Genomic DNA, 95,514 nt, shown 5'->3' with positions numbered 1-95,514 from the left:
AACCCGGGCGCTGGAAGCGACCCTGCTGGGCCTGACCGGTGGCGGGAAGCTCGGTGAAATCTTCTCCGCCCAGACCACTAACCCGATGCGGCGGGACCGGGCCGTGGTCTTCGATGTCTCCAGCATCGACGAAACCGAAACCGACCTGCAGGCTGCGGTCCTCCTCGCGTGCTGGTCCTACGGATTCGGGACTGTCAACGTCGCCAACGCCCTCGCTGACGCCGGGCTGGAACCACGCCGGAACTACTTCGTCGTGCTCGATGAGCTGTGGCGGGCGCTGCGCTCCGGCAAGGGCATGGTCGACCGCGTCGACGCCCTCACCCGCCTGAACAGGTCCGTCGGTGTCGGGCAGGTCATGATCTCCCACACCATGTCCGACCTGCTGGCCCTCCCGGCGGAGGAAGACAGGATGAAAGCGCGCGGGTTTGTCGAACGTTCCGGCATGGTCATCTGCGCAGGACTCCCCGCCTCGGAGATGCCGCTGCTGACCGCGGCGATCCCCCTGTCCAGGCAGGAACAGCAGAAGCTCATCTCCTGGCAGGATCCGCCCGCGTGGGACTCCCGCGGCGGTGACGTCGAACCGCCGGGCCGGGGCAAGTTCCTGATCAAGGTCGGCGGCCGCCCCGGCATCCCCGTGACCATCGGTTTGACCTCCATCGAGGCCTCACTGAATGACACAAATAAGCGCTGGCACGCAAAAGTTGAGATGTTCGAGTGAATTTTGACGCTTTTGTCGTGAACTTGAGTGTGCCCGGGGATTGCAGCGGGTGGAGGTGCTCAGGTTCCGGGAACCTGTGCGTCCTGACGGGTGAGGTCGGGGTGCTCGAGGGTGTTCAGGTAACGTGTGGCGCCTTCGACGCTGAGTCCGAACAGGTCACAGATCCGGCGGATGTCTCCGCCTGTCGCGTGGATCTCGTGCAGGATGCGGTCCTCGCGCAGAACCCGTGGCCGCAGCGTCAAGCCGGACCAGGGGAACTGTCGACTGGTCGGAAGGAGCCTGGGCGCCGTGCGCCGGTTGACGAGCAGGTGCGGGTTGGCAGTGCCCGGCCAGGTTCGGTTCCGGTGGTCGAGCCAGGCTGTCAGGCGGGTGCGCACGGGCCCGGCCAGCGGGATGTCGCGGTCCCCGAGTATCAGGTGGCCGTCACTAATGTCAGTGAGCCTCATCTCGCTGATCTGTGCCCCTGTCAGTGCGTGGAAAGCTACCAAGGAAACCGCCAGGGCAACCGCCGGGTTCGGAGAGTTCAGCTCCTCGCGGATCACGGCCGCGTCCAGCGCGAGAGGGATAGTGCTGCCCTTCGGGGACGCCTTCATCCCACGGGTCGGGTTGGCGAAGATGAGTCGGCGGCCTTTGAGTGTAGTGAAGAGCGATTTGAGTCCGTTCCCGGCGATGTGCCGGCGGGCCTTGGTCTCGTCCAGCGCGGCTGTAATGTCGGCGCGGGTGACCTCGGCGAACGACTGGAGACCTGCCGCGGCCCAGGCATGGATGATGGGTTCAATGCCCAGGATGTGCACCCTGATGGTCTTGGGGTCGCGCGGGATCTGCCGGGGCGCCTGGTGGGCGCCGTTGACCAGGACTTGCAGCCATATTTCAAGCTGGTCCTTCATGACCGGTGGCAGTGTGCTGGTCTTGGCAGCGAAGTAGCGTTCGATCTGGGTCGGCCGGTCCTCGATGAGCATGCCTGCCGCGGCCAGTACGTCGATCGTGGAAAGGACGTTGCCGGAGTATTGGCGCAGTTCAAGGACGTCAGTGGCGCGGACTTTGGCAGTTGGGCTGGGCCGCAGACCCTGCAGGAGCCTCAGGGACCGAGTCACGTCGTTACGTTGCCGCTTGCTCCAGCCGACTCTCATGGCGTGTTCACGGACGATGGCTGCACAGTACCGGGTCAGGTCGTTGTCTTCGAGGCGGGCACGCGCTGCGACGGCCTTTTGATCGGGCGTCATGTCGAACAGCGCCGTCTGCATGCTGGTGTCGGTGTCCGGTTCGGTGCCGCCTGGCAGGTTTTTCTTGTCCCGCAGTTTCCATGGGGCGCGTTGTTCCGGACTCAGTTTTGGTGCTCCGCTGCGGTGGAAGCTCATGTTGGCGAAGAAGAGCTGGTGGCCATCCTTAGTCGCACCGGGCAGGTCCAGGCCGCGTCCGGGCTCCTGGAGCATTCGCGCCTGTTCCAAACACAGCCGGCACGCGCGCCGCTCTCCGACGCGGGTCGTGCGCCCGCAAAATTCGCAGATTCCTTCAGGGTTGTGGGAGCGCCACCACCGACACGGCCAGCACGTCCAGTTGTAGCGGCGGTAGACACCCCAAGCCATACAGTCCTTGCACGAGCCTGGATGTTGCGGGCTGCCGGGATGGCAGCTGGCGCACAGGCCTTGGCTGAAGTAGCGGGTACTGGTCCCGCATTTGGAGCATGGGGGTGGGTTGAACGGGCCACCGGGAAGGCAGCCGTAGCAAGAGTCGATGCGCGGGTGCACCCACGCGACCCTGTTGATCTGGCAACTGGGGCACATCGATGGGGGCCGGAGTGGCGCCATCGGGCCCGGAGCCGGACTCACGACAGCCGCGACTATAGGGGTGGCTCGGACCGTGGCTTGCCGAATCTCGGCGTTACGACAGGTGATGCCTTGCCGAAACTCGGAGACACAACGGAAGCTGGCCTTCCATCGCCAGCGCCCGTGTTGTTGCCGTTTATGGACTCGGTGGCGCGTGGGCGACGTGCGGCGACTTTGCCCGGCTCGGGAGTCATCAGGTCCGTGGGTGTGCATTTCAGCACGGAGCAGATCACATCGAGCTCTTCGAGCCTCATGGTCGCCGGTGTTCCGGCCCACCACGACGACATCTTCCCGGCGCTGATCTCCAGCCCGGCCTCAGCGAGCATCCGGCGCATCTGCGCCGACTTCCAGATCCCGCGTTCAGCGGCTCGGATCCGCAGGTTCCACTGCACGGCCTCATCCTTCCTTTTGTGTGATCGCGAAGCGGGACTCGACCCGCTCATTGGCGTCTTTCCAGGCCTGCTCGACGTACTCGCTTCGCACATGGATGTAGCCCGAGGTAGTCGCGAGCCACTGATGCCCCAGCAGCTCCTGAAGCGCCTTAATGTCCATCCCGGCCCCGTAGAGCGAGGAAGCGCAGTAATGCCGCAGGACGTGGGGAGTCATCCGCCCCGACCACGCCGGCAACGACTGGTCGACCTGCAAACCCAGGCTGCGCCGCAGTGCGTTGCCGCCGACCCGGCCGCATCGACCCAAATCGCGGTCAAAGCGCTCCGAGGGCAGCAGGGGCGCCTCTGGATCCGCCCAGTCCTCGCCGTAAAGGTGTCGGACATCGCCCAGCCACCAGTCGATCAGCTCTGCCGCGCCGTTGATCGCGGGCACCAGACGCGGCTTGGGGCCACGGCCGTGTGCTCCCTTGCCGAACCGCACATGGAGCTTGCCGAACCCGCCCAGGTCCGGGCGCCAGTCACGGATATCGAGCATCACCGTTTCATTGATTCTCAGCCCCAGCCGACGCCACAGCGAGGCAGCGAAATAGTCCCGCGCGGCGGGCAGATACTTGCGGGCCTGCGGGATCGAGTGCCGCCAAGAAGTAAAGAACGTTTCGATCTCGGCGTCCGAGGGCGGCACCCGGACTTTGCCAAGCGATGCACCGGACTGGCGGTTGAACTCATCAATGGGCTGCTCGACCAGCACTCCGGCCGCCCGATGGATCCGGCCCTGGTAACGGCTGATCATGAATTCGTAAAACAACGCCAGCGTCCCTGCCTTACCGGCTCTGGTGCTCACACTGCGCCCCAGGCGCCTCTGCTCGGCCAGGAACCGGTCAGCGTCCTGACACGTCGCCGTCCACAGTGGGCCAGCCAACGACCGGGCAAATTCGATGATTGTCGCCCGGGTATTGCGGATATGCGAGTCGCTCAGACCAGCCGCCGCCATCGCCAGCGCGTACTGGTCGACGATCTCCTGCTCGAAGTCCTCGCCCGCCTGCGCACTCGAGAACTCCGGATCCATGGCGGCCCCACCGGGCAACGCCACCAGCGCCATCAGTCAACAACTTCAGAAGGAGCGAGCATGCGTCGACATTACGCCCAAACCGTCACTCTCGTCGATGGTTCATCGGTTCCGGCCTCCAAGGGCTTCGCCCCGACATCACCTGCTCAAACGCCAATCCCAGCCGCTGAACCGTCAAACGAACCTATGCGAATAGAGATGCCGGCAGAAACCCTGCTGGATGCGGCAGCTCCAATCCGGGAAGAAGGTGCGGCATGAGTGCCCCGAACCGCAAGGGAACAGGCCTCGGCGACTCCCTGGGGATTTGGCTCGCCATCGGCGCCGCCACCATCTTCGGCGGCGGCACCTGGGTCGCCGCCCACCTCGGATCCTGGATGGCCGGCCTTACCGCCCCTCCGGCACACCCCATTGACCTGATCGCCGGGCTCGCCAAAGGCCGCGTGCCCTGGCCGGACCAGTCCACAGTGGTGGCCTGCGTGCTGGCCGCTGTCCTGATCGCACTGGTCGTAACGGTGCTGGTGGTCCGGTCCCGGACCGCGAACAAACGCACCAGGGTGGACAAGGCAGCGGTGTACATGGGCCGGGGCAAGGACCTGAACCACCTCTCGACCAAGGGCGCCACGACCACGGCCGTGCGCCTCGGCGTGGAAAACTCCACCGGTGTCCGCCTAGGCCGCAGCGTAGCCGGGAAACGCCCGCTCTGGGCATCCTGGGAGGACATGCTGATCCTCATCGCCGGGCCCCGCACCATGAAGACCACCTCCTACGCCGTCCCCGCCATCCTTGACGCACCCGGCGCGGTGATCGCCACTTCCAACAAACGCGACATCGTCGACGTCACCCGACCCATCCGCTCCGAGGCCGGGCAGGTGTGGGTCTTTGACCCGCAAGCCGTCGCCGAAGAAGAGCCCACCTGGTGGTGGAACCCGCTCTCCTATGTGAAGAACGAAGCCACAGCAGGGAACATGGCCCAGCACTTCGCCGCAGGCTCCCGCGAACCCGGAACAAAACCCGACGCCTACTTCGACCCGGCCGGACAAAACCTGCTCAAAGCCCTCCTCCTCGCCGCCTCCCTCAGCGCCACCCCGATCACACAGGTGTACACCTGGCTGACCCGCCCCCACGACGAAGCCCCGGCCGACATCCTCCGCACCGCTGGCTTCGACCTGCTGGCCGACATGGTCATCGGCCACATCCGCGAACCGGAAAAGCAGCGTGCCGGCGTCTACGGCACCGCCCGGCAAATGGTCTCCTGCCTCACCGACCGGGACGTCAGCCAATGGGTCACCCCAACACCCGGCACCACCGTCGACACCGACCCCCGGCCGCAGTTCGTCCCCGAAGACTTCGTCCGCGGCAAAGGCACGCTCTACAGCCTCTCCCGTGAAGGCGTCGGAACCGCAGGCCCCCTGGTCACGGCCCTGACCGTCGCCGTCGTCGAAGCGGCCGAAAAGTACGCCACATCCCAACCCGGCGGGCGCCTCGCAACCCCGCTGCTGGGGATCCTCGATGAAGCGGCAAACGTCTGCCGGTGGAAAGCACTGCCGGACCAGTACAGCCACTACGGCTCCCGCGGCATCATCCTCATGACCATCCTGCAGTCCTGGTCCCAGGGCGTGGAAGTCTGGAACCTCGAAGGAATGCGGAAGCTCTGGTCAGCATCCAACGTCAAAATCTACGGCGGCGGCGTCTCCGAAGTCGGCTACCTCGACGAGCTCTCCCGCCTCATCGGCCAATACAGCTACATCAACGTTTCCCGCAGCCACAGCAGAACCGGATCCTCCTCGTCCAGGCAGGAAAGCAAGGACGAAATCCTGTCCGTTGCCGACCTGACCGCGCTGCCACGGTTCCGGGCCATCCTGCTTGCCTCCGGCGCCCCGGCCACCATGATCGAAACGATTCCCTGGATGAACGGGCCCCATGCCCAGAAGGTTAAGGACTCCCTCGCAGCCAAGGAATCAATTGAGCGCGAGCCGGTGGCGGTGCCAGCTCATAGCCCGTGGACGGACGGGGACAAGGCGTGAGTGAAGAGTTCGGGGACGCCTTCGGAGACGAAGCGGAGCAGTCTCCAGCCGGCGGGCACAGCCACGCCGAGCCCGAACCGGAACTTGTGTACTCCAGCGCCGTGGAGTTCTTCGCTGACCTCCTGGCCCAGTCCTACGTCCGGGAAGTCAACGAAGGCGCAGCCTACGCGTGGTGCCCCGAGTGGTACAAACACCCCGAAGCCCTGATTCGTATGGAAGCGATTTGGCGGGCCTGGGAACACCTACGGCTCGAACCGGCGCTCGGCATCAGCACTTGGTGGCTGAATCACGCCGACCCACATATGCGCGTCCTCATGGACAAGGAAGGCCCCTTCAAAAAATGCGCCTACGACGGACACAAAACCCCCGCCCGGGACAGAACTGCTCTTCCCCACAAGACCCCTGAAGCAGGAATCTTTGACTAGCACCGCCGGATGGTCACGATCGGATGAGAAGAACGAGGGACACGCCTTAAGCCTTTGCTGCCCCGGACCACATGGCCGGAGCTGAGCCGACTTCTAGCTGTCCATGGCTGGGGTCAACCCGGGTTATCCACGGCTGGAAATTGGGAGCCGTTGGGGTAGCTCCCTCGGCAGCAGTAGCGGTGGATAACCCCCAAGGATTGTCCCCGGCTGTGGGCAGCGGGCCCTGTCTTCACCCCAAACACCCGCAATTGTGCAAACAGGCTGTGGCGCAATAGCCGCATACCTACAACGCGATCCTGCACTCCTGCCAGCATCCGCTGACGGACATAGCGTCCCCTGACTGCTCGGGCTGAAACGAGAGTTTTAAGTCCTCTTAGGAAGATCCCCTACCCAGACGTGACTGCCTGTCGAGCGCAACCAACCACAGCTGACCACGCAGGGGAACGTCGTGCTTTTCTCTGGGTAGCGGCAATGCCTTTCTTGGATTGACTAAAAGAACTTCATACCCGAATCGCCAGCAGAGTCTGTGTTGCCGGCTCCCGTCTACTGCTCGTACTAGTGGGAAAGGACCAGGACCGGCACGGGAAAGGCCCGCCTACAACCTAAGATTCTGCTATGCGAAACCTTGTTGCTGACCCGCCCTACCTCACTCTCGGGACCGAATAATGAGCGAAGTGAAGCCTGGCTGGCAGGGTACGACGCAGCACGGCAACGCATCTGATCTATCGCGCTGGCTGGTTCACCTCACTCGTTCTGAAGAAGACCTAGTCTCGATTCTCAAGACCTGCATTATCGAGGCGCGGGTGCCCTACGGAGCTGGGCGGAATTACAGCGAGGTGCGCAATAGGCACCGGTCCGTATGTCTAACGGAGATCCCGCTTCAAGAGCTATCCCGCATGACCTCTAAGCGTCCTTGGGGGATTGTCTTCGACAAGGAACGCCTCCGCGCGAAGTTCAATGCCCAACCTGTTTGGTACGTAAGCGATCCATCCCCTCAGTGGGATGCTCTCGCTACTGCAATGGCGGAAGCCCGCGACAACAAACATTCGCCGATTTGGAAGCTAACACCTTTTGTCGACCGCGTCGGAAGTCTCCAGGGCAGGAATCCAAACGATTGGCGCTGGGAGCGCGAGTGGCGGGTGCTTGGCAATCTGGAGTTTGACCTTGCTGATGTCGCCATGATCGTCGCGGACAGTGATGGGGCGCCAGCCTTTCTTGAAGAGGTTTCGCTCGGTGTGCCTTGGGTGTCTCGTGAAGACTCCAGCATTCGGTGGTCCGGAGGATTTACCCAGGGGTGGGAAGACGAGATTGAGAGCATGCTCGAACGCTTCCACGAACAGTTCCTAAGCGGTGATGCTGCAGGTGTGGTCTGGGACCGCGAATATCAGACAAATTTCTCCATGGTCCCTGTCCTTGAGACCGCTGACGCTATGGACGAAGCATTCGGATACCTAGCTCCTGAGCTTCAGCAGGTACTTGAGGAAACTCTAGACAAAACCAGCACGATATGGTGCCGAATGTACGAGCTGTCGCAGGTTTATGAACAGTCCTAGTCCTTCGATACACGTACACGAGTTGCCTTCGCGGCACTGCGAAAATGGCACGCAAGGGCTGGAAACGGCGGACCAGTGATTTTCAGAAGTCGTCTGCACAAACCATCTTTTTGTTCGAAGTGGCGTGCACCAACCGTCATTTTGACTGAAGTCGCCTGCACGAACCGCTGCCGGCGTTACGGACTATAGGCGTTCGCGACCATCAGGCAGGCGTTCCTGCGGCCGGCGGCTGCGGCGTGAGGCGTCTGAGCACCGGGTCAAGTCGTGTCGGTCCAATCCGTTAGTCTGGCCGAATGGGAAACGGCATGGGGGTATGGCTCGGAGGGGAAGTCGTCGACGAACCTTCAAGTGATCAAAGTTCGGAACGAATCAAATCTTGGCTGGCAGCGTTGCTTGACGGCGAGCATCTGTCGCTATTAACGGGCAATGGCCTAACCACAGGGGTGGCATTCAATGCGGGGCTTGAAGCACCGTCCATGGTTGGAGATTCTGAGTTCGGAAATTTCACCCAACAAGTACTTGAGGACGCGGCTGCGACGTCTGCCCGCATGGGTCGCGGCGACAAGCCAAACATTGAAGACAAGCTGCGCAGCGCCCAGACGGTCCTTGACGGACTCGCCATCATCCAACCGGACCAAAACGAGACCAGCGTCCTGAAGGCCAGTGTCGAAGCACAGTTTGAGCTGCTCTTGAGATCAGTCCTAGATTTCGAGCGTGCCCTCCGTGGTGCAGTCGGTACGGAGAAGTATCAAACGGCGCTCAATTCAGCTGCCCGGTTTCTCCTCGCTTTCGCGGCGCGCCCCGGCGGCCGCGAGCGTCTTAACCTGTTCACCACGAATTACGACAGGCTCCTTGAACATCTATGTGATCAACTAGGCCTGCGGCCGCTTGACCGGTTTGTGGGTGGACTTGAGCCCAAGTTCCGCGCTTCCCGGCTCGACGTCGACATGCACTACAACCCGCCAGGCGCCCGCGGTGAACCACGTTATCTCGAAGGCGTGCTGCATTTGGGCAAACTCCACGGCTCATTAGATTGGAAATGGTCCGAGTCCCAGGGAGTCCATAAAACGATGGTCCCATTCGGGGCGAAGCTTGGCACCTCTCCAAGCCCATGGTCGCAGAACGTCCTGATTTATCCGCGAAGCACCAAGGACATCGAAACTCAGCTGTACCCGTACGCCGAGCTCTTTCGAGATTTCGCCTCGGCTGTATGTCGGCCGCACTCGGTGCTATTTACGTTCGGATATGGCTTCGGTGATTCACATGTCAACCGCATCATCCAGGACATGTTGACCATTCCCTCGACACACGTGGTTGTCTGCAGTTTTGACGCATCTCAATCCATCGACAGTTGTCTCGGGGAGTTCAGCACCAATCCGCAAATTTCAGCGTTCGTAGGACCGCAATACGCAACGATTGATGCCATCGGAAGCTGGCTTCCGAGACTTTCATCAGAACCGCTAGTACGCAGGCAAGGGAACTATCGTTCCACCGTAGATGCGGCAAAACCTTCTTTCGCTGATTCTTCACGAGATGCCAGCGGAGACTCATGAACACGCCCGTCTCTGAAGCTGCGGCCCGTGTCATCGGCCGAGTGGAATCAGTTCGTGCCAGCGAGATCAAAGTACTCCTCGAGACCGAGGCGCCGCAGGCGACGGCATTCGGGCCGAGCATTCAGCGCTTTCCGAGGATTAACGGCTATGTAGTCATCCCTATTGGATCGGGAATGCTGGTCGCAACGGTCACGGCTATTTGGATGGACCCTGCCACCGTGCCCCTGCGTCGAAACCCAGATCAGAGCATCATCGATCTCCCCTATCCCGTTCGCAGGCTTACAGCCAGCCCTATCGGGACGCTCCAGTTCACCTCCGGGGGAGATATTTTGCGACTCAACCGCGGGGTTTCTGCATTCCCGCCTGTTGGCTGCGAGGTCGCACTACCGACCAGCGCCGAGCTTCGAGCGGTGGTTGGAACGGCCGGTCATGGCAGAGTTCACATTGGCACAGCGCCGTTAGCAGACTCGACGAAGGTGTTGGTCGATCCCGATCGCCTATTTGGTCGACACCTGGCTGTCCTCGGCAACACAGGCAGCGGAAAGTCGTGTTCTGTCGCCGGACTCATCCGATGGTCACATGAAGCAGCCAGATCATCCATGAACGACGGTGAATCACCGAACACTCACTTCATCGTCCTAGACCCGAACGGCGAATACGCCCCGGCCTTTAAAGACAACGATCATGTTCGATTGTTTCAAGTATCGCCAGACAATCTTGGACCTGGCGACGGCACCGGTGCCCAGGCAGGCGCAACCGCCAGCCATTTCAATCTGCCAAGCTGGATGTGGAACTCCAAAGAATGGGCAACGTTCACCGGTGCCGCATCAGCCACTCAACGGCCGGCGCTCCACCAGGTTCTAAGACATCTGAGGTCCGGGGCAGCGGCCGCCAATTCGTCCCACCGCTCTCTGTTCTCAAAGCTCCGAGCCTATCGGCAGCTCCTGTGGACAATGATTGAAAACGGTCCGGCCGGGGTCGCGGATTTCCCTGGAAAACAGAACTGCGGCCAGCTTCTTAAGGCAATGGCTGAGGACCTGCAGCCTCATCAAGCGGAGGACGGAAGAATCCTTCCAATAGTCCAGGCCGCTAGGACGCTACATCAATCACACGAATCCGTAAGCAGCGGCCGCACCTACTACTCGGCGTTCTCCGTGCAGTCGCTCACCGAATTCGTGCCGAGAATTGACGCCATCGTCTCAGACCTGGAATCCGACCCGGTCCAGTACGACATCAACATCGACTCTCCGGTCCCGTTCCGGCTGGAGGATATGCCCGGCCAGCTCAACGCATTGCTGACTACTACCGACATGGCAGACAACGCGAAGTATATGTCCGGCCTGACACTTCGAATCCACGAGATCGTGGGAGACCGCCGACTCAAACCCATCATCGCTCCAGACGGTGACAGGGATCTGGCCAAGTGGCTTGAAGAACACATTGGCCTCGTGAACTCGCCCAAAGGACAAATCACGATCATCGATTTGTCGTTGGTGCCATCCGACGTATTGACGCTCAGCATCGCAGCATTTGCCCGCCTCACATTCGAGGCCTTGCAGCGTCTTCGACGGCTCGATCAGGACACGCTACCAGTCGCCATGGTCCTCGAAGAGGCCCATAACTTCATCCGTAGACCCACATCCGAGGACTCCGGAGAACTTTCTGCCGCCGCTCTGTGCCGGGCAACTTTTGAGAAGATTGCCCGCGAAGGTCGCAAGTTCGGGCTTGGCCTTGTTGTTTCTTCTCAACGACCTTCCGAACTCTCGACCACGGTGCTGGCGCAATGCAACACGTTTCTGTTGCATCGCTTGGTAAATGACCGCGATCAAGATCTAGTCCAGCGGATGGTCCCCGATAGCCTGGGGGGCATATTTCAGGAGCTACCGAGCCTGCCGTCACGGCAGGCGATTCTTCTGGGGTGGGCTACCGAGTTGCCGGTTCTGGTGGAAATGCGGGAACTGGCCGAAGGCCATCGTCCACGTTCGTCCGATCCTGAATTCTGGAACTCTTGGATAAGGCAGACGGTCCCAAATACGACCTGGCAGCAAGTCGCCGAGGACTGGCAGAGGCCTTAAAGAATGCCGCACGGTTACGCCCGGGACTGACAGGACCCCCTGCCCCTCTGCATGGACATTATGACGGGGTGATCCCCTGGAGAGGGTGCAGAGGACTTCTGACATTCCATGCAGACGACTTCTGCAATGACAGGACCTAACCTACTGCGCCTGGACTTCGTCAGGTTGAGATCTAAGAACCACGCGCCAAGGGCGTGCAGTAAGCTCCTTTGGACCCTACTCTGACGTCCTTTCCGGCTCTGGCTGACGTCAGATTGGGGTGTAGCTGAGTCCCACTTGTCGGCCGAAATTCCTATTGGAGCAGGAGCGGATGTTGGATTGTCCGCAGCAGCGTTTGGCAACCGTTTCTAGGGCCCATAGCGGAGGAACAGGAAGGTTAGATTCTCAGGGGAGCGAGAAGTCGAAGGGGTCTCCCTTGGTCGGGCCGTCGAGATGGTGGGCTATGGACTGGAATCCGTGGGCGATGTGTTCCTCTGTCGCTCGCGCGACGGCTTCCTCGTCGCCTTGGTGCAACGCCCGGATTAGCTCGCGATGCTCGAGGAAGCTGGCCTCGGCGCGGTCTTTTGAGGTTAGTGTGAGGTCCCAGGGAAAGGCCCGCCACATTGCGTCAATTCGGCTGGTAAGGGCGGGGAGGCCGCAACGCTCGTAGAAGAAGAAGTGAAAGGCTCGATTGAGGTCTCGGGCCATCTGGGGATCGGTGGCGGCTGCGGCCTGCTCGGCAAGATGCTCCGCCTCGGAAAGGTCCCTGCGCGAGAGGTTGAACATAGCGCGGCGCATCGCATAGGTCTCCACCAGCCGACGCATGATGTAGGTGGCCGCCACCTCATCGAAGCTGACGCTGGCTACCCTCATTCCTCGCTTGGGTTCGCCGACCAGGAGGCCCTCGGATTCCAACTGCCGGAGCGCTTCGCGGACGGGAGTGATGCTGGCGCCGAAGTCATCGGCGAGGCGATCCTGCAGGAGCCGGCTGCCGCGCGGCCGCTGTCCCGAAAGGATCTCTCGACGCAACGTCTCGACGATTGCGTCACGTTTGGTAGGTGCGCGCGGGTCCATGACAGCACACACTAGGCGAGAACCCTACTCTTGCTGGAAGTCTGCGGGCAGCTCGCGCGCCGAGCACCGAGAAGGCCACTTGGTGCATGATCATGCGGCAACCGCAACGGCTTAAGAAACATCATGCATTATTTAATGCTGACGACACCGGAATAAGCAAACCTGGCGTGTTGCAGGTATTCAGCCGCCGAGGATCGCCATGGCGGGGCTGCGCATTCAGGGGCGCGAGGAGTCAAGGAGTCTTCCTTGAAGGTCGCACCGAGATTTGGGCGATGAAATCGCGCCACGTGGGCAACGTGTTTCCTCCGCCGGCGCGACGGTTCAGTCTCCGTGGCGCACCCTCTTGGTTCCAGTTTGCAATTGCTCGAGGAAGCTGGCCTCGGCTGGCCCTCCGAGGTCAGCTCCAGGTCGCGGGAAAGGCCGTTAGGGCAGAATTACGGCGTCCGGATCCCATCGCTTCCGCGGCAACTCGATGGCCTCTGAGATGTACCCCAGGAGGTCTACCGTGTCGTAATAGCAGTATGCCCCGGAGCCGTCGCGCCCGTATCCCGTGCCGCCCATAATAACGCGAACACCGAGTGCCTCCATCACAGAAGTGGTGGCTGCAGCATCCGGGATGTGGAAACCCAAGTGATGAATGCCTTCGCCTTTTTCATCGAGCCATTCCTGATAGGGATTGGGGCCGTCCACGGGCTCGATGAACTCAATCTGGGGAACGGCAGAATTGATTGCCAACCGGAATTTGAAGCTGGCAGGGATGCCGCCGATGTGCATGCCGGGAACCCGTGCGGCGTCGTGGGTATAGATTCTCCAAGGGCCCATGGCGCGGTGAGTCTCCAGCGTGCGATTCAAATCCTTCACAACGAATCCGATTTGCGCTACGTCAGTCCCCAGCGCGAGAAGCGCCTGCTGGCCGCCGATTTCTCTCATAGTCCAACATCTGTGGTTGCAGCTGAACGTGCCAGCACTCGTCTGGCCGAGACAGCCAACGCTTCGTCCAGCATTTGGCCGTCCAGGGATACTGCGCCGACGCCTCGGCTGTGTCCCTCGTTCATTGCTGAGAGGATGCGACGAGCTCGGGCGATCTCAGCTGGGGGTGGAGTGTATTCAGTCGTGGCTGTCGAAATCTGGCCTGGGTGGATGACCCAAGTTCCATCGAATCCCAGTGCTGCGGCGTGCTGTAGATGTGCGAGGAACTGGGGTCCTGAATCGACCAGGAGGTAGGGGCCGTCGATTGCATTCAGACCTGTTGCCCGAGCAATGGTCAGCAACTTGTGTTGTGCAGGAAGCCATGTATTGGCTTGAACTGGAGTTCGCGTGCCAAGTGAGGCCGCAAGATCTGCATATCCAAGAATCAGCGACGTTATGCGTCGCGATGCCTTTGCGATTTTCCGCAGGTTGGCAAGTCCTTGTGCCGACTCGATGAGCACTTGGACCTTGAGTGGCTTCTGCCGTGACGCCCCGGCCTCCGCCCCGTCAAGCAAACGGTCGATGAAGTGAACATCCGAACTCGACTCGACCTTGGGAACCACTATTGAGCTGATGCGTGGTTCGGCTACACAGGCGAGTACGTCCTCGAGACACCACTGTGTGCCGGTCTGGTTTATCCGGACCGCTACAGGCTGCGTTTTGCCGACCTGGGATGACAATGCACTGACGAGGATTGAACGAGCCTCGGCCTTCCGGCCTGGCGCGACACCGTCCTCGAGGTCAAATACGATCTCGTCGACGTCAAGGCCAAGCGCCTTTGCGACTTTTCGCTCGTCTGAGGCGGGGACTGACAAACAGCAGCGCTGCGCCGAGGGTGAAGGGCCGGCAGTACTCATGGCATTGACTCGACTTCGTCGAAGGGGTCATCCTCAAGCGGACTGCCGCTGAGCTTCTGAACGAGATCGTGATAGCTCCGTCGAAGGTGCCTGCCAAGCGCCGCACCAGCTTCTGCGCTGTTGCCTTCTTCGATGGCATCCAGGATCGCTGCGTGCTCGTCCACGGCCTTGCAAGCGTCAGGGTCCAGAACTTCATTGGTGTCCCATGGAAACGAGAGCCAGAGTCCGTCAATGGTCTCCACCAGTGACGGAATCCCGCTGCGCTCATAAATGAGGAAGTGGAAGTCGCGGTTGTATTGGCGGACGGCGGCGCTGTCGCCGGCGAGGCCTGCAGCGCGCATCGATTCGATCAGCTCACGCGCCTGTAATATGTTCCGTCTGGAAAAGCGCTGCGTGGCGAGCTGGGTCGCGAAGGATTCGAGCAGACGCCGTGCAACATAGATGCCATCCTGCGCTTCCGGGCTGGTCTCGGAGACGCGGACTCCACGGTGTGGTGCGCTGTCGAGCAAACCTTCCGCCTCCAGCTGCCGCAGCGCTTCTCGCACCGGAGTGATGCTGGTTTTGAATTGTTCGGCGAGGGCGTCCTGGTGGATCCGCGCGCCGCGGGCAAGATGGCCCGATCTGATCATGGAGCGCAACTGATCAGCAATGTGATCCTTCTTCGTCGAACGACCATTGCTTTGCCGGCTACTGCTGCGCATCGTTCTTCCCTCTTCCGGCGCCCGCGATACCGAACGCCAAGTCGCTATCCGCGCCCAGCTGGGCTACAACGTCTTTGGTATGTTCCCCGAGCCTTGGCGGTCGTGTTCCGTGGTCGCGTTCATTTCGGAAGATCCGCTCGGCGATGCCGACATGACGCAATACTGGCCGTCCGTCCGAGGTGGCAGAAGTTTCAACGATCCCGCGGTGTACCACGACTGGGTGGTTGAGCACGTCATGAACGTCGTTGATCTTGGCGTAGGCAAGGTTAGCGGCGTCGAGTGCCGCGAGGATCTCAGCTGAGGAGCTCCGTTTGAAGTGCTCCGCAAGGTGCGCTGCAAGCTCGTCATTGTGCCTGACCCGATCCACATTGGACGAGTATGATCCATGCGCTGCAAGTGCCGGGTCTTTGATAACTTCCAGGCAGAAGCGCTGCCATTCAGCGTCCTGCTCAATGGCAATCAGGATCCGCCTTCCGTCGCTGCATTCGAAGACTCCATACGGGGCGATGGCGTGGTGGCGATCGGGGATTCTCGGATACACGACGCCTGCATTGGCGTAACTGAGGAGCATCGGGCCAAAGAACTCGATTGATACGTCCAACATGGCTACGTCCAGGTATCGGCCCTTGCCCGTACGCTCCCGTTCATGCAACGCACCGAGCACCAGCAGGGCGGCGTATAGCCCCGTGGACACGTCGGAGATTGAGACTCCCACCCGCATCGGCTGCTCCGGTGTTCCTGTAATGCTCATGAGTCCGGCCTCGGCCTGGATCAACATGTCGTACGCCTTCCGGTCCGCAGCAGGACCGCTGGCTCCAAAGCCAGAGATCTGGCAGTTGATCAACCGTGGGTACTTTGAAGCGAGCGTGTCCGAGCAAAGACCAAGGCGCGTCGCGCTGGCGGGCGCCAAATTGTGAATCACCACGTCCGCGCCTGAAAGCAGGGTGTCCAACGTGGCGCGTCCCGATTCCGACTTGAGATCAAGGGCCACGCTCTTCTTGTGCGAGTTGAGCCACCAAAACTGCGCGCTCTCGCCCGCGACATTGTGGTCCCAGTGACGCGCAAAATCGCCGGCGCCCGGGCGTTCGATTTTAATCACCTCCGCGCCGAGCTCACCCAGCATGCGGGTGCTAAGCGGGCCGGCGACCGAATGCTCGATGGCGATCACGCGGATCCCGTGGAGAGGCAAAGTTTCTGGAGAAAAATAATGCATCATGTTGCAAATCATACACATGCTGATAGGATTATGCCCATGATTTCAGAAATTCGATTTGAGCCCCCAACACCGGAATTCGAGTTCGCGGCCGTCTCAGCATGGTTATGCGATGTCGGCGATCGAGTCGCAGCAGGTGACGACATCGTCGAGCTCGAAGCAGAGAAAAGCGTCATCGCGCTTCAAGCCCCAGTGGGGGGAGTGTTGAGCGAGATCGTCGCGGTTGTGGGCGACGAAATAAACGCCGGCGCCCTGGTGGGCGTCATCAAGGCGGACTCATGAACCGCGTCGCCAATGGCGTCGACGAACTGTTGCCGCTTCTTGACCAGATGCTCGTGATTAGAGCGTTCGAGAAGAGAGTGGTGGAGTTGTTCGACCAGAAGCTGGTGCGGGGTTCTGCGCACCCATACATCGGCATGGAAGCCATTGCGGTCGGTATCTGCGCAGCCCTAGGCGAGAATGACTACATCACCTCGACGCATCGCGGTCACGGGCATTGCCTCGCACGTGGGCTGGAGCCGGGACGGATGATGGCCGAGATTCTAGGGCGGGAGGCGGGATACTGCCGGGGCAAAGGAGGCTCGATGCATATCACGGCCATGGAGCACGGGATGTTGGGGGCTGACGGCATTGTTGGCGGATCGCACGGGATTGCGGTTGGCGCAGCGTATGGATCAGTCTTGCTCGGCCAGGATTCGGTGGTGGTCTGCTTCTTCGGCGACGGCGCTGCCAACGAGGGCAGCTTCCATGAGGCGTTGAACCTCGCATCAGTGCTATCTGCGCCGGTGATTTTCGTATGCGAGAACAACCAGTGGGCGCTGTCTACTCCTACACGCTCGACCATGCGGGTGGAAAACATATCGGATCGCGCTGTTTCTTACGCGATCCCTGGCGTGTCTGTGGATGGAAATGATGTTCTGGCTGTCCGGGAAGTCGCGGCCGAGGCTGTAAGCCGTGCCCGACGGGGCGAGGGGCCAACACTGATCGAGGCAAAGAGCTATCGGATGTCCCCGCACTCAGCATTCGCAACGGGCGAGACCAGCACTCCGGAGGAGTTGGCCGAGTGGAGCCTAAAGGACCCCATCAACCGCCTCGTCGACATTCTTCGTGCCAGCGGGGTCGAGGAGGATCGGATTCGGAAGCACAACGAGAATGCCGCGTCGCTCATTGAGGCGGCGACAGAGTTTGCTCTAGAGGCAAGTCCACCGCCGGCGGAGCAGGCTATCCACGATGTTTACGCGCCCGCGGACTGGGCTCGCGAGGGGAGATTGTCATGAAAACGCGAGAGATCACGATGGCTGCCGCGCTCAATGAGGCGCTGCACGAGGAGATGGCCCGCGACGAGTCCGTGTTCATGATCGGTGAAGATATCGGCCGCAATGGTGGACTGTTCAAGGTCAGTGACGGATTGCAGAAGCGCTTCGGGGCCGCCCGTGTGGTCGATTCGCCGATTTCAGAGGCGGCGATCAGTGGAGCGGGGGTGGGGGCCGCGCTGGTCGGCTGTCGACCCGTCGTGGAGCTCCAGCACTTCGATTTCGTCACACTTGCGATGGACCAGATCGTCAATCACGCCGCAAAGTGGCGGTACATGTCCGGAGGGAACGTACGGGTTCCTCTTGTCATCCGCGGCCCAGTCGCGAATGGGGTGGGCCTGGCAGCCCAGCACTCACAGTCGCTCGAATCGTGGTTCGTGCACGTTCCGGGCCTGGTGGTGATTATGCCGTCGAACCCCTATGACGCGAAGGGCCTTCTGAAAGCCGCGATTCGCGATGACAATCCCGTCCTGATGATGGAGAAGAGACTTCTATACACGAAGTCCGGTCCCGTCCCCGAAGAAGAGTACATCGTACCCATTGGCGTCGCTGACGTTAAGCGCACAGGATCAGATGTCACGGTGGTCGGCATCTCCCAGGGCGTGAACCTGGCGCTGCAGGCAGCCCGACAGCTCGAGCGAGAGGGTGTTGACCTCGAGGTAATCGACCCGCGGACCCTGAAGCCTCTCGATATCGACACGATCACTGATTCGGTCAGGAAGACTGGGCGACTTGTGGTGGTGAGCGAGGGTGCGCGGGCCGGAGGATTCGCCAGCGAAGTCGTCGCACGTGTTCTGGACACTGCATATGACGCCCTGAAGGCTGCCCCTGTCCGCGTCACCGCCGCAGATACTCCGATCCCGTACGCCGCACCCCTGGAAAGGGCGGTTCTTCCCGGATTGCAGGATGTGCTCACGGCGATCACAGCCGTCATGCCGAATAAGACAAAGGTAGGGTCTGTATGAAACTGGCCAAGCAGCAGCAAATGATCATCGGGAACAGCAGACTCAACGCGGAAGCGGGCGAAACGCTGGAGACAGTTGATCCGGCCACCGGTAAGGTCCTCGCGGAGTTCCCGAGAGGCCGGGAAGTTGACGTCGATGCCGCCGTCAAAGCAGCCCGATCGGCGCAATGTGACTGGGTACGGCGAACCCCCGTTGAACGGTCGCGAACGCTCCTCGAAATCGCTCGCGCGGTGGAGGCGAACTCGGAAGAGCTGGCATGGATCGAATCTGTCGACACAGGCAAGCCACTCACCCAAGCCAGGGCCGACGTGCGGACCGCCGCCCGCTACTTCGAGTTCTATGGAGGACTCGCAGACAAGCTCGGGGGCATCACTGTGCCGCTGGGAGACGAGTACGTCGATTACACCACCCGGGAGCCGGTGGGTGTCTCGGGGCAGATCGTACCCTGGAACTACCCCCTTCAGATTGGTGCCCGCGGCATTGCGCCGGCCCTAGCGGCGGGTAACTCCGTGGTGGTGAAACCAGCAGAAGGAGCACCTCTTTCGCTTCTCCGTCTCGCAGAGATCGCCCAAGACGCTGGCCTCGCACCGGGCCTGTTGAATGTCGTTACTGGCCTGGGATCGGAAGCGGGTGCTGCCCTTGCTGGACATCCGGGCATTGATCAGGTGACCTTCACGGGTTCGGTCCAAGCTGGGACTCTTGTGATGCAGGCAGCTGCGACGAACATCAATCCAGTGACGCTGGAACTCGGCGGTAAGTGCCCGAACCTGGTCTTTGAAGACGCCGACCTCGATGCAGCGGTCCCCGTTCTCGTGAGTGCCCTGATACAGAACGCGGGACAGACATGTTCGGCGGCCACAAGGCTGATCGTGGCTCGGGAACTTTACGAACCGCTCATCGAGCGTCTGCGTCACCGGCTTGAGCAACTCAAGCTTGGACCCGGGGTGGACGATCCTGACATGGGGCCGATGATCTCAGCATCGCAGCTGAAAAAGGTTGCGGAACAAGTCCAGGCGGCCCGAGCAGACGGAGCAACGGTCTTTGGCGGTGAGATTGCGCCTGAGTCAGAACAACATGGCGGCAACTTCTACCTCCCGACCATCATCTCCAACGTTGACCCCAGCGCACCGGTCGCCAAGGAGGAGCTCTTTGGCCCGGTTCTCGTGGTTCTCCCATTCGAAGATGATGAAGAGGCCGTACGGCTAGCGAACGGCACCGACTACGGCCTGGTCTGCGGCGTGTGGACCAATGATGTTAAAAGAGCACACCGTGTGGCGCGCGATCTCCACGCCGGGCAGGTATACATCAACGGATACGGTGCCGCGGGCGGGGTCGAAATCCCCTTTGGCGGACTGAAGAAGAGCGGTTTCGGACGCGAAAAGGGTATCGAAGGTCTCAATTCCTACCTCCAGACAAAGAATGTGTGCGTGCGACTGTGAGGGCTCCCGACTCCACGGAGTCCTCCGCCGCCTCCCCTGTAGAGAAAGAGAAACGCGCGCCGGTAACCGGTGAGACAGCGACTTTAGTTCGGCCTTCCCGCGCACAACAGTTCATCGCGCGGAGGATGGTCCAGGCGCACAGCGAGATTCCATCGTTTAATGTCACTGCCAAAATCGAGATGAGCGGGGTCAATGAGCTACGGCTTCGCCTAAAGCAGACAGCTCAATCGCCGGTCCCCTCAGTAACGGACATCATCGTTGGCGCCACGGCACGTACGTTGCGCGCGTTCCCGATGTTCAACAGCTCGTACGCCGAGGAACAATTCGTGCTCCATGAGCGAGTGAACATCGGCATCGCGGTCGCTCTGAGCGACCTTCTCGTGGTGCCCACGGTGTTCGACGCCGACCGGTTGACGTTGGACGAAATTGCCCTCACAACGGTGCAATTGGTCCAGGGCGCAAGGGCGAGGACCCTTAAGCCCGCGGAACTCGGCGGCGGGACTTTCACCATCTCGAATCTCGGCATGTTCGGCATCGAGTCGTTCACCCCGATCGTAAATCCCCCTCAGGCCGCAATACTTGGGGTCGGGAGGACGGCCGAGAACTTGTCGCTCGAAGACGGTGTCCTGGTCCAGCGTCCCAGGGCCTTGTTCAGTTTGAGCTGCGACCATCGGCTCGTGTACGGCGCAGATGCGGCAAGATTCCTGCAGCACCTCGGCGAGGTGCTGCAGGAGCCCGAGCAACTATTGGACGCCCCCCAGAAGACGCAGGAGGAATCGAATGAGTGAACGTGTCGCGATCGTGACAGGAAGCGCAAGCGGACTCGGACTGGCTACGGCGAGCCGCCTGCACGATTCCGGTTACAACGTGGTGATAGCCGATTATTCAGCGGAGCGGACGGAAGAAGCAGTTTCGTCCTTCGGCTCGGATGCCCGGGTTGCGGGCTTCCACACGGATGTTGCTAATACGCGTTCCGTTGAAGCGCTGCTTGCCTTTACCCGGGAACGGTTCGGCCGGCTGGACGTTCTCGTGAACAACGCCGGATTTGCCGAACCCATGCCTACGCACCTGATCGAGGATGCGTCGTGGAGCAGGATGCTCGACGTCCACTTGGGTGGAACGATGCGCTGCTCGCGAGCGGCATACCCGCTCCTCATTGAGTCCGATGCACCATCAATCATCAATCTGGCATCGATTGCCGCGTACATAGGAATTCCAGGTCGAGCCGCGTATTCGGCGGCGAAGGCTGGTATAGAAGGTCTCACCCGCGCGCTGGCAGTGGAATGGGCGCAGTTCGGCATACGTGTCAACGCGGTGGCACCAGGGTTTATCTCGACGCCGCTGATGGCAGATCTCGTGAAGGATGGGCTGAGAAGCGAAGCAGCGATGGCTGGAAGCGTTCCGCTCGCCCGACTGGGTTTGCCCGAGGAAGTCGCTTCGGTGGTCGAGTTCCTCGCGGGCCCAGCTTCGAGCTATGTCACCGGCCAGACCATTGTCATAGACGGCGGCTTGACAATCGACGGTCGTGAGCGCAGCGCAAATCCGGCCACAGCAGCGGTCATCCGATCCGGTGATACCGCGTGACCGGGAGTGTGCGCGGGTCCGCCCCCGCGAACTGCGAGGCAAATGCCAGCTCTGATCCATCCCGGTCCTACGTCCTTTTCGCCCAGGACGTCCGCGTCCACGACTGGAGGGTGCTGCGCCCTGGCGACCGGATTCTGGTCGAGGAGCTGTCCGGCCATCAGCTAGTGGGGGTCGTCGACGAAGTATCGGGTACAGGTGACGTTCTCTGGATCCGATACTCCGGGCTGAACTCCAGAAGGCTGGTCCATGCGGCGGAAATAGCAGGAATCACATGCCGTGCGGACCAGTTCGAGCCGCCCAGACTAGCGACACTGCTTACCAATTCTGCTTTGTCTTTCTTGAGCTAAAAAGCACTGACCGGCGGTTGCATTCGAAGGGGCCGCACCGTGGTCCAAGGGCGAACCATGATGGTGTCGGAATCAGCGCCGCGGTTCTTGCTGTAAACGCGTGGGGCCCTCGTGGCGGCGGCCCCGTCCGGGAGCCTGCGAGGCGCGGACCTGAGGCCAGTCACGATTCGGTTCGCCGCATACGGTGCCCCGGATCTGGAAGACGGCTCCCCGGCTCCGGCCAGCAGATGCGATTGAAGCGGCCAGTGACCGTTACATCTCCTTCGAATTCCACTGCTCCGAGAGCTGCTCAAGAGCAAACGACTTCTCGGCTGCGCCCTGGCGACCGCCGCAGATTTCTGATCGGCGATGCCCTACCCCAAGCGGCACATCTTCCGTTGCCCTACCCTACAGCGTTACCTTCGACATAGAACTGAGGGAATATGTTTACTGAACCATCGGGCCAAGATTTATCCCAGGCCCCGGTCACACCCCAGATAGATAACCACCACCAAGCACGGCATCTTAGAAAAGTTGCCACTTCGGTCGTCTTGGGCACCACCATCGAGTGGTATGACTTCATGCTCTACGGTGCCGCGGCTGCCACAGTTTTTGGCCCTTTGTTCTTCCCAGGGGCCGATCCCGTAGCTTCAATCCTCTTGTCCTTCTCGACATTCGCCGTGGGCTTTGCTGCCAGGCCGCTTGGCGGCATCATTTTTGGCCATTTCGGAGATATCCTCGGCAGGAAAAAGATGCTCGTCCTGTCGCTGACCCTCATGGGTGTAGCGACCGTATGTATGGGTTTGATCCCGGACTACAGCACTATCGGGGCATGGGCCCCAATACTGCTCGTGACATTGCGGCTAATTCAAGGCTTCGGCGTCGGCGGAGAGTGGGGGGGCGCCGTGTTGACCGCCATTGAACACGCCCCGCCTAACAAGCGAGGGCTGTTCGGTAGCCTGCCTCAAATCGGGGTTCCTGCTGGCTTGGTACTTTCGACACTGGCGTTCCTGGCAGTATCACAGCTACCCGAGGACCAGTTCTTGTCCTGGGGTTGGCGCATACCCTTCGTCGCTAGTGCAATCCTCGTCGCCGTTGGCATGTATATCCGCGTGTCCTTGGAGGAAACCCCGGATTTCAAATCCGTACAGAAATCCGGTCACGCCTCCAAAATTCCGGCTTTAGACGCAATCCGGCGGTACCCGGCGCAGATTCTACTTGCAATCGTGGCCGTGATGGGTTCAGGAATCTACTTCTACAGCATCACTACCTACTCGATTTCGTACGCTACGACCGCAGGCGTGCTTTCACGCAGCGATATGCTCCTCGCGCTACTGATTTCATCCGCCGTCATGATCTTTGCCCTACCGCTCTTCGGTCAGCTAAGCCAGAAACAAGGAGCCCGTCCATTTGTTGTTTGGGGGTTGCTCCTGCTTGGCATCTGGATCTTCCCGGTCTTCGGCGCTATAAATACTGGAAATCTTGGTTTGACCATATTGGCATTCGTCGGCCACGCCATCATTTTCGCGGTCTCCTACGGAGCCTTGTCCACGTTTGTAGCGGAGATCTTCCCCGCCGAGATCCGCTATAGCGGTTCCTCGATTGCTTTCCAGGCCGGCGTCTTGTTGGGAGGAGCTATAGCGCCCCTGCTGGCTACCTCACTTGTCAAACTGACCGGGACCGTTCTCTCCGTCTGCATTTACGCGGCCGTTTTCGCTGTCATAGGCGCTATCGCCGCAGCCGCAATAAGTCGGCGCAAGAATGCTGACAGGACCTAATCAACCTCGGCAAGGAACAGAATCGCTTCCTGTGGCATCTGACCTAACGAACGGCCAGTATTGCTTGAGGTTCCGGAGCCGGATAAAAGTTGATCCTCCTGCAGGGGTCATACGAAGACCCGATCGACAGGAGTCTGCGTCATCGTCCAGGGAGATAATTCGTCTCGCTCGACCCTAACGACGGATTCCGTATCTTCCCTCGTCTGATAGTGACGCGGACGAGGGAACGGCAGGGCCGTTTGGGTTCCTGTGAATGGCGGAGCCGTTCCCTGACCTGTTTTAGGGAGAGCCGGAGTGAACCGCTTCCTCCCTGGCCGCTGAGCGCCGAGATTGTCCTAGTCCCGTTGTAAAGGTGGGCCGGCGCGCGCACCAAATTCTGCTAGTAAAGCCGGGCCGCCCCTCATCGAAGGAGCCCTTCCTGCATCTCGATTTCGGCGTTCACGTCCCGGAAGGAATCTCGTCATCAACCACCAGTACCATCTTCGCCGGCAGGCCAGGGTGTGGCCTCGAGCTCAACGCCGGGCTTATCGAGTCCGCCCTCTGGGAGGGGCATCACAGATCTGCAACCTATCGCCTTCGGCCCTTGAAAAAGACTGTCACCGCTATCGGCTCAGCCACTTTGTGGTGGCTATGGGGGTCCGTTGAAATCGATGATTGACACCGTATAGCAGGAAAAGTATCCTTCTAGCAAGGAATGCATTATTTGCCCAACTCGGGTACTTTGCTGGCTTTAATATTTCAGCGGCGGACTGTTGCCCGCACGTGAGTCGTTCGCGGCGAACACGTCTGAACCCTCATCCGCTTCGCACAGAGCGCGGACGGACCCGGAAGGTCGCAATGAGGCGGCCCTCATGAAAGGTGATTGACAAATGCCTAACAACAACACCCTGCAAGGCGAGGACTCCGCCTCCGCTCCGCAGAACGTCAACCGGGCAACAGTGCTCCGGGCGCTGCTGGGCGGAGCTGTTGCCGTGCCGCTGCTGGTGGGTTGCACAACGCGTGGCGATAACGTGGCGGCGTCCCCGGCGATTTCGAGCAACTCCGATGTGAAGGCGGCCCTCGGGAACTCGTTCAAGGGCAAAACCATCGGTGTCGTTTTTTTCACCCTGTTAGACGAGAACGAGGTCAGCATCCAGAAATGGCTGGATCAGGCCGCTCAGGACGCGGGATTGAATTGGAACTTCATCGCCGTCGACGCAAAGGGGGACCAGTCCCAGGCGCAGACAGCCATGTCGTCGTTCATCACCCGCAAAGTCGACGCCATTGTGGTGGTGGTCGTGCCGGCGATCTTCATCAACGCACAGCTCGAGCAAGCCCAGGCCGCGGGCATCCCGGTCGTGGGCAACCTGATGTTTGCCCAGTTCGACCCCACCATCGCCGTTGATTACGGCCCGCTGCTCGACCACGACGCGCTTTTGCTGACGCACTACCTGATGGCTGACCAAAAGAACCGCAGGGGTGGAGCCCCAATCAAGGTCGGGGTCCTCGACGCGCCAGTCTCGGATGCACTCGTCCCGGGGCGTAGCGTCTTCGAGACCCTGATCGGCATTGACAAGCAGTTCGAGATCGTGGCGCGTGACTACGCAGTCAGCGGCACAAACACCGTCCAAGACTCTACGACGCGCGCTCAGGGAATGGTCCAGGCCAATCCCGACATCAACGCGATCTTTTGCAACTACCCGCCCATCGCTGTACCCGCAGCCAGCGGCATCGAACAGCTCGGTAAGAAGGACGTTCAGGTCTATGGCCGCATCGCCCAGAGCGCCAGTGTCGAGGCAATCCGCAATGGCAACAGTCCGTTGGTAGCCACGAGCTGGGTCGACTGGCCGTATCAGAGCTACACCATCATCGAGCAGGTCCTCACGGTCCTGAAAGGTGAGAAGCCGAACAGGCTTCTATCTTTGACCCGTCCAGTTCCCGACGTCATTTTCGATGCCTCGAATGTCAACGAGCAGGTTCCCAAGGGCGCCAAGGCGGCTGACTGGATGTTCGCCGGCGGCGCCTACCGCTCACAGTTCATCGCACGTTGGAATGAGGTCTTCGCATGAGCACCGAAATGACAGACGCTCGGATCCCAGCGTCAGCTCAAGCCAACCAAGGCGACGCTCCTAAGAAGTCCAACACCTCCTCTGCTGCAGCCGGGCTCGAACGGCGAGAGCGTCGTCGCCGCCTTCTCGGCCAGATCGGCGTCCCCGTCGTCCTGGTCCTGCTCGTCATCGTCTTCTCGGTGATCGCACCCAACTTCCTGACGCTGGCGAATTTCAAGACAATCGCCAGTGATGCGGCGCTACCGGCTATCGTCGCAATCGGGCTCACCCTCTGCCTGGCAGCAGGCGAGTTCGACCTTTCACTGAACGGCGTGATCGGCCTCGCAACGGTTGCAACGGCACAGTTGCTGTCCCCGATGAACCTCATCACGATCGAGGCGATTCTCATCGTCGCTGTGGCCGGGCTGCTCATCGGAGCCTTGAACGGAGTCCTGGTCGGCTACTTCGGCCTGCCAGCGCTCATCGTGACCATCGCTGTAGGCGCGATCCTCAATGGCGGGCAGTACGTGGTGACGAACAGCCAACAGATCTATGGAGGCTTCCCGGATGATCTGGTCGCCTTCTGCCGCGGGTCCATGGGGCCGGTGCCAAACCTGGCAATCATCGCCGTGGCCGTGGCAGCCCTGGCGTGGCTGACTTTGGAGCGGTCTACGCTCGGGCGCCACGTGCGCGCTGTGGGCGGCAATCCCGTGGCCGCTCGAATCGCGGGCATCAACACCGCTCGGGTCAAGCTGTGGGTCTTCATGATCTCGGCGATGCTGGCAACCCTCGCGGGCTTCCTGTTCGCTGGCAAGCAGACCACCGCGTACCCCCTCTCGGGGCTGGATGTGCTGTTGCCGTCTTTCGCCGCCTGCTTCATCGGCGCCGCGATGTTCAAAGTCGGTGAGTTCAACGTGCCGGGCACGCTCGTCGGTGTGGCAATCGCAACGATCACCTCGAACGGGCTGATTCTGATGTCTGTTCCGGCCTACACGTCGTTCTTCTTCCAGGGCGCGATACTCCTTGCGGCAATCCTGTTCGCCCGGGTCGTCTCAACGAAGAAGTCCCTCACATGACCGAGACGGCAACGGCCCCGGCGCTGGAGGTCCGGTCGGTTACTCAGTATTACCCTGGAGTCCAGGCCCTTACCGACATCACGTTCTCGCTTGCACCCGGCGAAATCGTGGGTCTGGTCGGGCACAACGGAGCGGGTAAGTCGACACTCACCCGAATACTCGCCGGAGTCGAGAAGCCGGTATCCGGTCAAGTATTCATAGGTGCTGGGCCCGTGGAGTTCTCCCGCCCCAGTGAGGCCTTGGACGCCGGAATCGCAATGGTTCCGCAGCAGTTGAACCTCGTGCCGCTGATGTCAGTGGAAGACAACATCACGCTCGGCGTGAAGGGCCGGCGGCGTGACGTCGTCTCCCGGGCAGCGAAGGTTGCGGAAACTCTCGGCATCGTCAACATATTGGGAAGGCGCGCCGGTGAGTGCGGAGCATCAGTGCAACGCCTCGTGATGATCGCACGAGCACTGCTGCGCTCTCCTTCGCTGGTACTGCTCGACGAGCCCACAGCCGCACTGCACCCGAGCGAGGTCGATCGCGTATTCCGCGCGATAGAGCGAATGCGCGAGGAGGGCGTGACCGTCGTTTTCATTTCGCACCGCCTGGAGGAAGTCCTCAGCTTCTGCACACGTGTCATCGTCCTGCGCCAAGGCCGGATCGTTGCAGACCGCGAGAGCACCACCCTGGGCAAAGAAGAGCTTGGTGAGCTGATCGCCGGTCGCAAGCTGGACGGGGTTTACCGCAAGGCATCTTCCTCCGATTCTCACGCCGAGCCGGTGCTGACGGTGACAGGTCTCGCCGTCCCCCCAACAGTCTCGGACTTTGCGCTCCAGCTCCACGCCGGCGAGGTGGTCGGTGTCGCAGGCCTGGTCGGAGCAGGCATGAGTGAAGTCCTCGAGTGTTTGGCGGGGCTGCACCCACGGCACGAGGGGACAGTCAAGATGGAGGACAAGAAACTATCCCTGCGTTCCCGACAGGCCTCGATTAAGGCCGGCATCGCCTACATCCCCGATGATCGGGCTCACAACAGCATCATCGGGAACCTAACAGTGGCCACAACCGCGACGCTCGTGAACGACCGTGAGCATCGCCTACACAGGAATATTCCCATCGTTCTGGCTAAGCGCGAACAGAGCGCAGTGGACGTCGTCCTCAGCAAGCTGGACATCAGGCCGAAGCTGGTTGCAGGCAACCGCATCAGCACCCTGAGTGGAGGCAACCAGCAGAAAGTGCTCATAGCGCGTGCGCTCATGTCTGGAGCGCGCATTTTTGCCATCAACGAGCCAACGGAGGGGGTTGACGTAGCTGCTAAACGTGACATCCATGCCCGCATTCGCGAGATGGCGGCCGCCGGCGGGGCGGTCCTGGTCGCGAGCTCAGAGCCCGACGAGCTCGCCGAACTGTGCGACCGAGTGATTGTCATGTACGAGGGGAAGCCGATCATCGAACTGGCGGGCGAGGCAGCAACCAAGGAAGACATAACCAAGGCCAGTCTTATCGGTCGAACTACGCAAGACGAAGCATAATTTTTCACAACGGCAAGCACGACCACAAGGAAGCGGTCGGGCAGAAGGCAGGGTAAACGTGGCGCAGGATCAAGCCGCATCAGGCGGGTTTATAGGAGTAGACGTTGGTGGTACCCACACAGACGTCGCGGTTCTCCTCGATGGGCGGGTGGAACGCGGCAAAGCGTTGACGACGTACGACGACTTCAGCCGCGGTGTACTTGAGGCGGTCGGGGTGGCAGCAGGACGATTCGGGCTCAGCCTTGGCGAGCTGCTCGCTCGCACCGATCTCTTTGTGAACGGCACCACAGTTGTCACCAACACAATCACCGAACTGAGAGGCTGTTCAGTTGGCCTGCTGGTGACCTCCGGGTTCCGCGACGTGCTGCGCTTCGCTGGCGGTCCACGACTGTCGGTGCTTGACGACCACCTCCAGGTAAACGTGCCAGATCTGGTGGCGCGCTCGGCGATTGCTGAGATCGAGGAGCGCATCGACTGGTCCGGTGAGGAACTGGTCCCACTGAACGAGGAGCAGACGGTAGCCGAGCTGCGCCGTCTCGTCGAGGAAGAGAAGGTTGAGGCACTGGCCATCTGCTTCCTGCACAGCTACGCAAATGAAGCTCATGAGCGTCGAGTTGTTGAGCTGGCACGCGGCCTCTACCCGGACCTGTTCATCTCCGCCTCGCACGTGGTCTACCCGGTCGCTGGTGAGACGCGGCGGTTCACGACTACCGTCCTAAACTCATTCGTGCACCGCGACGCCCAGGTCTATCTGGACTCTCTGGGCGAACAGCTCCGCACCAGCGGACTGGCCGGCGGCCTGATGTTCTTCCAAGGACTCGGAGGGGGTATCAGCCTCAACCGAGCGCGGACGAACCCCCTTGCACTCCTCGGTTCAGGCCCGGCGGCAGGGGCGATTGGCGCGAACGAGTTGGCAAAGCGGATGGGAGAGCCCCGGGTTCTGCTCGGCGACATGGGCGGCACCAGCTTCGACACCGGCATCATCGTGGACAACGAGGTCAAGGTCGCCAAGAACCTCGACATCGACCTGTTCCAAACAGGAGTGAACATCGTCGACGTCATCTCAGTCGGCGCGGGCGGAGGTTCCATTGCTTCCATCGGCGAACGCGGCGTTCCCCAAGTGGGTCCACGGAGCGCCAGCTCCACACCCGGGCCGGCAGCGCTGGGCCGGGGCGGTACAGAGCCAACCGTCACCGACGCCATGGTCGTACTAGGGTTCATCGATCCCGCGCGCTATCTCGACGGACGCGTCCCTCTCTATCCGGAGAAGTCAGCTGAGGCTCTGGAGAACGTCTACGCCGAGCCTTTTGGCTGGACCGCCGTCGAAGCTGCCTGTGCAGTCCATGACCTCGCCGTCGTCAACATGGCCACCGCCGTGCGCGAGGTCAGCGTCAACCGCGGGCACGATCCGCGCGAGTTCCTCTTCCTCGCCTATGGCGGGACCCTCCCCATGTTCGCTGGCCAGATCGCCCGCCGCCTTGGCATCCGACGGGTAGTGATGCCCGCCAACAGTTCGGTTTTCTGCGCTCGGGGCCTGCTCTCCGCCGACTTCGTCGTACGCCGCGACCAAGCAGCCCGTTGGGACCTCAGCCAGACCGACGGCGTGGAATCGGTCAACCTCATAGTGAAGCGGCTGCTCTTCGATTCGCGGGCAGCGCTCACGGAGGAGGGCTTCAGTGAGGAACAGATCGAGCAGCGGGTGACCGCGGATCTGCGTTACCGTGGCCAGTCCTTCGAACTATCAATTGTGCTTCCAGACCGTGCCCTTACCGAATCCGACGCCACTGACATCGCTGCCCAATTCGCCACCACTTATGAGGAGACCTACGGCAGCGGTACCGCCTGGAAGGACGTCCCAGTCGTCATGGTCAATGTCTCAGTCACGGCGGTCGGTTCTTTCCCACGCCCGCCAGAGCAGGGCCCGGTCACGGGTGACGCTCTTGAGAGCGCGGAGCTCGGCAGGCGTCTGATCTGTCTGCCTGAAACTCGCGAGAGGGTAGAGGTTGCGATCTACGCGGCGAGCCGGCTCGAGCCGGGCATGGCGGTCAGCGGACCCACGATAATCGACGCCGGCGATACGACGATATACGTCCCGGTGGATTGCGAGCTCAGGCTCGACCAGTACGGCAATTTTGTGATGGAGGTCTTTTAATGAGCAGCGCAACCACCGGTTACGACGTCGTAGCCGCCGAGGTCCACCGCAAAGCCTTGGAAAACGTGACCAAGGAGATGGCAGTCAGCCTGATCCGGACGTGCGGCTCGGCCATCGTGACTGAGGCGAAGGACTTCTCGACATGCCTGCTCGACACCAAGCCCGAGCACATCAGCTTCATGACCCATGTGACTTTCCATCTGGCATCGTCACTCATCGGCACCCAGGCGATCGCACAGCTCACCCGTGACCAGAGCATCAGGCCTGGCGACGGCTGGATCGTCAATGATCCTCACACTGCCGGTGCCATGCACCAGGGCGACGTGTCGATCATTATGCCGACCTTCTACAAAAACGAGCACGTCGGTTGGAGCTTCGCGGACATGCATGTCACCGATATCGGTGGTGTCGGTGTCTCAGGCTTCGCGCCAGGGGCTCGTGATGTCTATCAGGAAGGCCTGCGCTTCCCTCCAGTCCGCATTATCCGCGACGGTGAGATGGACTCGGAGTGGGAGAACTTCATTGCAGCGAACGTGCGCGCCAGCGATGAGGTGCTCAATGACATCCGCAGCATGATCGCAGCTAACAACACGGCCTCCCGGAAGCTGGTCGACGTGCTTGATGAGTTCGGCCTCGAACGGCACCGGCAGTTCTGCGAGATCAACAAGGAACTTTCCGAGCGGGTCCTGCGGCAGCGTATTGAGCGGATTCCGGATGGTGTCTATCAGGCTATTGACTGGAATGAGTTCGACGGCCATGATGGGCCCGATCAGCTGCTCGAGCTGAGCTTGAAGCTGCACGTCCGCGGATCGAATCTGCACTTCGAGTATGCCGGGGTCCCGCAGATTGATGCTTACGTGAACTCCGCGCAGGGTGCCATGTGGGGCCAGACGATGTCGGGCCTGCTCACAGTGCTCGGGTACGGAGATCTCCCTCTCAACGGGGGCATATGGCGCCCGCTCTCCTTCGATCTGGGGCCGCGGGGCACCATCGTTAACTCCGTGCCGCCGGCGCCCGTCAGCAACGCGCACTCCGAGGTCGGGCTGCGTGTTGCGAAGATGGTCAAGGACACGCTGTCCCAGGCACTCTCGCTGAGCGGGGATGCTGAGCTGCGATCGAGGGTAGCCGGCCAGGCTCAGGACGGCTACCCGGCCAATGCCACGTTCGGCCCAAACCAGCACGGCGGCCACTCGGTTATGTTCTACACCGACAACGCCGTCGGTGAGGGTGGGGGAGCGCAGACCGGCCACGACGGTCAGGACGCATACGGCTGCACGTGCCTTACCGGCTGTGCGATGGCCGATGTCGAAACCCACGAGGCTTCCGATCCCGTGCTCTTCCTGTGGCGTCGGGTAGTGCCGAACTCTGGTGGCCCTGGTATCACCCGCGGTGGTCAGGGGCTCGAGCAGGCCTACACAATCCTCGGAGACAGCGGGGCCTCCGGGCCCGGCTTCAACGCATGCGCCGAAGTTCCACCACGCGGCTTCGGTGGCGGCCATCCGGCCTCGTCAGGCAGCTTCTCCATCCTGCGCGATACTAACGTGCCGTCCCTGCTCGCCGCCGGCCGGTTGCCGACCCGGGAGACAGTAGATGGGACGGCGCCACGGCTGGCCTCGAAGGTCACCCACCTGACGATCAATCCCCATGACGTCTGGCTGGCCACTTCTGGCGGAGGCGGCGGCCTGGGAGACCCGCTGCTGCGGGACCCCTCCCTCGTGGCCGAAGATGTTGCGTCGGGCTACATCACGGCCAAACACGCCCGCGCAGCGTACGGGGTGGAACTGGTCGAAGGTGCGGCCGATGCGGAGGCGACTGAAGCGTTACGGCGTGAGATCCGCCGTGCCCGCATCGGGGCTGAGCCGACGGCTGCGCAGCAAACCCCGCAGGCTGGAAACGGCATCTCAATCGTGAGGACAGCGAACGGCATATGGGCCTGCGGCTACTGCGGAGGCGACCTCGGGGAGGGGAACTGGCGGGAGACCGCGGTTGCCCACGAGCGGGCCGTATCCGAGCGGTACGCCGAGCTCGACATGAATGTGCGCCTACGACTGGAGGAACCCGCAGTCCTGCTCAGGGAGTACTACTGCCCCGACTGCGCCGGAGCCCTCACGGTGGACGTCGTCACCTCCGAAACGCCTGTCCTTCCACAGGCCGCAGTGGCCCAATCAGGAGTGTGAGAGGGACTCTGTCAAATCTGCGTCCTGAAGGATAACGACTGACTGACAAGCGCGATAACGTGTGGTGCAGGCTCTCCGGGAGATGATTGTCTCCAGCGAGATTCCACGGGGATCCCGAATCGCATGGAGCGTCTGGCAGAAATTCGTTTGGGACATCAGGTACACCCCGGCCAACCGTGGCCGGGGTGTACTGCTTCAACGCCCTCCAGCAGCAGTCACTGCGACTCGCGGTGGTAAAAGAGCCGATAATGGATATTCCGTCAGCCGCGGCATTAGGCGGGCCTACAGGCTTTATGTGTCTCTCCGGCCCCGCCCGTCCGTATACAAGAACGCCCCGCCGGCTCCTGTTGAATAAACCGAAGCCAGCGGGGTCTTTGCGCGATAAGGCTTATCCAGGCGTATTCCTTGGATCATTGCCAGGTGCAATTGTGTCCTTTGCCCTGATCTTGTTGTCCTTGCCGTGGATGTTCAATTCACCGCCCCCAGAGCGGGACAGATAACCACGAGCAGCGTCGATTGCTGCGGACTGCGTGTCGTGAACAGAAGAAGCGCGAGACGAGCCTTCGCGCTCGGCCTTCCATCCATCTTCACCAGGAACCACGTGGTACGAATTTCGCTCAGCCATTTAATCACCCCCAGACGTTGCTAATGGATGCAACGTATCAAACCAGACTGACATTGCCGCCCGGGGTGTTCACGGCGACCCCGTGTTCGTTTTTTACAGGGCAACCGCCCGGCCGATTGCAACACAAACAAGCCCCTTCTGTGCATGCTACAAAAGAGCCGATAATTGTGATTCCGTCAAGCTGGCGGTCGGCATCTGGTCGCACCTGCCGCCGTAGAGGCCTGACCCGTCGGACTAGTCCAGAAGTTCTTGGCGAGCAATAAAGCCTGCCATTCCCGGGACAGTGAATGCTACGCGACCATACTCTGGGGAGTAAATGAGTCCTTTGTCGATCAGCGTGGCCCGCGCTGGCCCCAGGGCTGTGGGCTTCTTCCCCATTTTTGATGCGACATCCGCTGTGCTGGATGGTCCTTCACCGTCCTGGGCCATGGCGTGAAGAAATCTGCGTTCGGCTTTCGTGGCGCGTTGCCATCTGGCGATGAAAAAGCCGGCATCAAGTTTTTCGCGGCCGAGCGTGACGGCGGCTTCCGCGTCGTCGCGTGTGAAAGGGCTTTTGAAGGCTGATTCCCACATGGCACTGCCGAATTCCTGGATGAAGTATGGGTACATACCCGAAGCTTCGATCATTACCTCCAGGGCCTCGGGGGAGTAGTGCTGGCCCACGGACTGTGCGGGTTGAGTAAAGGCGTCTCGGGCGGCTTCCGCAAAACCTGAACTGATGAAGTCTGCTCAGGCCAGAAGAAGGCGACCTCAGCGTTTGCGGCTCGGCAAGCATCTGTGAAAGACCGGAACTCTACTGACCGACCCAAATCCTCCCTTGTCAGGCGCCCGGACGTCAGGTTGCGGTGTGCCCTTCACTGACGAGAAGCCCTCGGAGTTACACCATCCGAATGCGCCGCGGGCGGTTGAAGCTTGAGTGCGCAGATCTAGTTCCCCCCAACACGATCGCCGTCAGATCCAGGTACGGCGGATGTACGTTCCTGGTTGTTGTTCTACGACGCGCCGGCTGTGGGCTCCGTCCTGCATCAGCCACAGTAGAGATCCGTCGGCCATGACAGCTTCGACGCGGCCGCGGTCGGTTACGCTGCCGCGAGTGTGAACTTCGACGTATTGGCCGGTCAGCACAGTCCAGTCGTCAATAGGCTGCCACGATGCGAAAGAGTGGATGTTTGTTTGGTCTTGATTCGGCGTCATGCTTGTTGGCATCTCGTCCTCGAGCTTCATAGCAGCAGGATGCTGAGCAAATTTGTGACGGGTAGCAAAGCGTTCGGATGATGTTTGTATTTTGAGCGCTTAGCCGAACAGGACGGCTGCTTCGTCGTAGCGGTTTTGTGGGACGGTCTTGAGCTGGCCCAGGGCCTCCTCGAAGGCGACATGTTGGATGTCTGTTCCCTTCAGGGCGACCATGGTGCCCCAGTAGCCTTCGACCACGGAGTCGATGGCGGCCATGCCCAGCCGGGTGGCAAGGACCCGGTCGAAGGCTGAGGGGACGCCGCCGCGCTGGATGTGGCCAAGGATCGTGGCACGGGTTTCGATGCCGGTGCGGGCTTCCAGCTCCGGGACCAGCTGGTCCGCGATGCCGCCAAGCCGGGGGCGGCCGAAGGCGTCCAGGCCCCGTTCAGAATGGGCCTCATCCATATGCTCGGGAACGAAGCCTTCGGCGACGACCACCAGGGGTGCGCGGCCGCGGTGGTGGGCTTCCTTTACCCACTGGGTGATTTGCTCGATGCTGACTTTTTGTTCCGGGATCAGGATGGCGTGGGCGCCTGCGGCCATGCCGGCGTGCAGCGCGATCCAGCCCACGTGGCGGCCCATCACTTCGGCGATCATGCAGCGGTGGTGGGATTCGCCGGTGGTGCGGAGCCTGTCGATGGCCTCCGTGGCGATCTGCACGGCGGTGTCGAAACCGAAGGTGTAGTCCGTAGCGTCCAGGTCGTTGTCAACGGTCTTGGGAACACCGACGATCTTCAGCCCGGCATCCGTAAGGCGCTTGGCGGCCGCCAGCGTGCCCTCACCGCCGATTGCGATGATGGCGTCGATGCCCAGGCGGTCCATGTGGGCTTTGATGACCTCCGGGCCGCCGCCGTTGTCGAAGGGGTTGGTGCGGGACGTGCCAAGGATGGTGCCGCCCTGCTTGGCGATACCGCGGACCATGGTGCGGGGGATGTCGATGATGTCGCCCTCCACCACGCCGCGCCAGCCGTCGAGGAAACCCACGAATTCGTGGCCGTGGATGGCGATGCCCTTGAGTACGGCGCCGCGGATGACCGCGTTCAGTCCGGGGCAGTCACCACCGCTGGTGAGGATTCCAATTTTCATGCGTGATTCCTAGGTTCAGTTGCCATGTTGGAAAGGGGCCATCAGAAAAGCCCAAGACAGGCATGAGGCTGATTTCGCCTATCGCCTTCGTGTACTACCAGGTTGTTCGTTCGTAGCTCATGCCGTAGGGAACATTTGGGTCAAGGCTTACGATGACCGTTCCCGGAGCCGTCCGGGTTACCAGAATTCCCTGCTTCCGGTACCTCGCACGAGCAGAGAGTTGTTGGACGGCGGCCTCCACGGCGGCCTCCAAGTGGGATCGCGTGTGGACGTGGATGGTGATGGAATCGTGCTGCGTGGGTACATGCTCGTGGAAGTCGGTGCAGGTGGAATTCTCTGTCTGCATTTATCCACTGCTCCTATTGTTCATTCGGGGTTGGATATATAGCCTTGGGGGTTGTTCTTTTGCCAGCGCCAGTGGTCTTTGCACATTTGGTCCACGGTCTTGGTGGTGGACCAGCTGAGGTCGGCCAGCGCGGAGGTGGCGTCGGCCCAGAAGGCAGGGAGGTCTCCGGCGCGGCGGCCGGTGATGTCGTAGGGGATGGGCTTGCCCACGGCCTTCTCAAAGGAGCGCAGGACCTCTAGGACGGAGGAGCCCTTGCCGGAGCCGAGGTTCCAGCGGAACACGCCGGTGGTGTCCGCGATATGGTTCAGGGCCGCTATGTGCCCTTCCGCGAGGTCCACCACGTGGATGTAGTCGCGCAGGCAGGTGCCGTCGGGGGTGTCGTAGTCGCCCCCGAAGACTATGAGCTTGTCGCGGCGGCCCACGGCCACTTGGGCGATGAACGGCACCAGATTGTTGGGGATACCCTGCGGGTCCTCGCCAATCCGTCCGGATGGGTGTGCACCCACCGGGTTGAAATAGCGCAGCAGGGCTATGTGCCAGCGCGGGTCGGCAGCGCCGAGGTCGGAGAGGATGTCCTCGATCTGTTCCTTGGTGCGCCCGTAGGGGTTGTTGGCCCCGATCTCCATCTTTTCCACATAGGGGATGGGGTTGCGTTCGCCGTAGACGGTGGCGGAGGAGCTGAAGACGATGGAGCGGACGTCATGCCTGTCCATGACGCGGATCAGGTTCAGAGTGCCTACAAGGTTGTTGTAGTAGTACTTCAACGGCTCCCGCACAGATTTGCCCACCGCTTTGAGGCCAGCGAAGTGGATGACGGCGTCGATGGCTGCGCCGGCAAAGACCTTGTCGATGGCTGCCTCGTTCACGAGGTCGACGTGGTGGAACTCTGCGGTCTTGCCGCTGAGTTCCGCTACGCGGCGCAGCGATTCCTCGCTGGAGTTGACCAGGTTGTCGATGACGACCACGTCGTGGCCGGCTTCCTGCAGGGAAAGAACGGTGTGGGAACCGATGTAGCCCGTGCCCCCTGTGACCAGGATTTTCATGAGCGGGTGTGGGTTGGGTTGGCTGGTATCGCTTCGATGTTCCAGCTCGCGGTATGACTCTGCCCCGGGAGGAGGACTATGAGGTCTGTCCTGGTGTTGAAGGCATTAGGCGGACAGGTCATTGGTTCTACTGCCAGGCCGGCTCTGCTGGATTCCGCATCTGGGAGGTCGGCTGTGTGTATCTGCACCCAGGGGCAGTCCCGACCCCATGTCATCGAAGTTCCGGACCCGTCCCATGTAGTCAGGCGTGCGGTTGAGTAACCTTCGTTGTCACGTACGAGATCAGTGAAGGCATGGTCGAGTGTTATGGAACCGATGGGGCGGGGGGCAACAAAGTCGTAGTGTCGGTCCTCTGAAACGTCGCTAACTCCTGTAGGTATCAAAAGGTCCGGGGTGACTTGCTGCACTTTTCGTGCGGGCAGCTCGAGAATCCAGTCGTCGACCCGGCCCTCCCCGGCGACCAAGTATGGGTGCCCGGCGGCCCCGTAAGGTGCTGAGCCGGGGCCGGTGTTGGTGGCTGTAACAGTGGTGTGCAGCCCGGAAAAGTCCAGCTGGTAGGACACCTGTACGTCCAGGCGGAAGGGGTAACCGCTCCTCGCTTGAACGACGGTGGACAGAATGGCCGAGGACTCGTCGGATTTAACCGGGCACCAGTCTTCCCAGGCCAGTAGGCCATGAAGTGCGTGGCCCCGGCTCGGTTCGTTGATACCGAGCTGGTATTCCACGCCTTCGAATTCATACCGTCCCGCGATAACCCTGTTAGGCCAAGGCACCAATACTGCCCCTCGGTAGGCGGGGCGGACCTGATGTTCCGAAAAGGGGAGAATCAGGTCCCTGCCGTTGTAGCGCAAGGAGCGTAACGATGCACCGACGCTGGCTATTTCGGCGGTGTAGGGGCCGCAGCGCAGCGTGGTCTGCCTACCTGAGATCGGAACGGTATCGGCGCTCATCCTGGACATCACGAGGCTGGTCATTCGGAGGCCGCCAGGCGGAAGGTGAGCGTCCGCGCCTCCGGCGCCAAGGCGGACTCGGGCCAGACATCCGGGCCACACGAGCGAGTGCCGAGCCCGTGCTGGGCCGCGTCGAGGTATAACCATGAACGCGTGGCCGCGGGCAGCTCATGCGGGTGCCGGGCCGCGGCGAGCTCCTGGGCCGTGTACCGGCTCAGGGTGAAGCCCGGCAGGCGGCCCCGCGAGTCCGCGAACGCGTCTACCCGTACCCACGGCTCCGAGCCCCGGAGCAGGTCGAGGGAGCGCATACCTCCGCGGTGACCGGTCTCCTGCGGGCACGCATACGGCACGGCGAGCTGATCGATCCCGGCTGCGTACCGTCCCACAAGCGCGGCTTCGAGGCTGTCAGGGTAGGACTCGTGCGGTCCCAGCCCGAACCATGACGCCGCGTCCACGTCGGCGGGCAGCCCGAACCGCACACCGACACGGGGCCACACACCGTCCCAATCGGAGGATGGCAGAATGTCCACCCGCAGCCACAAACCTTCGGGGTCGAGAATCCATTGCTCCTCGACGGTGACGGTGCGCACCTGGTCCGCCGCGGCGTACCGGGTGCGCACGCGGAGGGCACGGTCATCGAGCACTTCGACTGCCTCAACACGCCCGTGCAGCCGGTCCAGACCGGCCGCGTGCCAACGCGCTGCCGACGAAGGCCCGGGAGCTCCTACACCCGGGATGCCGTCTGCGTCTGGTGCCCAAGGGTCGGTGTCGATGTATCCGCCCCGGGATTCGCCGCGGTCATTGTCCGTGGGCGCCCGGAACAGCTCAAGCCGGGGCCCATCCACAGGGAGGCCAGCGAGTGTAACGAGCCGCCCTTCATCGAAGACTGCCGGCCCGAGCTCCAGGAGCCCGGCGCCTTCTCCCGGCCGCCAATTTCCGCCCAGGAGCCCGGCTGCAAACGGCAGCGGGCGCCTCGCGGGCGACGCGAGGCGGCCCTGCGCTGAGGCGACTTCGTGCCCGGAATGCGCCCACCCGGCATCCTGCTCGAGGACCGCCTCGACGGTCACCCATACCTCTCCAGTGCATCCCTCGGCGGACACCGGAAGGGGGACCGCGGCCGAGGCGCCAGGGGTGAGTGGGCCGCCGTCGAGCCCATCGACGGCGAGCTCACCGGAGGCGACTGGTTCGCCGTCGTCCTCGATCCGCCAGCGAAAGACCATGTCTCCCAGATCCGCGCTGTGTCGCAGGTTGGTCACCCGTATAAAGGGCTTGCCGCCCGGCTCGAGCCCGTCAAAGGCAAGTCTCACGGGCGCCACGACGGTCTTGAACTCATATAGTCCCGGCGAGGGCGTGGAGTCGGAGAGGATGAGGCCGTCGAGCACGAAGTTGCCGTCATGGATTTCCTCGCCGAAGTCGCCGCCGTAGGCGAAGTATTCGGTGCCGTCCGCGGTACGGGCGGCGATACCGTGGTCGCGCCACTCCCAGACGAACCCGCCGTGCAGCCGCGGGTATTTCGCGATGAGGTCCTCGTACAGCGATATGTTCCCGGGCCCGTTGCCCATTGCGTGGACGTACTCGCACAGAATAAACGGCTTGGTCCGCTGCCGCGCCCCCTCGGCAGGGGAGCAGCCCAGCAGCGGTGTGGTGTCGCCGTCGCGGCCGATTGTATCCACCTCGGGCAGTGTCGCGTACATGCGGGAGTACACGTCGGTGTACGCGCCGGCGTAGTCGTTCTCGTAGTGGACTGGTCTGCCCGCATCCCGTGCATGCACCCACGCGGACATAGCGGCGAGATTCTGTCCTGTGCCGGACTCGTTGCCGAGGGACCACATGACGATCGAGGGACGGTTCTTGTCCCGCTCCACGGTCCGTTCGATCCGGTCAAGGAGCGCCTCGCGCCACATCGGCTCGTCGCTCGGGTTCCGGGCCCAGCCGTGCCGCTCGAACCCGTGCGTTTCGAGGTCGCACTCGAGGATTACCCAGAAGCCCATCTCGTCCGCGAGCTCGAGCAGTCGCGGGTGGGGCGGGTAGTGGCTGGTACGGATTGCGTTGACGTTGGAGCGCTTCATGAGCGCGAGGTCCTCGCGGGCGAAGTCCTCGTCGAAGACGCGGCCGAGCGTGGGGTGGGTCTCGTGGCGATTGACACCGTGGAACACCACTTTGCGTCCGTTGACCAGAAATTGGTCTCCCACGATTTCTACGGTGCGGAAGCCGATCCGCAGTGACACCGTCTCGGCCTTGCTGGCCACGGTCGCATCGTAGAGCCGCGGGGTTTCGGCGGTCCAGGGCTCGACGGCAGAAACAGGTACCGGTGCAACATCACCGGGATTGGCCCACTCGACGTCGATGCCGAGCTCGGGTACGCGGAGGCGAACAGGGTACGACGATGCCGGCGCTTTCACTTCCGGTTCCAGGGTCCCCGCCCCGTCGTTGTAGCCGGTCCGGAGCCACACGTCCTCGATGCCATCGGCCGGGCGGGACAAGAGGGTCACCGATCGGAAAATTCCCGGCAGCCACCACTGGTCTTGGTCTTCGAGGTAGCTGGAAGCGGACCATTGATGGACGCGGACTGCGATGGTGTTGGTACCTGTGCTGACGGCGTCGGTGACGTCGAACTCCTGGGCGAGGCGACTTCCGGCGCCCCATCCGATCTCTGTGCCGTTGACCCATACCTTGTACCGGGATTCGACGCCGTCAAAGCGCAGGACGACGCGGCTCTCGCCGCCTGTGTCGTCGGCCTTCCAGCCGTCGGGCAGCTCGAACGTACGGCGATAGTCCCCGGTGGGGTTTTCGTCGGGGACGAACGGCGGGTCGATTGGGAACGGGAACTGCACGTTCGTGTAGATCGGGCGGCCGTACGATCCGTCGCCCTGGAGCACCCAGTGGGAGGGTACGGTCAGCGACGCCCACGAAGAGTCGTCGTACTCCGCAGCGGCCATCGCCTCCGCGGCCTCCCCCGGGGACAGCACCCCACGCCCGCCGGGTGTTCCGGGGACTCCCTTGAGGAGTCGGAATCGCCATTGCCCGTCGAGGGACAGGGACGGGGCGTCGGTGTGAAGCCAGGAACGGGCCGGTTCTCGCCGTCCTTCTCCCGGGCCCGGGTCGGTGACGTAGGCGGTGGAGGCTGTGGCCTCCGCTGGACGGGGGCTCATTTGACGGCTCCTTCTGTGAGGCCTCCACGCCAGAAGCGCTGAAGGACGATCATGGCGATGGCGAGCGGGATGACAGACAGCAGTACGCCGCCGGTGGTCAGCTGGTAGAACTCCGGGAGCCGGTCTGCCTGGCTAAGCCAGTTATTCAGACCTACCGTGATGGGGAACAGCTTCGAGTCGGAGAGCATCACCAGCGGCAGGAAGTAGTTGTTCCAGATGCCCACGAGCTGGAACAAGAACACCGTCACCAGGGCGGGAGTGAGAACCCGCAGCCCCACGGAGTGGAAGATGCGAAGTTCGCCCGCGCCGTCGATTCGCGCAGCCTCCAACAGCGCCGGATCCACTGTTGCCTGCGCATAAACCCGACACAGAAACAGGCCAAACGGCGAGACGAGTGAGGGCAACAGGACGCTCCAGTACGTGTTGGCGATGCCGAGCTGGCTGAAGAACAGAAACAGGGGCAGGGCTGTGGCGGTGCCGGGGACGAGGACGCCTCCGAGGACGAGCCCGAAGATGAGACTGTTGCCCCGGAAGTTGTACTTGGCCAAGGCGTAGCCGCCAGCAGCGGCGAAGTACGTCGCGGCCAATGCGCCAACCCCTGCATACAGAATTGAGTTGAGGAACCAGCGCACAAAGACGCCGTCCCCGTAGGAGAGGACGTTCGCCAGGTTGTCCCATAGGACGAAATTAGGCGCGAACAAGAAACCGTTGGTCGCGAACAGGTCTCCGCTGGTCTTGGTCGCAGCGACCACCACCCAATAGACCGGGACCAGGAAGTAGAGCGCGGCTACGACAAGCAGCCCCGTGACAAGAATCGTTGTGGAGCCCGGGCGTCGGCGCCGCGTCACAGGTGGCTCCCCGGCGACGCTCTGGGGCCGGCTAAGGGTGGGAGTGGCAGTCATGAGGACTTCCTGTTCGTGAACCGGAGGAAGGTGAAGGAGAGGATGAAGGCCGCGAGGGCAATGAGCACGGCCTGGGCTGCGGCGACGTTGTAGTCGTTGTATGCAAAGGCAGTGGTGTAGGCGGAGAGGTTCGGGGTGTATTGGCTGTCGACGGCCGGAGCCACAGTCTGAAGGACTTGCGCCTCGGCGAAAAGTTGAAGCGTGCCGATGATCGAGAACACCGTTGTGAGCACGAGAGCGGGCCGGATAAGCGGCAGCTGAATGGTCCACGCGACACGGAAGGGCCCGGCACCGTCCACGCGCGCAGCTTCATATATCTCGCCGGGGATCGACTTAAGCTGGGCTATGACGATGAGCATGTTGTAGCCCGTGTAGCTCCACGTAACGATGTTGGCGATGGACCACAGCACGGTGTCCGGGCCGAGGAAGTTCACGGTGAGGCCTACGGACGTGGCAGCGTCCACGAGCGGGCTCAGGCCCGGGACGTAGAGAAAAGACCAGAGAATGGTCGCGATGACACCCGGCACGCCGTACGGCATGAAGTAGGCCGCGCGGAAGAACCCGGGCCACTTAGCCGAGGCCGACTCCAGCAGGAGCGCAAGGACTGTACATAGGGCGATCATGACAGGAACCTGGACCACGCCGAAGAGCAGTACGCGGCCGATCGAGGCGAGGAAGCTACCGTCCCCGAGGGCGCGGGCATAGTTCTCGAACCCCGCAAACCCGGAGTGGACGCCCGTCTCGCCGAAGAGGCCACTGCGGGTCACTTTCGTAAAGCTCGAACCGACAGCAGCGATGATCGGGAAGATGAACGTGAGGGCAAAGAGCGCCAGGAAGGGCGCGAGCAGTATCCAGGGTGCACGGGTGACGACGCGGCGCTGCTGCCTTGCCCGTCCGTGCCCCTCCCGCTGGACTGCTGACGGATGTGCTTGTGCGGTATCTGCCGTGGCGCTCATGCCTGCTCCTTCCTAATCGTCAGACCTTTGTTCCTGAAGGCGGTCATGATCTGCTGCTCGGCGGCTGCTACGGTGTCGACTAGGCTCGTGCCCGATGCCTTACGGCGGAACCCGTCGCCCAGGATGTTGAAAGACTGCGTGGTGACGGGCCACCAAGACCAGTCCATGTTCTGCGACTTACTCGCCGGCACGATCACGTCCTGGTTGTAGTTCTGCCCCCCGAAAAAGTCGGAGGGCCTCTCGCGCTTTGCACCGATGATGCCCGGCACGGGCGACCATCCGATGCCACTGTTGGCGATCTCGGCGTCGATGCCGGCCTGCGTGGACGTCATCCAGACAGCGAACTCGAGGGCCTCGCGGGGGTGCTTGCTGTTAGCCAGGACCGCCGCGGTGGAGCCGCCGAGGTAGCTTGAGCCATACCCTCTGGGGTCCCAAATGGGCATGGGCGCCACGCGCCACTTGCCCGCTCCGCCGCTGACGCTCTGCACAAGGGCATCGGCCCAGCTGCCGCTCGTGAGCGACGCGAGCTCCCCCTTCGCAGCCGCCGCGTACCAGCCGGGGGTGAAGGGTCCATAGGCGGTGGTGACGATGCCGTCGTCGATTGCCCGGTCAAAGAAACGCGCGACGTTCAGCGTTGAGTCGTCGGTCATGTTGATGACCCATCCGTCCTCGGCTGGGCGCAGCCAGGAAGCGCCAGCCTGTGCGGCGAAAGAGACGAAGTAGGAGGTGTCCGCGAGAGAAAAGCAGTCGATGTAGGCGTTGGCACCGCGGAGTTCCTTCCCAACGGCTGCCCACTCCTCCCAAGTCACCGGTGCCGCCGCGCCTACCTTGGCCAGGACGTCGGGGCGGTAGAACGTGGCCATCGGCCCCGAGTCCTGGGGGATGCCGTAGACGCCCCCGGAGAAGCTCACCTGGCTCCAAAGTGCGGGGTCATAAAGGTGTGCGTATTCACGGGCACCGTAGCGCGAGAGATCCACGAGCCCGTTGACGAGCATGAACTCAGGAACGGTACGCATTTCAACCTGCGCTAGGTCAGGGCCGCCGCCCGCCGCTAGCGCGGCGTAAAGCTTGGAGTACCCACCACGGTTGCCGCTGGGGATCCAGACCGTCTCAACCTGGACATTGGGGTGGCTCGCGTTCCAGATATCGGCGACCTTCTGAACATTCTTGAGCCAAGACCAGTACGTGAGTGTCACCTTCTCACCGGTACTGGCCGCAGGAATGGCAGGTGCGGCATTGACGGAAACAGTGCCCGGAGTGGCGCATCCGGTGAGAAGGGCAAAGGCGGAGGCGCCGAGTCCACCGCAAAGGAGTTGTCGTCGTGTCAGAGATGGCATGAGTCCCACTTCGTTATGGTCAGCGCCGCGGACACGGCGCCGGGGCCGTGCGGCCCGACGTGACAAGGCTAACACAAAAGCTGAGTGGATGCTCAGTTTTTAATGAAACTAGACTGGATTCCATGACTAAGAAGGCGAACGCACGCTCAGGCCCGCGCGGCCCCTACGCCAAGACCGCTGAGCGCCAACGGCAAATTCTTGAAGCCGCCGTAGAGGTCTTCGGGTCACGGGGCTACAACGGCGGCAGCATCCAGGACGTCGCGGACCGGGCAGGGATCAACCAGACCACGCTCCTCCACCATTTCCCCACCAAGGCTCAGCTGCTCGTGGCGGTGCTCGAGTACCGCGACCGGATCTCCACGAGCACCCCGGGCACACGGGAGCGGTTTGCCGAAACCATCGTGCGGCAGGCGAAACACAATGAGCGGATTCCCCACCTCGTAGAGCTCTACTCCGTCCTCTCCGGAGAAGCCACGACTGAGGACCACCCGGCCCGTAACTACTTCGTCCAACGCTTCGCCCGGCTTCGGAAGGAATACAGTGGGGAGCTGCGGTACCTCGCGAGCATTGGCCGGCTTCGGCCGGGCGTCGACCCAGATGTCGCGGGCCCTACCATCGTGGCTCTATGGGAAGGAATTCAAACCGAGTGGCTCCTCAATCCTGACACCGTGGACGTGCCCGGCATCCTCAAGGGCTACCTCGACCTGATCCTTGTGCCGGAAGAAAATGCAGGGTGGTCATCTGGTACCGAGACCCCCGTGGAAGCGCTGAATACACTTTGAAGACGATGCTTCACTAATCGGTTCCCGATAGAGGCGGCCGCCGTTCCCCGCCACGGGGCCACGGCAACGCCGAGAATGGATATTCGGTCAAGTAGCTATCGGGTAATGCCACGAAGCAGGAGCCGTGTGAGGGTTCCCGCACGCCTTGCCCGTAAAAGTTTCTCTGAGGTCGCCTCGCCCTAGAGCAGCGTTGGACAGGGTGACGGGGAGCGCGGGCAAGTTGCGGCGCCGGTCTGGCGTCAGAATAGCGCGAAATTCCGCATTGTTGACGGTGGCTCATGATGTTCTCAGATCCCACCCTGACAGTTGGAGGGGCAGGAAACCGAGCTGCGGTAGCCCGAGAACTATCAAAATAGTCCGAAGAATCAGGTCTTGATGGAAGTCGCTTAGCGAAGGGGCGGGTGATGTCACCTCCTGCGGTTCGTCAGGTGTCTGAGAACCAGGCCGGAGCTCCACCTACGGGGCAAGTCTTCCCACGTCAGGCGCCCCGACGTCAGGTTGGGGTGTAGCTCATTCAGAAAGGCGTGTGCGTATCTTGTTCAGGAGTTCAGCTTTGCCGGGCTTGGTTGACTCGTGGGTCACACCGCGTGCCGCTTTGCTCTCGGGTTCGCCCACGGTGATGACTTCAAGGGAGAAGGGAAGCGGCTGGCTCGGTAAATGGTCGCCGCCCATCATCGGGACGGCAGCACTGGCCACCGATAAATGCGAATTGTGGGACACACGTCCTCCTCTGTTGGGTCGACCGGCGTGTACGGTCGCAATTGCTTCTCTATCGTTTCCTGCCCGCCAGGGAGTTTCCTCGGCTTGGCCCGGTGGCCCGGTGGCCCATGGCCCATGGCCCGTGGCCCCTGCCCGGGGGGCGAGCAGGGACCACGGGGGATTTGGGGGGTGGGCTGTCAGGCGGGCTGGGCCACTGAGGCCCTAGGCTTCGTCGTCGGAGGCCTAAGGGATCTTTATCTCGAAGGTCTCGGTGATGGAGGTGTAATCGTGGTAGCTCATTCCTGCCGGCGGCCGGATCTTCTGGATGTCGAGTCGGCCATCGAGGGTGAGGACCTGGTCATCGATGTGGATCCGCTCGACTTGGGCGAAGACGATGTCGATGTTGCCTACGTTGGAGTTTCCCTGCCGTCTAAGCGCATAGTTTTCAGGATGCTGGTGTGATGCGTCCCTCGACTTCGCCAAAGTTGATGACAGTGCCGTTGGGGCCTGGGGCCGTGGCTTTGATGGTGATGGATTGGCCGTCTTCAAGGAAGGTCATGGTCCGGCCGCTGTCGAGCGTGAATGGTTCGGCGCCTCCCCAGGAGAGTTCCATGAAGGACCCTCGCTCGTGTACGTTCGGGCCGGAGATGGTGCCGGAGCCGATGAAGTCGCCCGGGCGCAGGCTGGCCCCGTTAACGGTCATGTGTGCGATCATCTGCGGGGCTGTCCAGTAAAGAGTTTTCGCTGGTGGTTGGGATACTGTGCGACCGTCGACAAGGACCTCGAGGGTAATGTCCAGTCCCCAGTTCTCGAGGCTGTCGTCGTCCAGGTAGGGCGCGAGTGGCATGTCCCGTTGCGGTGGCCCGACGCGGGCTGCTGTCAGGGCGTCGGTGGTGACGACCCAGGGCGAGACGGAGCTCGCGAACGATTTCCCTAGATATGGGCCCAGTGGTACGTATTCGTAGCCTTGGATATCCCGGGCGGACCAGTCGTTGAAGACGACCACTCCGAAGAGGTGGTCTGCGGCTTGGGTGAGTGGCACTTCTCCGGCTGGGGCTGTGCCGCCGAGCACGAATCCGAGCTCCGCTTCGATGTCCAGGCGTCGTGAGGGGCCGAAGCTGGGGGTCCCGGAAGGTTCGGGCCGCAGGCCTTTGGGCCTGGGCACGGGGGTTCCTGAAACCACGATGGTCCCGGCCCTGCCGTGGTATCCGACGGGGAGATGCTTCCAGTTCGGCAGCAGTGGTGGTTGGTCGGGCCTGAACATTTTTCCGATGTTGGATGCGTGATGTTCGGAGGCGTAGCCGTCAACGTAGTCGGCGACGGTGAACGGCAGGTGCAGTGTGACTGCTTCAACGGGGTGTGAGGCGGCCCGGGCCGGCGAGTCTGATCCCTCGGCCGTGAGGGCCTCGGTGATCCAGACGCGGGCGTCGGTCCACGACTGGCGGCCTGCGGCCAGGAGCAGGTCGAGGTTCGGCGCGGCCAGGGTTCTGCGGATGGCATCCGATGGCGCCGGGATCCCGGGTGCGTCGAGGAGCCGTTCGAGGGGTACGGCCAGGTTGCCGAGGCGGACGCCAAGGACCGGCCCGGATCCATCAGGGGCGGTGAACGATCCGTACGGGAGGTTCTCAACCCCAAACCCGGGGGTTGCGTAGGCTTCTGCGGCAGTGGTCATGGGTGGACTTCCTGGATGGTCTGGGGTTGACGGGCCGGTGCCCAGTCAGAGGGGACAAGGCCAAGCTCAGCGAGGGATTCGAGCGGTTCAGACACGCTGCACGTTCCAAAGGATCCGAAGAGCGTGCGCCATGCGCCGTTGGAGTGCCGACCCCATGCAGCGATCGCCTGTTCGTCAGTGGATCTGAGAATGGCGGCAAGCGTAGTCTCGTTGGCCCCGACCATTGCCGCGTCGACGGCCTGGGCGATGTTGAGGAAGCCATGGTGGGTGAATCCGGTCGCCGCGTCTGTATATCTGGCTGCCCGGTGGAGCCCGGCTGTCAGCTTGAACGGTACCCGGCTGTGTACGGTCGCGGCGAGCACCCGGGCGAGTTGTTCGGGAGTGGGAAACGCGTCGGGGACGAGGCCGCCGGTGCGGTATTTCAGGCGGAGCCCGGTTTCGGCCAGAATTTCGATTCCGCCCTGGCCAAGGTGGGCCGGGCTCAGCTCGATATAGACGGGTACGTTTGCCTGCGCTGCCGCACGGTGGATCTCGTCGCGCCAGGTTCCGGAGTGGGGCTCCGAGACTTTCAGCTCCAGGGCTTCGAGCCGCAGGATGGGTGCGGCGGCTGAGGCGGCGGTGAGGGCGGCGTCCAAGGCGCCGGCCGGTACCACAATCGCCAGGGGCAGGGGATTGGCAGTGGTGATCCCTTGGCCTTGAGCGAGACGGTGCGCCTCAGTAACGTCCTCCAGTTTGATGACGGAGGGGCCGACGGTGCCGGCTGTGACCGTGCCGCGTCGGCCGGCGGCGTCGGCGATTGCTTGCCGCAGGGGTGCCAGGCCGGGGGGAAAGGTGGCGGCGTCGTCGAAGAAGTGGCGGAACAGTGATTCGGTGGCGGTCACGAGTTACTCCATTTGCCGCCGGTCCACTCGTGGCCCGGAGTCCAGGATTCGGCGTATTTTCCGTCATCGGTTGCCATGCCTGCCTCGCCGAGGTGCAGTGGGAGGAATGTGTCCACCATGACCGCGGTCTCATCAAAGCGCTCGACACCCACCGAGGCTTCGATCGCACCGGGCTGGGGACCGTGCGGGTGGCCGCCGGGGTGCAGTGAGATCGACCCTTTGTTGATGCCGGAACCCTTGCGTGCTTCGTAGTCGCCTGCAACGTAGAACATCACTTCATCCGAGTCGACGTTTGAGTGGTAGTACGGGACCGGGACGGCAAGTTCGTGATAATCGACCTTGCGCGGCAGGAAATTGCAGATGACGAAGTTATGGCCTTCGAACACCTGGTGCACGGGTGGGGGCTGGTGGATCTTCCCCGTGATGGGCATGTAGTCCCTGATGTTGAACGTAAAGGGGTACAGGCATCCGTCCCAGCCCACGACGTCGAAGGGGTGGGTCGGCAGGATATGGATACTGCCGATTACTCCGGTAGGTCCGGCGCCGCGGTGTTTGATGTAGACCTCAACATTGGTGCCCTCGGCAAGGAGCGGCGAACTTGGTCCGTGGAGGTCGCGTTCGCAGTACGGGGAATGTTCAAGGAACTGGCCGTACTTGGACAGGTATCGTTTGGGTGGGCCGATGTGGCTGTTGGCCTCCATGAAGTAGAGCTGGACGACATCGCCGCCGGCGATCACCCAGCGGTGGATGGTGGCACGGGGGATGATGATGTAGTCGCCTTCTTCCACCGGGAGGGCACCGAATTGGGTTTCAACGACAGCGTTGCCCTTTTCGACGTATACGCATTCATCCCCGAGCCCGTTTTTGTACAGCGGTGAAGTCTTTCCGACCCACGCGTAGGAGAGACGGACGTCGCCGTTGCCCATGACGAGGCGGCGCCCGGTGACCGCGTCAACTGTCGCAGGATCACTGGCGCTGCCAAGGTCATGGAGCCGCAGGTGCCGGGGGAGCAGGGGGTGGTTGGGGGTGAGGGTCTGGTCCGGGAGTTCCCACACGCGGCTGCCGATGACACCGGAGGGGATGTGCCGGTGGTAGAGCAGCGAGGAATCGGAAGAAAAACCTTCTTCACCCATCAGCTCCTCATACAGGATGGCGCCTGACTCGTCTTTGAAGAGCGTGTGGCGGTGCTTCGGCACAGAGCCGAGCTGCTGGTAATAGGGCATCGCTAGTTCCTTCCTTCGGTGGCCGATGGTCGGGTGAGGGGGGTTTGTGGAGAGGGCAGGGGGCAGGCGGACGACGACGGCCCGGTCTCGGGAAGGCAGCCCTGGCAGTTCGTGCCGGCGCTGGTGAGTCTGAGGACTCCTGGATGGTCCATGGTCACTCCTTTGTGCCTGGGTGGGATGAGCGGCATGACACCCACATTAGGTGATTCAACTTTAGATAGTCAATAGTTTGATTATCTACAGTCGGGTAGAGTCCGGTCCATGAAAACGGGCGATGAGACGGCGTGGCTGCCGGAGTACTGGACGTTTGTTGAGGCCGCGCAGGAGCGGATGCAACAGGAGTTCCCCGAGGCGGATCTGGAGGCGAACAGGCTGATGATGTCGCTGAACCGTGCTTCGAGCACGGTGACGTACGACTTTGAAGCCAGTATCCACCGGCCGGCCGGGAGCACTTGGTCCGGTTTCCGGCTGCTGTTGGCGCTGTGGGTTTGCGGTCCGCTTAATCCCCGTGAGGTGGCGGTAAAGACCGGGATGAGCCGTGCTGCAGTCTCCAGCCTGGTTAACACCTTGGAGGGACGCGGGCTGGTTGTTCGGACGCCGTCCCGGAGCGACCGCCGCCAGGTGAGCCTTGCACTGACTGAGGAGGGTGTTCAAGTGGTCAGGAGGGATTTCCAGGCCCAGAACGAGCGGGAGAGTGAGTGGGCCCAAGCGCTGGAGCCGAGCGAGGTTGCAGTGCTGGCCCGGCTCCTTGAGAAGTTGATGCAGCACCGAACGAGTTTCGGCGGCCGGGCGCGGCACTGACTTCGGGACCTTCCACTTTGGCTGCAACGTTGACGCCAGCTGCCGTGGGCCTTCAGGGTACTCGTCCGCGATGTGACAGGGTCAGGCTGAGAGGGCGACGGAAACTGCGACCGAGGCGGCCAGGACGAGGACGGCTGCCGCAGCAGCGCGCAAAAGCAGGGCCGGCGGCGCAGCATTGGCCCGGCGCAGGCTGCCGGTTCTGACCAGCACGCAAACGGCGAAGACTATTGTCGCCGCCGCCGCCGCAGCGGATGCCAACCCTAACCCCAAGGAACTCGGTGGGTGAATTGCTGGCTGACGTGACAAGGTAGACAGCCACGCGCGCCAGATAAAGAAGTCCGCCACCAGCAGGGCCAGGAAGGTGCGACGCCACGCCAGAGACGTCCGCTCGGGCTGCAGCCCCGGGTCCGGGGGCTGCAGCCTTTGGCCGCTGTGCGCGTTCATCGTGCCAAGAGGATGAGGACTGCGAATACCACGGCTGCAGCTGCAACGACCGCTGTCATGGCCACCAGCAGCCATGCATGTGGCAGTTCTTGGTTATGGCGCATTGCCTGCTCCTGCAGCGACCATCGCCGGTAAGCCTCCACCGCCAGGAGGGCCCCGATACCCGCCAGCGCAAGGCACAGTACGACCCGTACTGGAGAGGGCGCGATTTGCGGGGTGAGCTGGTCGATGGCAATTGCCCCCGCCAGAATAGCCATCGCAGTCCGAATCCAGGCCAGGAACGTTCGCTCATTGGCAAGAGAGAATCGGTAGTCCGGCATCTGGCCTTCTCGTCGCCAGCGCGGTTCGCGGGCAAGAGCCTTCTTCACGGTGTTTCCCTTCACGGGCTTGAAATTATCCGGGTTTGTAACGCACGATCCCTGTTCTTCACGCAGCGCTTAGACCTGATCGTTGGGGCCTTCTGCGCTGAACGCGGCATTCAGGGCGTACTACGAGGTGTCTGCGTCGAGCTAAGCAGCAAACTGGGATGGCGCCCTCAGCAGCTTCATTCTCTGTATTGGCCCCAGACTCGTCGGCGCCGCCACGATGGTCAACCCTGACATCGTTTGACAAGGGGCAGCAACCCAAGCTTCGCGGTAATCCCAGGTCTGCCGCAAATCCGCTCCTGCCATCCTGGCTGAGGGCGGCCAGGTTCCCGAGTGGACAGGGCCCGACCAGAAAAGATTATCTCCCAAACCTCGGATCGGCTGCTGAGCCTATTCTCTAGTGAAGCGGACTTGGAGATAGTCCCGTACGAGGTCGATAGCTATCTGGGTCCTGGCCGAAGGCGCATGCCCTGCCGAAGTAACGGCGGTAATGGCATTCTGCGGCACAGGATCGGCAAGTGGGACATACGCGACGGTACGGTCCCCGAACCCTATCCGGTGACTGGGAACAGTGTTTGTGAGGCAAAAGCCCAGACCAAGCGCCACATATCCCCTGATCGTTTCGATGTTTGAAGACCTTAACCGCGGCGGCGAATCCACGCCCAGTCCCATGAGAATTCCGAGGATCGCGTCCGCGGTCGGTGGAATATCAAGCAAAATCAGCGGGAGGTCAAGGATGTCGCGGACAGAGACCGAAGCTGCCTGCGCATGGACATGATTACCAGGCAACATGACGTGCAGGGTTGCCCTGGCCAGGTCCTGGCGTGCCAGGTCGTGTTCCAACAACCGCCGGTAAAGGAAAGCCACATCCAGCTGGCCCCGCCGGACCATGTCCTGAAGCTCTACGGCACCCCCTTCAAATATACGCAGAGCGATACCCGGGTATCTGTCGGCAAATGCTTGTGCCAGTGCGGGCATCAGGTTCGGGGAAAGCGTCGTAAGGCACCCCACGCGCAGCAGGCCGCGTAGCACGTACTTCTCCTCACTTACCGCAGCATGAGCCTGCTCAATCGTCTCAATGACACTTCTCGCATGCGGTGCCAACCGCAGAGCCGCAGGGGTGGGTACGACCTTTTGAGCCTTGCTGCGTGTAAAAAGCGGCTCCGCGAACGCTGCCTCCAGCTGGGACAAAGCCATCGATAATGCCGATTGCGACACGTGCGATTCCTTGGCCGCGGCCGTCACTGACCCATGGTCCAGGACGGCCAGGAAGTACTGCAACTGCCGGATCGTCGGTTCTGCCATCGGTTCTCCTTATGCCGTACTTCATATTATTCGACTATGCAGATGTTATGACTCAGCTCACCATGGATACAGACCCCTGTACGACATTCAAGGAAGAGTGACGATGACAAACGATGCCACCACAGACAACGGCCGGACCCAGCGGGACCACGTGATCACCCTGGGCACCGCAGGGGGCCCTCGATGGTGGGAACGCGGACGCCTCTCTGACCGCTGCGGAATATCAACAGCAGTCGTCGTCGACGGCGGGTTCTACCTGGTCGACTGTGGACACGGCGTCGGCCGTCGTATCCACGAGGCCGGGCTCGATTTCAAGGACCTGCGCGGAATTTTCATCACGCACCTCCACTCGGACCACACCATCGACCTCGGAAGCCTGGCACTGTTCGGCCTCTACGAGCTCGGCTCCCGCATGGGGAACCCGGTCCAGATTCTCGGCCCGGGGGACCGGGGCATGCTGCCGCCCCTTTCCCCGCGTGCATCAAAGATGCCTGCCTATATTGCCCCGGAATCACCCACCCCCGGGACGCGGGAGACCTTCGCCACCCTCATGAAGGCCCACGCGACAGATCTCAACGACCGGATCATCGATTCACTGCGCCCTTCACCACACCAGCTCTTCACGGCCACCGACATCACGATCCCTGAAGGCATCGGGTACCACCCCAACGAGAACCCCACTCCGGACATGGACCCGTTTGTCATCTTCCGCGATCAATGGGTGACGGTGTCCGCCATTCTTGTCGAACACCCTCCCATTGCACCTGCCTTCGCGTTCCGGTTCCAGACAGCCAATGGATCCGTGACAATCTCGGGGGACACAGCGGCGACCGCCAACATGTCCACCCTCGCAGAAGGAACCGGACTTCTGCTGCACGAAGCCATCGACTTCGACTACATTGACGGGCTCTATGCAGGCAAAAAGGACCCTACGTCCATTGCCGCAAGGGACCACCACTACAAGAGCCACACCAGCGCAGCGGACGCTGCACGCATAGCAAACAAGGCAGGCGCACGGCGCCTGGCCCTGCATCACCTGGTGCCCGGAACGGCTGATCCCCTCGTCTGGAAAGACGCCCAGGAGAACTTCGACGGCGAATTCTTCCTCCCCAATGACCTCGACGTCATCCCCTTTGACCTTTAATACCCAGGAGACACAATGCTCAAGCCCGATACCTCCGGAGCCACCGTGCAATCGAGTTCCCCCCGTGATCTGAACGAACCACAGCTGCAGGCGTCATTGACGACGCCGGAGATGAAGCGGATTCTTGCATCCAGCTTCATCGGCAGCGCTGTGGAGTACTACGACTTCCTGCTCTACGCCACGGCATCGGCAATAGTGTTCAACAAGGTCTTCTTCGTCAACATGCCCCCGGCCCTGGCGACCTTCGCATCCTTCGCCACTTTCGCAGTCGGCTACCTTGCACGCCCCCTCGGCGGGGCACTCTTCGGGCACTTCGGGGACCGCATCGGACGGAAGAAAATGCTGGTCCTCTCTATGATGATGGTGGGATTCGCCACCCTCGCCATCGGCTTCCTGCCGACAGCAGCGACAATCGGTATCGCGGCGCCCATCATCCTGACCGTCATACGGCTCGTCCAAGGCATTGCCGTAGGCGGCGAATGGGGCGGGGCCGCACTGATGGCCCTGGAACACGCACCAAAGAACAAGCGCGGTTTCGCTACCTCTTTTGCCACCGCAGGCGGACCCGCCGGATCAATACTTGCCACACTTGCCCTATCGGGCGCCGCGGCCCTCACCGGTCCAAACTTCCTCGTCTGGGGTTGGCGCATCCCATTCCTGCTCAGCGCGGTCCTGGTTGTCGTGGGCCTGGTCATCCGGGTCAAAGTTTCCGAATCCCCCCTCTTCGTGAAGCTTGAGGAAGCAAGCGCCAAACGCCGGCTCCCCCTAATGGAGGTCTTCACCCGGCACCCCAAGGCCGTAGCCGTTGCCCTCCTGGTCGCATTGGGCTTCGCAGTCACCCAGGGCCTGACCACGGTCTGGGGCGTCTCCGTAGCGACCGAGGCGGGCGCACCCAACACCGGTGTCCTGAACTGGAAAGCCGCAGGCGCCCTCGTGACCTTGGTCATGACCTTTGCCGCTGCACGCCTCAGCGACCGATATGGCCGGAGGAACGTGATCGCAACTGGAGCCATCCTTGGGCTCGTCCTGGCACTGCCCATCATCTCCTGGTTCGAAAGCGGAACCCTCACCGGTTTCGGGATCGCCGTCGTGCTGGGCAACGGAATAGTCCAGGGACTGCTCTTCGGGCCCGTGGGCGCCTACATCGCCGAGCTTTTCCCCACCGCGGTCCGCTTCACCGGCGCATCCCTGGCCTTTCAAGGCGCTTCGGCTCTCGGCGTTGGACTTTCACCGCTCATAGCCCAAACGCTGGTCATCCAGACCGGGTCCTTCCACGCCGTCGCCCTCTTTTGGGGAGGCATCATGGCAGTCGTTCTCCTGGTCCTGCTTGTCAACAAAGACACTGCAAAAAAGGAACTTATCCACTAGCTGCCATCGCGGCCAGCCAAAACCACCTGACCAGGAGCCCCGCCGCCCGGCATTCCCTGGCAGCCCCTACGACAGCCGGCACCCCTCTACGGGGGTGCCGGCTGTCGCCCGTTCAGGCGCGCTGCCGTACGGTTCAGTTCGCGTCGCTTGCAAGGAGTTCTCGCGGCCACTTCTGCCACCCTTTGTTTAAGGTGGATACTGCGGATTGCGTCAAGTGGCAGTTAGTCATTCATCGATATCACTCCGGCCTATTGTCCTCGGGCTCTCATCACTCGAGGCTGCAGCCGCTGGCCTTCGTGCGTCGACGTCAGAGCAGGGTGAAATTCCTTTTTATTGACAGTGACCTATGAGGTTCTCAGATCCCACCCTTACAACCGGAGGGACGGCAATTGGCGTAGGGAAGCTCGAGAACAGTCGAAATCGCGCTAAGAATCTGGACTTTAGTAGTCCGGTTGGGGCAGTGGGTGGTTATGGCGCATGTTGTGGCTGGGCCGCCGCGCGTCGGAGAACAAGTGGCAGCTCCGCCGTACCGGCATACCCCTTGGTCAGGGACGTTGCGATGTCAGATCTGGGTGTGCCCAAGTTAGGCGAACAGCGGTTCGTGGTGTACTTAAACTCGCCGTCGCGCTGCGTTGCGATAGACGATGGCCGTGGCGGCCATCTCGGGTACCTCGCCGCAGCTTGTTTGCAGACCGGACTGGCCGGTTCAAGCACTTGGGCACCCGGCTCCCCGCGGGTATCCGGCGGACGGGGTGCGCGGGTCCCGGTCGATCATTGTTTTCGGAGTTCAGAGAACCTTTCCGTGCTTGAGCACGCCTGGCGCCTCTCGCGGTCCCGTCATTGTCGTGCGGGCAGGGGTGGAATGCTACCGGGTGCTGAGGTCGATGCCGCGGCTTTCGCGTAGCGAGAGGGTTGTGGCGGCGCCGATCAGTAGCAGGACGATCGTGTACACCCCGAAAACGGTGGGGCCGCCGGTGCCGAACCAGATGCTGAACCCGGCTTGGAGGTATGCGGCGGTGCCGCCGAAGGCTGCCACGCAGAGTGCGTACGGGATTGCCACTCCGATGGTGCGGACGGCAGTGGGGAAAAGTTCCGAGTAGACGGCTGGCATGATGGAGGCGGATCCGGCGATGAAGACCAGCATTGCAGACATGGCGATTCCCAGTTGTATGGCCGAGTTTTGGACGAACCAGGTGGCGGGGAAGAAGGTCAGCGCGCTGCCTATGCCGCTGATCAGGAGGACCGGTTTCCGGCCTATCCGGTCTGAGAGCCGGCCCCACAGGGGCAGGGCAACTATGAAGACCGTGTTGGCGGCCACGCCGGCCCAGAGGGCTTCCGTTGCGTCGATCTTCAGGACGTTGATGGCGTAGGCGGGGGTTGAGACGCCCCAGACATAGTAGGCGACAGTGAGGCCCACGGTGAGGCCGATGACCTGCAGGGCCTGGCGCCAGTGCCGGGCAAGATCGGAGAATAGGCTGCGGTGGGCTGGGATGGGGCGGCCGGGGACGACAACGTCATGGGCGGCGGTCTCGGATTTGAAGAGTTCGGACTCCTCCATGCGGTATCGCATGACCAGGGCGACCAGCCCGAAGGCTGCGCCGAGAAGGAAGGGAATGCGCCAGCCGTAGGCGGCCATGGCCGATTCCGGCATGGCACTGGAGAGGACCGCGCCCAGCAGGGTCCCGAACAGGATGCCGACCGTGCCCGAAGCGTAGATCAGCGATGCCCAGTAGCCGCGGCGGGACGATGGTGCCATTTCTGACAGGTAGGTCTGGGCGCTTGGAAGCTCCCCGCCATGCGCGAGGCCCTGAATCAGCCGTGCGATCAGCAGCATGACGGACGCGCCGGCGCCGATCGAGTCGTAGGTGGGGGTCAGTCCGATCGCCAGGGAGCCGAGCGAGGCCAGACCGACGCAGAGCGTCAGTGAGGCCTTGCGGCCTACCTTGTCGCCGATCCAGCCGAAGACAAAACCTCCGAGGGGGCGCGCGACAAACCCGACGGCGAAGATTGCCAGGGTTGCGAGGAAGGCGCTTGAAGTGTCCTGCTTGCTGAACAGTTGGGAGGCAATGAAGGAGGCGAACGTGGCGTAGATGGCCCAGTCGTACCATTCGACGGCGTTCCCGGCGCCGGTGCCAATCAGCGTCTTGAGGATTCGGGACCGCTGCGGCGGGCTCATGCGGGTGGACCCATCGGCCTGTTTGGCGGTCTTGGGGCGGGGAGTGGACATGGAAGTCTCCTGTGAGGGGGCAGGGAAGGTACGCCAGGCTCAGGCGGAGGCGAGGCGATCGAGGGCAAGACGTGCGTAAAGTGTGGCTCCGTCGGCCAGGACGGCGTCGTCGAAGACGGCGAACGGTGAGTGGTTGTAGGCCGCCGCGGCAGCGTCGGTGCCGTCGGGGACGGCGGAGAGGAACAGGAATGCGCCCGGGACCTCGGCCAGGATGCGGGAGAAGTCCTCTGAACCTGCGAGCGGATGGGGCAGCTGGCTGTAGCGCCCTGAGCCGAACAGTTCCTCGACAGTGTGCCGCGCGAAGGCTGACTCCGTCCCGTCATTGAGGGTCACCGGGTACTCCTCGATGTAGTCGACCGTGGCCTCCAGCCCGTGGCCGGCCGCGATGGCTTCCAGCAGCCGCGGAATTGAGGTTTTCAGCCGTGTCTTGGCCTGGGCGGAGAAGGAACGGATGGTGGCTTCGAAGCGGGCCGTGTCAGGGATGACATTGCGCTTGGTTCCGGCCTGCAGCACGCCAACGGAAATCACGACAGGGTCGAACACATCGAACTGGCGGGTGACCATGGACTGCAGCGCCAGCACCATTTCTGCGGCGACCGTGACGGGGTCTTTGGCAGCGAACGGTGCTGAACCGTGCCCGCCTGCCCCATGGACGGTCACGACCAGCCCGTCCGAGGAGCTCATCACGGAGCCCGGACGGGAAAGGAAGGCACCGCTGTCGCCGAGGGCGCTCATGACGTGCAGCGCGTAGGCGGCATCCGGACGGCGCCCGGCGGCATCCAGGACGCCCTCTCGGATCATGACTCCGGCACCGTCGAAGCCCTCTTCGCCGGGCTGGAACATCAGGACGACGTCGCCGGAGAGCTGGTCGCGCCGGGACGCGAGCAGGTTCGCCGCGCCCACCAGCATCGCTGTGTGCAGGTCATGGCCACAGCCGTGCATTGCCCCGGGAATCTCGGAGGCATACGCAAGACCCGTCTTCTCCTGTACAGGCAGGGCGTCCATATCACCACGCAGCAACACCACCGGACGCACCGATTCTCCGGTCGGCAATCCTGCTGCTCCCCGCAGCACGGCCGTCACAGAGGTGGTGTCGGTACCCGTGCTGATTTCATAGCCCATCCCATCGAGAGCGGTAAGGACTTTTTCCTGGCTGCGCGGAAGGTCCAGCCCGACCTCCGGCTCGCGGTGCAGGCGGTGGCGAAGGTTGGCAATCTCGCCAGCCAGGGCGGCTGCATCATCGCGCAGGGCGATGGTCAGGTCGGCGGAGGAAGCGGGACGTCCCACGGCGGGCCCTTTCGCTGGAAAATGGATCCCTTGAGTGTGACGGTCTTACCCCGACCAGCGCTCAATAACGTGAGAAAATTGCACAACACCGCTTCTAAACCGAAGGATCCTGCATGGAGCTTCCTCCTGATGACCTTGAACTGATTCACGCTCTTCAGCTCGCTCCCCGTGCCACGTGGACCCAACTCGGGTCCGTGCTCCGCCGGCATCCGGCAACCCTTGCCGCCCGCTGGGAACGGCTGCGTGCGGACGGACAGGCTTGGATTACAGGCCATATCGGCACCGCTGACGGCCAGGGGTGTGTCACGTTCATCGGCCTCGAATGCCGTTCCGGGCACCGGGCACAGGTACTCGAACGCCTGTGCGCTGTCCCGGAGATCGGAACCGTGGAGGAAGCGGCACGGGCCTGGGACCTCCGGCTGACCGTTCTCACCCGCAGTTGGGAACAGGTGGCCCGGGATGTGCTGCCCATAGTGCGCACTGATCCTGACATTATGCGCAGCCAAGTGACGCTGGCGACCAGGCTCTACTCTGCCGGAAACAACTGGCGCCTGGATGTGCTGTCCCCTGAGCAGCAACGACGGCTCGCTGCCTTGCATCCGGGTGTGACACGTCCGCCCGGCGCCACGCCTCCAACTTTGCCACAATTAATGACCGTGCTGGCACGGGACGGGCGAGCCTCCGCGGTCGAGATCGCAGCCGAAACGGGCACCCATCCCACCACGGTAACAAGACACTTGCGCCAGGCATGTGAGACCGGCCTCCTGGCGCTGCGTTGCGAACTCGCCCAGGACTGGTCCGGCTACCCCATAGGTTGCCAATGGTACGTGCGCGTACCGCCCGGCCAGCTGGAGGCGGCAGTAAGTTATCTGCGCTCTCACAGAACCTTAAGGCTTTGTGCCGCCACAACCGGAGATGCCAATCTGACGTTCTATCTCTGGCTACGGACGCCCGGTGCTATCGCCGACGTGGAAGCCGGCCTCCAGCAGGCTGCACCGGCTGTGCAAGTCATCGAGTCCGACGTCGGGGTCAGAACGCACAAACGAACGGGATGGATGCTGAACGAGGATTCCACCGCCACCGGTGAAGTGATTGTCAGCAGTTGAGCAAAACCCATGCCGGCTGGTCGGGTTTCCGGTCCATGACCCGGCCAGCGCCCACCGTTTGCGCTTCGCGGACATCAGGCGGACAGTCTTGATCTGAGCTGGCGGTGGGCTCAGCACCGGTATCACTATGTGCCCCTCGTCGGAGCTTGCGGCCACGATGTCCCCGGAGATTGACATCGCGCCGATGCGTGATGCGGACGCCGATGCCCTGAGCGATCAGCTCAGCTTTGACGTGGGGGAGTGGTCGGAGTTCCATGCAACCTACGGTTTCTACATCGAAGGGGTCGGCAAAAGAACCGCGATCCTGCCTCCGGACTGGGAATACCGCCTGGTCGGAGTGCGCAGCGAAGCCACGAACCACGCCACAGGACTCTGTCGGGACCCCCATGACCTATGCGCGGCGAAGCTCATGGCACACCGCGAAAAGGACTTCGAGTTCGTTCGCGCACTAGTGGACGCACGGCTGATTGACCCAGTAGTCCTGCAGCAGCGGCTGGCATCAATCGATCTGACCCTTGTCCAGAGCGATCAGGACATCGATGTGCTGGATTACGGGCAACGGAACGCCATTGCCTGGGCCGCCGGCCTTGACGAGCTGAAAAGAAGGGCATATCTGCCGACTTCAAGCGGAGCATTGCGCCAGAATAATATCCAGAATCGATTTACTGACAGCCGCTGCGGATAATCTCAGATCCCACCCTGACAGTCCGCGGGCAAGGAAAGCATGGTCCTTCGGCTCAAGAATGCTCGAGACAGGCCAAAGCACCAGGAATTGATGACACCCACTCGGGACAAACGGTGGGATGTCACCTGTTATGACTCTGCCGGCACAGAGAGGCAGACCCATCGACCGCCCACGGGGGAGTCTTCTCATGTCAGACGGCCCGAACGTCAGATTGGGGTGTGCCCCAACCAGACGGGTCGGCGGCGTACGGGACCTGTAGACCGGCTACACCATAGACCGCTCCACCTCTGCCGACTTCAATCGGGCCTTGGTCGTGCACGTTCTTCAGATGCCACGAAGGGTTGGAAATCGGACGTGGCGTGCACATAGGGGGCGAATTGATTAGCTTCCCAGCGCGGGAAGCGACAGAACTGCAAATGCCCTGTCCCACGGCGCGCACTGATTGCGGTAGGCGTTGGTTAGGCTCAAGACTATGGAATTCAAGCAGTTACGGGTCTTTTCGGCTGTGGCCGAGGATCTCCATTTTGGTAAGGCCGCGAGGCATCTGGGGGTTTCCCAGTCAACGGTTAGTGATCAGGTCCGTGCCCTTGAAACTCACTTCGGGACCGAACTTCTATCCAGGACCAGCAGATCCGTGCAGCTCACGGCCGCGGGAGAAGCCCTCCTCGAAGGCTCCAAGCGGCTTCTGGATGAACTGGACAGGGTTCAGAGCCAGGTTTCTGCGGTAGCTGCCGGCCGGCAGGGAACCTTGCGCATCGGCGCCGTAGGTCCCGCTATGAACTACTTGGTGCCGCACCTCCTTAAGGAGCTTCGGCGTCAAAGCCCGGACCTTGAGATCACTATTGCGTCACTGAGCACGGCAGTTCAGTTGCGCCAGCTATCGCAGGGCCAGATCGACTTGGGCTTTGTGCGCAGCGTCCAGCACGTACGTGGGGTCCGGTTGGAGAAGGTGCTTGAGGAGCCGCTGACGGCTCTGTTGCCGACTACGCACAGGCATGCAGCTGCGGAATTCCTTGAGGTCCAGGACCTTGACGGGGAGGACTTCGTCTACTGGCCGCGTATCTCCAATCCCGACCTCTATGACGTTCTCATCGCCACCTGCTACCGGCACGGGTGCAGCCCACGCCGCATCATCGAGAGCCACGATATGGCTACCCAGCTCGCACTCATCGCCTCGGGACTTGGCGTCTCTGTTCAGCCAGACTCCTTCCGCTATGCCCCTCGTCGGGACGTGGTGTTTGTTCCTCTCAGGGGTCCTTTACCGAAAATTGCCCTTCACATGGCCTGGTCGCCTGAAAGTGATTCGCCGGCCGTGAAGGCGGCCATTGCTGTGGCCCGCCAGTTTAAGAGCGGGCAAATCCCCAAATAGATCATCCGAACCAGTCGATCGATTGATCGGCTCTAATCGGTTGTTTCGATGTATCACTCGGACTTACGGTTGTTTTGTCAGCTTCGTCACAGGGAATCCCCCTCCTGACCAGCCCCCAAAATTACCCCCGAGGATTACTCATGGATTTTCAGACCGTTGCCACAGGCGTCGGATTTACCGAAGGCCCCGTCTACACTCAGCGCGGCACTTTGGCCTTCGTCTCAATCGACCAGGGCGTCGTCTACGAAACTTCGAACGGCACAACGAAGGTGCTTGGACGAACCGGAGCAGGACCGAACGGTGCCGCAGAGGGCGCGGACGGCATCATCTACGTGGCCCAGAATGGCGGACAGTGGCCGGCCAACCGGACCGAAGGCGTGTCCGGAGGAGTCCAAGCCATCCACCCCGACGGTACCGTCGTTACGCTCACCACTGACCCGATCTACCCCAACGACCTTTGCTTCGGCCCGGACGGCTACCTCTACGTGACCGACCCCACCCGCGGCCCCCGTCGTGACGACGGACGGCTGTGGCGCGTCGACATCACCACTGGCGAAGCGCAACTGCTGCTCAGCGTCGACTGGTTCCCCAACGGGATTGGCTTCAGCGCCGACAACGACAGCATCTTTGTCGCTCAGGGCGGGGAGGGACGCATCCTGCGCTTCCCGTTCGTTCCCGGCGAGCGTCTCGGCGAGCCCGAAGTGCATGTCCAGCTTGATCACGGACGCCCGGATGGATTTGCCTGGGATGTCGACGGAAACCTTGTGATCGGCGCCATCACCGGAACGGCTCCCGGCGACCTGCAGGTCTACAGTCCCGAAGGCACCCTCCTGGAGGTCATCAAAATCGGAGACGGCCAGAAGTACACCAACGTCGCCATCTCGTCCTCCGGAAAGCTGGCTGTGACTGATTCCGACAACGGCCAGGTCCTCGAAGCAGACTGGCCCGCCGCCGGCCTCCCGCTGCACCCTTTCCGTAAGTCCGTCCAGTCATGAGCCCCAACGCATTCCGGTCCCGCCTCCTGTCGGGCACTCCCGTCTTCGTCACCACCCTGGACTTCCCGGAGCCCTCAGCTGCAGAGTTCCTTTCCGAGCTTGGCGTCGATGGAGTCGCCGTCGACACCGAACACGTGTCCGTGACCGGCCCGCAAATCGTCGACCTGGCCAGGGCCTGCAAGGCTGGCGGCGGTGCCCTTGTCGTCAAGACACCAGCGGACCCGGAAAGCATCGGCAGATACCTCGACGCCGGAGTGGCAGCCTTGCAGATAGCCCACGTCCGTTCCCGTCAGGATGTCGACAACGTCGTGAAGGCCTGCGGCTTTGCACCGGAGGGCCTACGGGGACTTGGCCGCTGCCGCAACAGCAACTTCGGCCACTACCCCGGCGGCTACCAGCAGCTCACCAAAGACACCCGGGACAGCGTGGCCCTGATCGTCCATATCGAAAGTGTCGAGGCTGTCGCGGTGCTCGATGACATCCTCGCAGCCGAGGCTGTCGACGCCGTCTTCGTCGGCGCGTTTGACCTGTCAGCGAGTCTCGGCATTCCCGGTGAAGTCCTCGATGACCGCGTCCAGGATGTCATCAAGGACATCGTGACCCGTTCCCTGGCAGCAGGAAAAGTTGTTGGCATGTCCGCCAGCAACCCTGAACAAACCGCCGCTGCAATTGAACGCGGTGCCGGCCTTCTCCTCTCTGCCCAGTCACGGCTGATGTCCACCGCGGTGAGCGGGCTTCGCTCGGCACGCACAATGACAGGAGCAGTGATCTGACGATGAGCGAAACACCGAAGATCACCAGGTCCATCGCCGAGTTCGCGATCTGCACCGAATCAACCGACATCACAGACGCAGCCCGCCATATGGCAACCCGTGCATTAGTCGATACTGTGGCCGTCGCCGTACTCGGAACCCATGACATCGCCTCCACAGCCTTGATGGAAGCCGTCATGACCCCTCCAAGCGCTGGCCACGGCGCCACCGTCCTGGCGACCGGAGAAATGGCGCCGGCGCACACGGCGGCTTTGCTCAATGCCACGGCGGGTCACGCCGACGATTACGATGACCATTTGGTGGACACCAACGGCCACCCCAGCGTCGTTCTGATCCCCGCCCTCCTCGCAGCCGGTGAGGCAGCGGACGCGTCAGGCCGCGACATTCTGGACGCCTACGTCATCGGCCACCAGGTCATGTGTGCCATTTCCGCCGGCCTGCCCGTCCGCGCCCACTGGGCAAACGGCTGGCATGCGACCAGCACCGTTGGAGTTATCGGGGCGACAGCAGCGGTGGCACGTCTTCGCCAGCTCACACTGCTGCAGACCCGCCACGCCCTCGGTATCGCAGCATCAATGGCTGGCGGAAGTCGCCAGAACTGTGGCTTCATCACCAAGCCGCTGCACGCCGGCCTGGCGGCTTCGAACGCCGTGCTGGCCGTCGACCTCGCAGTAAGGGGCTATGACGCCGACCCGGACCAGCTGGAGGCACCGCTCGGGTTCTTCCACGTCTTTGGCGTCAACCCGGACCTGACCAAGGTGGAGCCGGTACTGGAAGAACGCTGGACCGTTATAACCAGGGGACTGAACGTCAAGACGTTTCCCGCCTGCTACGCGGTTCACCCGGCGGCGCGGGCCGCCGCCGAACTGCGGGGTAAAGGACTCGACCCGGAATCCATCGTCTCGGTGGATGTCACTGTTCAGCCCACGGGTCTCGTCGGACCTATTCATCACCTGCCCGAGACGGGGCTGCAGGCGAAGTTCAGCCTGGAGTACACCGTAGCTGCGGCTCTGAGCGATGGAGCGCCGTCACTTAATACGTTCACGGACTGCACTGTTCAGCGCCCGGACCTGCAGCAACTGCTGCGAAAGGTCAGAACCCACGAGAACCCCGTCCCGCCGATCGGAGCCCCGGAGTTCACACGCTGGTACGCCACCGTCGACGTCGAATTCAGCGACGGCAACCGCACCAGCACCAGAGCCGATATGCCTCACGGCTTCACCCTAGATCCCCTCACCGATCAGGAAATCCAGGAAAAGTTCAACGACTGCCTTGGCTACTCGACAACGCCCTGGGACCCCGAGGCCCTCAGCCGCCACCTGTGGTCACTTGACCAGACGCCGCGGATCCGAAGCCTCTTCAGCGAATCATCAAAACTAGCCGGCCGGACACCGGCCAACGTGTAAACGACCAGCCGGCCGAACACAAACACTTAACAGAAAGAACTGACATGCCTAACATCTCGATTGAAATCTTCAAGGGCCGCACTCTCGACCAGCGCCGCGAACTCGTCAGCGGAATCACCGAAGCAGCCGTCTCGGCACTGGGGATCAAGCCCGAGGGTGTCCGGATCACATTCTTTGAGATCGAGCGGACAGACCTCGCCCGGGGAGGCGTGTTGTTCAGCGACATGGACACCGCCCCAGCAGCGGCGAAGTAACCCGGAACTTCAACCATCACCATGCGCAAAGGAGCACTTGGTATGAAAAATCACCTCAAATCTGCCGTCATGTCCCGTCGAACGGTTGGCCTGGTTGGCGCCATGGCCGCCTTGGCCCTTGCTGCCACCGGCTGCGGCGGTACAAGCCCGGCCGCAGAACCCGGCAGCACCGCCGGAAGTACTAAAGTCACTCTGGTTTCATCCATCACGGGCAGTTCCTTCCTGGCCGTAACCGCGGGACTGGACCAGAAGATTTTTGAGAAGCACGGCGTCGAAATTGAACTCATCAAGGTCAAGTCCAGCGCTGAAGCTGCCGCCGCTGTCGCCAGCGGACAAGCCGATATCGCTGCCATGGTCCCTGAAGGGGTGGTGGCCGTTGTGGCGGCCGGCAGCAAAATGAAGATGGTCGGCAATCTCCTGCACGAAGTCCAGCATCGGCTTGAAGTTCCGGCCAGCATAACGTCCGCCAAAGATCTCGCCGGAAAGAAGGTTGGAGTCGTCGGGCCCGGCAACGGCGGAGAAATCCTTGCGAAGGCTTACCTGGCGGAAAATGGAGTAGACCCCTCCGAGGTGACTTTTGTAGCCACCGGACCGCAGCCGGCGCAGCTGGCTGCCCTCACGACCGGGCAGATTGAAGGAGCCATGCTGGTTCCGCCCTACGACCTCAAGGCCGAGAGCGCGGGCATGCACCCCCTGAGCATCCTCCGCGAGGATTTCCCTAAGATTCCCGCTCAGGTCTTCGCCTCCAGCGACCGATCCCTGGCCGCGAACGGGGAGTCCGTGAAAAAGTTCATGGCAGCAGCCACCGAGTCAGCCCAATGGGTCGTCGACCACCCCGAGGACGCCACCAAGATCCTGGCCGCCGACGCTCAAATCAGTCCCGAAGATGCTAAGGCATCGTTCGACCGGGCAAAAGACGCATACTCCCTGGACGGCGTCGTCAGCGATGAAGGCCTCACCAAATGGCTTGAACTGTCCGAAAAGTACGCCGCTCTGCCCAAGATCCCAGCCATCGCCGACGTCTATGACGGCCAGTACCTTCCGGGAAAGTGAGATGATCATGACTACTTCATCCCCCCAAGCACGGGAGACTGCAGCCACGATGCCGGGCACCGATAACATCGCGATCTCGGTCGATCACGTCACGTTCGGGTACGGCAAGGAAGTTATCCTCCAGGACATCAGTATCGATGTCGTCGAAGGCGAATTTGTGTCGCTGATCGGGCCCAGCGGTTGCGGAAAGAGCACGCTGCTTTCGATGTTCGACGGTGTCGTACGCCCGGACGTCGGAACCGTGCGGATCTTCGGATCCACTGTGCAGGAAACGCTTAAACAACGGGCGATGGTTTTCCAGAATTTTGCGCTCATGCCCTGGAAAACAGTCCGGGAAAATGTGCTGCTGGGCCTGAACTACCGCCGCACTGATCTTTCCAAGAAGGAACGTCTGGAGCTGGCCAGGGAGTACATCAATCGCGTGGGACTGACCCACGCATTGGATCTTTACCCTCATCAGATCTCGGGTGGTATGCAGCAAAGGGTCGGCATTGCCCGCGCTTTCGCTGTCCAGCCCCGGCTGCTGCTGATGGACGAGCCATTCGGTGCACTCGATGCCCAAAACGCCGAGCTCCTCCGTGAAGATCTTCTCAAGCTCGTTGCTGAAGAGCGTCGCACCGTCGTGTTCGTCACGCACAACCTGGATGAGGCACTCCAGATGTCTGACCGTGTACTGCTGATGACCGCCCGGCCGGGCACCATCCGCGATGAAGTCCGCCCGGACTTCGGACCCAAGACGTCCGCCGAGTACCGGGAACGCTACGACTCACAACGAGATCTCCTCTGGGATCACCTCAAGAGCGAAGTCCTGACGGTCCAGGCACGTGAAGAAGGGCAGAAGCCATGAGCACCATGACCAAACCGGCCCCGGTTTCTCCCGGCGGTCCCGTCCGCCGGCCGGAACCCAGCTGGCTGAAGAAAAACGAAAAGCGCTGGTTGCCAGTAGTCACCGTGATTGGAATCTTCACGGCCTGGGAAATCGCCGGCAACATGAACCTCTGGGATCCTCTGTTCTTCAGTCACCCCTCCGTCATCTGGGACGGGTTCCTCTCTCTGACCACCGGGCCGCTGCTGTCGGACCTGAGGGTAACCGGGCTCGAATTCCTCCTGGGCATGATGATTGCCCTCGGCATCGGCGTTCCCCTCGGAATCCTGCTGGGAACGTCCAAGCGCCTCTACTGGGCCTTCGACCCGGTCGTGACAGCTCTGTACTCCACGCCCATCCTCGTCCTCACCCCACTGATGGTCATTTGGTTCGGGCTGGGCATCGGCTCCAAGGTCGCCAACGTCGCTATCCTGGCGGTCTTCCCCGTCCTGATCAACATGATGGAAGGCGTCCGTAACACCGACGGTTCCTTGATGAGAGCGGCGAAATCCTTCGGAGCGAACGGGTGGGCCATCCAAAAGGACGTCATCTTCCCGTCTGTGGTTCCGTTTTTCGTCACCGGGCTCCGTCTCGCCATCGGTAAGGGCATGATCGCCGTTGTGGTCGGTGAGTACATCGCCGCCACAGAAGGCATTGGCTACCGGATCAGGGCCGATGCCGAAGTCTTCAACACCCCCCGGTACCTTGCCGGTGTTCTGATCATGGTGGTTGTTTCGGTGATCATCATGGCTCTCATCAAGGTACTGGAGCGCAAACTTGCTCCATGGAGGACCCCCGTCCTCGGCGAGTAAACAAAAGATGGGCGGGCACGTGCCCGCCCATCTTCTGACGTGCAGATTCCTATCTACAGAAAACGAGTAGACTCCATGTTCCGCAACCTGTCCCGCCGACCGAACATGGCCAGACTGCTCGGCGCTGTCCTGGCTTGCACCCTGCTGACCGCCACCGCCTGTGGTAGCCCGTCAGGGAGTTCAAGCTCCGGCAGCTCAACCGAGAAGATCACGCTGGTCTCCTCCATTACGGGAAGCTCGTTCCTTGCCGTAACTGCCGGACAGAACCAAAAGATCTTTGAAAAGCACGGACTTGAAGTCGAGCTGGTCAAGGTCAAGTCCAGCGCGGAGGCGGCTGCTGCAGTTGCCAGTGGCCAGGCAGATGTCGCGGCCATGCTGCCTGAGGGTGTCGTTGCTGTTGCCGCTGCCGGCAGCAAGATGACGATGATCGGCAACCTCCTTAACCAGGTCCAGTACCGGCTGGAAACCACCGCTGGAATCACCTCCGCGGAGGATCTCGTCGGCAAGAAGGTAGGGATTGTTGGTCCGGGCAGCGGTGAGGAAGTTCTTGCCCGCGCGTACCTGGACTCCCAGGGCGTCGATGCTTCCCAGGTCACGTTCGTCGCGACGGGGACAATGGCTGCAAAGTTCGCTGCCATGACGACCGGACAAGTCGACGGGGCCATGCTGGTCCCGCCCTTCGACATCAAAGCGGAGGCTGCAGGCATGCACCCGCTGAGCGTCCTTGGCGAAGACTTCCCGGACATGCCCGCCCAGGTATTTGCATCCAGTGAGCGGGCGCTCAAGGCCAAGCCCAAGACGGTCAAGAAGTTTATGGCTGCTGCCGCGGAGTCAGCCCAGTGGGTCGTGGCCCATCCCGAGGATGCCACGAAGATCCTGGCCGAGGACTCGCAGGTCAGCATTGAGGACGCGAAGGCTTCGTTTGACCGCGCGAAATCGGCCTACTCCCAGGATGCTGCTATTAACACTGATGGTCTGAACCGCTGGCTGGACCTGTCAAAGAAGTACTCTTCCCTGACCAATATCCCCGCAGCCGGCGAACTGTACGACCCCCAATACCTTGCCACCAGCAGCTGACTCAGTCGGGGCCAGAGACGCCCCAGCCTCCTTACAGGACGCTCCGTCCATTAGTACCTGCAGCATGCACCAGTGCGTCCTGCAGGACCAGTCATCCATCAAGGAACACCAAGGAAAACAATGTCTGTTCCCGCCATCCAAGAACTCGATCTCCTGGACTCCGTCCCGACCGGTCTGCTTATCAACGGCCAATGGCGGCCGGCAACTACCGGCAAAATATTCGACGTCGAGGATCCTGCCACCGGAAAAGTCCTGCTCAGCATCGCAGACGCCGGCAGCGAGGATGGCATGGCCGCCCTCGATGCGGCTGATGCCGCGCAGGAATCCTGGGCAAAGGTCCCTGCACGTGAACGCGGCGAGATCCTCCGGCGCGCCTTTGAGCTCGTGACTGAGCGTGCCGAGGACTTCGCCCTGCTGATGACCCTGGAGATGGGCAAGCCCCTGGCCGAAGCGAGGGGGGAGGTCACCTACGGTGCGGAGTTCCTGCGCTGGTTCTCCGAGGAAGCTGTCCGTGCCTTCGGCCGGTACTCCGTGTCCCCGGACGGCAAGTCACGGCTGCTGGTCACGAAGAAGCCGGTTGGCCCCTGCCTGCTGATCACCCCGTGGAACTTCCCGCTGGCTATGGCCACCCGCAAAATCGCCCCGGCGGTCGCGGCCGGCTGCACCATGGTCCTGAAGCCGGCGAAACTCACGCCCCTGACATCGATGCTCTTCGCCGCCGTCATGCAAGAAGCCGGCCTGCCCGCCGGCGTTCTGAACGTCATCCCTTCCTCCAGCGCCGGCGCCACCACCGGCCCGCTGATCAAGGACGCCCGGCTCCGCAAGCTCTCCTTCACCGGCTCCACCGAAGTGGGCCGCCGCCTGCTCGCCGACGCCTCCGAGACTGTCCTGCGCACGTCCATGGAGCTCGGCGGCAACGCCCCGTTCGTCGTCTTTGACGACGCCGACCTGGATGCCGCCGTCGCCGGCGCGATGCTGGCCAAGCTGCGGAACATGGGCGAGGCCTGCACGGCCGCCAACCGCTTCATCGTGCACGAATCCGTCGCTGCCGAGTTCGCGGAGAAGTTCGCCGCGAAGATGAAGGAGATGACCACCGCCCGCGGCACCGAGCCGGAGTCCAAGGTGGGCCCGCTGATCGACGCCAAGAGCCGGGACAAGGTCCACGAACTGGTCTCCGACGCCGTTGCCTCCGGCGCGAAAGCCGTCCTGGGCGGCGGACCGGTGGAAGGCCCGGGCTACTTCTACCAGCCCACCATCCTCTCCGGCGTCACCGAAGGCACCCGCATCCTCTCGGAGGAAATCTTCGGACCGGTGGCCCCGATCATCACCTTCAGCAGCGAAGACGACGCCGTGCGCCTTGCCAACAACACCGAATACGGGCTGGTGGCCTACGTCTTCACCAAGGACCTGAACCGCGGCCTCCGGATGGGCGAAAAACTCGAGACCGGCATGCTCGGCCTGAACGCCGGAGTCATCTCCAACGCCGCCGCTCCCTTCGGCGGCGTCAAGCAGTCCGGCCTGGGCCGTGAAGGCGGCCTCGAAGGCATCGAGGAATACCTCTACACGCAGTACATCGGCATCGCCGACCCCTACGCCACCTAAAACCGCCGCAACTGCCCGGCCCAAGACAGCCAAGGCCCTCCATTCTCGCAACGATGGGGGGCCTTGGCGCGTCAAAACCGGCACAGGGAGATCTTCTCCTCTCACGGGCGATCAGCCCACCGACCATTGGCGAAGCCTCCAACAACTGATAGCTGAAAGCAATAACCTGATTGAAAATTCATCTATTGTGCAATAACTGAGCTGTAAATACTCTGGAAATGTGCCGGTCATCACTCGGCAACTTCCCAGCAAGACAAAGGAAACGCATTGAGCATCGTTAGCCAGGATTACGAGGAATACCAGAGCGCCGGACGGATCTGGGGCCTGGTACCGCAGGAGCGCATACGGAAGATCAAGTTCGACCGCCCCTCCCGTGCCATCATCGACCGCTACCTCGCAATTGAGGACCTCACCACCACCGTCTCTGACGTCCTCGACAGCCTGGGTATCATCGGCACCGTCCCCGCGTCCTACCTGAAGCCGCTCTCAACCGGGCACCGCGTCGTAGGCCCGGCCGTGACCATCCGCAACCTCGTGGAGCGCAAGACCCCCACCCAGGGGTACGTGGACAAAGACTTTATCCGCATGTCCACCCGCGACATCTACTATCTTGCCGAGCCCGGGGACGTGTTGGTCACCGACACTGGCGGGAACCTGGATGTGTCCAACATGGGCGGCCAGTCGTGCACCGTGGCCCAGACCCGCGGCCTGGCCGGCAGCATCGTTAACGGCGCAGTCCGTGACGCGAACACCATCCGCAAGCTGGACTACCCGGTATGGAGCGCAGGAATCACCCCACTGACCGGCAAGTTCCGCATTGAAGCCATCGAGATGAACGCCCCCGTGCAGGTCTGGAACATTCGCGTGGAACCGGGGGACCTGATTGTCGCCGACGATTCTGGCATCTGCTGCGTCCCCTTCGAACACATCGAGTACGTCATCGACCAGGTCGAAGAAATCACCGCCAATGAAGCCCACATGGCAGACCTCATCGTCAAAGATGTTCCCCTGGACGAACTGCGTCCTCTCTTCCGGAAGCGGTACGACGGATGATCGCCTCCCGCGCACTTGCGGCCATCACACTCGCCGTGGCCAGCCTTCTGGTGACCTCCTGCTCCGTCGGTGCCGGCCCACAAAGCGGGGGAACAGAGGCCGACTACCCCAACTCCTCCATCGAAGCAGTCGTCCCGTACGACGCCGGCGGAGCCACGGATCAGCTTGCCCGGACCGTCATCTCAGGGATGGAACCTGAACTGAACGAACAATCCGTCGTCGTGCTCAACGAATCCGGCGGAGCCGGGACCAGCGGCATGACATCGGTAGTCAACAGCGAGCCCAACGGTTACAAGCTGGCTTTTATTGCCGGCGGCCCGCTGACCGTTCAACCCCACTACGGCAAGACCTCATACTCCTACGATGACGTCACCCCGATCGCCCGCATCGCCACCTCACCCATTGTTCTTGCCGTCCGGGCCGACGCGCCATGGAACACCATTCAGGAACTCGTCGCCGACCTGAAGGCTAATCCGGGTTCATTCCGGTACGCCTCGACGGGGGTAGGTAATCCAGCCAGTATCGCGATGGAGAAATTCAACGCTGCCGCAGGCGTGGATACCAAGCAGGTTCCTTTCAAGAGCAGCAGCGAGACCGTAACCGCGCTCCTCGGGAAGAACGTCGATGGCGCTGCAGGCTTGCCACAGGGTTTCACCGCCTCGGTGAAGTCCGGTGATCTGAAGATCCTGGCCAACCTTGGCAGCGTCAAGGATCAGAGCTACGAGAAAGTGCCGACTCTGAAAGAGAGTGGGATTGACGCCTCAACGGATCTCACCTCCGGGATCGTCGGCCCCAAAGGACTCAGCAACGAGGTCGTGACAGCCCTCGCAGACGCGGTCCAGGCTTCCCTTAAAGACCCCAAGGTCCTTGAGCGGATCTCATCCTCAGGGGCGGTACCCGACTTCGGGACAGGCGAAGAATATGCTGCCGACATCAAATCAGACTTCGATGAGAACGGTATCGTCTTGAAAGAATTGGGCCTGATCCCATGAGCCAGCAGTCCGAGGACGTACGGTACCGGGGTAGCGGCCAGCCAGGCGTAAAAACACGCATCTACAGTGTGGCGGTCCCTGTCGTCCTCGGACTCTGTGGCATCGCACTGCTCGTCGGCTCGCTAGCCTTGGGCGTCGGGACGACCAACGAACCTGGTCCGGGTCTTTGGCCGTTTGCCATTGCCTGTACATGGACACTCGCCGCGGCGGCCATAGCGTGGGAGAGCTTCAAAGGCACGGCGCTCCCACCAGTCGGCCCTTCCCAGCGGCCCGCAGTGGGCTTCGGCCTGACCCTGGCCTTCATCCTGATCTTCAGCTACATCGGGCTGATTCCGGCGGTGCTTATCGTCACTTCCGCATGGATGAAGTTGCTCAGCGATATGTCCTGGAAGAGGATCATCATCGCTTCCCTGACCATCACGGCACTGCTCTACATTCTCTTTGCAATCATCATCGGCACAGCTTTCCCCGCTTCCGTGCTGCCGATCCCTTAGGAAACGAACTCACATGAATGACTCGATTCTCCTTGGGTTCAGTGTTGCTCTGGATCCGATGAATCTCCTCGCAGTCCTCGCCGGCTGCCTCCTTGGCGTCGTCGTCGGTGTTCTGCCCGGCCTTGGCCCGATCACCACAATCTCGATATTGCTTCCCTTCACCTACGCGATGGAGCCCACAACCGCGATCATCCTTCTGGCCGGGATTTACGCGGGTGTGATGTACGGCGGAACAGTCACCTCAGTGCTCCTGAAACTGCCAGGCGAAGCTGCATCCGTTGTCACCGCAATTGACGGCTACGAAATGGCCCGCAAGGGGCGCGCAGGGCCCGCGCTGGGAATCTCCGCAATTGGTTCCTTCATCGGAGCGACCGTTGCCCTGATTGCCCTAACGTTCTTCGCCCCCGCCCTCGCCGAACTTGCAGTGAAGCTTGGTCCACCGGAATACGCCATGCTGGCACTCCTCGGCCTGTTGCTGATCGCATACCTTGGCGCAGGAGCCTTCGCAAAAGCAGTCGTTGCAGCCGCCATAGGCCTCTTCCTCGCCACCGTCGGACTGGACCCCATTTCAGGCGACGCGCGCTTTGTAGGCGATTCGCTGCAGCTCCTGGACGGGATGGATGTAGTCGCCGTTGTTCTCGGTCTGTTCGGTATCGGGGAAGTCTTGTTCTCACTCAGGGAACGCGACTCAGAAGCTGAGCTCGTCAGCAAGAAGGTCGGCAGAGTCTGGCCCACCAAAAAGGACCTTCGCGATAGCGCCGCACCAATCGCCCGCGGTTCAGTCATCGGAACACTTGTCGGGCTCGTCCCGGGAGGCGGCGGCCTCCTCTCGTCCCTTCTGAGCTATGGCGCCGAACGCCGCTTTGCCAAGAATCCTGAGGAATTCGGCAAGGGAGCCATCCAGGGAGTCGCCGGACCCGAGACCGCCAACAACGCCTCCTCGACGTCCTCCTTTATTCCGCTGCTGAGTCTAGGTATCCCCTTCAACGTCACCATATCCCTGCTCTTCAGCGTCCTGCTCATCAACGGCATCACACCCGGGCCCCGGCTGGTCACCGAGAACCCAGACCTATTTTGGGGTGTCATCGCCTCGATGTACCTGGGCAACGTGGTTCTCCTGATTCTCAGCCTTCCCTTGGTGGGGCTGCTGATTCAGATTCTGCGTGTCGATATGGCCGTGCTAAGTCCGTTCATTATTGTCTTGAGCCTCGTTGGTGTTTACACGATCGACAACAACACCTGGAATATGTGGGTGGCCCTGTTCTTCGGTGTAGTCGGCTACTTCATGCGCATCTGGGGCTTCCCACCAGGTCCGCTGGTTTTGGCCTTCATTCTTGGCGGGCTTCTGGAGACCTCACTCCGCCAGTCGCTTCTCCTCGGAGACGAAGGACTCCTGATCTTCCTCCAACGGCCCGGATCACTCGCGCTGATCGCCGTGTCCGTACTGCTGATCGGGGCCTCAACCTTCTCAGCAGTCCGGAAGCGCAGGGCCCAGACCGGGGCAGTCGAGGAGAGCATCCACGTCGGTTCCTAGACCGGTCGGTCGCTCTCCTGCGCGTCCGCCACGAGTGCCTGGGCGCAGGCACGGGCACTCGTGAGGAAGGCCTGGGTAATTTCCGTCTCGTCAGAAGCCGGCCGAAGTAGCTGAAGCGGTATTCGCAGTTCCTCGTTGACTGGCCGGAAGACAATGTCGCTCCGGTCCCGGTCAACAAACAAGAGCGGCTGAACGGCTACCCCAACACCAGCCCCCACCAGAGCAAGCTGGGCATGCATATTGTCAGCCTCAGTAATGGTCGAAGGCGAACAGTTACGTCGCGTGTACAAACTGATCAGTTCATCGTAAAACTCGGGATTGCGGTCCCGGGGAGCCATAACGAAGTCCAGGCCATTCAGCTGCTCCAAATCGACCCTCGACTGACCTGCAAGTGGGTGGTCTGACGGAAGCACAGCGAAAAGTGGCTCATGCATCAGAATTTCACTCACAAACCCGGGAAGAGACTCCGCGGTCCGCACAATGGCTATATCAATTCTTGACTCCCGCAAGGCGCGCAGCTGCTGGTGCGACGGCATTGGATGCAGGCTGATTCGCAAGTCCGGGTATTGCGTATGCACATCGTGAAGGATGTTCGGCACCATGCGACGCAGCGCCGGGTTAACGGCGCCCAGGCGCAATTGCCGGCGGCGCCCGGCGGCAACATGCCTGACGTCACGGGTCAGAGCATCAGCGTCGCGAAGGAGCAGTCTCGCACCTTGGGCCAGCGTTTGCCCGGCCTCCGTTAAGCGGCTTTTGCGGGTCGTACGTTCGATCAGAGAAGAACCCACAAAACGTTCAAGCCGCTGAATTGTTTGAGTCAAGGTTGGCTGCGAAATGTGTAGCCGCGCAGCAGCATGCCTGAAGTTCAGTTCGTCCGCAAGAACTACAAACTGTTCGAGATCGCGAAGGACCAGCATCTGACTCCATAGAAAGTAGGTAACTCCGGAACGCATGTACACGCGCGAAACCTGCGCCCAATTGCCTTGGCGTCCAGGACTACTTCGCTTTTGAAGTAGTCCTAAGAGCGCACCCAATCTTCCCACGTCAGATTTCCCAGGACAGGGGCTCATGCCTATCCCGTTCTGACTGTTGCCGGCTTACCGCGGTCTCCAATTGTCGGTCCCTAATGAAGGAAACACATTGTCCAATCTCTTGCACCGCCACAAGAAGATCGTCCGTCTCGGAAGGAATCAGGTTCTTAGCCCGAGCCCGTCGACTCAGTCCCAGCACCAAAGTCGAGCACCGCTTCTGGAACCTATACCCGACTGGGCCAAGCTCTCCCGCCACGACGAGATCACTCTCCACCGCGACGGTAAAGAAGTCGCATCAGGATACGTCGACATGCTGGCCCTGGATGGCAGCGTCCTTTGGCTGATCCAAAATGATGGCAAAGGACGGGCAATGTTCCACCAGCAGGATGGACTTTTCGCCATTCGCGAAGGAAAAACGCCCGAGCCTGGAGTACGTAGATTTTACAGGGCCTGACACGGGCTTCGGGCCGCGAGTAAACGCGCCTCGACAAGCGCCCGGTACCGCTTCGAGAGGTCAAGCCGGTAACGCTTTAGCTGGACCCTGCACAAGATCAGCCGGCTGAAGTCGTGAGCGTAAGAGAAGGATTGAGGGAGGATTCGTGGTGACCCATCGAGATCAGAAGACAGATCACTCGCCAGCGTTGCCCAGACACGCTCAGCTGGAACCGGTGCTGGATTGGACAAAGCTCGACCAGCAGGACGAGCTCGAACTGGTGCGGCGCAACGGGAAAACGCTGACGTCCGGGAGTGTCGATACGCTTGCCTCGGACGGCAGCGTCTTTTGGCTCAATCAGGACAACGGTAAGGGACGAGCCATGTTCATGGCCGACGAGGACGTTATTGTCTTCCGGCGCATTTGCACCGACCCTGTTCGGGAGCACTGCCCGACCAGTGTTTAAGGGCCGATAACTTATATTCGGTCAAGTAGCACGCCTTGCCCATTGAAGCTTCTCGGAGGTCGCCTCGCCCTAGAGCAGTGTTGGACAGGGTGGTAGGGAGCGCGGGGAACCTGCGGGAGCCGGGTCTGGCGTCAGAATAGTGCGGAATTCGGCATTGTTGACGGTGGCTCATGATGTTCTCAGATCCCACCCTGACAGTTGGAGGGGCAGGAAACCGGGATACGGTAGCCCGAGAATCATCAAAATAGTCCGAAGAATCGGGTCTTGATGAAAGCCGCAGCGAAGGGGCGGGCGACGTCACCTCCTGCTGTTCGTCAGGTGTCTGAGAACAGACCGGAGCTCCACGGACGGGCAAGTCTTCGCACGTCAGCTGCCCCGACGTCAGGTTGGAGTGTGCCTCATCCTGATAGTGGTCGTAGCGCGGGAAGCTTGGCCAGATGCATAGGATCGCGCCAAACTGCAAGTTCTGGTGTAACGGCAAAATACCGGTGCATACCGTTTCCCACGTACGCAAGAGTTGCCGCAGAAGGGAACGGAGTCCGTGATTTTCCACAGCCCAAGCAGGTAAAAGTCGGACTTGTCGAATAGCCATCGGACGTCCACAGGACGGAAGCTCCAGAGAGTTTGGCATCTTCTGCTACACGTTCACTCTCCTATGATGCAGAAGCGCGCGGGCGTAGGCGCAGCGCCTGCATGCCTCCATCGACTGCGAGGTCGACGCCCGTGGTGGAACCCGCTAGCGGGCTGGCTAAGTAGAGTATCGCGGCCGCGATCTCATTCGGGCTGACGAGCCGGCCGTGCGGCTGGCGGGCCTCCAGCGCCGCGCGTTCTGCAGCCGGGTCCGGTGCGGTGGAGAGGAGCCGGCCGATCCATGGCGTGTCTGCCGTGCCCGGGTTTACGCAGTTCACCCTGATGCCTTCGTGCAGGTGGTCCGCGGCCATGCTCAGCGTTAGCGAGAGCACTGCGCCCTTGGTGGCGCTGTAGAGGGCGCGCTGGGGGAGGCCGGCGGTCGCTGCGATGGAGCAAGTGTTCACTATGGCCGCGTACTCGGATTGGCGCAGATACGGCAGGGCAGCCCTCGAGACCCGGACCATTCCCAGGACGTTGATGTCAAACACTTTGTGCCATTCGTCGTCGTCGTTGGACTCGATGGTGCCCTGGGCGCCGATACCGGCGTTGTTGGCTACGATGTCGATGCCGCCCATCGCTTCCGCGGCTTCCCTGACTGCGCTGCGGACGGATGCATCATCGGAAACGTCGCATTTGATGGCGATGTGGTCCGGTGCGGCTTGCTCCGGCTGCAGGTCCAGTACCGCCACCGCGGCGCCGCGCTCCTTGAGCATGGCCGCCGCTGCGGCCCCGATTCCCGATGCGCCACCCGTGACAATTGCCTTAAGTCCTGCAAACTCCATTGTTTGTTCCTTTCGTTTCCTGAAGCCAGGACAGCTAGGCCTGGAAGAATTTTTGTTGTTGGCGTCCCAGCCCGGCTACTTCGATTTCGACGACGTCCCCCGCCTGCAGATATGGGAACCGGCCGGACAGGGCCACACCTTCGGGGGTGCCCGTGCAGATGAGGTCGCCGGGTTCAAGGACCAGGAACTGGCTCAGGTCGTAGATGATCTGCTCGACGTCGAATATCAGGTCGCGAGTGCTGGAATTTTGGCGGATTTCGCCGTTTACCCAGCTGCGCAGTTCGAGGTTGCCTGCATCCACCTCGTCGGGGGTGACCAGGTACGGGCCGGTGGGGCAGAATCCCGCGCAGCTCTTTCCCTTGGACCATTGGCCGCCGGAGACTTCCAGCTGGAATGTGCGCTCGGACAGGTCGTTGACGGTGACGTATCCGGCGATGTGGTCGCGGGCCTCTGCCGGGGACTCAAGGTAGGAGGCCCGCCGGCCGATGACCACACCCAGCTCGACTTCCCAGTCGGTCTTGGTGGAGCCGCGGGGGATGGCCACCGCGTCGAAGGGCCCGGCCACGGTGTTGGGGGCCTTGTGGAAGATGATCGGTACCGTTGGAGGCGTTGAACCTGATTCCGCTGCGTGTGCCGCGTAGTTCATGCCCACGCAGATCACCGAAGACGGCCGGGCTATCGGAGCGCCGATCCGGCCCTCGACGGCGAGTTCGGCCAGTTCTCCGGCGGCGAGTGCGGCCGCGGCCCGGCCCGGTCCGTCCGATTCCCAGAAGTCGGCGTCGATGTCCGCTGCCAACTGCTTCAGGGAGTAGTACGTGTTGTGGTGCAGGAGGGCGGGTACTTCCTTGCCCGGCGCACCTATACGCGCGAATTGCATCAGATGTTTTCTTCTTTCTCGAGGTTCGTATCGTATGGGGGCTTCGATGCACCCTGATCGGTGGTGGCGGATGGTGTGCTGGCCGCTAGGTGATAAGTCCGTGTTCGCGTAGGTCGTCCCACAGGGCATCCGGAACGGTTTGCGCCGCCAAGTCGAGGTTCTGCTTCACCTGCTCCGGTGTACGCATACCCAGCACTACGCCGGTTACTGCTGGGTGCTGGTACGGATACTGAAGTGCGGCGGCCGGCAGCGTCGTGCCATGCGATTCGCAGATGTCCGCCAGCAGGTTCGCCCGGTCCAGAAGTCCCTGCGGGGCCGGCGCATAGTTGTAGGTGGCGTTGCTAGCCGGCCGCTCCTTGGACAGCAGGCCCGAATTGAAGATGCCGACGTTCACCACACCCACTTCACGCTTCTCGCAGGCCGGGAGCAAGTCGGCTGCCGCGCCCTGTTCCAGCAGCGTGTACCGGCCGGCGAGCATCACCACGTCAATGTCCGTTTCGTTGACGAACCGGTGGAGCATCTGCGACTGGTTCATGCCCGCGCCCCAGGCGCCGATCACGCCTTCGTCCCGCAGGGCGGACAGCGTGGGTGCCGCCCCTTCGACGGCCTCGGTCCAGTAGTCGTCGGGGTCGTGGATGTACACGATGTCGATCCGGTCAGTGTCCAGGCGCCGCAGGCTTTCCTCGATGGAGCGCAGCACGCCATCGCGGGAATAGTCACGGACCCGGTAGAGATCGTCGGGCACGTCAAAGCCTTCGGTGTCCTTGCCCTGCGGCGAGGGGTTGGCCCGGAGTAGTCGCCCGATTTTTGTGCTGAGCACATAGCTGCCACGGTCCTGCCCTGCCAGTGCCAGGCCGAGGCGCCGCTCTGACAGTCCCAGTCCGTAGTGCGGTGCGGTGTCGAAGTAGCGGATGCCGCCGTCCCAGGCCGCCGTGATGGCATCGATGGCCTCCTGCTCCGGGACTTCCCTGTAAAGATTGCCAATAGGTGCTGCGCCGAAGCCGAGCACCGGAAGTTGGACAGCGGTACCGGGGATGGTACGGGTTTTTGCTTGCATTCTCAGTCCTTCTCCTGTTGGGTTGCTACCTGTTCCGTAGCTCTATCCAGCCTGTAAACGCGGTTTGCCGTCCCCTCGGCAACGCTTTCGCGCTCTCCGGCAGACGCGCCTGTCAGTGCCGTTTCAACAATGGTGATCCAGTCCTGGTAGTCGGCCGGCCTCGTCAGGGAGACGGGCCAGTCGCTTCCGAACATGCAACGTTCGGACCCAAATAGGTTCAGCGTTTCCGTGATGAACGGCAGGGCTTGGGGCGCCAGGGGACGGTTCCGGTCTGCTTCCGCACCGGCCCCTGAGATCTTGACGACGATGTTCGGCCGCCGGGCGAGCTCTCGCATTCCGCGGCTCCAGGCCGTCAGTTCGCCGCTGTCGATGGGCGGCTTGCCGAGATGGTCCAGCACGATTTGCAGGTCGGGGACGCCGTCCGCGAATTTTGCCAGCGCGGGCAGCTGCCCGAAACGGATGCACGCGTCGAATGTGAGTCCGGCGCGGGCCACTTGGCGTGCTCCTGCCAGCATGGCCGGATGCAGGATAAAGGAGTTGTCCCGGTCCTGGAAGAGCTGGCGGACCCCTCGGACCAGGGGCCGCTCCAGCAGCTGGTCGAGGTCCTCCGCCACGTTGTCGCCGCGGCTGATCGGTGCGAAGGCCACGATGGCGGCCAGCTGCGGCCAGCCAGCGCTGAGGCTACTGACCCAGTCCACTTCCTTAAGTGCCTGGTCCTCCCGGCAATCGGCCTGGACGAAGATGGCCGCCCGGGTGGCGGCCGCCGCGTGTGGAAGGTCCGAAGGCATGAACGGCTTGTTCAGCGCAGGATCATCCGCCAGCCAGGCGTAGTCAAGCGCGGCGGGATCCCAGACATGGACGTGGGTGTCGATGACTTTCATGGCACTTCCCGGTCAGGCCGTGCCGTCGGGCCGGACGCCGATGGTCAGCAGCAGGTTGGCGTAGTGCCGTGTGTCTCCGCTGGCGATGACGACGGCGACGTCCGGGGAGCGGGCGGCGTCGTAGAACTCGAAGCGCTGATGGGAAGTGATGGGCACCCCGGTGCCAAGCGCGCGTTCGTAGCCTTTGACGGCCTCCGTCCAGGTTCCGTCCGGCGGCGTCATGACCGCTGCCGCTTCTATGGGCACGGCGTCGATCAGCACCTCGAGGATCTGGTCGATGGTAAGCAGGCCCGGGCGCAGGTTCAGCGGTATGCGCCGGGCGGCGGCAGGTGCGCCGGTGTTGTGCGGGTAGTTGGCGTCTGCAATCAGAATCTGGGACCCGTGGCCGGATTCGGCGAGGGCTGTCAGCAGGCCCGGGTGGGTGAGGGTGTAGTTGATCATGCGTGCTCCTGTGTGCGGGTACTGGCGAAGGCGATGCGTCCGGCTGCGTTGCCGGCTCGCCACGCCTGTTCGGCGCGTCCGGCGTCCGTTCCCGTCCAGTAGCTGCCCCAGGGAAAGGCGTATTCCTGAAGTGTCTGCTCCTTCAGTTCTGCCGAGTACCCGGGGTTGGCCGGCATAACGTAGGCGCCGTTTTTGATGATGCACGGATCCACAAAGTGCTCGTGCAGGTGGTCCACGAACTCCGTGACCCGCCCCGTGAGGTCTCCCGAGACGGCGATGAAGTCAAAGATGGACAAATGCTGGACCAGCTCACACAAACCCACACCGCCGGCGTGCGGGCAGACCGGGATGCCGAACTTCGCCGCCATCAGCTGCACAGCAAGCACTTCGTTTACGCTGGCGAGCCGACATGCGTCCAGCTGGCAGTAGTCGATTGCCCGGGCTTGGAAGAGCTGCTTGAAGAGCACCCGGTTCATGCCGTGCTCGCCGGTAGCCACTCCGATCGGCTGGACAGCCCTGCGGATTTCGGCGTGGCCCAGGACATCGTCGGGGCTGGTGGGCTCTTCGATCCAGAGCGGATTGAATTCGGACAGCTGCTTGATCCAGTCGATGGCCTGCGGAACGTCCCACACCTGGTTGGCATCGATCATGAGGTTGCCCTCAGGCCCGATCACGTCGCGGGCGATCCGCAGCCGGCGGATGTCGTCCTCCAGTGATGCGCCCACCTTGAGTTTGATGTGGCGGTACCCTTGGTCCACAGCCTCCTGGCAGAGCCTCCGAAGTTTCTCGTCCGAGTAGCCGAGCCAGCCGGCGGAGGTGGTGTAGCACGGGTAGCCGTCCCGGCTCAGCTCCCGGATGCGCTCTTCCCTGGTTGGAGCGAGGCGGGCCAAAAGTCCCAGCGCCTCCTCTTTCGTCAGTGCGTCCGATAGATAGCTGAGGTCGGCGGCGTCCACGATCTGCTCCGGAGTCATATCCACTAGGAACCGCCACAGCGGTTTTCCTGCCCGGCGGGCAGCTAGGTCCCACACCGCGTTCATGACCGCTCCGAGCGCGAGGTGCTCTACGCCCTTGTCGGGCCCCAGCCAGCGGAGCTGCGAATCGCGTTTGAGGCCCCGGTAAGTTTCCCCCGGGCTGGCGCAGATTCCATCGACGTCCTGCCCCACGAGCGGGCGGGCCCGCAGTTCCATGGCGGCGGCACAGACTTCGGTGCCGCGGCCGATGGTGAAGGTGAAGCCGCACCCGTAGACGGCAGGGTCGTCCGTCTTCAGCACGATGTAGGCAGCTGAGTAATCCGCGTCGTGGTTCATGGCGTCGGAGCCGTCCGCGGACAGCGACGTCGGAAACCGCACGTCGAACACGTCATAACCGGTGATTTGTGGCATGGTGAGCCCTCCAGGTTCAGGCTAGGAAGATGACGCTCCAGCAACGTCGCGAGCATCATCTGATGTATTTGGAAGTATTTGATGAGAATATAGGAGTAGCGGGGTTTTTCCAAGCAATACATCTGATGAAAGTGTTGAAGTGCTAGCTGACGGAACACCAAGAAAGGCGGCTGTCATGACCAATGGTCCATCCAACGGCTCCATGTCCCAGACCGACGTTGTGATCTCCGGCATCAAACGGATGCTGTCGTCCCGCCGACTTCGGCCGGGGGACCGGCTGCCGATCGAAAAGGACCTCGCCGCGGAACTGCAGGTTTCCCGCGGCTCGCTTCGCGAAGGAGTCCGGGCTTTGTCCACGATGGGCATCCTGGAAACGCGGCAAGGAGCCGGAACGTTTGTGACCCGGCTGGAGCCCTCCGCCCTCCTTTCCGCCATGGAATTCTGGGTGGGCCTGCAGGATGGCGAGCGGGCGAACCAGGTACACACCGTTCGGCGGGCCCTCGAGACCGAGGCCGCCGCGGCGGCGGCGATCCGCATCGATGACGGGCAACTGGAAGAAGCGGAACGCATCCTCGAGCGGGCCCATGCCGCTATCCATGCGGCGCCCATCGACCACAGCGCCGCAATGCAGTGCGATGTGGAGTTTCACCGGCTGATTGCCGGGGCGTCCGCCAACCACGTGCTGTCCGCACTCATCGAAACCGTGTCCACCAATACGATCCGCGGGCGCATGTGGCGGTCCATCCACGATAATGAGGGGCTCCTGGCGACACACCGTGAACATCTTGGCATCTTGGAGTCGCTGCGCCGCCATGACGTAGACCGGGCAAGGACGAGGATGGCAAACCACCTGTACGCGGTGGAAGACTATGTCACCGCCATCCCCGGGCCGGAGCTCGAGGAGCAGGCCGAAGGTGTGCTAGACCTCGGGTCTAATGGTCAAGACGCCTATTCATCCGATCTTGTTAACCAATAACGGTGCAAATACCGTTCGGCAGCGCCACAAGGACCAAAAGTGATGCAGAAACATCCGATGATTTCTTGACTTCTGGCAGCCCGGAGGGTCATTCTGTTGGAACAAAGGTTGCGGAAATCACATCAGGCAGGCCACGAGGACGTCGCCGGCAGCCTTTGTCCCCAGCTATGAAAGGACATTCATCGTGTCGAACAACCGCTTTACCGGCAGGCTGCTGACAGCGGCAGCGGTGGCCGCCCTCGCAGCAGGCACCCTAAGCGCCTGTGGCTCATCCAGCGCCGGATCCTCATCGGACGGTGGCAAGGAAGCCTCCTCGATGTACACCTGGATCACTAACGACAGCGACCGTGCACAGTGGCAGGCATTCGTGGACGCAGCCAAGGAGAAGGACCCGGAGTTCAACCTGGCCCTCGAGGGCCCCAGCTTTAACGACTACTGGACCAAGGTCAAGACCCGCCTCTCCAGCTCCGGAGCACCATGCATCATCACCACGCAGGCGGCACGTACGCAGGAGCTTAAGGACCTGACGGTGCCGCTGGATGAGCTGGCCAAGAGCAATAACATCGACGTCTCCATGTACAACAAGGCAATGATCGACGGCCTGACGGTGGACGGCACCCTCCGGGGCATCCCCTATGACGCGGAGCCGGTGGTCCTGTACTACAACAAGGATCTCCTGGCGGCAGCCGGCGTCAAGGAACCAACACTCAGCTACACCACAGAACAGTTTTCAGCTGACTTGAAGGCGCTGACCAAGGAGGGTGTGACCGGGCTGGCCGTTCCGCCGGGGTTCGCGTCCGGCCCCGGGCTTGCCCTTGCCTTCGCCAACGGAAACGAACCGGTCAAAGACGCAAAGCTGGACCTGACCAACGCGGGCCTGGTCAAGGACCAGCAGTTTGCCTTTGACCTGGTGGCGAAGGAAAAGGTGGCCAATGCGCCCCAGGCCTCCGATGGCACGGATGTCCCTGAGCAGCAGTTCATGAGTGGCAAGGCGGCCATGATCATTGACGGTCCGTGGATGTACGAGACGTTGACCACCAAGACCCAGGGCAAGGTGGGGATCGCCGTTGTTCCCTCCGATTCGGGAGAGAGCACCGGTATGATCCAGGGCTCGGCCTTCGCGATTGCTGCGTCCTGCAAGGATAAGGAGGCGGCCTTCAAGAACATCATGAAGATCACCACACCTGAGGTGGTCGGTGCCGTTGGCGCTGCCCGCGGGACCGTGCCGTCCGTGGATTCCGCGGTCAAGGACTGGGCCGCGAATAAGCCGGCATCGGATGTTGCGGTGGTGGAGGCCCTGCTGAAGAGCGGCCGCCCGCTGGTGACCACGCCCAGCTGGAACCAGGTGGAGACAACCTTCAGCCAGTACTCAGGCGAGGGTTTCCGGGGCAGCAAGTCAGCACAGGAAATTCTCTCCACCATCTCGAACTCAGCCAAGTAATCTTCCCGGGGGCGGGCTCCCAGCAGGGCCTGCCCCCTTATTGGAATAGGTCAACGATGACTGCTCTACCCACGCTAGCTGTAAAAAACGGAAAGAAGCCCACGGCGATTACGGGCCACGGCAGGCTCGCGGCAGCCTACCTTGCCCCGGGGATGCTCGGGTTCCTGATATTTATTGTGCTGCCGCTCATCGCTTCCCTGGTGATCAGCCTGTTCGACTGGCCGCTGTTCGGGGCGCCGGAGTTCGTAGGTCTGGACAATTACGTCCGGATGCTAAGCGGCGACCCCGTGTTCTGGACAGTCCTGGGCAACACCCTGTTCTTCGCCGTCTGCTACACCGTGCTCAACCTTGTCCTGGCGCTGGGCCTGTCCACCTGGCTGCACAACCTTGGCAGCTGGGGACCCTTCTTCCGGGTCCTGTTCTTCATCCCGGTGGTGACGCCGATGGTGGCCAATGCGCTGGTGTGGCGGCTGATGCTGACCGACGACGGGGTAGTCAACAGTTTCCTTGCGAATTTTGGCATCGCCGGGCCGTCCTGGCTCAGCGACAGCCAGCTGGCCATGGGATCGCTGATCGCCATGTCCGTGTGGCAGGGAGTCGGCTACAACATCATCGTCCTCGGCGCAGGCCTCAACAGCATCTCGCCCAACCTGCTGGAAGCGGCACGCATCGACGGCGCGGGCCCGTGGCAACGGTTCTTCCAGGTGGTCCTGCCCATGTTGTCGCCGTCGCTCTTTTTCTGCACGGTGATGACCATCATCGGATCGTTCAAGGTGTTCACACAGCCCTACCTGCTGACGCTCGGCGGGCCCGGTGAGTCCACCAACACGATCGTCCTGTACCTCTACCGCAACGGATTTTCCTTCGACAAACTCGGATACGCCTCGGCATTGGCCTGGGCACTGTTTGTGATCGTCATGCTCATTACGGCTCTGCAGTTCTCGCAGCAGAAGAGGCTGGTCAACTATGACAACTGAAATGCTGGCCAAGCCGGCGACCGACAAGTCCGCGTCCCACCGGCGCCACGCCATGAATCTGCGCACGAAGAGGCACCCGGGGCGCTACATCAGCCGGATCGGCATCATCCTCGTGGGGCTGGTCTTCTTCTTCCCGTTCGTGTGGATGATCGCAACATCCCTCAAGCCCACCTCCGAAGTCTTCTCCACCGGATCAAGCCTCTTGGCTTCCCGTATCGAATGGTCCAACTACATCACCGCGTGGACTTCAATCCCGTTCGGGCAGGTCATCGCCAACAGCTTCCTGGTGGCGGTTTCCGGAGCAGTCCTGACTACGGTGGTGTCGTTGCTCTCCGCGTACGCCTTTGCGCGCCTGCAGTTCAAGCACCGAGACAAGCTGTTCCTCGTCTTCCTGGGCACCCTGGTGCTGCCGCAGGAGGTCCTGGTGATTCCGCTGTACATCATGATGAACAAGCTTGAGCTGGTGAACTCCCTGCCCGCCCTCATCGTTCCGTTTGCCTTCGGCGCATTCGGAGCGTTCCTGATCCGCCAGTTCCTCCTCTCGCTGCCGGTGGAGTTTGAAGAGGCGGCAAGAATTGACGGTGCCGGGTCAATCCGGATCCTCTGGAGCGTCATCCTGCCGCTGGTCCGGGCACCGCTCGCCGTGGTGGCGGTATTCAGTTTCATTGACTACTGGAGCAGCTTCCTCTGGCCTCTGATCGTCATCAACGACGTCTCACAGGCCACCATCCCGCTGGGACTGTCCATGTTCTCCGGCGAACGCGGCACCGACTGGGGCCCTCTGATGGCCGCCGCAACCGTTGCCGTCATTCCCAGCCTGCTGGTGGTCATCCTCCTGCAGCGCCAGCTGGTGAAGGGCGTCAGCATGGGCGGCTTCGGCGGCCGCTGACCGCCACCCCTCATCCCGAGATGTCATCAACATTCAAATCATTGATTCAAGAATCGGAGCGCAGAAATGACCGACGCAACGGCCACCCCTGAAGAATGGAACCAGCTGTCCCGGCCTGTGCCGGAATGGTTCCAGAACGCGCCGTTCGGCATCTTCATCCACTGGGGCGCCTACTCTGTTCCCGCCTGGGCGGAGCCCATCGGGGCACTGGGCACCATCGACGACGACCGCGAGTGGTTCACCCACAACCCGTATGCGGAGTGGTACTACAACACCATCCGCATTGACGGCAGCCCTGCACAGCAGCACCAGAAGGAGGCGTTCGACGGCGAGGACTATGACGCTTTCCTGGACCAGTGGAAAGCGGAGCAATTCGATCCCGCGGACTGGGTGGAGCTGTTCAAATTTGCCGGCGCGGACTACGTGGTTCCGACCACCAAGCACCACGACGGCATCGCCCTCTGGGATGCACCCGAAACAGGAGAACGGAATACGGTTCACCGCGGACCCCGCAAGGACCTGATCGGTGAGATTGCGCATGCCGTGGAAGAGAAGGGGCTGAAGCTGGGCCTGTACTACTCGGGCGGACTGGACTGGCACGTACGCCCCTTCCCGCCCCATCTCACCAGCCAAAGCGTCCATGATACGTCCCGGCCCAAGGACGCCGGCTACGCGAAATATGCTTACAAACATGTGGTGGACCTGGTGGACAAGTACCGTCCCGACATCCTGTGGAATGACATTGAATGGCCCGACGCCGGCAAGCACTTCGGCAAGTACGGGCTCGGGACCCTGTTCCAGCACTTTTACGCTGCCAACCCCGATGGCGTGGTCAATGACCGATGGGGCGAGACGCATAAGGACTACGCCACCAGCGAGTACGAGCACTTCTCCCAGTCCGAGTCGGAATCTCAGTGGGAGAACTGCCGCGGCGTCGGATTCTCCTTCGGTTACAACCAGGTGGAAGGCCCGGAACAGTCACTTACCGGCCGGCAGTTGGCCCAACACCTCACGGACGTCGTCTCCCGGGGCGGGCACTTCCTGTTGAACGTGGGGCCGAAGGCAGACGGCACCATCCCCGAAATCCAACGCCGGGCACTGACCGACCTGGGACGCTGGATGGCAACTGCCAAGGAGTACCTGGTCGGCGCGCTTCCGCTTGAGCCTGCTGCTTCGACGGCCAGCGGCGGCGAGAGCAGCTGGACCCGCTGGGTAGACCGCGGCCCGGAGGTTGTTGCCTTTATTGATTCAACCAAGGAGGATGCCGAGATTGTCCTCGAGCCTGGGGCAGAACGGTTCGCCTTCGACAAGGCGTCCGTAGCCGGGCCAGGCGGCGCACTGACCTTCACCGATGGAGCGTTGAAGGTGACCCTGACAGCGGACCGGTTGGGACCCGTCGTCGTCCGCGTTCCACGCTCCTAGCAGCCTTCCCGCCAGGTATCGCCACGACGGCGGACGTCCCCAAACAGGGACGACCGCCGTCGTTTTGCGTCTTGTTGCTGCAACGGCAGCGCTTCTCAGCGCTGTTGCAGCACTCTGGTCTTCCACGATCGCCGAGGATGCCAACTACTGGCTGCACCTGGCGCCAGCCATGTTCGTGCTCGCCCTTGGATTCAGCCTGGGCGTCATAGCGCTCACACAGGCCGCCGTTTACCACGTTGACCAGGACAAGGCAGAAGTCGCCTCGGCACTGCTTAACTCGGCCCAGCAGATTGGCGTCGCTCTCGGTCTGGCCGTGCTGGCCGCCATCGCGGCAACCATCTCCGCCCTGCGGGGCGACGCAGGCGTCGCCGCGGGGGCGCCTTGACCGCGGGATACGGTACCGCGCTGCTGGTAGCCGCCGGCATTCTCGTCATGGCAGGAGTACTGGCACTTATGACCCTCAATGGGCAGCCGACACCCGAAGCCCAAAACTCCGACACAAGCACCGACGAACTGACGGTCTGAAAGCCGCTTCCTTCACATGACCAGGCTTCAGTGCCTACCGGTGTCCGTTGTCAGTGAATCTGGCAGTGCCGACGTGGGGAACTGCCAGTTCTACTGACAGAGGTCCGGCGTTTGATCGCCATTCGATTTGGCAGTTCCGTATGTACGTAGTTCCATCCTGTTGCTGCATAGTTGTGGCTGTGGGGTTCTAGCGACCACTCAGTCCTGCGGCGGGCGGCGTGATCGCGCGGTGCCACCGAGCAAAATCGCCCTGCGACGTTAACTGACACAATCATCGCCAACCCGTAAGCTGCCGGGTCTTCTGACAGAACTGCCAACTCCACTGACAGCGGACAACCGGCTTATCCGCGCGCCTCTCCGCCGAGCTCTTGAAGCGCCGATAATAAAGATTCTGTAAAGCTGGCCGAACCAAATACGCTGCGATCGTCATCCTTGGTCGAACTAGGGTGGGCAACAGCCCCAACTAGAGATGGATCGGGTCCAGTTTGTTCGCCTCTGCCCTCACGGAATTCACAGCCGCCAACAGCATTTCCTCAAACGTTTTCTTCACCAGCACATCATCTTGAAGCTGTTCCTTTCGAAGGAATAAAGCTCTGACCTTTGGATCAGTAATCCTGCCGGCGTCGTCAGGATGGCTGCCGTGAGAAGCGATCATGTCATTGAGCCTCTTTTTGGGTTGCGTCAAGCGGTAGTACCTCACTCCGAGCATGTCTACAGCGCCGTGCCAGAGCCAACTCGCATTACCTGGGAAGTTTGCATCCAGTTTGGCTTCTAGCACTCGCGCTTCTATGCGAAAGCTTTCGTAGTCACGTGCGAGCTTTACGGCGTCAACCTTCTGATGGTACTGCTTTCGCCAGATTTGTTCCTGACTCTTCCAATAAAAGGCGTAGGCCACGTGCCACATCTCAATGCTGGTGGCTTGGCATAGTTCTCTTCGCGTTTGCCGATTCTCAAACGCCCGCAAAATGAGGTTGGCAGAAAGCCCCACGAGCAGGGCTAGGAACACCGCGTTCAGTCCCGAGATCACTATTTGGGGCCCGATGTCATCCCATGTTGGTAGATGGGTTGGTTCCAGAGGGACGTGCATGCGCGGCCTCAATTCGTTGTTCTACGGGCCCACCCCAGTAAGAGCACTTTGGCACCGCAACGACGGTTTGCCAAGCAAGCGAGGTCCGCTGTTCATGCGGCAAACCATGCTGTGAAATGGCGGTACGAATAGACGACACCCTTGACGTCGCATCTTTCGCAGCTAGCGCAGATAGAAGCCGACATTGTCCCTTTCATCAAGCTATCGGCCGAGGCTGGGTGAGGGGCCCTACCGCTTACTAGTAGGGCCGTGACGCCTGTAAAAATGGGTGCCATGGACAGATCAAAGGCCAGGGCGGGTATTGGACATGGACAAGACTCCGTCCTAGAGGTTCGCGTGAACCTCGTCGACAGCGAGCCTGAAATTTGGCGTCGATTCGAGCTCCGGGGCTCGCTGACTTTAGGTCAGGTACATCAGGTCCTGCAGGCAGCATTTGGCTGGGAGGACGCGCACCTGCACAGGTACGTAACCAGCGACCCGTTCGCGCCGCTGCGGCCGGTCGACGGCGAATTTCCGGAAGTCCCGCAGTGGCTTCCAGGGCAGCAGTGCGAAGAACCGGGCGACAGGCCTGAGGAGGACTGCACTCTGGATCAGCTGCTCGCACTGGGGGCGGGCGAAGCGTTCTACGAATACGACTTCGGTGACAGCTGGCTTCACCGGCTCGAACTGGTTTCCCGCCGGCCCGCAGACGGCAACAGTCCGCCCGCCCGGCTGATCGACGGCGCCCGGCGCGGCCCGCTGGAAGACTCCGGAGGTGTCCCCGGTTACGAGGAGATCATGGATGCCCTGGCCGACCCGTCGCACCCTGACCACGCCGAACACTCCGCATGGGTTGCCGACATGACCGGTTCTGCCGAACCATTCGACCCAGCCTTCCTGGACATCCCCGCCGTCAACCGGGTGCTGGCGGAGCAGTTCTGAACCCCCGGAGTCCGGGGAAAAACGCCACAAACGACGGCAAAAACAGCCCCTTCCGGGGGCACTCCCCGCCTGATTTAAAAGGCCGATAACCGGCGTTACGTCAAGTAGCGTGTCTGATGGTGCGGTCTGCAGGCCGCATAGATACTCGACCAGCGCCTGCCTCCTATGATCGACCTATGGATCCTCAAACGGCTACAGCACTTCTAACGGGCGGATTCACCATTGCAGGCGGCGTCGCGGTTGCGATCCTATCGGCGCTGCTGAATCGCACTAACGAAACCCGCAAAGTCAAAGTCGAGGATGACCGCCGTTGGCTGTTGGATAGGCGCACTGTCTATGCAAAATATTTGGGATTGGCCGAAGTTATGCTTCGCGAGATTGATGGTGTCGCGGCGTTCCTGTCCTACGACGGGGTGAACGAGATCTCCAGCGAAGATGAAGAATTCATCTCTCAGGGGCTCACCGACTACTTCGCGAAATGGGAAGAATCACTTCAGCCGCTACTCGGCGAAGTTCAGTTGTTGGCCACCGGCAACGTGGCTGACCTCGCAGATCGGGTATCAGGCGCCCTCATGGAAATAACCTGGCGGATCGAAAAGCGAGCTTCGTTCACTTCCTATTACCCTGCTTGGTTCCAGGCCCAAGATCTTCTCCACGTTCTTCGTGACGGCATGCGCAGCGAACTTGGTCTTCCGGCACTGGGCTCTCTTATGGCGGGCCCCCGAGGCGACGACTGGCCATGGCTGGACTCCCGCCCGCCCTATGAGGCGTACACTCAGCAGCATTCACGACACCGCACTGACGGTTGAGTATGGATGTACACGCGGCCGGGCCGCGGGCTGACAGGCAGAATGGCAGTGTCCACTTCTCCTGCATAGGGGGCTCTAGGCAAGACTTTGGCGTGGCTCCAGGCGTTGCGTTGCCCAGATCGACGTTCAGCCTGTCAAGTCCAACCTGACGAACCGCGACAACATGCCTTGACTTTTTTCTGAGAGGGGCTTAGAACTCAACCTGACAGGTTGAGGGTCTGGAGGCGCCGGTGAGTGGACAGCGGATCGGGTACGTGCGCGTGAGCACGCTGGATCAGAACGAGAAGCGCCAGCTCGAAGGCCAGGTTTTGGACCGGGTCTTCGTGGACAAGGCCTCTGGCAGGGACACCACTAGGCCAGAGCTCACGGAACTGCTGCGGTTCGCCCGCGACGGGGACACGGTGGTTGTGCATAGCATGGACCGTCTCGCCCGCAATCTGGATGACTTACGTGCTCTCGTCCAGGGCCTCACCGGCAAGGGCGTGCGGGTGGAGTTTGTCAAAGAGAGCCTGGTCTTCACTGGAGAGGACTCCCCCATGGCGAACCTCATGCTCTCCGTCATGGGGGCCTTCGCCGAATTCGAACGCTGTCTCATTAAGGAACGCCAAAGGGAAGGCATCGCCCTGGCCAAGCAACGCGGCGCTTACAAAGGGCGGAAGCGGACTCTCACGCCGGAACGGGCGGCCGAGCTGGTCCGACGCGCCGGTAACGGTGTTCCAAAAGCCCTCCTTGCCCGCGACTACGGGATCAGCAGAGAGACGGTTTACCAGTACCTGCGCCACGCCAAGCTGGAGTGAACTGCTCCCCTGCCTGCGCCTCAGCGCCATAGCCGGCCGACGTAGCTTGACGGAATCGCTGTTATCGGCTCTTGGACAACGGAAGTTGGAGTGCTCCAAGAACCCGACCTTTTTGATCCACTGCCTGACCGCAACTGAACCACGCTGCAGGTAGTACGAAGAGATTGCATCCACGGCACATGCGAGGAATGCGGAAGTCCTCGGCGACCGTATTGTCGCTTCCGAGCTCTGTATATCTGGAAGTCTGCGAATCCGGGACCCATCCGTCAAAACGGCATCACGTCAGCGCTCCCTGTCGCTAAAGCTAGAACCGGTGGCTCACGCACAGCCCAGCCGACGTCCCAGCATTTGGCCATTGATTTGACGATAAAATAAACCGCAGTCGTAATTACGCAAAGTTTTTTGGCGAATTACGCAATACCGATACCGGATTTATTCACCGCAATGAGTGATACCGTATCCGGCATGGCAAAACGAGTAATAACCACGCTTGAAGACGATCTTGACGGTTCTGAAGCGAATGAGACAATCACCTTCTCCTTCGACAAGACTGAATATGAGATTGATCTCAATGAAGCCCACGCCGGCGAACTACGCGCGGCGCTGAACAAATATACAGCCGCTGCCCGCAGGACATCCGGTCGTGCCAAGCTGGCGGCCCGGCAACCCAGAGTCCAAACCAGCAACAACGACACAAAGGCCATCCGCGTCTGGGCGCTTGAAAATGGTTTTCCCGTCAGTACCCGAGGACGCATTCAGGCGGACGTGATGGAGCGCTACACGGCGGCACACTAGAAGATCCCTGCGAGGGAGCTTTGCACCGGAACTTCCGTTTGTGGAAAGAGCAGTCCCTCAACCTGCCGGTAGCCGACCGCATGCTGATCTGGCAGAAACAGACCGACCTCGTGGTTCATCGCGCCGCCGGGCGACATAATGAGCGTGGTGACATACCAGACGGCCGACATCCTCTTCACGGACAGCAACCCGAAGTAGACGACAATCAAAGGTGGGCCGGTGGCGCAATCCACCGGCCACTGCCGTGCCCCCGCCAAACCGGAAGCCCCTTCGGCAACCATCTCGGGGTACCTAGCTGTCGGAGTCTCCCCCGCTCCCCCAAGCGCAAAGCCTGTTAACGACGGCTTTGTTGGCGTAACATCGCAGATTTGCGATGACGGTCAGGCTCAGGCCGCCAATACCGGCACGGTAGCGCGGGCTTCAACTTCTCTTCTGCCGCGAGGATGCTGAACCTGTAATCGGACCGGAGCGGATCCACATGTACGGGCAGTAGCGGGTCCGCGAGCAGTCGCCGGCTGCTCCAGAGCTTCCGGGTCAGGTCGATTTCAGAGGCCGGATTACCGGCACGGCACGGCGACCTCAGGACGCAGGCCCCGGTACAAGGCGGAGCTCAGGGTCCCTTCAAATTCGCTGATACCGGACTTTACCTAAAGCTGGAACTCGTAAGGGGCTGCGCAGACGGATAGTCCGGCCCGTTACCCGAGACTGTTGTTGGTAGCTGGCGCCCAGTCAGCGACCCTGTTCAATGCCGGACTGAGCCTGCCAAAGTCATGGCACACCCGACGTCGCAGTCTCGGCCGGAGCCGCCTTGGGATCTATATTGAATCTGTATGCGCGATTGGCGCCCGTTCGGCATGTATCGGCATGCGTTTTTCTGGGGGGAAATTCTTGATGGATTCAACGACCTGCACAGTTGTTTTGGACTGCCAGGACCCAGCGGCTTTCACCGGCGCTTTGATAGTCGTGGTTGCTGGCTATTTACAGTTCGCAGGACTCTACGTAGAGAGACTCACTAAGGCGACAGTGGCAGGATTGGCTTCAGATCTTAGGCTTCGTGGCGCCTGGGCTTGGGCGGAAGTTTGGTGGCAGCATCTCTGGCTCCAAAGGTCATGGGTATAGAAATCTGGCTGGCTCTGATACTCATACACTCGCTCGCGGCAGGTGGGACTGCCATCGGCATAGGGACAATTCGCAGGGTCCGCGCCAGACGCTCCCCAAGCACCATCGGTGCCCCCTTTCCGTCTCCACTAGCGCAAGTGGACTCCACGCCCCCGCCGGTATCTCACACAGGAAGGCCGGGCGTGGTGCCGTCAGCGAATCCTGCGATGCCTGCTTCCAGCGACACCAGCGTGAATGCGGACGACGTGAAAGCCGCCTCGGCGGCCGCTTTGATCTTTGTTGTAGCCGCACTCGCATTCAAGGCTTTTCTCGCCTTTGTGGGGCTTACTTCCCGCCGCTACCGGAGGACCTCTTAGCGGCAGCCGAGGTTACGTAAGACCTGATACCAAGAATTGGTTCGTAAGCTCAACAATCCATCCGTCGGTTGCACGCCCCAATTCAGCGATGATGTTCGTTCCCATTGCGACCACATAGCACGGTTGAATTAGCGTCCCAGGATGACGCCCAGTGTCGGTTCTTGAGCGTTTCTTGCTTTCAGCATGATATTTTCCGGCTAGCCAGGCCGCGGATGTGCCGGCACGTTTTTTGGGGGATTCAATGCGTTCGTTCCGCTCCAGGTTCGTGGCTCTGCTCATGGTTACTGCCGGGGTGGTGTCGGGCTCCGGTCTTGCCATGATTTCTCCGGCTGCAGCGTCATCGATAGACAACACTGAGGTACATACGTCGCCGGCAACGGCATTCGTCAGCGAGTCCTTCATCCCGACCGTGGCCGGGACTTTCACTTCTCTAACGCCCTTTCGTCAGCTGGATACCCGCAACGGCACCGGCGGGATAAGCGGGGCGGTCGCGCCCTGGGCGACCATCCGGGTCAAAGTCACCGGACGCGGCGGGATCCCTGCCGCCGGCGTCTCCGCCGTCTCCGTAAACGTCACAGTCACCTCCCCCGGCACCGCCGGGAACATCACCGTCTACGCCGGCGGAACAAACCAGCCAGGGACCTCAAACCTGAACTTCACCTCAGGCCAAACCATCCCAAACCTCGTAAACTCGCCTGTCGGAACAGACGGCACGATCGCCCTGACCAACAACTCCGGCTCCACCGTGC

At 61.8% G+C, this 95,514-nt stretch carries 89 protein-coding genes and 2 pseudogenes; 52 read left to right on the top strand and 39 right to left on the bottom strand.

What is annotated here, in order from left to right:
* Positions 1–718 (top strand): annotated as a pseudogene (locus BS38_RS27420) (ATP/GTP-binding protein); the annotation flags it as partial.
* A 59-nt stretch (positions 719–777) separates the two neighbouring features.
* Here the strand turns inward: BS38_RS27420 and BS38_RS0116630 are convergent.
* From BS38_RS0116630 to BS38_RS0116620, 3 genes are all read right to left on the bottom strand, one after another.
* On the bottom strand, positions 778–2,151 hold the full coding sequence (locus tag BS38_RS0116630; RefSeq protein ID WP_231511292.1) for a hypothetical protein: 1,374 nt from the start codon (positions 2,149–2,151) through the stop codon (positions 778–780).
* 407 nt (positions 2,152–2,558) lie between these two features.
* Positions 2,559–2,936, bottom strand: a complete 378-nt coding sequence (locus BS38_RS0116625; RefSeq protein ID WP_028271824.1) for a helix-turn-helix domain-containing protein — start codon at positions 2,934–2,936, stop codon at positions 2,559–2,561.
* 4 nt (positions 2,937–2,940) lie between these two features.
* Complete coding sequence (locus BS38_RS0116620) at positions 2,941–4,032, bottom strand: tyrosine-type recombinase/integrase (RefSeq protein WP_051628981.1); 1,092 nt, start codon at positions 4,030–4,032, stop codon at positions 2,941–2,943.
* Positions 4,033–4,253: 221 nt separating this feature from the next.
* Here BS38_RS0116620 and BS38_RS25475 point away from each other — a divergent pair, with 221 nt between their 5' ends.
* From BS38_RS25475 to BS38_RS25465, 5 genes are all read left to right on the top strand, one after another.
* Positions 4,254–6,023 carry a type IV secretory system conjugative DNA transfer family protein gene (locus tag BS38_RS25475; protein ID WP_081818945.1) on the top strand — a complete coding sequence of 590 codons (1,770 nt, stop codon included), beginning with the start codon at positions 4,254–4,256 and terminating at the stop codon, positions 6,021–6,023.
* Entirely contained in the window at positions 6,020–6,448 is a 429-nt protein-coding gene (locus BS38_RS25470; RefSeq protein WP_081818944.1) for a DUF4913 domain-containing protein, read from the top strand. Before BS38_RS25475 ends, BS38_RS25470 begins: the two co-directional genes overlap by 4 nt.
* 665 nt (positions 6,449–7,113) lie before the next feature.
* Positions 7,114–8,001, top strand: a complete 888-nt coding sequence (locus BS38_RS26810) for a hypothetical protein (RefSeq protein WP_231511290.1) — start codon at positions 7,114–7,116, stop codon at positions 7,999–8,001.
* 293 nt (positions 8,002–8,294) lie between these two features.
* Positions 8,295–9,554, top strand: coding sequence for an SIR2 family protein (locus BS38_RS26805; protein ID WP_231511289.1), 1,260 nt, complete (start codon positions 8,295–8,297; stop codon positions 9,552–9,554).
* Complete coding sequence (locus BS38_RS25465; protein WP_043438977.1) at positions 9,551–11,629, top strand: ATP-binding protein; 2,079 nt, start codon at positions 9,551–9,553, stop codon at positions 11,627–11,629. The genes BS38_RS26805 and BS38_RS25465 overlap by 4 nt, the downstream gene beginning before the upstream one ends.
* Before the next feature lie 384 nt (positions 11,630–12,013).
* Here the strand turns inward: BS38_RS25465 and BS38_RS25460 are convergent, their stop codons facing one another.
* The 5 genes from BS38_RS25460 to BS38_RS25450 form a co-directional block, all read right to left on the bottom strand.
* Entirely contained in the window at positions 12,014–12,682 is a 669-nt protein-coding gene (locus BS38_RS25460) for a GntR family transcriptional regulator (protein ID WP_051628980.1), read from the bottom strand.
* Between the two features lie 423 nt (positions 12,683–13,105).
* Positions 13,106–13,612 carry a VOC family protein gene (locus BS38_RS0116585; protein WP_051628979.1) on the bottom strand — a complete coding sequence of 169 codons (507 nt, stop codon included), beginning with the start codon at positions 13,610–13,612 and terminating at the stop codon, positions 13,106–13,108.
* Positions 13,609–14,508: an HpcH/HpaI aldolase/citrate lyase family protein gene (locus BS38_RS26800; RefSeq protein ID WP_081818941.1), complete on the bottom strand. Its 900-nt coding sequence runs from the start codon at positions 14,506–14,508 to the stop codon at positions 13,609–13,611. Before BS38_RS26800 ends, BS38_RS0116585 begins: the two co-directional genes overlap by 4 nt.
* Complete coding sequence (locus tag BS38_RS26510) at positions 14,505–15,209, bottom strand: GntR family transcriptional regulator (RefSeq protein ID WP_081818940.1); 705 nt, start codon at positions 15,207–15,209, stop codon at positions 14,505–14,507. Before BS38_RS26510 ends, BS38_RS26800 begins: the two co-directional genes overlap by 4 nt.
* Entirely contained in the window at positions 15,196–16,425 is a 1,230-nt protein-coding gene (locus tag BS38_RS25450; protein WP_051628977.1) for a CaiB/BaiF CoA transferase family protein, read from the bottom strand. Before BS38_RS25450 ends, BS38_RS26510 begins: the two co-directional genes overlap by 14 nt.
* Positions 16,426–16,461: 36 nt before the next feature.
* Between BS38_RS25450 and BS38_RS0116570 the strand changes: the two genes are divergently transcribed.
* The 12 genes from BS38_RS0116570 (at position 16,462) to BS38_RS0116515 (ending at position 32,773) form a co-directional block, all read left to right on the top strand.
* Positions 16,462–16,704 (top strand): lipoyl domain-containing protein, encoded by a 243-nt coding sequence (locus tag BS38_RS0116570; protein WP_028271820.1) that lies wholly within the window; start codon positions 16,462–16,464, stop codon positions 16,702–16,704.
* Positions 16,701–17,699, top strand: a complete 999-nt coding sequence (locus BS38_RS0116565) for a thiamine pyrophosphate-dependent dehydrogenase E1 component subunit alpha (protein WP_028271819.1) — start codon at positions 16,701–16,703, stop codon at positions 17,697–17,699. Before BS38_RS0116570 ends, BS38_RS0116565 begins: the two co-directional genes overlap by 4 nt.
* Entirely contained in the window at positions 17,696–18,700 is a 1,005-nt protein-coding gene (locus BS38_RS0116560) for an alpha-ketoacid dehydrogenase subunit beta (protein ID WP_028271818.1), read from the top strand. Before BS38_RS0116565 ends, BS38_RS0116560 begins: the two co-directional genes overlap by 4 nt.
* Complete coding sequence (locus tag BS38_RS0116555) at positions 18,697–20,139, top strand: aldehyde dehydrogenase family protein (RefSeq protein ID WP_051628976.1); 1,443 nt, start codon at positions 18,697–18,699, stop codon at positions 20,137–20,139. Before BS38_RS0116560 ends, BS38_RS0116555 begins: the two co-directional genes overlap by 4 nt.
* Positions 20,124–20,927, top strand: coding sequence for a dihydrolipoamide acetyltransferase family protein (locus tag BS38_RS25445; RefSeq protein ID WP_331280055.1), 804 nt, complete (start codon positions 20,124–20,126; stop codon positions 20,925–20,927). The genes BS38_RS0116555 and BS38_RS25445 overlap by 16 nt, the downstream gene beginning before the upstream one ends.
* Positions 20,920–21,723: an SDR family NAD(P)-dependent oxidoreductase gene (locus tag BS38_RS25440; protein WP_043438975.1), complete on the top strand. Its 804-nt coding sequence runs from the start codon at positions 20,920–20,922 to the stop codon at positions 21,721–21,723. Before BS38_RS25445 ends, BS38_RS25440 begins: the two co-directional genes overlap by 8 nt.
* Positions 21,724–22,492: 769 nt before the next feature.
* Positions 22,493–23,827, top strand: coding sequence for an MFS transporter (locus BS38_RS0116540; protein WP_081818937.1), 1,335 nt, complete (start codon positions 22,493–22,495; stop codon positions 23,825–23,827).
* A gap of 869 nt (positions 23,828–24,696) precedes the next feature.
* Complete coding sequence (locus tag BS38_RS0116535) at positions 24,697–25,875, top strand: sugar ABC transporter substrate-binding protein (protein WP_028271815.1); 1,179 nt, start codon at positions 24,697–24,699, stop codon at positions 25,873–25,875.
* Complete coding sequence (locus tag BS38_RS0116530) at positions 25,872–26,930, top strand: ABC transporter permease (protein ID WP_028271814.1); 1,059 nt, start codon at positions 25,872–25,874, stop codon at positions 26,928–26,930. Before BS38_RS0116535 ends, BS38_RS0116530 begins: the two co-directional genes overlap by 4 nt.
* Positions 26,927–28,444, top strand: coding sequence for a sugar ABC transporter ATP-binding protein (locus tag BS38_RS0116525; protein WP_028271813.1), 1,518 nt, complete (start codon positions 26,927–26,929; stop codon positions 28,442–28,444). The genes BS38_RS0116530 and BS38_RS0116525 overlap by 4 nt, the downstream gene beginning before the upstream one ends.
* A gap of 58 nt (positions 28,445–28,502) precedes the next feature.
* Positions 28,503–30,596 carry a hydantoinase/oxoprolinase family protein gene (locus BS38_RS0116520; RefSeq protein WP_028271812.1) on the top strand — a complete coding sequence of 698 codons (2,094 nt, stop codon included), beginning with the start codon at positions 28,503–28,505 and terminating at the stop codon, positions 30,594–30,596.
* On the top strand, positions 30,596–32,773 hold the full coding sequence (locus BS38_RS0116515) for a hydantoinase B/oxoprolinase family protein (RefSeq protein ID WP_028271811.1): 2,178 nt from the start codon (positions 30,596–30,598) through the stop codon (positions 32,771–32,773). The genes BS38_RS0116520 and BS38_RS0116515 overlap by 1 nt, the downstream gene beginning before the upstream one ends.
* 388 nt (positions 32,774–33,161) lie before the next feature.
* Here BS38_RS0116515 and BS38_RS27975 read toward each other — a convergent pair whose 3' ends face one another.
* The 11 genes from BS38_RS27975 to BS38_RS0116465 form a co-directional block, all read right to left on the bottom strand.
* Positions 33,162–33,398, bottom strand: a complete 237-nt coding sequence (locus BS38_RS27975) for a DUF2188 domain-containing protein (protein WP_081818936.1) — start codon at positions 33,396–33,398, stop codon at positions 33,162–33,164.
* Positions 33,399–33,632: 234 nt separating this feature from the next.
* Positions 33,633–34,025 (bottom strand): hypothetical protein, encoded by a 393-nt coding sequence (locus BS38_RS25435; RefSeq protein ID WP_051628974.1) that lies wholly within the window; start codon positions 34,023–34,025, stop codon positions 33,633–33,635.
* 324 nt (positions 34,026–34,349) lie between these two features.
* Complete coding sequence (locus BS38_RS0116505) at positions 34,350–34,622, bottom strand: hypothetical protein (RefSeq protein ID WP_051628973.1); 273 nt, start codon at positions 34,620–34,622, stop codon at positions 34,350–34,352.
* A gap of 69 nt (positions 34,623–34,691) precedes the next feature.
* Complete coding sequence (locus BS38_RS0116500) at positions 34,692–35,717, bottom strand: ATP-dependent 6-phosphofructokinase (RefSeq protein WP_028271809.1); 1,026 nt, start codon at positions 35,715–35,717, stop codon at positions 34,692–34,694.
* A 94-nt stretch (positions 35,718–35,811) separates the two neighbouring features.
* Positions 35,812–36,063: a hypothetical protein gene (locus tag BS38_RS25430; protein WP_043438973.1), complete on the bottom strand. Its 252-nt coding sequence runs from the start codon at positions 36,061–36,063 to the stop codon at positions 35,812–35,814.
* Between the two features lie 20 nt (positions 36,064–36,083).
* Positions 36,084–37,106, bottom strand: a complete 1,023-nt coding sequence (galE, locus tag BS38_RS0116490) for a UDP-glucose 4-epimerase GalE (RefSeq protein ID WP_028271808.1) — start codon at positions 37,104–37,106, stop codon at positions 36,084–36,086.
* Positions 37,103–38,056, bottom strand: coding sequence for an aldose 1-epimerase family protein (locus BS38_RS0116485; protein ID WP_028271807.1), 954 nt, complete (start codon positions 38,054–38,056; stop codon positions 37,103–37,105). Before BS38_RS0116485 ends, galE begins: the two co-directional genes overlap by 4 nt.
* A gap of 20 nt (positions 38,057–38,076) precedes the next feature.
* Entirely contained in the window at positions 38,077–41,208 is a 3,132-nt protein-coding gene (locus tag BS38_RS0116480) for a glycoside hydrolase family 2 TIM barrel-domain containing protein (RefSeq protein ID WP_028271806.1), read from the bottom strand.
* Positions 41,205–42,110 (bottom strand): carbohydrate ABC transporter permease, encoded by a 906-nt coding sequence (locus BS38_RS0116475; RefSeq protein ID WP_028271805.1) that lies wholly within the window; start codon positions 42,108–42,110, stop codon positions 41,205–41,207. The genes BS38_RS0116480 and BS38_RS0116475 overlap by 4 nt, the downstream gene beginning before the upstream one ends.
* Positions 42,107–43,066, bottom strand: a complete 960-nt coding sequence (locus tag BS38_RS0116470) for a carbohydrate ABC transporter permease (protein ID WP_028271804.1) — start codon at positions 43,064–43,066, stop codon at positions 42,107–42,109. The genes BS38_RS0116475 and BS38_RS0116470 overlap by 4 nt, the downstream gene beginning before the upstream one ends.
* On the bottom strand, positions 43,063–44,403 hold the full coding sequence (locus BS38_RS0116465; protein WP_028271803.1) for an ABC transporter substrate-binding protein: 1,341 nt from the start codon (positions 44,401–44,403) through the stop codon (positions 43,063–43,065). The genes BS38_RS0116470 and BS38_RS0116465 overlap by 4 nt, the downstream gene beginning before the upstream one ends.
* A 122-nt stretch (positions 44,404–44,525) precedes the next feature.
* Between BS38_RS0116465 and BS38_RS0116460 the strand changes: the two genes are divergently transcribed.
* On the top strand, positions 44,526–45,185 hold the full coding sequence (locus BS38_RS0116460) for a TetR/AcrR family transcriptional regulator (RefSeq protein WP_028271802.1): 660 nt from the start codon (positions 44,526–44,528) through the stop codon (positions 45,183–45,185).
* A gap of 510 nt (positions 45,186–45,695) precedes the next feature.
* On the opposite strand, the gene BS38_RS0116455 is transcribed toward BS38_RS0116460, so the two are convergent.
* Complete coding sequence (locus tag BS38_RS0116455) at positions 45,696–45,905, bottom strand: hypothetical protein (RefSeq protein ID WP_156037160.1); 210 nt, start codon at positions 45,903–45,905, stop codon at positions 45,696–45,698.
* A 267-nt stretch (positions 45,906–46,172) separates the two neighbouring features.
* Between BS38_RS0116455 and BS38_RS27160 the strand changes: the two genes are divergently transcribed.
* Positions 46,173–46,346 (top strand): hypothetical protein, encoded by a 174-nt coding sequence (locus BS38_RS27160; protein ID WP_156037159.1) that lies wholly within the window; start codon positions 46,173–46,175, stop codon positions 46,344–46,346.
* Here BS38_RS27160 and fahA read toward each other — a convergent pair.
* Genes fahA through BS38_RS0116435 form a run of 3 tightly spaced genes read right to left on the bottom strand, consistent with a single transcriptional unit; the run spans position 46,330 to position 49,660 of the window.
* Positions 46,330–47,556 carry a fumarylacetoacetase gene (gene fahA / locus BS38_RS0116445; protein WP_028271799.1) on the bottom strand — a complete coding sequence of 409 codons (1,227 nt, stop codon included), beginning with the start codon at positions 47,554–47,556 and terminating at the stop codon, positions 46,330–46,332. The genes BS38_RS27160 and fahA overlap by 17 nt on opposite strands.
* Positions 47,553–48,437: a hypothetical protein gene (locus tag BS38_RS25420; RefSeq protein ID WP_051628972.1), complete on the bottom strand. Its 885-nt coding sequence runs from the start codon at positions 48,435–48,437 to the stop codon at positions 47,553–47,555. The genes fahA and BS38_RS25420 overlap by 4 nt, the downstream gene beginning before the upstream one ends.
* Positions 48,434–49,660 (bottom strand): homogentisate 1,2-dioxygenase, encoded by a 1,227-nt coding sequence (locus BS38_RS0116435; RefSeq protein ID WP_028271798.1) that lies wholly within the window; start codon positions 49,658–49,660, stop codon positions 48,434–48,436. Before BS38_RS0116435 ends, BS38_RS25420 begins: the two co-directional genes overlap by 4 nt.
* A 261-nt stretch (positions 49,661–49,921) precedes the next feature.
* On the opposite strand from BS38_RS0116435, the gene BS38_RS0116430 reads away from it, so the two are divergent.
* Positions 49,922–50,461, top strand: coding sequence for a MarR family winged helix-turn-helix transcriptional regulator (locus BS38_RS0116430; protein WP_028271797.1), 540 nt, complete (start codon positions 49,922–49,924; stop codon positions 50,459–50,461).
* Positions 50,462–50,542: 81 nt separating this feature from the next.
* On the opposite strand, the gene BS38_RS27900 is transcribed toward BS38_RS0116430, so the two are convergent.
* The 4 genes and pseudogenes from BS38_RS27900 to BS38_RS0116415 form a co-directional block, all read right to left on the bottom strand.
* On the bottom strand, positions 50,543–50,671 hold the full coding sequence (locus BS38_RS27900; protein ID WP_331280056.1) for a hypothetical protein: 129 nt from the start codon (positions 50,669–50,671) through the stop codon (positions 50,543–50,545).
* Positions 50,672–50,674: 3 nt separating this feature from the next.
* Positions 50,675–50,905: pseudogene (locus BS38_RS27895) on the bottom strand (DUF202 domain-containing protein); the annotation flags it as partial.
* A complete protein-coding gene (locus tag BS38_RS0116420) occupies positions 50,902–51,273 on the bottom strand; it encodes a YidH family protein (protein WP_028271795.1) in 372 nt (123 codons plus the stop codon). The pseudogene BS38_RS27895 and the gene BS38_RS0116420, both read right to left, overlap by 4 nt.
* Positions 51,274–51,660: 387 nt before the next feature.
* Positions 51,661–52,575, bottom strand: coding sequence for a LysR family transcriptional regulator (locus BS38_RS0116415; RefSeq protein WP_028271794.1), 915 nt, complete (start codon positions 52,573–52,575; stop codon positions 51,661–51,663).
* A 103-nt stretch (positions 52,576–52,678) separates the two neighbouring features.
* Here BS38_RS0116415 and BS38_RS0116410 point away from each other — a divergent pair, with 103 nt between their 5' ends.
* A complete protein-coding gene (locus tag BS38_RS0116410; protein WP_051628970.1) occupies positions 52,679–53,719 on the top strand; it encodes an MBL fold metallo-hydrolase in 1,041 nt (346 codons plus the stop codon).
* A gap of 15 nt (positions 53,720–53,734) precedes the next feature.
* The gene (locus BS38_RS25415; RefSeq protein WP_081818934.1) at positions 53,735–55,087 is read left to right on the top strand and encodes an MFS transporter; all 1,353 of its coding nucleotides are present in this window, start codon (positions 53,735–53,737) and stop codon (positions 55,085–55,087) included.
* Between the two features lie 865 nt (positions 55,088–55,952).
* Here the strand turns inward: BS38_RS25415 and BS38_RS0116400 are convergent.
* Positions 55,953–57,263, bottom strand: coding sequence for an MFS transporter (locus BS38_RS0116400; protein WP_028271792.1), 1,311 nt, complete (start codon positions 57,261–57,263; stop codon positions 55,953–55,955).
* Positions 57,264–57,353: 90 nt separating this feature from the next.
* A complete protein-coding gene (locus BS38_RS0116395) occupies positions 57,354–58,568 on the bottom strand; it encodes an amidohydrolase (RefSeq protein ID WP_028271791.1) in 1,215 nt (404 codons plus the stop codon).
* Between the two features lie 146 nt (positions 58,569–58,714).
* Between BS38_RS0116395 and BS38_RS0116390 the strand changes: the two genes are divergently transcribed.
* The 16 genes from BS38_RS0116390 to BS38_RS25390 all read left to right on the top strand — a co-directional run bounded on the left by BS38_RS0116390 (position 58,715) and on the right by BS38_RS25390 (position 74,671).
* Positions 58,715–59,707, top strand: coding sequence for an Lrp/AsnC family transcriptional regulator (locus BS38_RS0116390; protein WP_028271790.1), 993 nt, complete (start codon positions 58,715–58,717; stop codon positions 59,705–59,707).
* Between the two features lie 157 nt (positions 59,708–59,864).
* Positions 59,865–60,392 carry a DUF6036 family nucleotidyltransferase gene (locus BS38_RS26505; RefSeq protein WP_156037158.1) on the top strand — a complete coding sequence of 176 codons (528 nt, stop codon included), beginning with the start codon at positions 59,865–59,867 and terminating at the stop codon, positions 60,390–60,392.
* A 472-nt stretch (positions 60,393–60,864) separates the two neighbouring features.
* Positions 60,865–61,761: a LysR family transcriptional regulator gene (locus tag BS38_RS0116380; protein ID WP_028271789.1), complete on the top strand. Its 897-nt coding sequence runs from the start codon at positions 60,865–60,867 to the stop codon at positions 61,759–61,761.
* Positions 61,762–61,901: 140 nt separating this feature from the next.
* Positions 61,902–62,756, top strand: a complete 855-nt coding sequence (locus BS38_RS0116375; protein ID WP_028271788.1) for an SMP-30/gluconolactonase/LRE family protein — start codon at positions 61,902–61,904, stop codon at positions 62,754–62,756.
* Positions 62,753–63,529, top strand: coding sequence for an HpcH/HpaI aldolase family protein (locus BS38_RS0116370; RefSeq protein WP_051628968.1), 777 nt, complete (start codon positions 62,753–62,755; stop codon positions 63,527–63,529). Before BS38_RS0116375 ends, BS38_RS0116370 begins: the two co-directional genes overlap by 4 nt.
* Positions 63,530–63,531: 2 nt before the next feature.
* A complete protein-coding gene (locus BS38_RS25405) occupies positions 63,532–64,935 on the top strand; it encodes an MmgE/PrpD family protein (protein ID WP_043438968.1) in 1,404 nt (467 codons plus the stop codon).
* A 44-nt stretch (positions 64,936–64,979) separates the two neighbouring features.
* A complete protein-coding gene (locus BS38_RS0116360; protein WP_028271786.1) occupies positions 64,980–65,189 on the top strand; it encodes a tautomerase family protein in 210 nt (69 codons plus the stop codon).
* A 42-nt stretch (positions 65,190–65,231) separates the two neighbouring features.
* On the top strand, positions 65,232–66,242 hold the full coding sequence (locus tag BS38_RS0116355; RefSeq protein WP_051628967.1) for an ABC transporter substrate-binding protein: 1,011 nt from the start codon (positions 65,232–65,234) through the stop codon (positions 66,240–66,242).
* A gap of 7 nt (positions 66,243–66,249) precedes the next feature.
* Positions 66,250–67,089, top strand: a complete 840-nt coding sequence (locus BS38_RS25400; RefSeq protein ID WP_197024965.1) for an ABC transporter ATP-binding protein — start codon at positions 66,250–66,252, stop codon at positions 67,087–67,089.
* Positions 67,086–67,919 carry an ABC transporter permease gene (locus BS38_RS0116345; RefSeq protein ID WP_028271784.1) on the top strand — a complete coding sequence of 278 codons (834 nt, stop codon included), beginning with the start codon at positions 67,086–67,088 and terminating at the stop codon, positions 67,917–67,919. Before BS38_RS25400 ends, BS38_RS0116345 begins: the two co-directional genes overlap by 4 nt.
* A 75-nt stretch (positions 67,920–67,994) precedes the next feature.
* Positions 67,995–68,996 (top strand): ABC transporter substrate-binding protein, encoded by a 1,002-nt coding sequence (locus tag BS38_RS25395; RefSeq protein ID WP_051628966.1) that lies wholly within the window; start codon positions 67,995–67,997, stop codon positions 68,994–68,996.
* A gap of 120 nt (positions 68,997–69,116) precedes the next feature.
* Entirely contained in the window at positions 69,117–70,598 is a 1,482-nt protein-coding gene (locus BS38_RS0116335; protein WP_028271783.1) for an NAD-dependent succinate-semialdehyde dehydrogenase, read from the top strand.
* A gap of 267 nt (positions 70,599–70,865) precedes the next feature.
* Positions 70,866–71,651, top strand: a complete 786-nt coding sequence (locus BS38_RS0116330; RefSeq protein WP_051628965.1) for an RraA family protein — start codon at positions 70,866–70,868, stop codon at positions 71,649–71,651.
* On the top strand, positions 71,648–72,643 hold the full coding sequence (locus tag BS38_RS0116325) for a Bug family tripartite tricarboxylate transporter substrate binding protein (RefSeq protein WP_028271781.1): 996 nt from the start codon (positions 71,648–71,650) through the stop codon (positions 72,641–72,643). Before BS38_RS0116330 ends, BS38_RS0116325 begins: the two co-directional genes overlap by 4 nt.
* Positions 72,640–73,137 carry a tripartite tricarboxylate transporter TctB family protein gene (locus BS38_RS26790; RefSeq protein WP_081818932.1) on the top strand — a complete coding sequence of 166 codons (498 nt, stop codon included), beginning with the start codon at positions 72,640–72,642 and terminating at the stop codon, positions 73,135–73,137. The genes BS38_RS0116325 and BS38_RS26790 overlap by 4 nt, the downstream gene beginning before the upstream one ends.
* A gap of 13 nt (positions 73,138–73,150) precedes the next feature.
* A complete protein-coding gene (locus tag BS38_RS25390; RefSeq protein WP_043438966.1) occupies positions 73,151–74,671 on the top strand; it encodes a tripartite tricarboxylate transporter permease in 1,521 nt (506 codons plus the stop codon).
* On the opposite strand, the gene BS38_RS0116310 is transcribed toward BS38_RS25390, so the two are convergent.
* Positions 74,668–75,588 carry a LysR family transcriptional regulator gene (locus BS38_RS0116310; protein WP_028271779.1) on the bottom strand — a complete coding sequence of 307 codons (921 nt, stop codon included), beginning with the start codon at positions 75,586–75,588 and terminating at the stop codon, positions 74,668–74,670. The two genes, BS38_RS25390 and BS38_RS0116310, sit on opposite strands and share 4 nt — an antisense overlap.
* Positions 75,589–75,811: 223 nt before the next feature.
* On the opposite strand from BS38_RS0116310, the gene BS38_RS25385 reads away from it, so the two are divergent.
* Both BS38_RS25385 and BS38_RS0116300 read left to right on the top strand, forming a co-directional pair.
* On the top strand, positions 75,812–76,156 hold the full coding sequence (locus tag BS38_RS25385; RefSeq protein ID WP_043438963.1) for a hypothetical protein: 345 nt from the start codon (positions 75,812–75,814) through the stop codon (positions 76,154–76,156).
* Positions 76,157–76,304: 148 nt separating this feature from the next.
* Positions 76,305–76,601 (top strand): hypothetical protein, encoded by a 297-nt coding sequence (locus tag BS38_RS0116300; RefSeq protein ID WP_156037156.1) that lies wholly within the window; start codon positions 76,305–76,307, stop codon positions 76,599–76,601.
* Positions 76,602–77,254: 653 nt separating this feature from the next.
* Here BS38_RS0116300 and BS38_RS0116295 read toward each other — a convergent pair.
* The 6 genes from BS38_RS0116295 to BS38_RS0116270 form a co-directional block, all read right to left on the bottom strand.
* A complete protein-coding gene (locus BS38_RS0116295) occupies positions 77,255–78,013 on the bottom strand; it encodes an SDR family NAD(P)-dependent oxidoreductase (RefSeq protein ID WP_028271777.1) in 759 nt (252 codons plus the stop codon).
* 34 nt (positions 78,014–78,047) lie between these two features.
* Positions 78,048–78,890 (bottom strand): fumarylacetoacetate hydrolase family protein, encoded by an 843-nt coding sequence (locus BS38_RS0116290; RefSeq protein ID WP_028271776.1) that lies wholly within the window; start codon positions 78,888–78,890, stop codon positions 78,048–78,050.
* Positions 78,891–78,975: 85 nt separating this feature from the next.
* Positions 78,976–79,947, bottom strand: a complete 972-nt coding sequence (locus tag BS38_RS0116285; protein ID WP_028271775.1) for an aldo/keto reductase — start codon at positions 79,945–79,947, stop codon at positions 78,976–78,978.
* A 2-nt stretch (positions 79,948–79,949) separates the two neighbouring features.
* A complete protein-coding gene (locus tag BS38_RS0116280) occupies positions 79,950–80,828 on the bottom strand; it encodes an amidohydrolase family protein (protein WP_028271774.1) in 879 nt (292 codons plus the stop codon).
* 12 nt (positions 80,829–80,840) lie between these two features.
* Positions 80,841–81,269 (bottom strand): RbsD/FucU domain-containing protein, encoded by a 429-nt coding sequence (locus BS38_RS0116275; protein WP_028271773.1) that lies wholly within the window; start codon positions 81,267–81,269, stop codon positions 80,841–80,843.
* Complete coding sequence (locus BS38_RS0116270) at positions 81,266–82,651, bottom strand: L-fuconate dehydratase (RefSeq protein WP_028271772.1); 1,386 nt, start codon at positions 82,649–82,651, stop codon at positions 81,266–81,268. The genes BS38_RS0116275 and BS38_RS0116270 overlap by 4 nt, the downstream gene beginning before the upstream one ends.
* A gap of 175 nt (positions 82,652–82,826) precedes the next feature.
* Between BS38_RS0116270 and BS38_RS25380 the strand changes: the two genes are divergently transcribed.
* The 6 genes from BS38_RS25380 (at position 82,827) to BS38_RS0116240 (ending at position 88,741) form a co-directional block, all read left to right on the top strand.
* Positions 82,827–83,627, top strand: a complete 801-nt coding sequence (locus BS38_RS25380; RefSeq protein WP_081818931.1) for a FadR/GntR family transcriptional regulator — start codon at positions 82,827–82,829, stop codon at positions 83,625–83,627.
* 184 nt (positions 83,628–83,811) lie between these two features.
* The gene (locus BS38_RS0116260; protein ID WP_231511284.1) at positions 83,812–85,068 is read left to right on the top strand and encodes an ABC transporter substrate-binding protein; all 1,257 of its coding nucleotides are present in this window, start codon (positions 83,812–83,814) and stop codon (positions 85,066–85,068) included.
* Between the two features lie 56 nt (positions 85,069–85,124).
* Positions 85,125–86,045, top strand: a complete 921-nt coding sequence (locus BS38_RS0116255; RefSeq protein WP_231511283.1) for a carbohydrate ABC transporter permease — start codon at positions 85,125–85,127, stop codon at positions 86,043–86,045.
* Positions 86,035–86,934, top strand: coding sequence for a carbohydrate ABC transporter permease (locus BS38_RS0116250; RefSeq protein ID WP_081818929.1), 900 nt, complete (start codon positions 86,035–86,037; stop codon positions 86,932–86,934). Before BS38_RS0116255 ends, BS38_RS0116250 begins: the two co-directional genes overlap by 11 nt.
* 66 nt (positions 86,935–87,000) lie before the next feature.
* The gene (locus tag BS38_RS0116245) at positions 87,001–88,356 is read left to right on the top strand and encodes an alpha-L-fucosidase (RefSeq protein WP_028271768.1); all 1,356 of its coding nucleotides are present in this window, start codon (positions 87,001–87,003) and stop codon (positions 88,354–88,356) included.
* A 64-nt stretch (positions 88,357–88,420) separates the two neighbouring features.
* Positions 88,421–88,741: a hypothetical protein gene (locus BS38_RS0116240; RefSeq protein WP_028271767.1), complete on the top strand. Its 321-nt coding sequence runs from the start codon at positions 88,421–88,423 to the stop codon at positions 88,739–88,741.
* A gap of 603 nt (positions 88,742–89,344) precedes the next feature.
* Here BS38_RS0116240 and BS38_RS0116230 read toward each other — a convergent pair.
* The gene (locus tag BS38_RS0116230) at positions 89,345–89,908 is read right to left on the bottom strand and encodes a hypothetical protein (protein ID WP_156037155.1); all 564 of its coding nucleotides are present in this window, start codon (positions 89,906–89,908) and stop codon (positions 89,345–89,347) included.
* Between the two features lie 333 nt (positions 89,909–90,241).
* On the opposite strand from BS38_RS0116230, the gene BS38_RS25375 reads away from it, so the two are divergent.
* The 4 genes from BS38_RS25375 (at position 90,242) to BS38_RS0116210 (ending at position 93,290) form a co-directional block, all read left to right on the top strand.
* Positions 90,242–90,889, top strand: coding sequence for a plasmid pRiA4b ORF-3 family protein (locus BS38_RS25375; protein WP_231511281.1), 648 nt, complete (start codon positions 90,242–90,244; stop codon positions 90,887–90,889).
* Positions 90,890–91,065: 176 nt separating this feature from the next.
* A complete protein-coding gene (locus BS38_RS0116220; protein WP_028271765.1) occupies positions 91,066–91,698 on the top strand; it encodes a hypothetical protein in 633 nt (210 codons plus the stop codon).
* A gap of 230 nt (positions 91,699–91,928) precedes the next feature.
* A complete protein-coding gene (locus tag BS38_RS0116215) occupies positions 91,929–92,495 on the top strand; it encodes a recombinase family protein (RefSeq protein WP_028271764.1) in 567 nt (188 codons plus the stop codon).
* A gap of 444 nt (positions 92,496–92,939) precedes the next feature.
* Positions 92,940–93,290, top strand: a complete 351-nt coding sequence (locus BS38_RS0116210; protein WP_231511279.1) for a histone-like nucleoid-structuring protein Lsr2 — start codon at positions 92,940–92,942, stop codon at positions 93,288–93,290.
* On the opposite strand, the gene BS38_RS25370 is transcribed toward BS38_RS0116210, so the two are convergent.
* Positions 93,287–93,571, bottom strand: a complete 285-nt coding sequence (locus tag BS38_RS25370) for a hypothetical protein (RefSeq protein ID WP_028271762.1) — start codon at positions 93,569–93,571, stop codon at positions 93,287–93,289. The two genes, BS38_RS0116210 and BS38_RS25370, sit on opposite strands and share 4 nt — an antisense overlap.
* Before the next feature lie 1,001 nt (positions 93,572–94,572).
* Positions 94,573–94,710, bottom strand: a complete 138-nt coding sequence (locus BS38_RS27155) for a hypothetical protein (RefSeq protein ID WP_156037154.1) — start codon at positions 94,708–94,710, stop codon at positions 94,573–94,575.
* 296 nt (positions 94,711–95,006) lie between these two features.
* On the opposite strand from BS38_RS27155, the gene BS38_RS25365 reads away from it, so the two are divergent.
* Positions 95,007–95,514: hypothetical protein (locus BS38_RS25365; RefSeq protein WP_043438955.1), on the top strand; the 508-nt coding region annotated here is incomplete at its 3' end.

Origin of the sequence: Arthrobacter sp. UNC362MFTsu5.1 (genome assembly GCF_000685965.1) — a bacterium.
Taxonomy (GTDB): domain Bacteria; phylum Actinomycetota; class Actinomycetes; order Actinomycetales; family Micrococcaceae; genus Arthrobacter.
Note: the sequence above shows the minus strand (reverse complement) of the source record. Positions and strands in the feature narration are given on the sequence as shown.

Bases quoted from the DNA above. Each gene is read 5' to 3' on its own strand.
- BS38_RS0116375 (WP_028271788.1), top strand. From the start codon at position 61,902: ATGGATTTTCAGACCGTTGCCACAGGCGTCGGATTTACCGAAGGCCCC.
- BS38_RS0116530 (WP_028271814.1), top strand. From the start codon at position 25,872: ATGAGCACCGAAATGACAGACGCTCGGATCCCAGCGTCAGCTCAAGCC.
- BS38_RS0116220 (WP_028271765.1), top strand. From the start codon at position 91,066: ATGGATCCTCAAACGGCTACAGCACTTCTAACGGGCGGATTCACCATT.
- BS38_RS25380 (WP_081818931.1), top strand. From the start codon at position 82,827: ATGACCAATGGTCCATCCAACGGCTCCATGTCCCAGACCGACGTTGTG.
- BS38_RS0116255 (WP_231511283.1), top strand. From the start codon at position 85,125: ATGACTGCTCTACCCACGCTAGCTGTAAAAAACGGAAAGAAGCCCACG.
- BS38_RS0116505 (WP_051628973.1), bottom strand. From the start codon at position 34,622: ATGAAGCTCGAGGACGAGATGCCAACAAGCATGACGCCGAATCAAGAC.
- BS38_RS25475 (WP_081818945.1), top strand. From the start codon at position 4,254: ATGAGTGCCCCGAACCGCAAGGGAACAGGCCTCGGCGACTCCCTGGGG.
- BS38_RS0116630 (WP_231511292.1), bottom strand. From the start codon at position 2,151: ATGCTCCAGGAGCCCGGACGCGGCCTGGACCTGCCCGGTGCGACTAAG.
- BS38_RS0116390 (WP_028271790.1), top strand. From the start codon at position 58,715: ATGGAGCTTCCTCCTGATGACCTTGAACTGATTCACGCTCTTCAGCTC.
- BS38_RS25460 (WP_051628980.1), bottom strand. From the start codon at position 12,682: ATGGACCCGCGCGCACCTACCAAACGTGACGCAATCGTCGAGACGTTG.
- BS38_RS0116210 (WP_231511279.1), top strand. From the start codon at position 92,940: ATGAGTGATACCGTATCCGGCATGGCAAAACGAGTAATAACCACGCTT.
- BS38_RS0116335 (WP_028271783.1), top strand. From the start codon at position 69,117: ATGTCTGTTCCCGCCATCCAAGAACTCGATCTCCTGGACTCCGTCCCG.
- BS38_RS25370 (WP_028271762.1), bottom strand. From the start codon at position 93,571: ATGGTTGCCGAAGGGGCTTCCGGTTTGGCGGGGGCACGGCAGTGGCCG.
- BS38_RS0116620 (WP_051628981.1), bottom strand. From the start codon at position 4,032: ATGGCGCTGGTGGCGTTGCCCGGTGGGGCCGCCATGGATCCGGAGTTC.
- BS38_RS0116400 (WP_028271792.1), bottom strand. From the start codon at position 57,263: ATGAGCCCGCCGCAGCGGTCCCGAATCCTCAAGACGCTGATTGGCACC.
- BS38_RS0116570 (WP_028271820.1), top strand. From the start codon at position 16,462: ATGATTTCAGAAATTCGATTTGAGCCCCCAACACCGGAATTCGAGTTC.
- BS38_RS0116280 (WP_028271774.1), bottom strand. From the start codon at position 80,828: ATGAAAGTCATCGACACCCACGTCCATGTCTGGGATCCCGCCGCGCTT.
- BS38_RS0116250 (WP_081818929.1), top strand. From the start codon at position 86,035: ATGACAACTGAAATGCTGGCCAAGCCGGCGACCGACAAGTCCGCGTCC.
- BS38_RS25415 (WP_081818934.1), top strand. From the start codon at position 53,735: ATGCTCAAGCCCGATACCTCCGGAGCCACCGTGCAATCGAGTTCCCCC.
- BS38_RS0116275 (WP_028271773.1), bottom strand. From the start codon at position 81,269: ATGATCAACTACACCCTCACCCACCCGGGCCTGCTGACAGCCCTCGCC.
- BS38_RS25405 (WP_043438968.1), top strand. From the start codon at position 63,532: ATGAGCGAAACACCGAAGATCACCAGGTCCATCGCCGAGTTCGCGATC.
- BS38_RS26505 (WP_156037158.1), top strand. From the start codon at position 59,865: ATGTCCCCGGAGATTGACATCGCGCCGATGCGTGATGCGGACGCCGAT.
- fahA (WP_028271799.1), bottom strand. From the start codon at position 47,556: ATGACCACTGCCGCAGAAGCCTACGCAACCCCCGGGTTTGGGGTTGAG.
- BS38_RS0116485 (WP_028271807.1), bottom strand. From the start codon at position 38,056: ATGAGCGCCGATACCGTTCCGATCTCAGGTAGGCAGACCACGCTGCGC.
- BS38_RS0116540 (WP_081818937.1), top strand. From the start codon at position 22,493: ATGTTTACTGAACCATCGGGCCAAGATTTATCCCAGGCCCCGGTCACA.
- BS38_RS0116535 (WP_028271815.1), top strand. From the start codon at position 24,697: ATGCCTAACAACAACACCCTGCAAGGCGAGGACTCCGCCTCCGCTCCG.
- BS38_RS0116295 (WP_028271777.1), bottom strand. From the start codon at position 78,013: ATGGAGTTTGCAGGACTTAAGGCAATTGTCACGGGTGGCGCATCGGGA.
- BS38_RS26800 (WP_081818941.1), bottom strand. From the start codon at position 14,508: ATGAGTACTGCCGGCCCTTCACCCTCGGCGCAGCGCTGCTGTTTGTCA.
- BS38_RS0116460 (WP_028271802.1), top strand. From the start codon at position 44,526: ATGACTAAGAAGGCGAACGCACGCTCAGGCCCGCGCGGCCCCTACGCC.
- BS38_RS0116410 (WP_051628970.1), top strand. From the start codon at position 52,679: ATGACAAACGATGCCACCACAGACAACGGCCGGACCCAGCGGGACCAC.
- BS38_RS0116525 (WP_028271813.1), top strand. From the start codon at position 26,927: ATGACCGAGACGGCAACGGCCCCGGCGCTGGAGGTCCGGTCGGTTACT.
- BS38_RS0116560 (WP_028271818.1), top strand. From the start codon at position 17,696: ATGAAAACGCGAGAGATCACGATGGCTGCCGCGCTCAATGAGGCGCTG.
- BS38_RS0116480 (WP_028271806.1), bottom strand. From the start codon at position 41,208: ATGAGCCCCCGTCCAGCGGAGGCCACAGCCTCCACCGCCTACGTCACC.
- BS38_RS0116470 (WP_028271804.1), bottom strand. From the start codon at position 43,066: ATGAGCGCCACGGCAGATACCGCACAAGCACATCCGTCAGCAGTCCAG.
- BS38_RS0116325 (WP_028271781.1), top strand. From the start codon at position 71,648: ATGATCGCCTCCCGCGCACTTGCGGCCATCACACTCGCCGTGGCCAGC.
- BS38_RS0116345 (WP_028271784.1), top strand. From the start codon at position 67,086: ATGAGCACCATGACCAAACCGGCCCCGGTTTCTCCCGGCGGTCCCGTC.
- BS38_RS26510 (WP_081818940.1), bottom strand. From the start codon at position 15,209: ATGCGCAGCAGTAGCCGGCAAAGCAATGGTCGTTCGACGAAGAAGGAT.
- BS38_RS0116465 (WP_028271803.1), bottom strand. From the start codon at position 44,403: ATGCCATCTCTGACACGACGACAACTCCTTTGCGGTGGACTCGGCGCC.
- BS38_RS25390 (WP_043438966.1), top strand. From the start codon at position 73,151: ATGAATGACTCGATTCTCCTTGGGTTCAGTGTTGCTCTGGATCCGATG.
- BS38_RS0116585 (WP_051628979.1), bottom strand. From the start codon at position 13,612: ATGAGAGAAATCGGCGGCCAGCAGGCGCTTCTCGCGCTGGGGACTGAC.
- BS38_RS0116555 (WP_051628976.1), top strand. From the start codon at position 18,697: ATGAAACTGGCCAAGCAGCAGCAAATGATCATCGGGAACAGCAGACTC.
- BS38_RS0116415 (WP_028271794.1), bottom strand. From the start codon at position 52,575: ATGGCAGAACCGACGATCCGGCAGTTGCAGTACTTCCTGGCCGTCCTG.
- BS38_RS25375 (WP_231511281.1), top strand. From the start codon at position 90,242: ATGGACAGATCAAAGGCCAGGGCGGGTATTGGACATGGACAAGACTCC.
- BS38_RS0116515 (WP_028271811.1), top strand. From the start codon at position 30,596: ATGAGCAGCGCAACCACCGGTTACGACGTCGTAGCCGCCGAGGTCCAC.
- BS38_RS0116380 (WP_028271789.1), top strand. From the start codon at position 60,865: ATGGAATTCAAGCAGTTACGGGTCTTTTCGGCTGTGGCCGAGGATCTC.
- BS38_RS0116475 (WP_028271805.1), bottom strand. From the start codon at position 42,110: ATGACTGCCACTCCCACCCTTAGCCGGCCCCAGAGCGTCGCCGGGGAG.
- BS38_RS26790 (WP_081818932.1), top strand. From the start codon at position 72,640: ATGAGCCAGCAGTCCGAGGACGTACGGTACCGGGGTAGCGGCCAGCCA.
- BS38_RS0116285 (WP_028271775.1), bottom strand. From the start codon at position 79,947: ATGCAAGCAAAAACCCGTACCATCCCCGGTACCGCTGTCCAACTTCCG.
- BS38_RS0116370 (WP_051628968.1), top strand. From the start codon at position 62,753: ATGAGCCCCAACGCATTCCGGTCCCGCCTCCTGTCGGGCACTCCCGTC.
- BS38_RS0116310 (WP_028271779.1), bottom strand. From the start codon at position 75,588: ATGCTGGTCCTTCGCGATCTCGAACAGTTTGTAGTTCTTGCGGACGAA.
- BS38_RS0116290 (WP_028271776.1), bottom strand. From the start codon at position 78,890: ATGCAATTCGCGCGTATAGGTGCGCCGGGCAAGGAAGTACCCGCCCTC.
- BS38_RS25435 (WP_051628974.1), bottom strand. From the start codon at position 34,025: ATGATCGAAGCTTCGGGTATGTACCCATACTTCATCCAGGAATTCGGC.
- BS38_RS25430 (WP_043438973.1), bottom strand. From the start codon at position 36,063: ATGCAGACAGAGAATTCCACCTGCACCGACTTCCACGAGCATGTACCC.
- BS38_RS25450 (WP_051628977.1), bottom strand. From the start codon at position 16,425: ATGATGCATTATTTTTCTCCAGAAACTTTGCCTCTCCACGGGATCCGC.
- galE (WP_028271808.1), bottom strand. From the start codon at position 37,106: ATGAAAATCCTGGTCACAGGGGGCACGGGCTACATCGGTTCCCACACC.
- BS38_RS0116565 (WP_028271819.1), top strand. From the start codon at position 16,701: ATGAACCGCGTCGCCAATGGCGTCGACGAACTGTTGCCGCTTCTTGAC.
- BS38_RS0116430 (WP_028271797.1), top strand. From the start codon at position 49,922: ATGAAAACGGGCGATGAGACGGCGTGGCTGCCGGAGTACTGGACGTTT.
- BS38_RS0116270 (WP_028271772.1), bottom strand. From the start codon at position 82,651: ATGCCACAAATCACCGGTTATGACGTGTTCGACGTGCGGTTTCCGACG.
- BS38_RS26810 (WP_231511290.1), top strand. From the start codon at position 7,114: ATGAGCGAAGTGAAGCCTGGCTGGCAGGGTACGACGCAGCACGGCAAC.
- BS38_RS27975 (WP_081818936.1), bottom strand. From the start codon at position 33,398: ATGGCTGAGCGAAATTCGTACCACGTGGTTCCTGGTGAAGATGGATGG.
- BS38_RS26805 (WP_231511289.1), top strand. From the start codon at position 8,295: ATGGGAAACGGCATGGGGGTATGGCTCGGAGGGGAAGTCGTCGACGAA.
- BS38_RS25395 (WP_051628966.1), top strand. From the start codon at position 67,995: ATGTTCCGCAACCTGTCCCGCCGACCGAACATGGCCAGACTGCTCGGC.
- BS38_RS25440 (WP_043438975.1), top strand. From the start codon at position 20,920: ATGAGTGAACGTGTCGCGATCGTGACAGGAAGCGCAAGCGGACTCGGA.
- BS38_RS25465 (WP_043438977.1), top strand. From the start codon at position 9,551: ATGAACACGCCCGTCTCTGAAGCTGCGGCCCGTGTCATCGGCCGAGTG.
- BS38_RS0116245 (WP_028271768.1), top strand. From the start codon at position 87,001: ATGACCGACGCAACGGCCACCCCTGAAGAATGGAACCAGCTGTCCCGG.
- BS38_RS0116435 (WP_028271798.1), bottom strand. From the start codon at position 49,660: ATGCCCTATTACCAGCAGCTCGGCTCTGTGCCGAAGCACCGCCACACG.
- BS38_RS0116355 (WP_051628967.1), top strand. From the start codon at position 65,232: ATGAAAAATCACCTCAAATCTGCCGTCATGTCCCGTCGAACGGTTGGC.
- BS38_RS25400 (WP_197024965.1), top strand. From the start codon at position 66,250: ATGACTACTTCATCCCCCCAAGCACGGGAGACTGCAGCCACGATGCCG.
- BS38_RS0116360 (WP_028271786.1), top strand. From the start codon at position 64,980: ATGCCTAACATCTCGATTGAAATCTTCAAGGGCCGCACTCTCGACCAG.
- BS38_RS0116500 (WP_028271809.1), bottom strand. From the start codon at position 35,717: ATGAAAATTGGAATCCTCACCAGCGGTGGTGACTGCCCCGGACTGAAC.